At 66.1% G+C, this 111,469-nt stretch carries 115 protein-coding genes, 3 tRNA genes and 3 pseudogenes (2 of these 121 only partly in view); 51 read left to right on the forward strand and 70 right to left on the reverse strand.

Annotation, left to right across the window (positions count from 1 at the left end; genetic code table 11):
* The 6 genes in view from KY49_RS05120 to KY49_RS05145 are tightly spaced (at most 34 nt apart) and all read left to right on the forward strand, a layout consistent with a single transcriptional unit that may run on beyond the window.
* Positions 1–773: the 3' portion of a beta-ketoacyl-[acyl-carrier-protein] synthase family protein gene (locus tag KY49_RS05120; RefSeq protein WP_042583622.1), read on the forward strand. It extends 409 nt beyond the left edge of the window; 773 of the gene's 1,182 nt are visible here — the last part of the coding sequence; its start codon lies off the left edge, out of view; the stop codon is at positions 771–773.
* Position 774: 1 nt separating this feature from the next.
* Complete coding sequence (locus KY49_RS05125; RefSeq protein ID WP_042583623.1) at positions 775–1,278, forward strand: hotdog family protein; 504 nt, start codon at positions 775–777, stop codon at positions 1,276–1,278.
* Positions 1,275–2,000, forward strand: coding sequence for a 3-ketoacyl-ACP reductase FabG2 (locus KY49_RS05130; protein WP_042583624.1), 726 nt, complete (start codon positions 1,275–1,277; stop codon positions 1,998–2,000). The genes KY49_RS05125 and KY49_RS05130 overlap by 4 nt, the downstream gene beginning before the upstream one ends.
* Positions 2,000–3,229 (forward strand): beta-ketoacyl-ACP synthase, encoded by a 1,230-nt coding sequence (locus tag KY49_RS05135; RefSeq protein ID WP_042583625.1) that lies wholly within the window; start codon positions 2,000–2,002, stop codon positions 3,227–3,229. The genes KY49_RS05130 and KY49_RS05135 overlap by 1 nt, the downstream gene beginning before the upstream one ends.
* Positions 3,230–3,243: 14 nt before the next feature.
* Positions 3,244–4,464, forward strand: a complete 1,221-nt coding sequence (locus tag KY49_RS05140; protein ID WP_042583626.1) for a beta-ketoacyl synthase N-terminal-like domain-containing protein — start codon at positions 3,244–3,246, stop codon at positions 4,462–4,464.
* A gap of 34 nt (positions 4,465–4,498) precedes the next feature.
* Complete coding sequence (locus KY49_RS05145) at positions 4,499–4,927, forward strand: signal peptidase (RefSeq protein WP_042583627.1); 429 nt, start codon at positions 4,499–4,501, stop codon at positions 4,925–4,927.
* Positions 4,928–4,995: 68 nt separating this feature from the next.
* On the opposite strand, the gene KY49_RS05150 is transcribed toward KY49_RS05145, so the two are convergent.
* Positions 4,996–5,715, reverse strand: coding sequence for a class I SAM-dependent methyltransferase (locus KY49_RS05150; RefSeq protein WP_042583628.1), 720 nt, complete (start codon positions 5,713–5,715; stop codon positions 4,996–4,998).
* A 108-nt stretch (positions 5,716–5,823) separates the two neighbouring features.
* Between KY49_RS05150 and KY49_RS05155 the strand changes: the two genes are divergently transcribed.
* Together KY49_RS05155 and KY49_RS38415 are read left to right on the forward strand one after the other, a co-directional pair.
* Positions 5,824–7,089: an NAD(P)/FAD-dependent oxidoreductase gene (locus KY49_RS05155; RefSeq protein ID WP_042583629.1), complete on the forward strand. Its 1,266-nt coding sequence runs from the start codon at positions 5,824–5,826 to the stop codon at positions 7,087–7,089.
* Positions 7,086–8,072 carry a hypothetical protein gene (locus KY49_RS38415; protein WP_231636337.1) on the forward strand — a complete coding sequence of 329 codons (987 nt, stop codon included), beginning with the start codon at positions 7,086–7,088 and terminating at the stop codon, positions 8,070–8,072. Before KY49_RS05155 ends, KY49_RS38415 begins: the two co-directional genes overlap by 4 nt.
* Positions 8,073–8,400: 328 nt before the next feature.
* On the opposite strand, the gene KY49_RS05175 is transcribed toward KY49_RS38415, so the two are convergent.
* A tRNA-Pro gene (locus KY49_RS05175) sits at positions 8,401–8,477 on the reverse strand.
* 103 nt (positions 8,478–8,580) lie between these two features.
* Between KY49_RS05175 and sixA the strand changes: the two genes are divergently transcribed.
* Entirely contained in the window at positions 8,581–9,042 is a 462-nt protein-coding gene (gene sixA / locus KY49_RS05180) for a phosphohistidine phosphatase SixA (RefSeq protein ID WP_042583631.1), read from the forward strand.
* 149 nt (positions 9,043–9,191) lie between these two features.
* Positions 9,192–9,998: a GNAT family N-acetyltransferase gene (locus KY49_RS05185; RefSeq protein ID WP_010092640.1), complete on the forward strand. Its 807-nt coding sequence runs from the start codon at positions 9,192–9,194 to the stop codon at positions 9,996–9,998.
* A gap of 223 nt (positions 9,999–10,221) precedes the next feature.
* On the opposite strand, the gene KY49_RS38035 is transcribed toward KY49_RS05185, so the two are convergent.
* Complete coding sequence (locus KY49_RS38035; protein ID WP_010092639.1) at positions 10,222–10,392, reverse strand: hypothetical protein; 171 nt, start codon at positions 10,390–10,392, stop codon at positions 10,222–10,224.
* A gap of 138 nt (positions 10,393–10,530) precedes the next feature.
* Between KY49_RS38035 and KY49_RS38040 the strand changes: the two genes are divergently transcribed.
* Positions 10,531–10,704 (forward strand): hypothetical protein, encoded by a 174-nt coding sequence (locus tag KY49_RS38040; protein WP_088500805.1) that lies wholly within the window; start codon positions 10,531–10,533, stop codon positions 10,702–10,704.
* Positions 10,705–10,707: 3 nt separating this feature from the next.
* Here KY49_RS38040 and KY49_RS05190 read toward each other — a convergent pair whose 3' ends face one another.
* Genes KY49_RS05190 through KY49_RS05200 form a run of 3 tightly spaced genes read right to left on the reverse strand, consistent with a single transcriptional unit; the run spans position 10,708 to position 14,094 of the window.
* The gene (locus KY49_RS05190; protein WP_042583632.1) at positions 10,708–12,087 is read right to left on the reverse strand and encodes an MATE family efflux transporter; all 1,380 of its coding nucleotides are present in this window, start codon (positions 12,085–12,087) and stop codon (positions 10,708–10,710) included.
* A 10-nt stretch (positions 12,088–12,097) separates the two neighbouring features.
* Positions 12,098–12,421 carry a DUF2288 domain-containing protein gene (locus KY49_RS05195; RefSeq protein ID WP_042583633.1) on the reverse strand — a complete coding sequence of 108 codons (324 nt, stop codon included), beginning with the start codon at positions 12,419–12,421 and terminating at the stop codon, positions 12,098–12,100.
* 53 nt (positions 12,422–12,474) lie between these two features.
* Complete coding sequence (locus KY49_RS05200) at positions 12,475–14,094, reverse strand: acyl-CoA synthetase (RefSeq protein ID WP_042583634.1); 1,620 nt, start codon at positions 14,092–14,094, stop codon at positions 12,475–12,477.
* 169 nt (positions 14,095–14,263) lie between these two features.
* Here KY49_RS05200 and KY49_RS38045 point away from each other — a divergent pair, with 169 nt between their 5' ends.
* On the forward strand, positions 14,264–14,401 hold the full coding sequence (locus KY49_RS38045; protein ID WP_174963995.1) for a hypothetical protein: 138 nt from the start codon (positions 14,264–14,266) through the stop codon (positions 14,399–14,401).
* Between the two features lie 68 nt (positions 14,402–14,469).
* Here KY49_RS38045 and KY49_RS05205 read toward each other — a convergent pair whose 3' ends face one another.
* The gene (locus KY49_RS05205; RefSeq protein ID WP_042583635.1) at positions 14,470–15,168 is read right to left on the reverse strand and encodes a peptidoglycan DD-metalloendopeptidase family protein; all 699 of its coding nucleotides are present in this window, start codon (positions 15,166–15,168) and stop codon (positions 14,470–14,472) included.
* 122 nt (positions 15,169–15,290) lie between these two features.
* A complete protein-coding gene (locus tag KY49_RS05210; RefSeq protein ID WP_042583636.1) occupies positions 15,291–16,202 on the reverse strand; it encodes an aldose epimerase family protein in 912 nt (303 codons plus the stop codon).
* Between the two features lie 22 nt (positions 16,203–16,224).
* Here KY49_RS05210 and KY49_RS36880 point away from each other — a divergent pair, with 22 nt between their 5' ends.
* The 3 genes from KY49_RS36880 (at position 16,225) to KY49_RS05220 (ending at position 17,753) form a co-directional block, all read left to right on the forward strand.
* Positions 16,225–16,602, forward strand: coding sequence for a hypothetical protein (locus KY49_RS36880; RefSeq protein WP_139253474.1), 378 nt, complete (start codon positions 16,225–16,227; stop codon positions 16,600–16,602).
* Positions 16,603–16,700: 98 nt separating this feature from the next.
* Positions 16,701–17,531, forward strand: coding sequence for an undecaprenyl-diphosphate phosphatase (locus tag KY49_RS05215; RefSeq protein ID WP_042583637.1), 831 nt, complete (start codon positions 16,701–16,703; stop codon positions 17,529–17,531).
* Between the two features lie 145 nt (positions 17,532–17,676).
* Positions 17,677–17,753: transfer RNA gene (locus KY49_RS05220), tRNA-Arg, on the forward strand.
* A gap of 617 nt (positions 17,754–18,370) precedes the next feature.
* On the opposite strand, the gene KY49_RS05225 is transcribed toward KY49_RS05220, so the two are convergent.
* From KY49_RS05225 to KY49_RS05450, 47 genes are all read right to left on the reverse strand, one after another.
* Entirely contained in the window at positions 18,371–19,546 is a 1,176-nt protein-coding gene (locus KY49_RS05225; RefSeq protein ID WP_082062299.1) for a DUF6402 family protein, read from the reverse strand.
* Between the two features lie 159 nt (positions 19,547–19,705).
* Positions 19,706–20,503 (reverse strand): DNA adenine methylase, encoded by a 798-nt coding sequence (locus tag KY49_RS05230; protein ID WP_042583639.1) that lies wholly within the window; start codon positions 20,501–20,503, stop codon positions 19,706–19,708.
* A 187-nt stretch (positions 20,504–20,690) separates the two neighbouring features.
* Positions 20,691–22,787, reverse strand: coding sequence for a glycosyl hydrolase family 28-related protein (locus tag KY49_RS34410; RefSeq protein ID WP_052495607.1), 2,097 nt, complete (start codon positions 22,785–22,787; stop codon positions 20,691–20,693).
* A gap of 2 nt (positions 22,788–22,789) precedes the next feature.
* The gene (locus KY49_RS05240; protein ID WP_042583640.1) at positions 22,790–23,359 is read right to left on the reverse strand and encodes a YmfQ family protein; all 570 of its coding nucleotides are present in this window, start codon (positions 23,357–23,359) and stop codon (positions 22,790–22,792) included.
* Positions 23,356–24,423, reverse strand: coding sequence for a baseplate J/gp47 family protein (locus tag KY49_RS05245; protein ID WP_042583641.1), 1,068 nt, complete (start codon positions 24,421–24,423; stop codon positions 23,356–23,358). Before KY49_RS05245 ends, KY49_RS05240 begins: the two co-directional genes overlap by 4 nt.
* Positions 24,423–24,773, reverse strand: a complete 351-nt coding sequence (locus tag KY49_RS05250) for a phage GP46 family protein (RefSeq protein ID WP_042583642.1) — start codon at positions 24,771–24,773, stop codon at positions 24,423–24,425. Before KY49_RS05250 ends, KY49_RS05245 begins: the two co-directional genes overlap by 1 nt.
* 62 nt (positions 24,774–24,835) lie before the next feature.
* Entirely contained in the window at positions 24,836–25,498 is a 663-nt protein-coding gene (locus KY49_RS05255) for a phage baseplate assembly protein V (RefSeq protein ID WP_042583643.1), read from the reverse strand.
* Entirely contained in the window at positions 25,482–26,606 is a 1,125-nt protein-coding gene (locus tag KY49_RS05260) for a phage baseplate assembly protein (RefSeq protein WP_231636338.1), read from the reverse strand. The genes KY49_RS05255 and KY49_RS05260 overlap by 17 nt, the downstream gene beginning before the upstream one ends.
* Before the next feature lie 4 nt (positions 26,607–26,610).
* Positions 26,611–27,945 (reverse strand): DNA circularization protein, encoded by a 1,335-nt coding sequence (locus KY49_RS05265; RefSeq protein WP_042583645.1) that lies wholly within the window; start codon positions 27,943–27,945, stop codon positions 26,611–26,613.
* A gap of 1 nt (position 27,946) precedes the next feature.
* A complete protein-coding gene (locus KY49_RS05270) occupies positions 27,947–30,229 on the reverse strand; it encodes a phage tail tape measure protein (protein ID WP_082062300.1) in 2,283 nt (760 codons plus the stop codon).
* A 139-nt stretch (positions 30,230–30,368) separates the two neighbouring features.
* Entirely contained in the window at positions 30,369–30,746 is a 378-nt protein-coding gene (locus KY49_RS05275; RefSeq protein ID WP_042583646.1) for a hypothetical protein, read from the reverse strand.
* Positions 30,743–31,117 (reverse strand): hypothetical protein, encoded by a 375-nt coding sequence (locus tag KY49_RS05280; RefSeq protein WP_042583647.1) that lies wholly within the window; start codon positions 31,115–31,117, stop codon positions 30,743–30,745. The genes KY49_RS05275 and KY49_RS05280 overlap by 4 nt, the downstream gene beginning before the upstream one ends.
* 12 nt (positions 31,118–31,129) lie before the next feature.
* Positions 31,130–32,560: a phage tail sheath subtilisin-like domain-containing protein gene (locus KY49_RS05285; RefSeq protein WP_042583648.1), complete on the reverse strand. Its 1,431-nt coding sequence runs from the start codon at positions 32,558–32,560 to the stop codon at positions 31,130–31,132.
* 15 nt (positions 32,561–32,575) lie between these two features.
* On the reverse strand, positions 32,576–32,824 hold the full coding sequence (locus KY49_RS05290) for a hypothetical protein (protein WP_082062301.1): 249 nt from the start codon (positions 32,822–32,824) through the stop codon (positions 32,576–32,578).
* On the reverse strand, positions 32,814–33,542 hold the full coding sequence (locus KY49_RS05295) for a DUF1834 family protein (RefSeq protein ID WP_042583650.1): 729 nt from the start codon (positions 33,540–33,542) through the stop codon (positions 32,814–32,816). Before KY49_RS05295 ends, KY49_RS05290 begins: the two co-directional genes overlap by 11 nt.
* On the reverse strand, positions 33,542–33,967 hold the full coding sequence (locus KY49_RS05300; protein WP_042583651.1) for a gp436 family protein: 426 nt from the start codon (positions 33,965–33,967) through the stop codon (positions 33,542–33,544). Before KY49_RS05300 ends, KY49_RS05295 begins: the two co-directional genes overlap by 1 nt.
* Positions 33,968–33,970: 3 nt before the next feature.
* Positions 33,971–34,447, reverse strand: coding sequence for an HI1506-related protein (locus KY49_RS05305; RefSeq protein ID WP_156162428.1), 477 nt, complete (start codon positions 34,445–34,447; stop codon positions 33,971–33,973).
* 54 nt (positions 34,448–34,501) lie between these two features.
* The gene (locus KY49_RS05310; RefSeq protein ID WP_042583653.1) at positions 34,502–35,419 is read right to left on the reverse strand and encodes a Mu-like prophage major head subunit gpT family protein; all 918 of its coding nucleotides are present in this window, start codon (positions 35,417–35,419) and stop codon (positions 34,502–34,504) included.
* Between the two features lie 15 nt (positions 35,420–35,434).
* Positions 35,435–35,839, reverse strand: a complete 405-nt coding sequence (locus KY49_RS05315) for a hypothetical protein (protein WP_042583654.1) — start codon at positions 35,837–35,839, stop codon at positions 35,435–35,437.
* Positions 35,839–36,963 carry a phage protease gene (locus tag KY49_RS05320; RefSeq protein WP_042583655.1) on the reverse strand — a complete coding sequence of 375 codons (1,125 nt, stop codon included), beginning with the start codon at positions 36,961–36,963 and terminating at the stop codon, positions 35,839–35,841. The genes KY49_RS05315 and KY49_RS05320 overlap by 1 nt, the downstream gene beginning before the upstream one ends.
* Positions 36,964–37,303: 340 nt before the next feature.
* Positions 37,304–37,654, reverse strand: coding sequence for a hypothetical protein (locus tag KY49_RS05325; RefSeq protein WP_042583656.1), 351 nt, complete (start codon positions 37,652–37,654; stop codon positions 37,304–37,306).
* Between the two features lie 52 nt (positions 37,655–37,706).
* A complete protein-coding gene (locus tag KY49_RS05330; protein ID WP_042583657.1) occupies positions 37,707–38,282 on the reverse strand; it encodes a phage virion morphogenesis protein in 576 nt (191 codons plus the stop codon).
* Positions 38,275–39,567: a phage minor head protein gene (locus tag KY49_RS05335; protein ID WP_042583658.1), complete on the reverse strand. Its 1,293-nt coding sequence runs from the start codon at positions 39,565–39,567 to the stop codon at positions 38,275–38,277. Before KY49_RS05335 ends, KY49_RS05330 begins: the two co-directional genes overlap by 8 nt.
* Entirely contained in the window at positions 39,554–41,170 is a 1,617-nt protein-coding gene (locus tag KY49_RS05340) for a DUF935 domain-containing protein (protein ID WP_042583659.1), read from the reverse strand. Before KY49_RS05340 ends, KY49_RS05335 begins: the two co-directional genes overlap by 14 nt.
* A gap of 13 nt (positions 41,171–41,183) precedes the next feature.
* Complete coding sequence (locus KY49_RS05345; protein ID WP_042583660.1) at positions 41,184–42,953, reverse strand: hypothetical protein; 1,770 nt, start codon at positions 42,951–42,953, stop codon at positions 41,184–41,186.
* Positions 42,954–42,971: 18 nt separating this feature from the next.
* Positions 42,972–43,071: transfer RNA gene (locus KY49_RS36885), tRNA-OTHER, on the reverse strand.
* A gap of 20 nt (positions 43,072–43,091) precedes the next feature.
* Positions 43,092–43,589, reverse strand: a complete 498-nt coding sequence (locus tag KY49_RS05350) for a DUF1804 family protein (RefSeq protein ID WP_042583661.1) — start codon at positions 43,587–43,589, stop codon at positions 43,092–43,094.
* A gap of 7 nt (positions 43,590–43,596) precedes the next feature.
* On the reverse strand, positions 43,597–44,061 hold the full coding sequence (locus KY49_RS38420; RefSeq protein WP_231636340.1) for a hypothetical protein: 465 nt from the start codon (positions 44,059–44,061) through the stop codon (positions 43,597–43,599).
* Positions 44,062–44,067: 6 nt separating this feature from the next.
* Positions 44,068–44,355 carry a hypothetical protein gene (locus KY49_RS05365; RefSeq protein WP_156162429.1) on the reverse strand — a complete coding sequence of 96 codons (288 nt, stop codon included), beginning with the start codon at positions 44,353–44,355 and terminating at the stop codon, positions 44,068–44,070.
* A complete protein-coding gene (locus KY49_RS35130) occupies positions 44,339–44,578 on the reverse strand; it encodes a TraR/DksA C4-type zinc finger protein (protein WP_042583664.1) in 240 nt (79 codons plus the stop codon). Before KY49_RS35130 ends, KY49_RS05365 begins: the two co-directional genes overlap by 17 nt.
* Positions 44,579–44,580: 2 nt before the next feature.
* Positions 44,581–45,189, reverse strand: coding sequence for a hypothetical protein (locus KY49_RS36890; RefSeq protein WP_042583665.1), 609 nt, complete (start codon positions 45,187–45,189; stop codon positions 44,581–44,583).
* Positions 45,179–45,415, reverse strand: coding sequence for a hypothetical protein (locus KY49_RS05380; RefSeq protein WP_042583666.1), 237 nt, complete (start codon positions 45,413–45,415; stop codon positions 45,179–45,181). The genes KY49_RS36890 and KY49_RS05380 overlap by 11 nt, the downstream gene beginning before the upstream one ends.
* Positions 45,416–45,428: 13 nt before the next feature.
* Positions 45,429–45,944 (reverse strand): glycoside hydrolase family 24 protein, encoded by a 516-nt coding sequence (locus KY49_RS05385; RefSeq protein ID WP_042583667.1) that lies wholly within the window; start codon positions 45,942–45,944, stop codon positions 45,429–45,431.
* Between the two features lie 163 nt (positions 45,945–46,107).
* Entirely contained in the window at positions 46,108–46,623 is a 516-nt protein-coding gene (locus KY49_RS05390; RefSeq protein WP_156162430.1) for a hypothetical protein, read from the reverse strand.
* A gap of 76 nt (positions 46,624–46,699) precedes the next feature.
* Positions 46,700–47,134 carry a Mor transcription activator family protein gene (locus KY49_RS05395; RefSeq protein ID WP_042583669.1) on the reverse strand — a complete coding sequence of 145 codons (435 nt, stop codon included), beginning with the start codon at positions 47,132–47,134 and terminating at the stop codon, positions 46,700–46,702.
* Positions 47,131–47,535 (reverse strand): gp16 family protein, encoded by a 405-nt coding sequence (locus KY49_RS05400; RefSeq protein WP_042583670.1) that lies wholly within the window; start codon positions 47,533–47,535, stop codon positions 47,131–47,133. The genes KY49_RS05395 and KY49_RS05400 overlap by 4 nt, the downstream gene beginning before the upstream one ends.
* A gap of 78 nt (positions 47,536–47,613) precedes the next feature.
* A complete protein-coding gene (locus tag KY49_RS05405; protein WP_042583671.1) occupies positions 47,614–48,072 on the reverse strand; it encodes a hypothetical protein in 459 nt (152 codons plus the stop codon).
* Positions 48,073–48,081: 9 nt separating this feature from the next.
* A complete protein-coding gene (locus KY49_RS05410; protein ID WP_042583672.1) occupies positions 48,082–48,699 on the reverse strand; it encodes a DUF3164 family protein in 618 nt (205 codons plus the stop codon).
* The gene (locus KY49_RS05415; RefSeq protein WP_231636341.1) at positions 48,692–49,273 is read right to left on the reverse strand and encodes a hypothetical protein; all 582 of its coding nucleotides are present in this window, start codon (positions 49,271–49,273) and stop codon (positions 48,692–48,694) included. The genes KY49_RS05410 and KY49_RS05415 overlap by 8 nt, the downstream gene beginning before the upstream one ends.
* Before the next feature lie 41 nt (positions 49,274–49,314).
* Positions 49,315–49,929, reverse strand: a complete 615-nt coding sequence (locus KY49_RS05420; protein WP_042583674.1) for a hypothetical protein — start codon at positions 49,927–49,929, stop codon at positions 49,315–49,317.
* A 60-nt stretch (positions 49,930–49,989) separates the two neighbouring features.
* On the reverse strand, positions 49,990–50,298 hold the full coding sequence (locus tag KY49_RS05425; protein WP_042583675.1) for a hypothetical protein: 309 nt from the start codon (positions 50,296–50,298) through the stop codon (positions 49,990–49,992).
* The gene (locus KY49_RS35140) at positions 50,295–50,624 is read right to left on the reverse strand and encodes a helix-turn-helix domain-containing protein (RefSeq protein ID WP_197083550.1); all 330 of its coding nucleotides are present in this window, start codon (positions 50,622–50,624) and stop codon (positions 50,295–50,297) included. Before KY49_RS35140 ends, KY49_RS05425 begins: the two co-directional genes overlap by 4 nt.
* Positions 50,611–51,237 carry a hypothetical protein gene (locus KY49_RS05430; protein ID WP_042583676.1) on the reverse strand — a complete coding sequence of 209 codons (627 nt, stop codon included), beginning with the start codon at positions 51,235–51,237 and terminating at the stop codon, positions 50,611–50,613. Before KY49_RS05430 ends, KY49_RS35140 begins: the two co-directional genes overlap by 14 nt.
* A 3-nt stretch (positions 51,238–51,240) precedes the next feature.
* Entirely contained in the window at positions 51,241–51,921 is a 681-nt protein-coding gene (locus KY49_RS05435; protein WP_269433261.1) for an ATP-binding protein, read from the reverse strand.
* An 81-nt stretch (positions 51,922–52,002) separates the two neighbouring features.
* Positions 52,003–54,150 carry a Mu transposase C-terminal domain-containing protein gene (locus KY49_RS05440; RefSeq protein WP_042583678.1) on the reverse strand — a complete coding sequence of 716 codons (2,148 nt, stop codon included), beginning with the start codon at positions 54,148–54,150 and terminating at the stop codon, positions 52,003–52,005.
* Positions 54,147–54,674: a hypothetical protein gene (locus tag KY49_RS05445; RefSeq protein WP_156162431.1), complete on the reverse strand. Its 528-nt coding sequence runs from the start codon at positions 54,672–54,674 to the stop codon at positions 54,147–54,149. The genes KY49_RS05440 and KY49_RS05445 overlap by 4 nt, the downstream gene beginning before the upstream one ends.
* Positions 54,675–54,758: 84 nt before the next feature.
* Positions 54,759–55,043, reverse strand: a complete 285-nt coding sequence (locus KY49_RS05450; protein WP_042584575.1) for a helix-turn-helix domain-containing protein — start codon at positions 55,041–55,043, stop codon at positions 54,759–54,761.
* A 260-nt stretch (positions 55,044–55,303) separates the two neighbouring features.
* On the opposite strand from KY49_RS05450, the gene KY49_RS35145 reads away from it, so the two are divergent.
* Complete coding sequence (locus KY49_RS35145; RefSeq protein ID WP_197083551.1) at positions 55,304–55,753, forward strand: DNA-binding protein; 450 nt, start codon at positions 55,304–55,306, stop codon at positions 55,751–55,753.
* 767 nt (positions 55,754–56,520) lie between these two features.
* Here KY49_RS35145 and KY49_RS05460 read toward each other — a convergent pair.
* Together KY49_RS05460 and KY49_RS05465 are read right to left on the reverse strand one after the other, a co-directional pair.
* On the reverse strand, positions 56,521–57,540 hold the full coding sequence (locus KY49_RS05460; RefSeq protein ID WP_042583681.1) for an AraC family transcriptional regulator: 1,020 nt from the start codon (positions 57,538–57,540) through the stop codon (positions 56,521–56,523).
* Between the two features lie 16 nt (positions 57,541–57,556).
* A complete protein-coding gene (locus KY49_RS05465; protein WP_042583682.1) occupies positions 57,557–58,009 on the reverse strand; it encodes a GNAT family N-acetyltransferase in 453 nt (150 codons plus the stop codon).
* 485 nt (positions 58,010–58,494) lie between these two features.
* On the opposite strand from KY49_RS05465, the gene KY49_RS05470 reads away from it, so the two are divergent.
* From KY49_RS05470 to KY49_RS38425, 6 genes and pseudogenes are all read left to right on the forward strand, one after another.
* Positions 58,495–59,340: an ABC transporter permease gene (locus KY49_RS05470; RefSeq protein ID WP_060253560.1), complete on the forward strand. Its 846-nt coding sequence runs from the start codon at positions 58,495–58,497 to the stop codon at positions 59,338–59,340.
* Positions 59,327–60,178 (forward strand): annotated as a pseudogene (locus KY49_RS05475) (ABC transporter permease). Before KY49_RS05470 ends, KY49_RS05475 begins: the two are co-directional and overlap by 14 nt.
* Complete coding sequence (locus KY49_RS05480; protein ID WP_042583684.1) at positions 60,175–61,206, forward strand: extracellular solute-binding protein; 1,032 nt, start codon at positions 60,175–60,177, stop codon at positions 61,204–61,206. Before KY49_RS05475 ends, KY49_RS05480 begins: the two are co-directional and overlap by 4 nt.
* Positions 61,207–61,852: 646 nt before the next feature.
* Positions 61,853–62,185 (forward strand): H-NS histone family protein, encoded by a 333-nt coding sequence (locus KY49_RS35150; RefSeq protein WP_407060675.1) that lies wholly within the window; start codon positions 61,853–61,855, stop codon positions 62,183–62,185.
* 957 nt (positions 62,186–63,142) lie between these two features.
* Positions 63,143–63,565 (forward strand): hypothetical protein, encoded by a 423-nt coding sequence (locus tag KY49_RS36895; protein WP_139253473.1) that lies wholly within the window; start codon positions 63,143–63,145, stop codon positions 63,563–63,565.
* A gap of 33 nt (positions 63,566–63,598) precedes the next feature.
* Positions 63,599–63,757 (forward strand): annotated as a pseudogene (locus KY49_RS38425) (H-NS family nucleoid-associated regulatory protein); the annotation flags it as partial.
* 45 nt (positions 63,758–63,802) lie between these two features.
* Here KY49_RS38425 and KY49_RS05500 read toward each other — a convergent pair.
* Entirely contained in the window at positions 63,803–64,723 is a 921-nt protein-coding gene (locus KY49_RS05500) for a LysR family transcriptional regulator (RefSeq protein WP_042583687.1), read from the reverse strand.
* Between the two features lie 164 nt (positions 64,724–64,887).
* Between KY49_RS05500 and KY49_RS05505 the strand changes: the two genes are divergently transcribed.
* The 4 genes from KY49_RS05505 to KY49_RS34415 all read left to right on the forward strand — a co-directional run bounded on the left by KY49_RS05505 (position 64,888) and on the right by KY49_RS34415 (position 68,839).
* Complete coding sequence (locus tag KY49_RS05505; protein WP_042583688.1) at positions 64,888–66,189, forward strand: MFS transporter; 1,302 nt, start codon at positions 64,888–64,890, stop codon at positions 66,187–66,189.
* Complete coding sequence (locus KY49_RS05510) at positions 66,186–67,664, forward strand: M81 family metallopeptidase (RefSeq protein ID WP_042583689.1); 1,479 nt, start codon at positions 66,186–66,188, stop codon at positions 67,662–67,664. Before KY49_RS05505 ends, KY49_RS05510 begins: the two co-directional genes overlap by 4 nt.
* 131 nt (positions 67,665–67,795) lie before the next feature.
* Complete coding sequence (locus tag KY49_RS05515) at positions 67,796–68,101, forward strand: H-NS histone family protein (RefSeq protein ID WP_042583690.1); 306 nt, start codon at positions 67,796–67,798, stop codon at positions 68,099–68,101.
* A 135-nt stretch (positions 68,102–68,236) separates the two neighbouring features.
* On the forward strand, positions 68,237–68,839 hold the full coding sequence (locus tag KY49_RS34415; RefSeq protein WP_052495611.1) for a hypothetical protein: 603 nt from the start codon (positions 68,237–68,239) through the stop codon (positions 68,837–68,839).
* Positions 68,840–69,040: 201 nt separating this feature from the next.
* On the opposite strand, the gene KY49_RS05525 is transcribed toward KY49_RS34415, so the two are convergent.
* Together KY49_RS05525 and KY49_RS05530 are read right to left on the reverse strand one after the other, a co-directional pair.
* A complete protein-coding gene (locus KY49_RS05525) occupies positions 69,041–69,685 on the reverse strand; it encodes an SGNH/GDSL hydrolase family protein (RefSeq protein WP_042583691.1) in 645 nt (214 codons plus the stop codon).
* 59 nt (positions 69,686–69,744) lie between these two features.
* Positions 69,745–70,281, reverse strand: coding sequence for a PadR family transcriptional regulator (locus KY49_RS05530; RefSeq protein ID WP_156162432.1), 537 nt, complete (start codon positions 70,279–70,281; stop codon positions 69,745–69,747).
* Positions 70,282–70,444: 163 nt separating this feature from the next.
* Between KY49_RS05530 and KY49_RS05535 the strand changes: the two genes are divergently transcribed.
* Both KY49_RS05535 and KY49_RS05540 read left to right on the forward strand, forming a co-directional pair.
* Entirely contained in the window at positions 70,445–72,466 is a 2,022-nt protein-coding gene (locus KY49_RS05535) for an oxidoreductase (protein WP_042583693.1), read from the forward strand.
* Positions 72,467–72,514: 48 nt separating this feature from the next.
* Positions 72,515–72,955, forward strand: coding sequence for a nuclear transport factor 2 family protein (locus KY49_RS05540; protein ID WP_042583694.1), 441 nt, complete (start codon positions 72,515–72,517; stop codon positions 72,953–72,955).
* Between the two features lie 90 nt (positions 72,956–73,045).
* Here the strand turns inward: KY49_RS05540 and KY49_RS05545 are convergent, their stop codons facing one another.
* Together KY49_RS05545 and KY49_RS05550 are read right to left on the reverse strand one after the other, a co-directional pair.
* Positions 73,046–74,371: an ATP-binding protein gene (locus tag KY49_RS05545; RefSeq protein ID WP_042583695.1), complete on the reverse strand. Its 1,326-nt coding sequence runs from the start codon at positions 74,369–74,371 to the stop codon at positions 73,046–73,048.
* Positions 74,372–75,097 (reverse strand): response regulator transcription factor, encoded by a 726-nt coding sequence (locus KY49_RS05550; RefSeq protein WP_042583696.1) that lies wholly within the window; start codon positions 75,095–75,097, stop codon positions 74,372–74,374.
* 204 nt (positions 75,098–75,301) lie between these two features.
* On the opposite strand from KY49_RS05550, the gene KY49_RS05555 reads away from it, so the two are divergent.
* From KY49_RS05555 to KY49_RS05565, 3 genes are all read left to right on the forward strand, one after another.
* On the forward strand, positions 75,302–76,045 hold the full coding sequence (locus KY49_RS05555) for a MipA/OmpV family protein (RefSeq protein ID WP_042583697.1): 744 nt from the start codon (positions 75,302–75,304) through the stop codon (positions 76,043–76,045).
* Positions 76,046–76,308: 263 nt separating this feature from the next.
* Positions 76,309–76,632, forward strand: coding sequence for a hypothetical protein (locus tag KY49_RS05560; RefSeq protein WP_042583698.1), 324 nt, complete (start codon positions 76,309–76,311; stop codon positions 76,630–76,632).
* A gap of 192 nt (positions 76,633–76,824) precedes the next feature.
* Positions 76,825–77,310 carry a DUF3304 domain-containing protein gene (locus KY49_RS05565; protein ID WP_042584577.1) on the forward strand — a complete coding sequence of 162 codons (486 nt, stop codon included), beginning with the start codon at positions 76,825–76,827 and terminating at the stop codon, positions 77,308–77,310.
* A gap of 410 nt (positions 77,311–77,720) precedes the next feature.
* Here KY49_RS05565 and KY49_RS05570 read toward each other — a convergent pair whose 3' ends face one another.
* Positions 77,721–78,866: a lytic transglycosylase domain-containing protein gene (locus KY49_RS05570; protein WP_042583699.1), complete on the reverse strand. Its 1,146-nt coding sequence runs from the start codon at positions 78,864–78,866 to the stop codon at positions 77,721–77,723.
* 223 nt (positions 78,867–79,089) lie between these two features.
* On the opposite strand from KY49_RS05570, the gene KY49_RS05575 reads away from it, so the two are divergent.
* From KY49_RS05575 to KY49_RS05595, 5 genes are all read left to right on the forward strand, one after another.
* Positions 79,090–79,599: a sigma-70 family RNA polymerase sigma factor gene (locus tag KY49_RS05575; RefSeq protein ID WP_042583700.1), complete on the forward strand. Its 510-nt coding sequence runs from the start codon at positions 79,090–79,092 to the stop codon at positions 79,597–79,599.
* A 3-nt stretch (positions 79,600–79,602) separates the two neighbouring features.
* A complete protein-coding gene (locus KY49_RS05580) occupies positions 79,603–80,598 on the forward strand; it encodes a FecR domain-containing protein (RefSeq protein ID WP_042583701.1) in 996 nt (331 codons plus the stop codon).
* 116 nt (positions 80,599–80,714) lie between these two features.
* Positions 80,715–83,261: a TonB-dependent siderophore receptor gene (locus KY49_RS05585; RefSeq protein ID WP_442854605.1), complete on the forward strand. Its 2,547-nt coding sequence runs from the start codon at positions 80,715–80,717 to the stop codon at positions 83,259–83,261.
* 62 nt (positions 83,262–83,323) lie between these two features.
* The gene (locus KY49_RS05590; protein WP_042583703.1) at positions 83,324–84,106 is read left to right on the forward strand and encodes a hypothetical protein; all 783 of its coding nucleotides are present in this window, start codon (positions 83,324–83,326) and stop codon (positions 84,104–84,106) included.
* A gap of 103 nt (positions 84,107–84,209) precedes the next feature.
* On the forward strand, positions 84,210–84,788 hold the full coding sequence (locus KY49_RS05595; protein ID WP_042583704.1) for a flavin reductase family protein: 579 nt from the start codon (positions 84,210–84,212) through the stop codon (positions 84,786–84,788).
* 31 nt (positions 84,789–84,819) lie between these two features.
* On the opposite strand, the pseudogene KY49_RS05600 reads toward KY49_RS05595, so the two are convergent.
* Positions 84,820–84,998, reverse strand: a pseudogene (locus KY49_RS05600) (LysR substrate-binding domain-containing protein); the annotation flags it as partial.
* A gap of 185 nt (positions 84,999–85,183) precedes the next feature.
* Between KY49_RS05600 and KY49_RS05605 the strand changes: the two are divergent.
* Both KY49_RS05605 and KY49_RS05610 read left to right on the forward strand, forming a co-directional pair.
* A complete protein-coding gene (locus KY49_RS05605) occupies positions 85,184–85,693 on the forward strand; it encodes a membrane protein (protein ID WP_010100391.1) in 510 nt (169 codons plus the stop codon).
* A gap of 268 nt (positions 85,694–85,961) precedes the next feature.
* Entirely contained in the window at positions 85,962–86,765 is an 804-nt protein-coding gene (locus KY49_RS05610; RefSeq protein WP_042583706.1) for a hypothetical protein, read from the forward strand.
* A 47-nt stretch (positions 86,766–86,812) separates the two neighbouring features.
* On the opposite strand, the gene KY49_RS05615 is transcribed toward KY49_RS05610, so the two are convergent.
* Complete coding sequence (locus KY49_RS05615; protein WP_042583707.1) at positions 86,813–87,742, reverse strand: phosphatidate cytidylyltransferase; 930 nt, start codon at positions 87,740–87,742, stop codon at positions 86,813–86,815.
* A 33-nt stretch (positions 87,743–87,775) separates the two neighbouring features.
* Entirely contained in the window at positions 87,776–88,405 is a 630-nt protein-coding gene (locus tag KY49_RS05620) for a lysophospholipid acyltransferase family protein (protein WP_042583708.1), read from the reverse strand.
* Positions 88,406–88,855: 450 nt separating this feature from the next.
* Between KY49_RS05620 and KY49_RS05625 the strand changes: the two genes are divergently transcribed.
* The 4 genes from KY49_RS05625 (at position 88,856) to KY49_RS05640 (ending at position 93,195) form a co-directional block, all read left to right on the forward strand.
* On the forward strand, positions 88,856–89,461 hold the full coding sequence (locus tag KY49_RS05625) for a CDP-alcohol phosphatidyltransferase family protein (RefSeq protein WP_042583709.1): 606 nt from the start codon (positions 88,856–88,858) through the stop codon (positions 89,459–89,461).
* 73 nt (positions 89,462–89,534) lie between these two features.
* Positions 89,535–91,301: a bifunctional alpha/beta hydrolase/class I SAM-dependent methyltransferase gene (locus tag KY49_RS05630; RefSeq protein ID WP_042583710.1), complete on the forward strand. Its 1,767-nt coding sequence runs from the start codon at positions 89,535–89,537 to the stop codon at positions 91,299–91,301.
* Positions 91,301–92,722, forward strand: coding sequence for a phosphatase PAP2/dual specificity phosphatase family protein (locus KY49_RS05635; RefSeq protein WP_042583711.1), 1,422 nt, complete (start codon positions 91,301–91,303; stop codon positions 92,720–92,722). The genes KY49_RS05630 and KY49_RS05635 overlap by 1 nt, the downstream gene beginning before the upstream one ends.
* Positions 92,722–93,195, forward strand: a complete 474-nt coding sequence (locus tag KY49_RS05640; RefSeq protein WP_042584578.1) for a hypothetical protein — start codon at positions 92,722–92,724, stop codon at positions 93,193–93,195. The genes KY49_RS05635 and KY49_RS05640 overlap by 1 nt, the downstream gene beginning before the upstream one ends.
* 25 nt (positions 93,196–93,220) lie before the next feature.
* Here KY49_RS05640 and KY49_RS38430 read toward each other — a convergent pair whose 3' ends face one another.
* Positions 93,221–93,610 carry a hypothetical protein gene (locus KY49_RS38430; RefSeq protein ID WP_231636343.1) on the reverse strand — a complete coding sequence of 130 codons (390 nt, stop codon included), beginning with the start codon at positions 93,608–93,610 and terminating at the stop codon, positions 93,221–93,223.
* A 304-nt stretch (positions 93,611–93,914) separates the two neighbouring features.
* Here KY49_RS38430 and bcsB point away from each other — a divergent pair, with 304 nt between their 5' ends.
* From bcsB to KY49_RS05690, 9 genes are read left to right on the forward strand one after another with little or no spacing between them, the layout of a single operon-like run.
* Complete coding sequence (gene bcsB / locus KY49_RS05650; RefSeq protein WP_042583713.1) at positions 93,915–96,224, forward strand: cellulose biosynthesis cyclic di-GMP-binding regulatory protein BcsB; 2,310 nt, start codon at positions 93,915–93,917, stop codon at positions 96,222–96,224.
* A 3-nt stretch (positions 96,225–96,227) separates the two neighbouring features.
* Positions 96,228–97,445 carry a cellulose synthase complex periplasmic endoglucanase BcsZ gene (gene bcsZ, locus KY49_RS05655; RefSeq protein ID WP_042583714.1) on the forward strand — a complete coding sequence of 406 codons (1,218 nt, stop codon included), beginning with the start codon at positions 96,228–96,230 and terminating at the stop codon, positions 97,443–97,445.
* On the forward strand, positions 97,430–101,266 hold the full coding sequence (locus KY49_RS05660; protein WP_042583715.1) for a cellulose synthase subunit BcsC-related outer membrane protein: 3,837 nt from the start codon (positions 97,430–97,432) through the stop codon (positions 101,264–101,266). Before bcsZ ends, KY49_RS05660 begins: the two co-directional genes overlap by 16 nt.
* Before the next feature lie 20 nt (positions 101,267–101,286).
* The gene (gene bcsE, locus KY49_RS05665) at positions 101,287–103,215 is read left to right on the forward strand and encodes a cellulose biosynthesis protein BcsE (protein ID WP_042583716.1); all 1,929 of its coding nucleotides are present in this window, start codon (positions 101,287–101,289) and stop codon (positions 103,213–103,215) included.
* Positions 103,212–103,433 (forward strand): hypothetical protein, encoded by a 222-nt coding sequence (locus KY49_RS05670; protein ID WP_042583717.1) that lies wholly within the window; start codon positions 103,212–103,214, stop codon positions 103,431–103,433. The genes bcsE and KY49_RS05670 overlap by 4 nt, the downstream gene beginning before the upstream one ends.
* Positions 103,430–104,209 carry a cellulose biosynthesis protein BcsQ gene (gene bcsQ / locus KY49_RS05675; protein WP_042583718.1) on the forward strand — a complete coding sequence of 260 codons (780 nt, stop codon included), beginning with the start codon at positions 103,430–103,432 and terminating at the stop codon, positions 104,207–104,209. The genes KY49_RS05670 and bcsQ overlap by 4 nt, the downstream gene beginning before the upstream one ends.
* Complete coding sequence (bcsA, locus tag KY49_RS05680; RefSeq protein ID WP_042583719.1) at positions 104,206–106,749, forward strand: UDP-forming cellulose synthase catalytic subunit; 2,544 nt, start codon at positions 104,206–104,208, stop codon at positions 106,747–106,749. The genes bcsQ and bcsA overlap by 4 nt, the downstream gene beginning before the upstream one ends.
* A 25-nt stretch (positions 106,750–106,774) precedes the next feature.
* Positions 106,775–108,337 (forward strand): cellulose biosynthesis protein BcsG, encoded by a 1,563-nt coding sequence (gene bcsG / locus KY49_RS05685; RefSeq protein WP_042583720.1) that lies wholly within the window; start codon positions 106,775–106,777, stop codon positions 108,335–108,337.
* Positions 108,319–108,522 (forward strand): hypothetical protein, encoded by a 204-nt coding sequence (locus KY49_RS05690; RefSeq protein ID WP_042583721.1) that lies wholly within the window; start codon positions 108,319–108,321, stop codon positions 108,520–108,522. The genes bcsG and KY49_RS05690 overlap by 19 nt, the downstream gene beginning before the upstream one ends.
* Positions 108,523–108,607: 85 nt before the next feature.
* On the opposite strand, the gene KY49_RS05695 is transcribed toward KY49_RS05690, so the two are convergent.
* The 3 genes in view from KY49_RS05695 to KY49_RS05705 are tightly spaced (at most 45 nt apart) and all read right to left on the reverse strand, a layout consistent with a single transcriptional unit that may run on beyond the window.
* Positions 108,608–109,492: a pirin family protein gene (locus KY49_RS05695; protein WP_042583722.1), complete on the reverse strand. Its 885-nt coding sequence runs from the start codon at positions 109,490–109,492 to the stop codon at positions 108,608–108,610.
* 31 nt (positions 109,493–109,523) lie between these two features.
* Positions 109,524–109,916: an OsmC family protein gene (locus KY49_RS05700; RefSeq protein ID WP_042583723.1), complete on the reverse strand. Its 393-nt coding sequence runs from the start codon at positions 109,914–109,916 to the stop codon at positions 109,524–109,526.
* A 45-nt stretch (positions 109,917–109,961) separates the two neighbouring features.
* Positions 109,962–111,469, reverse strand: the 3' portion of a protein-coding gene (locus KY49_RS05705) for a cation:proton antiporter (protein WP_042583724.1). Its footprint extends 73 nt past the window's final position; the window shows 1,508 of its 1,581 coding nt (coding positions 74–1,581); its start codon lies off the right edge, out of view; the stop codon is at positions 109,962–109,964.

The following is a 111,469-nucleotide window of genomic DNA, read 5'->3' on the forward strand; positions in this document are numbered from 1 at the left end:
CGGCCGCGCCGTTCGTGCGCGCGGCGCTCGGCGTCGCCGGGCCGGCGTATACGTTGTCGACCGCGTGCACGTCGAGCGCGAAGGCGTTCGCGGCCGCGCGCCGGCTGCTGCGCCTGCGCCTGTGCGACGCGGTCGTCGTCGGCGGCGCGGATTCGCTGTGCGCGCTGACGATGCAGGGCTTCGCGTCGCTCGAGTCGGTCAGCCCCGCGCGCACGAACCCGATGAGCGCCAATCGCTGCGGGATCAACATCGGCGAAGGCGCGGCCGTGTTCGTGATGAGCCGCGACGACGGGGAGATCCGGCTGGCCGGCGTCGGCGAATCGAGCGATGCGCATCACATCTCCGCGCCGGACCCGGAGGGGCGCGGCGCGGAGGACGCGCTGCGGCAGGCGCTCGCGGATGCGGGCGTGAGTCCGTCGGCGCTCGGCTACGTGAACCTGCACGCGACGGCGACGCGGCTGAACGACGAGATGGAAGCGCGCGTGATGGCGCGCGTGTTTCCCGGCGGCGTGCCCGCGAGCGGCACGAAGCCGCTGACGGGGCACATGCTCGGCGCGGCGGGCGCGACGGAACTGGCGTTCGCGTGGCTGGCGCTCGCGCGCGGGACGCCGCTGCCGGTTCACGTGTGGGACGGCGTGCCGGACCCCGCGCTGCCGGCGCTGGATCTCGTGCAGGAAGAACGCCGGCTCGCCGGCCACACCGGAAGCCGGTACGTGATGAGCAATTCGTTCGCATTCGGCGGCAGCAATGCCAGCCTGATCCTGGGGCGCTGACATGCAGACCGGTTCGTTGATGGAAACCTTGCACGACGGCGCGGAGATCGCCGTGTGCGACGTGCGGGACGTGCTGCCGCATCGCGGCACGATGCTGTTGCTCGACACGATCGAGCGCTGTTCCGAAACCGCGATCGAGGTGAGTGCGACCGCGCGCCGCGACGCGTGGTACGCGGACGACGACGGCGCGATGCCCGCGTGGATCGGCATCGAGCTGATGGCGCAGGCGATCGCCGCGCACGTCGGGCTGCTGGCGCGGCACGCGGGCGGCCGCGCGAAGCCGGGCGTGCTGCTCGGCGCGAACCGCTACAGCGCGCATCGGGCCGCGTTCGATGCGGGGGCGACGCTGCGGATCGCGGCGCGCGAACTGCTGCGCGGCGACGAAGGGCACGGCGCGTACGAATGCGCGATCCATGCCGACGGCCAATGCTGCGCGGAAGCGATCGTCAAGGTGTACCAGCCGGACGATTTTCAGTCTTTTATCGAAGGGAGCTTCAATTCATGACTCGGCGAGTTCTCGTGACCGGCGCGAGCCGCGGCATTGGCCGGGCCGTCGCGCTGCGACTGGCGGCGGACGGCTTCGCGGTGACGGTGCATTGCCGCAGCGGCCGCGACGCGGCGCAAGCCGTGGCCGCCACGATCCGCGAACAGGGCGGCGCGGCCGATGTGCTGCAGTTCGACGTGCGTGACCGCGCGGCCTGCCGGCAACTGCTCGAGGCCGACGTGGCCGCGCACGGCGCGTACTACGGGATCGTCTGCAGCGCGGGCGTGACGCGCGACGGCGCGTTTCCGGCGCTGTCCGACGAGGACTGGGACGTCGTGATCGAGACCGGGCTCGACGGCTTCTACAACGTCGTCCATCCGCTGACGATGCCGATGGTGCGGCTGCGCAAAGGCGGCCGCATCGTGACGATCGCGTCGGTGTCCGGCGTGATGGGCAATCGCGGACAGGTCAACTACAGCGCGGCGAAGGCCGGGTTGATCGGCGCGACGAAGGCGCTCGCGGTCGAGCTTGCGTCGCGCAACATCACGGTCAACTGCGTCGCGCCCGGTCTCGTCGATACCGGAATGCTCGACGACGTGCCGCTCGAGCATGCGTTGAAGACGGTGCCGATGGGGCGCGTCGGGCAACCCGACGAAGTCGCGTCGGTGGTCGGCTTCCTGATGTCGGACGGCGCGTCGTACGTCACCCGGCAGGTGATCGGCATCAACGGCGGGATGATCTGATGAAGCGGGTGGTCGTGACGGGAATGGGCGGCGTGACCGCGTTCGGCGAGACGTGGCCGGAGATCGACGCGCGCCTGAAGGGCGCAGCCAACGCCGTGCAGCGCATCGCGGCGTGGGATTGCTACGAGTCGCTGCACACGCGGCTCGCGTGCCCGCTGCCGGGCTTCGTGCAGCCCGCGCATTATCCGCGCAAGAAGACGCGCTCGATGGGGCCGGTGTCGATGTATGCGGTGCGGGCGAGCGAGCTCGCGCTCGCCGACGCCGGTCTCGCGGACGATCCGTCGATCAAGGACGGCAGGATGGGCGTCGCGTACGGGTCGTCGTCGGGCTCGGTCGAGCCGATCCGCGCGTTCGGCGCGATGCTCGAAACGGGTTCGATGCGCGACGTGACGTCGAACAGCTACGTGCAGATGATGCCGCACACGACGGCCGTCAACGTCAGCCTGTTCTGGGACCTGAAAGGCCGGATCGTGCCGACGTCGTCCGCGTGCGCGTCGGGCAGCCAGGCGATCGGCTACGCGTACGAAGCGATCGCGACCGGCAAGCAGACGCTGATGCTCGCGGGCGGCGCGGAGGAACTGTCGGGCCCGGCGGTCGCGGTGTTCGACACGCTGTACGCGACCAGCACGCGCAATGACGAGGCCGGGCTGACGCCGCGCCCGTTCGACGTCGATCGCGACGGGCTCGTGGTCGGCGAGGGGGCGGCTACGCTCGTGCTCGAGGAATACGAGCACGCGCTCGCGCGCGGCGCGACGATCCATGCGGAGGTGGTCGGCTTCGGCTGCAATTCCGACGGCGCGCACATCACGCAGCCGACGGCCGAGACGATGGCGATCGCGATGCGGCTCGCGCTGCGCGACGCCGGGCTCGATCCGGCGGCGATCGCGTATGTGAACGCGCACGGCACGTCCACCGATCGCGGCGACGTCGCCGAGAGTCATGCGACCGCGTCGGTGTTCGGCGAGCGCATGCCGATCAGCTCGCTGAAGAGCTACGTCGGCCACACGCTCGGCGCCTGCGGCGCGCTCGAGGCGTGGTGGACGATCGAGATGATGAAGCGCAACGCGTATGCGCCGACGCTGAACCTGGAGAACGTCGATCCCGCGTGCGCGGCGCTCGACTACATCGTCGGCGCGCCGCGCGCGATCGATGCCGAGTTCGTGATGAGCAACAACTTCGCGTTCGGCGGGATCAACACGTCGTTGATCTTCCGGCGCATCGCCGCGTGACGGCCGCCCGCCCGATGCCTGCGCGCGTCGTCGTCACGGGGCTCGGCATCGTGTCGTGCCTCGGCAATTCGCTCGACGGCGTGTCGGCGGCGCTGCGCACGGGGCGCTCGGCGCTCGCGCGCGTCGATGCATGGCGCGCGAGGGGATTCCGCAGCCAGGTCGCGGGCGTCGCCAGTGTCGCGGCGGAGCCGCCGTTCGCGCGCAAGCACGAGCGCTTCATGGGCGACACCGCGCGCTTCGCCGCGCACGCGGCGGCGAAGGCGATCGACGACGCGGCGCTCGATCCCGCGCGATTGCGTTCGCCGCGCGCGGGCGCGATCGTCGGCTCCGGCATCGGCTCGATGGCCGCCTATGACGACGCGATGGCGATTGCCGCGCAGCGCGGCATCGACAAGACGCCGCCTTACGTCGTGCCCAAGGCGATGAGCAGCACCGCGTCGGCCTGCGTCGCCCAGCTGTTCGGCATCGAAGGCGTCGCGTATTCGCCGTCGTCCGCGTGCACGAGCTCGGCGCTCGCGATCGGGCAGGCGATGCAGCTGATCCGGTCCGGCTGCCAGGACGTCGTGCTGGCGGGCGGCAGCGACGCGCTGCACGACAACATGACGCTGATGTTCGATGCGATGGGCGTGTTGTCCGGTCGATTCAACGATACGCCGGAACAAGCGTCGAGACCTTACGGCATCGGCCGCGACGGCTTCGTGATCGCGTCGGGCGCGGGCATCCTCGTGCTCGAATCGCTCGAGCACGCACGCTCGCGCGGCGCGCGGATCCACGCGGAGCTGGTCGGCTTCGGCCAGTGCACCGACAACGCGGGCATGGCGGCGCCGCATGCGCCGGGGATCGCGCGGGCGATGCGCATGGCGCTGGAGGGCGACGCGCGGCGTCCCGACTACGTGAACACGCACGCGCCGTCGACGCCGCTCGGCGACGTCGAGGAACTGGCGGCGCTCGCGGACGTGTTCGGCGACGACGTGCCCGCGTTCTCGTCGACGAAGGGGATGACCGGCCATCCGCTCGGCGCGAGCGGCGCGCACGAGGCGATCTACACGATCCTGATGATGCGCGATGGCTTTATCGCGGGCACGGCCGTCGACGGGACGCCCGATCCCGCGGTCGGGCGCATGCCGCTCGTGCGCACTGCGCGCGATGCGCGGATCGCGCGGGCGCTGTCGGTCTCGTTCGGATTCGGCGGCAGTTGCGCGAGCCTGTTGTTGGACGCCTGGAAAGGCGATTGAAGTTGAACGTCACTGAGCGATGAGGACAAGCACGATGAAGCATACGAGACATCTGGCCGGCATGTTGATCGCGGCGGCCCTGCTGGCGGGCTGCGGCGGCACGGTCGTCCGCACGCTGCCGCTGCCTGCGGAAGCGACCGCGCACGATGCGACCGGCGTGAAGCTGTATTTCGGCGCGCAGGCGCATCCGGCGGTGAAGACGGCCATCGGATCGCGCTCGGAATCGGTGCGCGTGACGCGCGGGACTGGAGCCGAGCAGCCGACGTGCGATCAGGCGCTCGCCGAAGCGCTGGGCCGCCTGCGCGCGTATGCGAAGAACCACGGCGGGAATGCGGTCGTCAACGTGACGACGCGCTTTCACGAGCAGCGTTCCGATTCGGTGGCCCGGTACACGTGCGGCGTGAGCCCCAGCGCCGGGTCGCTCGCGGTGGCGGGCGACGTCGTGGTGCTCGACGCGCGGTAACGCGCGCGGGGCAGGGCGATGCTGACGACGCCCTGCGGTGCATGCGCCCGCCCGGAGGCGGGCGGCTGTCACGCGGGCTTGCGCGCGACCACGTTGACGAGCGTTTCGCGGCGCTTGCCGGGCTTGGGGGTGTAGAGGCCGATGCGCTCGAGCAGGCCGAAGTCCTTCGCGCGGCTCCACCACAGGTACGGCAGCGATACGTTCCGCTCGTCGAACGAGAAGCCGCCGTCGCGCAGCATCGCGAGATAGCCGTCCGCGCTCTTCTGCACGTGCATCGGGTGCCGGAACAGCAGCCGGATGACCCACGACTTGATGTAGGCGTCGGTCGATTCGGCGAACAGCAGCAGGCCGTTCGGCTTCAGCACGCGGCGAAACTCGGCCAGTGCGCGCTCCTGCTCGACGAGGTGGTGGAAGGTCTGGTGACAGAACACGATGTCGACGCTCGCGTCGGCCAGCGGCAGCTGCGCGCAGTCCGCGCGGTGCAGGTCGACGGTGGCGCCGCAGTGGCGGGCCGCCTCCGTCGCATGGGCGAGCGATTCGTCGTGGCATTCGATGCCGATGATCTTGCGCGGCGAGAACGCATCGTTCAGGAGCCTGAACGACTTGCCCTGGCCGCAGCCCGCGTCGAGGATGACCGGGGCGGCCGGCAGCGGCGTCGTAATGAGCCGCTTCAGGTCGTTGATGGCCACCCGCAGCACGTGATGTTCCCAGGTGTGCGTGCGCAGGAACCAGACGCCGAAGGCCGTTTCGGGAACGTAAGCTGCAGCGTGCGGGCGGGATGACGACATGAACCCCTCGTTCGTATGTGTTTTTTCGGGCGTTCATTGTAATTGGCATTACGGACGTGCGGCGCGCAAAGCCGTCACGTCCCATCGAATCAAACGGGCAGGCAACATATGAATGAGATGAAATCGGAGCAATTGAACGTCGACGTCGCGATCATCGGCGCCGGGCCTTCCGGCGCGGTGGCCGCGGGGCTGTTGCGCAAGGCGGGACGGTCGGTGCTCGTGCTGGAGCGCCAGCATTTTCCGCGCTTTTCGATCGGCGAGAGCCTGTTGCCGCAAAGCATGCATTACCTCGACGAGGCGGGCATGCTGCAGGCCGTCGTGGAGGCGGGCTTCCAGTTCAAGAACGGCGCATATTTCGTGCATCGCGATCGCATGTCGTCGTTCGATTTCCGCGAGAAGACGACGCCGGGCTGGGGCACCGCGTACCAGGTCGAGCGCGCGGCCTTCGACGACCTGCTGATCCGCTGCGCGGCGCAGCAGGGCGCCGACGTGCGGTTCGGCCATACGGTGCGTGCGTTCATGCCGGGCGACCGGCCGCAGCTCGACGTCGTCGACGAAGCGGGGCGCGACTATCGCGTGCACGCGTCGTTCGTGCTGGACGCGAGCGGCTTCGGCCGCGTGCTGCCGCGCCTGCTCGATCTCGAGGCGCCCACGCGCATGCCGACGCGCGCGGCGCTGTTCTCGCACGTCGAGGATCGCCTGCCGGCGGGATCGACCGATCGCGACAAGATCTGCATCGCGGTGCATCCGGAGCGGCGCGACGTGTGGTTCTGGATGATTCCATTGACGAACGGCCGCTCGTCGGTCGGCTGCGTCGCCGAAGCGGCGTTCGTCGACGTGCCGGACGCGCAGCGCGAAGCGCTGTTGCGCGAGCTGTTGCAGACCGAGCCGACGCTTGCCCGTCTCGTCGGCGAGAAGCCGTTCGTGATGCCGGTGCGCCATATCGGCGGCTATGCGGCCAACGTCGAGCGGCTGCACGGCCCCGGCTATGCGCTGCTCGGCAATGCCGGCGAGTTTCTCGATCCGATCTTCTCGTCGGGCGTCACGATCGCGATGCGCTCGTCGCATCTGGCGGTGCAGGCGCTCGAACGGCAGTGGCGCGGCGAAGCGGTGGACTGGCAGCGGGATTACGACGTCGCGCTGCGCAAGGGCATCGATACGTTCCGCGCGTTCGTCGAGAAATGGTATTCGGGCGACCTGCAGGACATCGTCTTCCACGACGACAAGGCGCCGGAAGTGAAGCGCATGGTCTGCGCGATCCTCGCCGGCTACGCATGGGACGAGTCGAATCCGTTCGTGCGCGATCCGGTTCGGCGTCTCGAGGTGCTGGCGGAAATCTGCCGTCCGGCCCCGCATGGCGACGCGACGCCGTGAGCATGCGTGAGCCGGGCATCATGATCCCGGGTCATCCGACAGACACACAATTCATCAAGCTAGCTATGAAGCGCCTTTTCCTCATCGGCCTGTGCCTCTCAACCAGTTCCGCTTTCGCGGCAAGCCAGATCCTGCTCGAAACCCCGGTGACCTACGCGCCGGATGCCGGTGTCGTCCAGCGGGTCAAGGACGAATGCCACATCGAAGACATGCTGACGCGCCACGTCGGCGACGTACTTCGCAAGATCAACAGAGGCGGCGACGGCACCGTGGCGTCGCAGGCCGAGGCAGGGGATGCCAAGGTTCTCAGGCTGCAGATCACCCATGTACTGGGCGTCGGCGGTGGCGCATGGAGCGGACCCAAGGCCACGACCGTCACCGCGGATCTGATCGAGGACGGCAAGGTCACCCGTCATACCAAGATCAACCGTTGGTCGGTGGGTGGCGTGTGGGGCGCGTTCAAGGGAACGTGCTCGATCCTCGAACGGACGACCGTCGTGATCGGCAGGGACCTCGGCCGCTGGGCGCGCAACCCGTCGTATGAGATCAAGGAGGAGGCGCCGCCCCAAGTCGCTGACGAGCCGGGTGCGGGCAAGGATTTCTGCACGCCGGGCGAAAGCATGCCGAATGCGTCCGGCAGTTCGCTTACGCTATGCGTGAAGAAAGGGCATTTTGCTCACGACCAGTATGAAGTGAAGGTCGATGGGGCGGTTGTCGTGAAGGGCATCGACGACGAGACGACCGGCGGGGTCAATGGCTCCTATGGCGGGAGGCCGGTCAACCTGACGTGCACGCCCGTTCTGTCTGCGCCGGAGGAAGTCACCGAATCCCAGATCGAGTCGATGCGAAGCATGGACCCGCAAGCGACGCGTGAGCAGTTGAAGCAGCGCTATGTGAGTCTCAATACGGTGGAGACCGCACGTCACTGCGTCGTTCGTGTTGATTCAAGGAATGTGCTGTCGACCGATATTCACTTCGATTGATGTCGTTGGGAGGGGGGCCATCGTATTCGAATCGTGACGCCAACACCAATTTCGGTCCGGATTTCCTGAAGCGGATCAACTTTCACGCACTTCTTTCGCGAATATTGTCGATGATGAAGTTATCCAGGCTCGCTGCATGCGCACTGATCTTCACCGCGACCCTCACCAACGTGGCGTATGCCCGCGATTTGGACAAGAGCGACCCTGACCGCGCCCATATACTGGCAGCAACCGACCAAGATTCTGGTCCGTTGGGGGCAATGTTGGGATCAAGAATCCAGAAATGGAAAAGGGGTTACGGCGATTAACCGTAACCCCTTGATTTCCTTGGTCGGAGCGATAGGATTCGAACCTACGACCCTCTGATCCCAAATCAGATGCGCTACCAGGCTGCGCTACGCTCCGACGAGCCAGAGATTCTATCGTTGAATAGCGTGCCAAGTCAATCGCACGATGCATGTTCGAGTGCCGTGGTGGTGCAAACCCGTCACGCACCGCGGAGAAAACCATGATGAACCTGATCCTGTGGCGCCACGCCGAAGCAGAAGACTACGCGGCGAGCGACCTCGCGCGCCAGCTGACCTCACGCGGGCGCAAGGAGGCGCAGGCGATGGCGAAATGGCTGCGCGGCCGGCTGGAGGCCAGCAGCGTGATCCTCGCGAGCCCGGCGGCGCGCACCGTGCAGACGGTCGAGGCGCTGACCGACCAGTACCGGACCGTCGACGCGCTCGCGCCCGGCGCGGACGTCGACGACGTGCTCGCGGCCGCCGGCTGGCCGGACGGCATCGCACCGACGGTAGTGATCGTCGGCCATCAGCCGACGCTCGGCAGCGTCGCCGCGCGGCTGGTGGCCGGCAGCGACGATAGCTGGAGCGTCAAGAAAGGCGGTATCGTATGGCTCGCGAGCCGCACGCGGAACGGCAACCGGCAGGCAGTGCTGCGCGCCGTCATGACGCCCGATCTGGTTTGAAGGGTTTGATCATACGTTTTCGCAAGCTTTCTGCTAAAGTCAGTTCGGCGACACGTCACTGAACGGACACGGACTTGCCACGTAACGGTCACAGCCGATTACTAAATTGGCGGGCATGTCGTCTTATTCCTTACGATCAGGAAAGCCTAATGCGAGAACTGCCGACGCCTACGCTCCCCTTTGCCTCGCTGCCCCTCGACTCGGCGCGGCGCCACCTGCCGCGCGCCGCTGAAACCGTCACGGCGGAGTTCCGCCTGCGCGCCGCGTGGGCGCGCACGGAAGACGAGCTGCGCGAGGCCCAGCGCCTGCGCTACAGCGTGTTCGCCGAAGAGATGGGCGCGCAGGTCAGCGGTCCCGCCGGTCTCGACGTGGATCCTTTCGACGCCTATTGCGACCACCTGCTGGTTCGCGATCTCGACACCCTGAAGGTCGTCGGCACGTATCGCGTGCTGCCGCCGCACGAGGCCGCCCGTGTCGGCCGCCTGTACGCGGAAGGGGAATTCGACCTGTCGCGCCTGACGCACCTGCGCGGCAAGATGGTCGAGGTCGGTCGCTCGTGCGTGCATAGCGACTATCGCAGCGGCGCGGTCATCATGGCGCTCTGGGGCGGCCTCGGCGCGTACATGATGCAGAACGGCTACGAAACGATGCTCGGTTGCGCGAGCGTGTCGATGGCGGACGGCGGCCACTACGCAGCGAACCTGTACCAGTCGCTGCCGGCCAGCGCACTGACCGACCCCGAATATCGCGCGTTCCCGCACACGGCGCTGCCGGTCGACGAGCTGCAGACCGGCGTCGCCGTTGCGCCGCCGCCGCTGATCAAGGGCTACCTGCGGCTCGGCGCGAAGATCTGCGGCGCACCCGCCTGGGATCCGGACTTCAACTGCGCGGATTTCCTCACGCTGTTCCGCCTGTCCGACATCAACGCGCGCTACGCCCGCCACTTCCTGGGCTGAGCATCGATCGACGTGCGCCCGCGCGGCGGGCGCACGCATGAACGCCGCCGGCGGCAGACCGCACGGCGGCGTTCGTTTGTCCGCTTGTTCTTTCAGCGAAAGTGACGGCGAGTCCGGCTCCCCATCGTTTGGCGCGACACAGCGCACCCTCCATGCCCAAACGGCACGGTGCAGGACGACCTCGCTTCCGCGCAGGTCGAGACGGGAAGGGCGGCGGGACGGCTTAGTGCTTGCGCCGCCAGTCGAGCAGGTGGTGCTCCGCCATCCAGTGGTGGATCATGCCCTCGCCGCCGTGAGTGCGCTTGTATTCGCGCGCCTCGAAGTACGAGAGGGCGACCAGCACCATCACGCCGATGAACAGGCCGATCAGGCCGGCGATTTCCTCAGACGACATGGCAGCCTCCTTTCAACGGCACAGCGCCATCAGTACATAGTAGGACATGCGCGTCGCCACTTCGAAGGCGGAAATCCGTTAGACTCGGCCCGACCCGAGCGCGCCGCAGGCGCGCGTTCCTTTCCGGAGCAAGACCTGATGACCCGTTTCGCGCTGGCCGTGCTGGCCGCATCGATCCTCGCCGGCTGCGCGAGCGACCCCCGCCAGGCCCGCCGCGGCCACCCGCCGCAGGACCCGGCCGATTATCACGGCGTGCCGACCGACATGACGCCGCCGTCGATGCTGGCCGAGCCGCCGTCCGCCACGCAGTAACGCCTATGCGGCGGATGTCGGCGCCGCCCGCGCGTCGCCGCCGATCCGCGCCGACAAGCCGGGCAGGTAGCGCGCGAGCGTCGCGCCGCGCGCGGCCATGAACAGCAGCAGCGCGAGCCAGAGCCCGTGATTGCCGAACGGGCCGACGAGGGTGAGCGCGGCGGCGGCGAATACCGCGAACGACACGACCATCGCGCGCAGCAGCGCGCGGGTCTGCGTCGCGCCGATGAACACGCCGTCGAGCAGGAATCCCCACACGGACACGACGGGCGAGAGCGCGGCCCACGGCAGATAGCGATCCGCAACCGCGCGGATCGTCGCCTGGTCGGTCAGGCGCGCGACGATCCAGCCGCCCGCCGTCCAGTAGACGAGCGTGAACGCCAGCGCGCCGAGCGCGGACCAGAACAGCGTGACGCGCACCGCCTGCCGGAACGCCGCGCGATCGCGCGCACCGGCCGCCGCGCCGACGAGCGCTTCGGCCGCATGCGCGAAGCCGTCGAGGCCGTACGCCATGAAGGTCTGGAAGTTGAGCAGCAGTGCGTTCGCCGCCAGCGTCGCGTCGCCCTGTTGCGCACCGAGGTGCGCGAACCAGCCGAACGCGGTCAGCAGGCACAGCGTGCGGATGAAGATGTCGCGATTCAATGCGACGAGGCGCATGAGCGCGGCGCGATCGACGAGCGCGCGCGCCGCGAGCGGCGGCAGGCCGCGCGGCCGCAGCCGCCACAGCATCCAGGCGCCGAGCGCGAAGCCGCACGCGTCCGCGGTGGCGGTCGCGGCACCAATGCCGGCGATGCCCCAGCCGAAGCCGTACACGTACAGCAGCACCGCGCCGATGTTCACCGCGTTGATGAACACCTGCGCGACGAGCGCGAGCCGGACCCGCTGCACCCCGAGCAGATAGCCGAGCACGACGTAGTTCGCGAGCGCGAACGGGGCGCTCCAGATCCGCGCGTGGCCGTACGTCAGCGCCGTGGCGCGCACCGCATCGCTGCCGCCCAGCGCGGTGAGCGCGATCGACAGCAGCGGCGCCTGCAGCGCCAGCACCGCGGCGCCGAGCGCAAAGGCGGCGATCAGCGCGCGCAGCACGTTCAGCCGGATGCCGTTGTCGTCGCGCGCGCCGTGCGCCTGCGCGACGAGGCCCGTCGTGCCCATCCGCAGGAAGCCGAAGCCCCAGAACACGAAATTGAAGACCAGCCCGCCGAGCGCGACGCCGCCGAGATACTGCGCGCCGTCGAGGTGGCCGGCGACGGCCGTGTCGACCGCGCCGAGAATCGGCTGGGTCAGGTTCGCGAGGACGATCGGGAAGGCGAGCGCGAGCACGCGCCGATGCGACACATCGGTCGGGTGCGCGCCGGCCGCGGGCGACAAGGCGGAGTCGGACATGGCGAACGCGTCAGGCGCGTTCCTGCACGCAGATCCACGGCGAGACGACGACCGCCCACAGTTCCGGATTGCGCGCCGCGTAGTCCTGTGCGGTGTCCGCCTCCATGCGGGCGACGTGGCCGGCGGCGAGCCAGCGGGTGACCTGTTCCTTGTCGTCGCGGGCGATCGCCTCGGCGACGCTCACGAGATCGAGATCGCGGGCCACCGCGAGCAGCTTGCCCTGCGCGAAGAAGCGCTCCAGATCGCACCAGTCGATCTTCGCGGTTTCGCCGAGGAGTTTGACGTAGAGCGGGCTATGCGACGCGCCCGCGGCGGATTCGTGTTCGGAGGACATGGATTTCTGCAAAAAACTGCGTGTGCGCCACTATAAACCATCCGGTCGCGGGCTCAGGCGTCGCGCAGCGCGCGCCGCACGATCTTGCCGGTCGCCGTCATCGGCAGGCCGTCGACGAACGCGATCGCGCGCGGATACTCGTGCGCCGCGAGGCGCGTCTTCACGTGCGCCTGTAGCGCCTGCACGAGCGCGTCGTCGCCGGCGTAGCCCGGGTTCAGCACGACGAACGCCTTGACGATCTCGGTGCGCGTCGCGTCGGGCACGCCGACGACGGCCGCCATCCGCACCGCGGGATGCGTGAGCAGGCAGTCCTCGATCGGGCCGGGGCCGATCCGGTAGCCCGCGCTCGTGATCACGTCGTCATCGCGGCCGACGAAGCGCACGAAGCCGTCGGCATCGAGCACGCCCGTGTCGCCCGTCAGCAGGTAATCGCCGGCGAACTTGTCGCGCGTCGCGTCGGGGTTGCGCCAGTATTCGAGAAACATCACGGGATCCGGGCCGCGCACCGCGATGCGGCCTTCGACACCGGGCGGCAGCGGCGCGCCATGCGCGTCGACGATCGCGACCCGGTGGCCGGGCACGGCCTTGCCGATCGCGCCCGGCCGCGGCGCGAACAGCGCCGCGCACGACGAGAGCACCATGTTGCATTCGGTCTGCCCGTAGAACTCGTTGATCGTGACGCCGAGCGCGTCGCGCCCCCAGGCCGTCAGCTCGCTGCCGAGCGATTCGCCGCCGCTCGCAACCGATTTCAGCGCCAGCGCATAGCGCTCGCGCGGCTGCGGCACGGCGCGCATCAGCTTCAGCGCGGTCGGCGGCAGGAATGCGTGGGTGACGCCGTGACGGGCCATCAGGTCGAATGCCGCCGCGCCGTCGAATTTCTCGAACCGGCGCGCGAGCACCGGCACGCAGTGGTGCCATGACGGCAGCAGCACGTCGAGCAGGCCGCCGATCCATGCCCAGTCGGCGGGCGTCCAGAACAGGCGCGCGTCGCGCGGAAAGCACTGCTGCGACATCTCGACGCCGGGCAGATGGCCGAGCAGCACGCGGTGCGCATGCAGCGCGCCCTTCGGCTTGCCGGTCGTGCCGGACGTGTAGATGATCAGCGCCGGATCGTCGGCTGCCGTATCGACCGGCGAGAAATCGGCGGATTCGGCGGCCAGCGCCGCGTCGTAGCGCAGCACGCCGGCTGTGTCGGGCGCGTCGTCGCCGATGCAGTAGAGCGTCCGCAGCGCCGGCAGCCGCGCGCGCAGCGGCGCGATCTTCGCGTAGCCGGCGGCGTCGGTGACGAGCGCCGCCGCGTCGCTGTTCGCGAGCCGGTATTCGAGCGCGTCGGCGCCGAACAGCGTGAACAGCGGCACTGCGATCGCGCCGAGCTTGTACGCGGCGAGATGCGCGACGGCCGTTTCCGGGCCCTGGGCGAGGAAGATGCCGATCCGGTCGCCGCGCCGCAGGCCGGCGCGCACGAAGCTGTTCGCGAGCCGATTAGAGGCGTTCCTCAGATCGTCGAACGTCAGCCTCGAGACGCCGCCTTGCGCGGTTTCGTGGATCAGCGCAAGCCGGCCGCTGCCGTCCGCCCATTTGTCGCAGGTGTCGACGGCGATGTTGTAGCGGGCCGGAACGGCCCATGCGAAGCGGGACAGCAGCGTGTCGTAGCAGTCGGCGGCGGGCAGCATCGGGTGTCTCCGTGGCGCGGATCGTGACGGCCGGGGGCGGACTTGCACCGGCCTTCATGCGTCCTGGATCACACTGTAAGCGATCTTCGGGACGATGCCGATTCGCCCGGCATGCGCAGCTCAATGCACGATTCCGAAATGACGCATAAGATCGCTGCTGATACTTGTCATGACCACGGATATGCTTCTGATAGCTGCGGGGTTCAGTCTGATCGGAATCGGGGCGCTGGTGGCGTTCGCACGCCACGTCGACCCGTTATCCGGCCACTTGTCCGGTCGCGTGTTCGACCGGCTGCGCAAGCGCTGATTCGTCCCTTCCCGAACATGCACGCGCCCGACCGCACCTGATGCGCGCCGGCGCTGGCGGTCGCGCCGTCAGCGCGCCGGCAGGTAGCGCGACGGATCGATCGAACGGCCGCCGTAGCGCAGTTCGAAATGCAGCGCGACGCGATCGCTGTCGGTGTTGCCCATCTCGGCGATCGTCTGCCCTTGCGTCACCGACTGGCCTTCCTTCACGAGCAGCGCGCGATTGTGCGCGTACGCGGTCAGGTAATCCGCGTTGTGCTTGAGGATGATCAGGTTGCCGTAGCCGCGCAGCCCGTTCCCCGCGTAGACGACGACGCCCGGCGCCGCCGCGTTCACCGCCGTGCCCGCCGAGTTGGCGATGTCGATTCCCTTGGACTTCGCGCCGTCGAAGGTGCGCACCACGTTGCCGGCGGCCGGCCAGATCAGCGCGATGCTGGTGGCCGGCTTCACGGGCGATTGGGCCGGCGTGGACGGCGCAGGGCGGCTGCGTCCCGCGCTGCCGGTGCCGACGCTCGCCGACGACGATGTCGTCGTGCCGGGCGGCGGCGCGACGCGCAGCACCTGGCCGACTTCGATCGCATCCGGGTTCGAGATCTGGTTCCAGCGCGCGATGCTTTGCACCGACTGGCGGTTGTCGCGCGCGATCTTGTAGAGCGTGTCGCCGCGCTCGACGCGGTAGAACCCGGGGCCGACCGGCGCGGAGCCGCAGGCGGCGAGCAGGGCGGCGAACGACGCCGCGATGAATCGCTTCGTGGTTGTTCCGAACATTGAACCTCGCAAAACCCTGCCGCGCGCGGGCGCGGCAGGTGACACAAAACATCAGATTTTAACGGGTTCGACCTGCGGCCCGCAGTTTGGCGCCGCCGGGCATCCGTTCGGTGCGCGAAATGTCAGGCCGCAAGCGGGCTGACGCGAATCCGCAGCGCCGCGCTTTCGGTCGCGCCGGGCGCGAGCATGCGCAGCCCGAGCCCGTTGTGGATGGCGTCGGGCAGGCCGAGCCACGGCTCGACGCAGTAGAAGTCCGAATCCGGCTTCTCCGTCCAGGTCGTGACCGCGTACCACGGGATCGAGCCCGGCACGTCGAGCGCGATCTCGATCGTGCGGCGGCGGCCCGGCATCACGATCCGCACGGGGGCGGACGGCGCGCCGTCGAGGCAGTGGAAGCGGTCGTGAATGCGCGCGTCGTCGAGCGCGTAGCGCGCTTCGCCGGGCTCCGGCGCGCTGATGGCGCCGTCGGGGCGCTGTTCGCGCCGATGCGTCGGCGGCAGTTCGAGCGTCGTCTGGGCGCGCTCCGCGTGCGGCAGCGCGAAGTAGAAGTGATGGCCCGCGTAGTACGGCAGCGGCGCGTCGCCGCGATTGGTCGTCGTCAGCGCGACGTCGAGCGTGTGCGAATCGACGAGGCGGTAGGCCGCTTCGAAACGGAAGTCGAACGGGTAGCCCGCCTTGAGCGCGTCGTTCGCGTCGAGCGTCATCGCGAGCGCCGTGCCGTCGGCGTACGGCTGCGCCGCGAACGGCAGGTCGCGCGCGAAGCCGTGCATCGGCAGGTCGCGGACCACGCCCGACGCGTCGCGCCAGCGGCCGAGTTCGCCGTCGACGCGGTGCCGGCCGAGAAACGGGAAGAGCAGCGGATTACCGCCGCGCACGCGCGCGAGCTGGCTCCAGTCCGCGGTGTCCGGCCAGAAGATGACGGGTTCGCCGTCGACGTGCCACGACAGCAATCGTCCGCCGAATTGCGGGGCGATCCGGACGAGAGACGCGCCGGCGTGAAGTTCGTGAATCTCGTGTTGCTGGAAGATCGGCATGGGGAATCGGGAGTGGATGGGGTTGGAAGACGGCCTGCCGCAGGGCGGCGCGCTCCATTATCGGGCCGCGCGGGCGTCGGGGAAAACCCTTCTGGGGAAATTGCGAGCTTTGCAATTTGTAATGCGTCTGGATAATGGCCTGAACCGGTCATGTTGCCGGGTCATGACACTTCGAGGAGGGGGCCATGGATCTGGCAATGGCAATGGGTATCGCCCTGTTTGGGATGTTCACCGGCAGCACGGTGCTGTTTTTCTACCAGCTCGGCCGCTGACGGCAAAATCTGCCGAATTTCGTAAGCCCGCCATTCAGATGGCGGGCTTTTTGCTTTCTGATTGCTTACGAATTGCAAGCGTTTGTATGCATCTCAGCAATATCCTGCCAAATGCCTTGGCGCAGTAATGTGTGCTCGGCATAATCGGGGCCGCGCTTCCGGGCGGCCCACCGCGTCGTCCGGAATTCCTTTCCGCTTTTGATCTGTTTTTTTAGAGGACCGACGCGTGAGTCTCTCGTTTCTGGCATTCCTGAGCGTCCTGCAGGGCGTGACTGAACTCTTTCCCGTCAGCAGTCTCGGCCATACGTTGCTCGTGCCGGCGTTGTTCGGCATGCATATCGACAAGCACGCGCCGCAGTTGCTGCCGTTTCTCGTCGCGCTGCACCTCGGCACCGCGCTGGCGCTGCTGTGGTATTTCCGTACGCGCTGGATCGAGCTGATCCGCGGCTTCTTCGCGTCGCTCGGCGGTCGCAAGAACGATGAGGGGCACCTGATGTGGGCGCTCATCATCGGCACGATTCCGACGGGGCTCGTCGGCCTGCTGCTCGAGAAGCGCATCGAGCGCGTGTTTCACGATCTGCGGATCGTCGCGATCGCGCTGATCGTCAACGGCGCGCTGCTGTGGATCGGCGATCGCATCCAGCGCAGTCGCGCGCATCAGCCGCCCGAGAAGCTGACGTTCAAGCAGGCGTTTTTCGTGGGGCTTGCGCAGGTGGGCGCGCTGATTCCGGGTTTTTCGCGCAGCGGCCTGACGATGATCGCCGGCAACGCGGCGGGGCTGACCGCGGAGAAGGCGGCGGAATTCTCGTTCCTGCTCGGCACGCCGATCATTTTCGCTGCGGGCGTGCTCGAGCTGCCGAAGCTGTTTCATGCACGGGACCAGCTTGCCGACGCGCTGCTCGGCGGCGTGCTGACGGCGGTTGCGGCCTACCTGAGCGTGCGTTTCCTGATGCGCTATTTCGAAGGGCGCGGGCGGCTGGCGTCGTTCGGCATGTATTGCGCGATCGCGGGGGTGTTCTGTCTCGGCTGGTTCATGTTCCATCCGCAGCCGGTGTGACGCGGTGGGGCGATCCTTCATGACTTTCATGGGGATCGGGTATAATTTCGGGCTCGGTTCTCGCCGGGCCCGTTTTGTTGTCGAGGGTGCTTTTTTCCTCTTTTGCGCGGGCGGCCGGCGTCGAGCCCGTGTCTTCTTCCCCAGACCGCCCTTAGCTCAGTTGGATAGAGCAACGGCCTTCTAAGCCGTAGGTCACACGTTCGAATCGTGTAGGGCGGGCCAGTAAAATCAATGGTTAGCTGATTACGTAAGGCTGATCTCCCATCTTCCCGATCTTCGTGTGGGCGCCATGTAGGTGATTCGGAGCAACACGAATCTGAATCAGTCCATGTCAGTGTAACGTCGCGCGCGATTTGACACGGTTTAGCGACCTGTTTGTCACGGGGAACTGCTAGCTTTCGCGGTCGGTTTGTCACCGTTGAGCGCAAAATGAAGCCGCCCGAGGGCGGCCCGAAATTGGCGGTTCGGTCAATCCTACGGTAGGAGCGCCTTGACGCGGTCATACAGGGAAGGCGGAAGGTACACCGAGGACGCCTCGTCACCGCCGCGCGAAAATGACACCGTATTCTTCCACCAGGACAATTCCGGCACGGGCGTGCTGAAGGATCGTTCCACCAGGAGTTGGCCCGACTTGGCGTCGTAGACTCTGCCGACATAGTCGCAGTCATCGGGTCCTCTCCACTGGACCAGGCATCGCTCTGCAACGTATCGCCCGTCCGGAGACGTACTCTTCACGCACTCGTCGGCCTTTGATCGACGATCGACGTCCCATGCATAAGCGAGCGCGGCAACTGCCGCTACTACTAGAACGAGCCAAGTCGCCGCTTTTGCAACTTTTGTCATAACCAGACCTTCATCGGCGGGTAGATCGGAACGAATCGGTAGTCCGAGTACACGACAAAGTCCCCACCACGCTGGTGCTTTATCGCCCACTCTCTGAAGTCGCTATTGTGGACTGGGTAGTAGACGTTGCCTTTCACTGACGGATCGCCCATGGTGACGGCATAGGCGCGATACAACTCGGGCCTATTCAGATATCCAACGAAGCCGTTGTAGTCCAGGACGATGATTCCGTCCTTGCTCCAATGCCCCAGATATTGAGATATTTGGCCCGCCTTGTCGGTAAAGTCATAGCTGTCCTTGATGTAGACGTAGATGCCTGACACTTCCGCAAACCGACCATCGACATCGAACGTGACGTACGCGGGGGCGGCGTAGAGGTTGAACGACCCTAGCGCACCGTTGAGGTCGTCGGGTACACCGTTGCTGTGGAATCTCGCATCGATGTCTTCCGTAATCTTCTGAGCCAATGTGCTTCCGACTCTCGCAAACGTGAACTGAAAGTGCCTGTGAAGGTTCCGCAGGTTCTCTCCGCACATCACCCAGACGTCCAATTTGACACCTGGACGCTTGTAGCGTCCAAGGATTTTACCCAGCTGTTCCTTGGCCTTCGGTGTGCGAATCGCCGAACTGATGAGGTAGTCGTACTGCTCTCTGGCGCGTCGAGGCTTTAGCGCCCAATCCAGCTTGACCGTCGTCATGTCATACATGCTTGACGGATATGGTTCGCCCCGCTGATTGATCTCGGCCTTTGTGTCGTCATCGGTCCGCCCGTAGTTCAACTCCCCCGCAAACCATCGCTCCATGAGCTTTGCCGCCACGGGCATCATTTCCTTGCGCATTGCGCCGGGAATCTCCTGAATATCGAAAGGCGGAACCTGCGGTTGCTTTGGCGTGGGGGCCGGCTTGGGTGGCTTCGGCGGATCGGGCGTATTGAGCCAGGTTTTGAAGCGCGAATGCGCGTCCATCATCGCCAGCAATGTGTCGCCAACCTCCGGTTTTCTCCTTGGAGGCTTGGGTGGCGCTGGCGGACTTGGTTGAACGCATAGAGTGTCCGGGGGAGGACGGTCCAGCGACAGGGCCACGTCGGGCACAATCCAGCAGGCGTCGTCGTGCCGTTTCCACCGCCACAGTAGCTTGTTGATCGAGTAGTACGGAAACTTCGGGTTTGTCATCGACACTGGCGCGTTCCTCTATATCGTCGTGGTCGTCGCACCTTGCGTCGTTGGGGTTGCTCCCCTGCGGCGCAGGTATGCCGAGCCTACTGCACCGCAAGGAAACGTATGGTCAACAAGGTTTAAATTGTCGGACGATAGCGCGCTACGCTCGATACGCTAAAAGAGCCCACCGGTTTGGGTGCCAGGCTCCCAGTTCGTGATCACCAGCTCGCGGGCGGCGGCCGACGGGCCACCATGCACATTGTTCACGCTGTACTTGATCGATAGGCCGAGCATCGGCAAGCCTTCGAACACTCTCCGGATGTCAGGATGGTCGTTGATGCTCACCATCACCTTCCCTTTGCACGTGCGCATGAACGCGGCCATTCGCTCGTAGTTCTCGAATGGGAACGGCACGCCGTAACCCTCGGTCTCCCAATACGGTGGATCGCAATAGAAGAAGGTGTGCGGCCGATCGTAACGCTCCATGCATTCGAGCCATGAGAGGTTCTCGATGTGCGCGCCTGCAAGCCGCAGATGCGCGGCCGAGAGGCTCTCCTCAATTCGCAGCAGGTTGGGAGCCGGCGCGGTGGTCGCGGTACCGAACGTTTGCCCTTCGACCTTCCCGCCAAACGCGTGATGCTGGAGGTAGTAGAAGCGCGCAGCACGCTGTATATCGGTGAGGGTTTCCGGGACCGACTGCTGATGCCACTTGAACACCTGCCGGCTCGAAATCGCATACTTGAACTGCCGCACGAACTCTTCGAGGTGGTTCTGCACCACGCGATACAGATTCACCAGATCGCCCTTGATGTCGTTCAGCACCTCGACCTGCGCCGGCATCGGCCGCAGGAAGTACAACGCAGCGCCGCCGCAAAATACCTCGACGTAGCATTCGTGTTGCGGAAAGAGTGGAATGAGTTGATCGGCCAGGCGGCGCTTGCCGCCGAGCCAAGGAATGATGGGTAGTGCCATTTGTGTTGCGAAGTATTTTTGCTGGTTAGAATAGTCCAACCTCCGTGAGCGGGAGGTGACAGGGCCTTGGCCTGTACTACCGTGATGGTGTACGGCGGCCAGTGCGGCGGTGCATCCGTTCGCGCTGGCCGTCCTGTTTTTTTCAAGCGTCGTGCCGTTTCCGCAAACGTCGACACCCAGTGCTGCGTTATGCCGTCGTGTTGTCGATGCCCAAATTCAACTTGGTCAGTAAGTTGATGATCGATGCAACCGCCGTATTGCCGCCACGTGAGCCGGTGATCGACGTCGGCGCATTGATCAGGCCCCCGCCGAACAGTGCGATCGCCTGCACGGAGAGTTTCGGCGTATCGACGATCCCTGACGCACGGTTCACCCACATCGGGTTATCGATGACGTTGCCGTTGTCGTCATAACGCGAAAGAATCAGGTCCGACCCGGCATTGTTGCCTGTCTCTCCCGCGCTATTGCGAGCGAGCGTCCATCGCAGCTTGCCGGCGGTGCGGAACGAGAACTCGGCCATGTTGCCGGCCACCGAATCGACCGTCAGTGCAGCATCGCCCGAGATCGGTGAGACGAGCGCGCCACCTGACGTGTGCATGCCTACGCCCGTATTGTCGACCTCAAGGCCGACCGCGCTGCCGGGGTCGACGAAGCTTCCGGCGCTCGCGAAATTGCATCCGATGAAGCGGTTGGTATTGCCGTTCGTCGCCACGATCGCATGCCCCTTCGGGCCGACGCCGTTGTCCCATACGAACTGGCCACCGATCCACGTGTTGCGCGCGATGCTGGCCGCGTCGATCACCACGCAGTTGTTGACCACTTCGAGGTCCAGCGCGATGAACGAGTTGCCGTTCACGTAGCCGCCGGTCATATGCATGGCCGTCTCGGCATTACCGAAGCTGCCGAACATGCGCGAGAACTGTAGGTATCGAAGCCGCAATGCGTCGCCGCGTCCCGCGTTGTTGCCCACAAGGAACAGGTCGCTGTTGTAGACGCCGTTCAGTTCGATCGCGCACGCGTTGCTGGTCGGGTTCAGGTTCGACACGCTGACCTTGATCTCGAACTCATTGAACGCATCGGAACCATCTTCGAGGCCGACCTGGAGCGCCGGCCCGGAACACGTGGCCTTGATGCCGATATCGCTGAACCCGCCGTGAAACGCTGCTTTCTGGCCGGTCGAGTCGGTCATCAGCCATGCCGGCGACGCGATCACACTCGACAGATCGAACACTGACCGGTTGATGCCCGCGCCCCGGAACTTCGCCCCCGGCTTCCATGCAACGCCCCAGTCCATGACGATCTGCTGCGTGATGAGGTACGTCCCGGCCGGCGCATACGCTTCCACGCCCGTCGCGAGCACGAAAGCAATCCAGGCGCGCACGGCGACCGTGTCGTCGTGCACGCCGTCGCCCTTCGCGCCGAACTGCTTCACGGAGATCGGCCCCGTGATCTGCAGATGCCAGCGGCCGACGCCGCCTGCAGCGGCGAGTACCGTTGCACCATCGACGGTTGCCGTCGACGTCGACAGATACTGGTACGGACCACCCCCGCCATCACCGATAGCGCTGAAGCCGGTGGCAAAGGCGCGCGTGTATTTTGCGACGTCCAGTCCACTGACCTCTGCGACCGAATCCGCTACGTAGCTGATTCGGCGTTGAATCTGCGTTGCAAGCGTGCCGCCATCCCATCCGATCAGTGCCGCACCAGGTGTCGCCTTGCTGCTATCGGTGAGCTGGCCGAGCGGCACGGCGTGACCGCTATGCGTTGCCGGCGCGGTCTGCCGGCCACCGCCCGAACAATCATCGAGCAGCCAGGCGCCGTTTCCTTGATTGAATGCCGCATGGACGATATAGGTCAAATCCGCGACGCCCGGTGAGACCAGCTCGCCACCCTGCAGGAGCAGGTGATTCATGCTGTAGATTGGCTTTGGCGGCAACCCGTCCGGTGCGTATGTCGACGGGCCGTCGTTGCCGTTTTCGATCTGCACCAGCTGCCGAACGCCGTGCACCAGTGTGTCGGCAGTCAGTGGCGTCGGATTCGATGCCGCGTAGGCGTTCTTCACGCCGCTGTCGGTGAGAATAGACCGCCGAACGTTGAGCGCGTGAATGGCATCACGCAGCTGCGTGTAACGGGTCGGATCGAGCGCGACACCCGTGCTTTCGACGACGGATGCCACCTCCTCCTGAAGTGCGTTGAGCCACGCAGCCATCACGAACGTTCCCAGCAGACCTTTCGTCGGGTCGCCGTCGTGAAATCGGCCGTCGAGGCTGTCGATGCGTTGCATGGTCAGATTCCTGTATAGGCGAAGTAGACGTAGGTGAATGCAGGCTTCAGATCATTGAAAGCCTGTTCGATGACTGGATCGCTGAAATACCGCAGCGAGTCGCCAGCACCGCTGGTGCCGGCATAAAAGCGTTTGTCGATGGGCGGTGAACCGGACACGATGACTTTCCAGACCCACACAATGTCTCGTATCCAGATCGGATCTCCGGCGCGGCTCACGCCCGCTGTGAAGGGCTGCGGTTCCTCGATTTCGATTGTGTAGCCCATGCGTCTGGCGAGTCCCTTGAAATAGGGAATCGATAGACCACCAGTCTCCGCAAGCTTCTGCACAACAGCGGTCACGCGCTCATCCTGCGTCGCGTTTGCCGGAGGTGTGATGTCGATGACACGTTCCCAATCGGCAATCAGCTCGCCCGCGTAGAACGGTGTAACGGCACCGAGTACCGACTCGGCGCTCGCTTGCGCGTCATCGAGCGCATGCCCATCCGCTTTGAGCTGCGCGGCAAGGCTCTTCGCGTTCGGGTCGTAGCTGACCGGCGGTAGCAGAGTCCGCAGGAGATCGACGTGCTTCATGCCATCCGCGCGACATTGAGCGCGCCGAGCTGGCACCACTCGACTACGGTGGCGTCGACAACGGGCGTGATGTTCGTGGCCGGCGTGACGACCAACCGATCCGTCACACCCTCGGTATCCGTCACGACGCCTTCAACGCGGCTCTTCACATAGATCGCTCCCGGGGGCAGCGCCGCGAAGTAGGCCGCGATTGCCGTTTGAACGCGTGGCCTGAAGATGTCGATCGTCCCCGTTGAAAACGCCACACGCACGTCGTGATCGATCGGCACGATAGTCGGTGCGAGCACCAGACAGTTTTTGGCGGTGACAGGGCGCTGGCTGTCGATCGCCGCCTGTACGGCCGCGATCGTCGATGCCGACGGCAGCCCGCCCGACGATGTAATGACGACGTCGCATGTGCCGAGACCGCGTCGCAACGGGTACACGTAGGCCGCCGTCACGCCGTCGACGTTCATTGCCCATCGACGGAAGTCCCACTTGTTGCCGCCAGCCGGCGGTCGGCGAATCACTTCCAGCAGCCGAGCGAGCAGCTCGTCGTCGGTTTCATCGTCGGTGCCGCCGACCATCTTGACGACAGATGCGGCGCTGCTCACGCCGTTCGGCGCGGACAGCAGCGTGAGCGCTGCGCCTGCGGTCGCGTTGCCGGCACTGCCGGCCGTCACTGCCTGGGCGGCCAGCGTGAGCGTGCCGTCGACGCCGATGCTTCCGGTGGCCGTCGTCTGGTATTGCTGAGCCCCAAGTGTCTGCGCGACGATCGTGCCGTTCACCGGTGCGCCTGGCGCGCCGCTGATCTGGATGCTCCCACCGGCGGGAACCGCTGACTTCTTCGACAGGCCGCGTATGCGCGCGTGCAACAGAAGAATGTCCGGATCACACGTGTCCGGAAAAATCTGCTTCGCGATCCACTGCTGATGCTCGTAGAGCCCTTCGATCGCGCTCGATGTGGCGTTCGCACGGATCGCAAAATCGGAATCTGCGCCGGTATCCGCTTCGGGCAGATCGGTCTCGATGTCGCGGATGATCCCCGCTTGAATCTGGTCGAAAGTTTTGACGGTGAACGACATCACAGCACCTTGACGCGGTGTTTGAAATGGCTTGGCTTGCCGCTCGCGTCGACAACTTCGATCGACAGCAGCAGCCATCCGGGCGTCAGGCGCGTCGAGGTGACCTCGATAGACTGCGCGCGATGGTCGTTGAGCAACGGTTGAAGGGCTTGCTCGGCGTACTGAACAGCCAGGCGCGGCACGCGCGCAACGTCCTTCTCCCGCTCAAGCTCATGCAGACGCGAGCCGAGCGTCGGGTCGGCCCAATACGAGCCGAGCGGCGTCTCTAGTCGCAGGTAGACCGCGTTCGACAGGTTCGTCGTGAAGCTGCCGGAATAGTCGCGTGTGGAAGGATCGAGTGCGGGGTCCATACGGGAATTGTCCCGGCATGGACCCGTGTGACATCAGCTGAACGATGTCAGGAGGTAACTGCTCAGAGGGGCGGTGTCGTGACGCCGCCGTTGCTGTCCTGGTGTTCGTGGTGTACCAGGCTCTTGCCGCCTGCGACCACATCTTCCGTTATATGAGCCTCGCCGTCGATCGCGACAGCAGCTCCGCCGCCTTCGCCGGCCTTGGCGGTCATGCCGCCGTTGGCAGCAAGTGCGCCGGCCACGGTGACTTGCTGGCTCGCGTTGACGGCCGGCGTGTTGGCGTTCACCTCCTCGGAGGCGTCGACGTTCAGCTGGCGCGTCTTGATGTTCACGACGTTGTCCGCGTTGATGTTCAACGTCTGCGTGTTGATGTCGATGATGCGCCCGTGCCGCAGCACGATACTGTCGCCCTCGCTGGTATAGATCGCCACCTCACCGGACGCGAGGCTCTTTCTCCGAGCCGAAGCGTGCTCCGTCGCGACGATGACACCGTGTGCGGTCTTGCCACCAACCGGGATCACGATCGCCATCGTGCCGGCCGGCGGATTCGAAGTGAATCCGTAGTGCTGGAACAGCTCATTGTCCTGCAGCGTCTCGCCCGCGACCCCTTGGCCTTGTATGAGCTGCACACCGCTGTCGCTCCCAACAATCGAGATTACCGCGCGGAATGCGAGGCGGATCTTCGACATGGCGATCTTGATGCGTCCGTCAACCTTGTCCCACATTGATGATGTCCTCCGGTCCTTTTTTCTTGCCGCGACGGTGTTTGCGATGGCTTTGATGTGGGTGCGCGTCAAGCGTCCACACGCCGTCCTCTTTCAAGGTGAGCGTCGTCGTGGCACCGCCCGCGCGCGCCTTGCTGAAACGGCGGCCGATCAGGAAGAAAACAGCATCGATACCGTGCCGCTCCGAAATGACGTGAATTCGCTGGCCAGGCTTCCAAAGCACGCCGTCCGACGTTCGATGTCCCTTGACCTTCGCGGTCAGGGTGAAGCCGTGCAGCCGGGAATCCATCAGCAACTTTCGCGCGCGAGAGATCGCCATCGCGACACTCATGCATTCGTGGTCGATCACTACGTGGGGGCGATAGACCGCCACACTCGGATCTTTCGCGACGCCCTTGATCGCATTCTTGCCACTTTCGTGAGCCGTGCCGTGCATCTGCCCGAGCACGGTGACCTCGGAATAGCGGCCGGCCATCGAGCGCTGCCGTCGCAGCGAGATGACGTTGTTACCTTTACCGCTCCGGCGCATGATCAGCGTCGCGACCGGAGGGGTGGTGTAATCGGGGCCGCCGACGACGAGCGTTCCGTCCGGCTCGAACCACGGCCAGAGACCATTCGCCTCCGCTGCGTGCGCGAGTGCGTTCCAGGCGCGATCGCCCGGCTCGATGTTGACCTTCTCGTTTGTGTAGGTGTTCGCTGCGCTGATCCGGATCTTGCTGATACCGAGCGGCTTGACCACGTTTGCGATGACCTGCGCGAGCGTAGCCTGTTTTGCCACGAACACGGGCGCACAGCAGTCGAGCAGGACGCCCGCGCCGTCGCGGCCGGACAAGACCAGCGTGTCCCGATCCTTCGCTGTCTCCTCGTCGATCTCGTCAATGCGGCCGACGAGCACGGTGTCCTTGCCGATGCGAACTTCAACGGGCGCACCCTCGATTACCGAATCGGGCAGCGCGCCCTGCGAGGTGCTTCCGTCCGGCGGCGACAGATCGACACGCCACGCGTCGCCCGGTGTGATCAGGTGTGAGTCGATCTGGTACGAGGTCCAGTCGCGGTGCACATGGCCACCGATCAGGAGGCTCACCTTGTCCTGGTCGGTATCCGTCACGGCGCTATTTACTGTAGGCATTGAGCACGTCTCCGGGCATCAGGAAATTCGGATTAGTGACCTGCGGATTCAGACGCGCGAGTTCGGCCGAACGCGTGTAGTCGCCATACCAGCGGAACGCGGTCAGATGCAGGTTGCCGAATACCGTAACTGTTCGCGCAATCAGCGGCGGCCGTTCGTCGATCACCGCGATCGCGGCGGTCTGGATCGCCAGCGCGATATCTTTCAGGCCCTCGGCGATCGGCCGATAGGTATCGAGCGGGTAGAGCTGCCGGTGCATGTCAATGGCTGCCTGGATGGCCGACCGGGTTGTGTCGACGATCAACTCGATTTCGGTCGGCGCAAGCGTGGCGTCGGCCGCCTCGTCTGCGAGAATCGACGACGCGGTATCAGCGAGCTGCGCGGCGGCCGCCAACTGCATAAATGCCTGAGCAACGGCGACATCATCGGCGTTCGCGTTCACGCCGAGCGAGACCGTACTACCATCGGCTGTCACGCTGGCGTCACCATAGAGTGCAGCCGAATTCGTAAGCGCGACCACGCCGGCCTGAATCAAACCGGCGCTGCTCGACACGGTTGCGTCGCCGGTGCTGATGCCTGCTGGCAGCGCAACGGCGTTCGTCATCTGTTCGCTGAAGCTCTTCCAGTCCGACACGATCGCGCCGACACCAAACGTATGCTGATCGGAGAGGCCCGAGAGGTAGCTCAATACGTCCGATGCGAACGCCAGCGGATACTCAATCAGGTCCAGTGTCGAAGCGACGACACTCGGCACGAGACTGCCGAGCGCGCCAAGCGTGCCGGTCATCAAGTCCCGAAACAGGTTTAGCCGCGGCATATTGCTCTGCACCAGCTTTAACGCATCAATGGTCGCTGCGAACGCAGTGCTGGCGATGGAGCGCGCAGTGTCCGTCAGCGCGCTGACCGCCTCGGCCTTCTGCTCGGGCAGCTGCTGAACAAAGAACGGATTGCCCGGCGTCGCCTCGACGAACGCGATCTCGACGGTGCAATAGTCGGGATTCTCGGCATCGTGCGAGATCGCATAATCTTCAACCTGGGCCTTCGGGATGCTGCCGAAGACAGGATGAACGAGTTCACCGTAACCCGACTTGTCGAGCACGTCGATGAACGCCTTCAGGCTCGCCTCATAGTCGTCACCCCAGAATACGGCGGTGAGGTGCGTATCACGCGGACCCCGGCCAAGGTCTTCGACGTCAGCGCCGTCGAGATACGGGTACTCGTGCTTCGCGAGGCCGCGCTTTGCCGCATCGCGTGTACGTACACAGTCGAACGTCACGCCCCGAAAGGATGCATCCTGCAGCAGATCTTTCCAGCTCATGTCAGTGCCTCAGTGCCGCCTGCGCGTTAATCTGATTGACGGCCTCGGCGACGACGTGGCCATCCATCTGGACCTTCGTGGTGATGTTGATCGGTTGCGCCTGCTTGTTCGATTCGGCCTTGAACAGCGCGTCACCGATCAGCTTGCCGAGCTTCTCTCCGAGCAGGTCGCCGCCGAATCCGCCGACCAGGCCGCCGACCGCGCCACCGAGCGCGGTACCGACGACGGGTACCACCGAGCCGATCGCCGCGCCGGCAGCCGCGCCTGCCATCCATCCGCCGATTCCGCCCGCCGTACCGCCCGCGACACGCGCGTATTCGCTTTTCTTTTGGGACGCGCTCAGACTTTCGTCCTGGCTAACGCCGTATGCCTCGATGCCGCCAAAGAGCAACGACAGCGCCGATGAACCGGCCGGCTTCAGCGCACGCGCCAGGAGGCCGCCACGTCCGCCAGCTGCACGCGCGGCAGCCGCCACGCCGTCCTTAGCCATCTCGCGTTCGACGGCTCCGCCACCGTGGCCGGTAATGAAGCGCATCATGCCGACGGCCATCATCACGCTCGTCAGCCCCTCAAATGCGACCTTCGTGCCCATGATCGCGGTCATCAGTCCCGGATACTTTCCGCCGTACTGGGTGATAACGTCGGACACCTTCCCGATAGCCTTATCCAAGGGGCGCACCGCGTCCATTTCACCCATTTCGCCAAGCGATTTCGCACGTTCGGCCTTGAACGCGTCGGTGCTCTGCATCACCTCCGCATCCTTATCTCCGATGCCTTTCGCGTTCAGCGTCGCGGCCTTGATCGCGTTAAATTTTTCCTTGTTGTTCAGATAGCCCATCAGCGCGAGCATTTCCTGGCGGTTGCGAACCACCTTGCTGATGGCGGAACCCTCGATGATCTGCTCCATACTCGTATACAGCTCCTGACGTTCACCGTCATTCTTTGCCGTGGCGAGCTTCTTCTTGATGATCTGGTAGTTCTTGTCCTTCGCCATCACCTCTTCGAGGATTTCACCAAATGCGACCAGGGCGCTCTTGCCCTGGGCGCGTGCATTGGCGAGCTTGACGCCGAGCGTGCGGCCAAGCTCACGCTTGACAGCATGTGCCGTGTCCGCGCTGTTGAGCTTGTTGAGCAGGTCCAGCGCGTTGTTGCCCGCTTCGTCGGCGGTGCCGGCAGTGGTCATCGACACTTCGTTCAACGCGATCAGCTCCGACAGGCCGTTCATGCCGCCCATGCCCGAATTGCGCGCGGCCGCCATCTGCTGCGGCAACCACTTCGCCATCTGCCGGAGGTGGAAGCCGCCCATGTGGCCGCCCATGATCGCGGCGTCGAGCGCTTGCGGAATCTGGTCTTCTTTCAGCCCGAATGTCTGGATGCCACGCATGGCAATGTCGCCCAGCTCGGTCGTGTCGGCACCCTCGGCAGTGGCGTACCGTTGCAAGACCGGCATCAGCCTGAACGCCTGTTCGTGCGTAATCGCGTTCTGACCGAGCAGCTGCGTCATGGCCGCCGCGATCTCGTCAGGCGTGCCACCGCCCGCGCGAATCGACTCGCGGACGACGTTTCGCAGCTCCTGCATGCCCCGGATGCGTGCCGGCGCGTCTTCCTCGTTGAACGCCGTGTTGGCCATCAGGGCGATGTTGCGGTCGAAATCCATCGTCCTGCCGACAGGGGCCGCGACGGCGTGCGCGGCGGCAATGCCACCGAGCACGGCTTCGCCGGCGCGCACGAATTTCCCCGCGCCGGACTGGAGCAGCTGGATGCCGCGCTCGCGCGCCGACAGCCGGCCCATTTCGGCGTTCAGCTCGGCCACACGCGTCTGTACCTGCGCGAAGGCGCGTGCCTGTTCCTGGGCCGACATCATCCCGGACTGCGCGAGCCGAGCATACGCGGCCTCGGTCCGCGTGATCTCGCGTTGGATCTCAGCTTCGGAGCGGATGCCAAGCGCTTCCCAGGCGCGATTAAACCGCTGGTAATCGCGAAGGCGCTTGGACAGGCTCGCGTCGTTCGACCTGACGGCAGCGTCGCCGGCAGACTGAGCCATCTGGGCCTGTTGCACAAACGCAGCGCCGGTTCGACCAATTTCCCGTTGTACCGCGCGCTCCGATTGAGCGATGTCGGTTTCGCGTTTTTGGGCACTGCGAGCGCTCGCATCTGCGACGGCCGATACTGCATTCGTGGCGTTGCGCGCGTCGCGGGTGACATCCTGCAGCATGCGGGATGCCGGCCGCGACAGCTCGTCGCGCAAGCGCACCAGCATCGAGACAAGGAGGTTTTGCGACATGGCTATTGGCGCTTCTTGCGTCGCGTCGAAACGACGCGACGGGTCTCGGAGGGTGAGCGCGAGGCACCTTTCAGCGCCTCGGCCCGTTTGTCATGCATGCGGCCGATGGCCGTGAGATAGGCTTCGAGTTCGACTGCCGTCAGCTCACGGACGCGGGATTCAGTGAATCCGTACTGCCCGAGGAAGACGACAGCGAGTCGGAAGTCGGCGAGCGCGTGTTCGATGCTCGACGCTTTTTTTTAAGCTCCTGAACCTTGTTGTGCAGCACGTCGTAGTCATCGTCGACCATGTTCGCGGTGATGAACTGATACGTGATTGCATCCGGCGGGATCGTGCCGAGCTTCGTGATACAGCGCGCGTACATCGCCGAGTTGACGCGCAGGTTGGAAGCCGCACCCACCAGCTCGATCGCGGCGATGTTGTCTTCGACCGTCGGCAGACGCATTTCGAAGTCGTAGTGGATTTTGCCCTCGTATTCAACGCCGTACAGCAGCACCCCGGATTCCTTGATCGTCATTCCGTCACCTTGCGCAGAGCAGTCATTTTCAGGTCGCGTCGAGCTTCATTGTCGACGCTGTACTTTTCGCTCACCTCGGTGGTAAAGCAATCGAGGTAGCTGACGCGAGGCCCGCCTGCCGACAGCGGCTCGGTCGTGAGCTTCGCACCTTCGATCGCCTCCCAGTCCAGGTCGCCCGTTTCGGGAATCACGACGGTCACGCTCAGGTCGTGTTCGGTGATACCGCGCGAGAAGCCTCTCGCGCGGCCCGAGCGGTTCATCGTCTTGACCAGCTTGCGGCCCGTCTTCGTCTGGACGTTGAAGTCGATCACCTCGACGTCTTGCCCGTCGACCGTCAAGACGATCGCCCCGACGTATTCTTCCAATGCCATGAGCGGCCTCCGTTAAATGATCAGGTCAATCACGCCCGCGAACACATGCAGGCCGGACACGACGTCGCAGGGAATCTTCGCGTTGCACTGGCCGGCGCTCTGCGAGTCGCGTTCGACGATCAGGTTCGCTTTCCACTTGTCGACGTTTTCGATGATCTCCAGCTCTTCCGCCTTGTAGGCGACGTCGAGCAGTTCGGAGCGCACCTTCGGCGGCGTCTTGTCCGACAGCTTGTCGCGCGGGAAGCGCAGCGCGATACGCTGACGCCACGCCTTGCGCATGTAGTCGAGAATGCGGATCGTCGTCAGATCCAGCAGTGCGGGGTCTTCGATATCCTGCGCGTCGACCGTGTACGTCGTGATCGCGCGCACGATCTGCACGACGTCGCCCGGACCAACCTCGAACGGCGTCACGCCGTTGTGCAGCGCCGCCTCCTGATCCTGGCGACCGGCGCGCAGCGTCACGTCAGTGACGTCCAGCCCCGTGAGCGCGAGCGTGTTCAATGGTCGCGCCGGGTCTTCCTCGGACGCGATTACTGCAGCATAGGCTGCTGCGATCTGGTATGCGGGCGAAACGGAGCCGTTGTACCAGGCGAGCGAGATGCGGCCCGCGTTGAGCTGGCCGGCGAGCGTCGTCGCGGTTGCCAGCGTGCCCGGCCAACCCGCTGCGGCGATCGTGCCGCGCTGTTCGAGCGGACCGGAAACGGCGTCCAGATGCGTGCGCAACGTGGTGAGCGATGCCTGGGTCGCAAACGGAGCCGCGATGATGTCGTGAGCGGCCGCGAACACCGACGTCAGCGCCGGTTGGATATCCGGATCGGAAAGACCGCCGGACATCGCCGTAATCGTGCCCGTGACGCCGCTCGTTTCAGTGAGCGCGGACAGCGCAATGCCGTTTCCGGCGAGTCCCTTGTGCTTGGCTGTCAGCACGATGTTCGCGGCATTGTTGGCGTCGACTGCGGCGGTCACCGGAAGGTCCGGCTGCTGGCCGATCTGCGCGACGAGATTCGCGGCGATCGTCTCGGCCGTGGCACCGTTCGCAACCGCGATGACGGCCGAGTCGTTGCCGATTCGGATCGTCATGTTGCCGGTGGTCGTGGCGGGACCGGAAATCAGCACGGCCCCCGTCGCGGCAATACCGGCGGCGGCGTCATCGACTGCGATGACGTCCAGCTGCAGGTAGTTGTTCGCCTTGAGCGCAGCCTTCGCCATCAAGTGCGCGATCGACCCGCGACCGAAGCGCACGGCCGCCTGTTCATCGGACGTGATACCGGTCACGACAAGCGCGGCCGTTGTGCCGCTCGCCAGCCGTTGGCCGATGATCAGCACGCGCTGCAGGTTGCCCGGTAGCGCGTTGACCGCGCCGGTCGTGTTGAATTCGAAATACTTGCCCGGCTTGCGGATGCTCGACGGGATACTGTTGAAAGTGACGTTAGGGCTTGTCATCTGGCGAATCTCCGGTTATTGCGACACGACATCGGTCGCCGGTGCCGGCAACGCCTTCGACATACGCGTGCTCGACGACGTGTCGGGCGTTGCCATAGCGGTCGTGGCGTTCGACGGAACGTCGGTGCGGATCAGGTCGCGATCACGAACACGCAGCAGGTAGTACGGCGATTCGTCGACGGTCACCTCGTTTTCCTCGGTGATGTACTTGCGGGGCGCGCCGTCCATCGGTACGCGCACTCCCGGTGCGGCTTTAACTTTCATTGCCTGCTCCAGTTGTTGATTGCATTTCCATGATGTCCTGCGCATCCGGCTTGTTCGGCTCGCGTGTAACCTTCGCGGGATCGAGGTAGTAATTGAGCGTCATCGAGTCCCACATCGGCGACGCCTGGTCGAGCTGGCCGCCATAGACCGCAAATACGGTGTCTAGGCCCGACGTCGGATCGTTCGCGTCGACGTCGGCTGGATCAACCAGTTGCGGAAAGGTGCGGGCCGGTAGCGCGTGGTCGATCCATTCGGTGTGAAACTCCAGAGCGAACACCGAAAACGCGTCGCGCTGCAGGCGTGTGTTAAACAGCGTGCGGATCGACCCCGGTGCGAACTCGCGAATTGGCAGTGAGAGATCCTGTTGGATCAGCAGACGGCCGACGCCATAGATCAAGAGGTTCGTGCCGATTTCGCCACGCGACGGGCCGCCGTGACGCGAGGCCGCTTCGCTGCGTACGCTGCGCGCCCCGACCATCACAACGAAGGTGCCTTCGCGCTTCCACTTCTGGCGGCTCGTATCGATCGGAGTCGACTTGCGCACACCGCCAAACGTGACCCATGCGGCCGGAAAGCGCCGCACTACGTCGGAGAGGTTCTCGTCGTCGAACTCACCTCCGTATGTTTCCACGGATGTCACAAGCTTCCCGAGCCCGCGCGTGAGGCGATCGACAATTGCCAGCTCGACGGCCGTGATGATCGGAACAGGCAGGCCCATCAGAACGCCCCTCGATCGTCGTCATACCAGATCCGCGAACCGGGCCGGAACGCGATCGTCGCGCCTGGCTGTACGGGTGCGCCATTCGGCAGCTCGCCGAGCGTGACCTTGCCGGCAGCAGCCAGTTCGAGGAAACGCACGGCGGCCTTGTAGCGATCGCTGATCTCTTCCGTCATGCGCGTTTCGCCGACGCAGAGGCGATAGCGTGCGATGTCGCAGCACAGACCTGCGATGAAGCGTGGCGTGCCGGCGAACGGAAGCGCGTAGCGACCCGCGAGATACGTATCGATCTCGGCGCTCGCGTCGTCCAGCGCGTCGCCGGCCACGGTCGCGTCGATGACACCGGCCATGTCGCGATCGGTGATTGAGATCATTTCGGTCTCGCCGAAACGGCTTACCATGTCATCGGAGGTTGCGTAGGCCATTGCTTACTTCCGCCCGTGTGCCTTCGTGGTCGACGTCGTCGCTGGTGCCGCTGCGGCCACCGTCGCTTTCGCCAGTTCCAGCTCGTGAATATGGTCCATCAGCAGCCTGATGTATTCGGTCGGACACTGCGCCCAGGCGAAGCCCGGCGGCAACTTCGCCATGAATGCGTCGGCGATCGCCGCCTTCTCGCGCAGCCCGACGACCTCGTCGTCGGACACGGCCGGATCGGCGCTCACCAGCACCTCGCGGCACTTGAGCATCGGGTCGCGCTTCAGGCGATGGATCTGGTTGCTGGTCAGGATGGATTCCGGGATGTCGACGTCGGCCTGGCCGAACTTCAATCCCTCGCGGCGATAGCCTTCAGCGCTCGCGGAAACGCGCAGTACCTTGGTATGTGCCGGTGTCGGCATGAATTTCTCCGTTGGTGATTCGCTGTTGCGCCGCCCCGTGGCGTGAGCCAGGCCGTGGGCGGCGGTCAATCCTGCCTCCGCGCTTCACGGCCCTCGCGCGGCAGTTTCGGGGGAGTTATCTGGTTACACCGGCACGGCCGCCGTACCGTCTGAGCCGTAGGCGAGCTGCCAGAAGCCATAGCCGCCGGCCGCGCGCGCTTCCGCGCCGAACTTGAACTTCTTGCGCATGAACACGTCGTCCGCTTCCGGGTCGGTCTGCTGCACGAACACCGGTGCCATACGCTCCTGGTAGACGAACGGCCTCACGGGCTTCGTCGTGTCGAGCAGATACCAGGATGTGTCCGACGTCAGGCGTGCCTCGCACACGACTTCGGCCGTACCCTTGTACGGATTCGGCATGCCGTCGTTCAGGCGCTCGTTCGTCATCAGTGCATTGGCGGTGTCTTCGAGAGCCGGCGGTACGAGCAGCACATTCGGCGTGACACCAAGCGGCCGGCCTTCCTCGTCGGTGATCTTGCGCATCGACGTACGCACGGCACCATAGGTCTTCATCGCAGCAGCCTGACCCGCGATGGTGAGCGGCAGGCGCGACAGATTCGACACCGGCTGGCCGCGCACGATGTGCGCCTGGCTGAAGAAGCTCTGGCCGTCGTAGCAGAGGTTTGTGAACGCGTTGTTCACCAGCTCGTAGACGATCTCGTCGGGCAATTGCTTCGCCGAGTAGCCGGCGCTCTGCGCCTGGGGCGCGTAGATACCGAGATTGTCGTCAGCGATGTCGTTGCGATCGACCTCGATCGTCGCTTCCCAGTCCTCGTTGACGACCGTGTAGCCGTGGGCCTCCATCGCCTTGACGTGCTTCTCGCCAATCCAGCGGCGCATGCGCGGGAAGCGCTCCAGCCACGCATAAATGTTTTCGCGGCTACCAGACGGGATCTTCATCCCGATCTTTTGCCACGTCGACGGCGCGGCGTCGAACGCGTTGTTGTAGGACGTCCGCAGATTCCAGAAGACGGCCTGAATGGCTTCCTGATTGATCAGCATCGTGCTGCGCTCCGTTTAGAGAACCCACACGCCGTCGGCGTCGACACCGAGGACGATTCCGGCCGGCGAGCGGGTGCCGTTGCCGTTGGTCTTGGCGACGGTCTGGTTGTCTTCGATGAAGCACGGCTTGCCGTAGCTCGCCTGCGTCACCGCGTCGTCGGCCGCGTTCGCCCACTTGAACGTAACGCCCCGGCGCACTTGGACGGACACCGCGCCGTCCGCGCCGGTCGTGTTGTCGACGTACTGCTCGGCGCGACCGATGTAGGTCAGGTCGGCCTCGGTCTTGCCTTCGACGGCCAGACCGTTCGCGTTCACCGCGACGAGCACGCCCGCGTGGATCAGCGAGCCGCCGGCGACGAGTACGGACACGATCCGGCCTTCGCGCATTTCGGTATTGCGGTCAGCGGTAGCGGCGGGCATTACGCACCTCCGTTCTGGCGGGCCGCCAATTCAGCGGACTTGGTCTTGGCATAGGCCGTCGGATCGACGCCCATCTGGCGACACACGGCCAGTTCAGTTTGCGAGAGACCGGCTGTCGAACTGGCGGCACTTGCAACCGCACCGGGTTCTTGGCCACCCGTTTGCGTGCCGGTCAGCGCGGCGATCTTCGGGGCGGTCGACACGAAGTTCTTCAGCGCCGCGAGATTGCTCTTGCCCAGCTCACGCGCCCACGTTTCCTGCGCCGGCAGCAGCTGGCCGGCCGTGAGCGCGGCACCGACGATTTCGTCGATCTCGCGGCCGACGACCTGCGCCGTCAGCGCGGCGAGCTGCCCCTGCATACCGGTCACGACCGCCACCGGCACGTACTTCGCCGGATCGGGCGTACCGGCCGACGCGGTGAGCGCGGCGATCTGCGCATCCTTGTTCGCCTTCTCGGCGGTCAGTGCCGTCACCTGGTCGGCGTCGCTCTTCGCTTTCGCGAGGTGCGCGTTCAACGCGGTGACGGCCTGGTCTTCAGACGTCTGCTCGGTCAGCCCCAAGGCCGTGAGCAGGGCCTGCAGCAGTTTGTTCATCTGCGGCTCCTGGGTGGAAAAACGAAATGCGGACAAGGCGACGGCCTGCATGCCATCCAGTCCGGGGTTGTTGGTTAGCGCGGCCATGTGCAGGCGCTGCACCGCACCGGACTGCGGATCGAACTCGAAGACGGGCGAGATGTAGCGGTATTCGCGATCAGCGATTGCCTTCGCGGCGGCGGGCGTCCAGTCGACGTCGGTGGCAAAGAGGCCCTGGCCATCGCGCCATTCGAGGTTCTTGAACCAGCCGGCCGCCGGGGCCGGCTGGCCGTTCTGCTGGCTGTTCAGTGTCTGGTGCTCGTAGTCGATCACCATCGGATTGGCCTGTTGCGCGGCCAGCGCGACGAGCGTGCTCGCCTGCTGCGGACCACACACCCACTGCTTGCACGCGGCGATCGAGGCCGGACGGCCGTCGCGCGCGGCAAAGTGCCCGGCCGGCAGCAGCTGGATAGCCCGGCCAGTGCGGTCGGTAATCTCGACGGTTAGCGCTGCGAGCGCCGTGCCGTTGGTGGGGGTGCGGTGAGTAGCCATGCCGCCATTCTTCCGGGCGGCGGCGTCGGCGATCAGTGGAGGTGTGTCAGGGGGACGGCCACTCGTCGTGGTGGGCCTGGGACGCGCCTATATAGATAGGGCCGAGCAATCGAGAATTCGGAAATTTCCGGGGAGCGATCCAATACACCATCACCCCCTATACGACGATCGAAACTAACGTGCACTCTAAACACGCTGGCGGGCTTGGCGCCGCCTTGGTGGTATCAGCGCAGCCAACCGTTCCACGGACGGCTTAGAAGCGGGTTTAAACAGATTGGCAATCTGGCGACGCCGGTAGCGGTATTTCCCGATACAAACAGCGTCGCCAAAACGATGCGCGTCACCACTCGTTGCGCAGCTTGCCAAGCCCGAAATAGCCGAGCACCGTGCCGACAATCGCGGCCCAGAACTCGACCTTTACAATGAACCACGCATCATCGGGGCCGATGGATCGAGCACGCAGGTCATCGCCATAGTCCCAGCTGCTGTTGAACGCGTAGCTCAACAGGTGCCATCCGTGGGGAATCAGCAGCCAGAGGGCCAACAACCCGATGAGTGCGACCGGGACGCTCCAACCAGGGAAGTCGACGACCTCCGCCAAGAGGCGCACGGACACGTATCCGGCAACGAATACCGCTATGGTCCAGCCGCCATAGGTGAGCAGCGCATTGAACGATTCGAAAAAATTCATAACCTTATTCTCTGTTCCGATTATCGATTAATTACTTTCGTTGTTAATTGAATCAGCCGGCGACCCGGCGCAGGTAGTTTGCCACGACTGATTCGATCTGCATGCCGTCGCCGTCCGTCATCGACATGAACACCCGTGCCGGGATCTTCGAGCCGGGATGATTGACCTTCTTCGCGAAGATGCCGCCGAAGTGCAGCGCCTTCGCATTCTTCGGCACGATCGTGTGCGGCTTGGTCTGGCCGCCGAAGTTCTGGATCGCCGCATAAACGAGGTTCGTGCCGACCTGTGCGCTCGTCGCGTCAAACGACGGCACGATGCTGGCTGCGAGCCGACCAGATCGCTGCAGGATCTTCAGGGATCGCGCGACGCGCTGGCCGAGCTGGATGCTCCACGCACCGGATTTGAACTTGCCGCGCCCCGGCTTCAGCTCGTGGCCGACGCGACCGGCGAGCGTCGACGGCGCGAGGCCGAGCCACTTCGGACGACCTTCCTGTGTGAAGTTCTCCTCGACCGCGTCGGCCATGATGCCGGATATCTCGCTCATAACGGGCGTTGCATCCGCCATCGCGCTTACCAGGCGATTCAGCGTCGCGCCAAACTGGCGGTCGTCGATCTCGATTTCAATCATCGCGTTTCCTGTATCGAAGGAACTGGCCGCGCAGTGTGTCCAGATACGCGGCTCGACTGTCATCGGTGCCCGTCTCGGCCGGGAACGTTGACGAGCTGCTGACCCAGCCATTCTTGCCGAAGTCGGCTATCGCCACGCCCCATTCGCCAGCCTCGGTCTCGAAGGTTTTCAGGTACCGGCGGCGCAGCGTCCACTGGTTATCCAGCTGCGCCCACGACAACCAGATCTCGTCCGGCTCGTTGATCGCCTGGGCGACGATCTGCGCGTCGGGGCGGGCAGCGCCAGACACCGGCTGATTGGCGTGGTCGCGGAACAGCCAGGCATTGATCGGCATCGCTTCGCCCGTCGCGTCGTTAAATGTGACGGGATGATTTGCGTTCGCGCCGAACGTACGCAAGAACGCGTCGGCATACGCGGATTCCGGCAGCCCCGCCGGCATCGATGAGCGGGCTATTCGGGCCGGGCGCGGCAGCGGCACGCTCGCGCCACTGGGCACGCTTCTCGGCAGTGTGCCCATTGGCGGCGGCGTAAATGGTCGCTGCCACGCGAGCCCGGGATTGAAGCCGAAACCCGGATCGGGTAGCACACGCTTGCCGGTAATCGGACTCTTGTAAGCGATCGCCGGCTGCGTCTTGCCGTCGCGGCCAACCGGCTGTTCGATCTCCTCGAGGCGGCCCGCGCTCGTCGGCGGGTTGTCGCTATCGCGGTAGCCGAACGGGCGAGTGCGCACGCGACAGCGGCACCTGTAGCCGCACGGTGGATAGAACACCGCCCAGAACGGGTCGTCGTAGCGGTACACACACCCGTGCAGCGCAGCGTGCGCCGGGCGCGTGCGGTTGTCGAGGATCGCGACGTACTCCCACCAGGGCCGTGTGTCGACCTGTGCCATTTGCGTCGCAAAACGCCCGGCCATATACGACGACTGCATGTTGGTGCGGAAGATCGTGTCGAGCCGCCGTGGTGTGAGCCGCCGCCCCTGAATCTCGCCCGTACCGTCATCGACAACGTCGCCATGCCCGAACCAGCCTTTCTTCTTCAGCGTCGGGATCAGGTCGTCTTTGAACTGCTCGAAGGTCTTGCCACTCTTCAGCGAATCAGCGAGCACCGCGCGAATGTCCTGCAGGACGTCGACCTTCATTACGCCCGCGACCGTGAACGCACGCGCATGCGCCTCCGCTGCGACGTCCTGCCATCGGAAGCCAAGCTGGTAGCCCTTCGATTCAAAGTAGCGTACCGCCTCGGCAGGCTCCAGGCCGATCGCGTAGGAGAGATCAACCCCCGCCATGCAAGCGCCCCCAAATGTCGGCGACGAACAGCGCTCGCGCAAGCAGCTCGGCGACCTGGTCGTCGCTCATGTCAGGTTGAGCGGACAGGAGCGCCTCGATCGCATCGTCGGGCGTCTCGCCGGCGCGGATCGCCGCGACGACAGGCGCCAGCAGCTTGTCTATGCCGGCTGCGATTGCGTCAGCCGGCAGAGCGGTCTCGTCGAGCGCATGCTGATCCGGATAGATCACTTCGCCGCGGTCGTTCGTGAGAACGGTCTTATAGGTCATTCGCGTCCCGGCGATTGGCGCACCAGGTGCGGCCGGACGTTTCTCGGCCGGCGGCCGGAACTCGGGCGGCAGCGCCATGATCGGATTCGGGATTGACAACAGCGTGTCGCCATCCTTCGCGGCCGGGATCGATAGCTTCTCGCGCGCCCAATCAACCGTGATCGGCAGCCCCATGCCGACGAGCTTCGGCAATGCCTCCGAGAAAATCTTCAGATCCTCCGGCTCCCGTGTTTCGAACTTGAACTGCGGCAAGCGACGCGGATCGGCATTTGCAACGTTGAGCGCCAACATGGGCCAGATCAAGCCACCCGTGATCGTCGCGGCGAGCTGCCTGGCATCCGACACCATCAGGTCGTGTCGAACCTCGTTATGGACGTTGCCGAGCGCGTGCGTCGACGATTTGCCGTCTGCCTGGCTGGTGAGCGTTCCGCCGAGGATCGCCTTCGACTGGCTCCGTTCCATATAGTTGATCAGCGACAGGTGGACGGCATCGGTTCCCTTCGCCGCTTCCTGAAACTCGATCTTCATCTCGTCGGGGATGATGCCGGCCGCGTTGTGGCCGATGCTCGCCACCGCCTGCAGCAGCGTGCGCTTCTCCTCATCGGTTGAACCGTTCGGATACTTGCCCAGGCGCAACGGTAGACCGTAGATGTGGAGGAACTCGGCCAGGTCTTTCACGCCCATGTTCTTGAACAGGTACGGCCACGCCAGCACGCGATGCAGGCCGCCGCGCGCGATGTAACCCGACTTTGCCTTGTGTCGGTGAACGAGCCACCCGAACGGCCACAATGGCGTGCCGTCGACGTCAACGCCGCGCAGCCGGATCTCGTTGCGGTTATGCCACGGGTTCATAAACCAACGCTGCGGTCGATGTTCGATCGTCTTCGGCATCCAAAGTGAGCCGAGCCGCTGCCAGCTGATTTCCTGCGCAGAGAAGCCGTGGCCGATCGCGTCCATGCCGTCGAGCATGACGTCCTCGAATCCCGGCAGATCGTCAATCCATTCCCTCACCTGTGCGGCAAGCTTCTTCTCGGCTGCGTTCGCGTTGCGCGGCGGTACGACGTCCCAGTCGAGCGTGAGCAGCACACGCTTGCGCTTGCTCATCTCCGCGAAGATGTGTGGGTCTTTCTCTTCCATGTCGGTGAACAGGTCCGACTGCGCGATCAGGTGGCCGCGTTCGGCATCCTCCAGAATGCGCGCCAGGCGGTGCGGGTTCAGACCGCGCGCCGGATGTTCCTCGTAACTATATTGAAGCCACGCGAGCTGCGCGGTCTGCTGTTCCGACAGCGCGCGGCGCTCGATCGGATTGCCGTTGACGTCAACGATTTGTGCCATGTCTTTTCCTTGCCTACCAAGCGCCGTTGCCGAAGCGCTGGCCGCCGATCCAGGCATCACCGTTTTGCGACAGTTTTGACGCCGGGGTGTATTCGAATTTCATGCCGCCGCGCGACACCGCGAGTGCCCAAAGCAGATGCAACCCGCACAGGCCGTCGTAGTGGTGGCCGCTCTGCGGCTCGGGCCAGCTATCCAGCTCGGCGATGAGCTGGACAAGTGCCGGGTGCAGCAGGATGCTGGGGGCAAGCCGATCGGTGATGAACGGCTCCAGTGAATCGATGCGCACCTCCTGCGGCACTGTCGCCGTGATGCCGACAAGTGGCAGCGCGACACCGGCGTCGAGGCCGGCCTGGATGAACGTCTGCCGCGAGTGCTCATAGGCGTTGTTGTTTTCGAACGCGATCGACAGACACCGGAACTCACGCTGCATCGCGATCAGATCAGCCTCCAGCTTCGACGGCACGCGCCGCTTCATCACGGCGTGCATCACGTGCAGCTTCTTCGCGACCGTATCCCATCCGCCGACAAGGAGCGCCGAAGGGTCAGACGTTTCGCCACGGCCCATCGACGGATCGCATGCACCGAAAATGCGCCAGTATTGGGAGCGCTGCGCCCAGTAGGTGATGTGCCCGAACACCTTGTCTTCCTCGGTGCGCGGATCGCCCTGCATCTCGGTTGCGAAGGCGCGCGGAGACTTCGCCCGCTGCCGCATCAACCAGAACAGTGAGCGCACAGATGGCCATGACGTCACCGCGCCTTCGTCCATCTCGGCCCGGTGCTCGACGTAGAAGCGGAACGACGGCAGCGCGTCGTCCGGCACGACCTCGCCGCGAGCAGAGGCGGCGGCAATCGCTTCCTTGTCGACGTTGAGCATCAGCTCCTGGCATTGCTCCCACAGGTCCATGCGCGCCGGCATCGTCTCGATCGCGCGGAAGTGGTGGACGACGTGGCCGATGCTGCGCTTGGCGCGCGAGATCGGATCGTCCTTGTCGAGTACCGTACCGACGCCGACGTATTTGACGCTACCGTCCGGCGGGCCGAGATAGTCGATTGCCTTTTCCAACCAGGTCCAGCGGTTCTGACGCTCGGTCGGACTCTTGGCCTCGGCGTCGGTGATCAGGTCGTCGCCGAATAGCACCTTCGGTCGGCTCGCGCCGTGGAACGTGCCGCGAATCGCCTGCTCGGCACCGAACGGTTCGACCTTGACGCCGGTCTTCGAGATGAACTCGCCGACCTTCCACATGGGCCCCTTGCCACACACCTCGGGGAAGTCGAGTGCGAGCGCGGCGTTAGCCGTCAGCTCGGTTTTAACCACCTCGAGCAGCTTCGTCGGCAGCGATGTCTCCGCGCCGAGCAAAATCAGGTAATCCAGGAACGGCGGCGGCTCGCCGATCCAGCCGATCTCACGCCGCACGTCATCGCGCTGCAACAGCCCCTGCACAATGATGTACACGGGACCAATCTTCGTCGTGAGCGATGATTTGGCTTCGCCGCGCGGGGCGACCCACCATTCACGCGTACCGCCTGGCTGGCGCAGGAGCTTCGCGAAGCGATTGCAGAAGTGCGCCTGGAACAGTGATGGTGTACCGCGAATGTGGTGTGGAAAGTAGGTGTACGCGAAGAACTGGTAATCACCGTCGATGAGCACACGACGGCGGCGTTCGCGTCGAGCCTCGGGCGACGGATCGAGGCCGGTCGCATGCGCGTCGATGTCGCGGCGCAGCGCCGCTGCCAGCTCGGCCAGCTCGTCGCGGAACTGCTTTTCGGTGAATTTCTGCGTCATGTCGTTGACCGTCTTTGTGGCAATCGCCCGGATTTGAACCGGGGCCGGCGGGCGCCCGCCGTCTGGAATTCCAGCCTCCCCCTCAATGGGGTGCTCTACCTGGCTGAGCTACGATTGCCACAAAGACCGGTCCTCCCATTAACCGTATGCGACGGCCAGCTCATCGCCGAACGGGCCGAGCACCTCGGCGAACGCCGCGATATGCGCTGGGTGACGTTCCTTGATGAACGCAGCAAGACGCTGGACCACGCCCATTGCAACCGCCAGCTCGTTTGTCTCGGGCAACACCCGCTTGCTGGCGTTGATCGTCTTGTTATACGCATCGGCCAGGCTCGCCAACATCTCGACCTTCTTTGGTGCAGGCAGCGCGCCTTGCTCGATCTCGGTCAGCGTCGTCTGGTACTGTGTGACCAGGCCGGCGAGCATCTGACGAGCGGCGCTTTCGACGCCGCCGCCCGCCATCAACTGCGCACCCTGAGCCTTGTCCCAATCATCGCCGGCCGCGAGTGCGTCATCCTTCCAGCGTCGCGCGGTCGAATACGCAACGCCGTACCGCGAGCTAGCAATTTCAAGTGACAGGCGGTCGAACACGTAGGCTCGACGCACCTTGTCGCGCATTTCCTTTGGATAAGCCATGTATTGGTCAGAAGCCGAGCTTGTGCCGGATGAATGCGATACCCGTCGCGACAATGCCGCCCGCGACACCGCCGGCCACACCGCCCGCGATCGCGCCGTTGCGTACTGCTCGCAGCTCGATGCCTTCGATCTTTGCCGTCAGTGCGCCGATGTCGCCGTCGATCTTGCGCAGCAGCACGAGCTGCTCGTCGTTGGACGAGTCGAGGCGTGCGCCGCCGGTGATCGGAGCCGGATCATCGAGCTGCAGCGACGTGGCCGCCCCTGCCGTTTGTACGGACGACGCGCCTTCCACGATGGTCGAGTCGATTGCTGCGGCCAAATTGATCGGCAAGGTGGTCGTCGTGTCGTCAGCCGGCAGATTGCTCGATACGCTGACAGCGGCGGTGGATGCTGAAACCGATGCGGCCGTATCGGTCGAGACAGCGTTCAGCGGGGTATCGGTTGCGGCGGTATTCGTTTGGAGTTGGTCCATGGTGATTTAACGAGGTACGGTTTTGGAAAGGCTGTCGATCTTCGCGTCGATACGTGCGAGCAGTTCCCGCACCTCCTGACGCTCGTTTCTTACTTCATCGCGACTCGCGCATTCGCGGGCCACCATCTCGCGGAAGTCCGCCAGATTCTTCTGCAGCAGGCCGATCTGCCGACGATCGCTCTCAGCGTCGCTCTGCACGCGCTTCACCCATACGCCGACCGCTGCGAGGCATACGGACCACAACGCACCGAGCACGGCCATTACGACAGCGGAGGCGTCAAGCGTGAATTGCATGGCCCCTCCGTTTCAGAGCTGCGGCTTCGCGGCGGCTTTGACACTCAATGCAGTAACGGCAACCGGGTGCGGCAAGGCGTCTCGCTTCAGGGATCGGCACACCACATTCCTCGTTCTGACAAACGAGGGCCGACTCGCCGCGCGGTATGTTCCCGCGAGCAGCGGCAATCGCCAGTTCGCGTGTCTGTTCTTCGAGCACCTGCGCCCGATCAAAATCGTCCATATCTATTGCGTGCTTTGCTGCGTTTTCTGACGCTCGGCCTCGATGTCGAGCACCTTGTTCAGTTGAGCGTCGATACGCCGATTACGGGCCGCGTAGTCAGTGAGCCAGTCGAGGATGTCGGCTTGTGATACCCCGGAGTCAAGGGCGTCATCGGCTCCGGTCTCTGCGTCAGCTCCGCCGGCAACGGCGCGATCCGGCAGGGGATCAGCACCGGCGTCGGTGGCGACGCTGTTCCACACGCGGACAAAGCCGCGAGTGAACACACAGCGAGGCAGAGGCTCAAGATTTGCCGAGAGCGTCGGACGGTAGGTCTGCGTGACAGCATCGATCTTTCCTTTGGCGGTAGAGGTGAGATGGTCGATCTGTTGCCGGGCGACGATGAGTGCCTGCGCAGCCTGGTTGCCACGATCGACTTCGGCGGCGTAACGATCGTCGGCGATGCGTTCAGCGTCGGCCGCTGCCTTCTGCTGCGCCTCGCGCTCTTGGGCCAGAGCGAGATCACCGCGCGTCTTCGCCACGTGATAGCCGTGTTCGTAGCCGGCCGCACCTGCGAATGCGATGGTGACCGCCACGCCGATGACGGTCAGCGCCTTTGCGTATTCATTGATCACTGGAGCCCCCTTGTACTGGCGGGCGTCCGAACGCGCGGATGCCCTGGATGATCGCGGAGTACCCGCCGACGCAACCGAGGTAGGCGTACCATTCCTCTGCGGTCAGCGAGCCGTGAAATCCCTTGAATGCAAATACACCGGTCGCAACGGCCGACGCGATGTTCGGCCAAAGCTTCGTGTGCGACAGCTTGCCGTCGATGCCGGTGATGAGATCGCGCAGCGCCATTTGATCCTCCGCGTCAGGCGATCGAGACCGTGCCGCCTGCCTGCTGGAACGAAGCGACCAACATCGACACGTCGTTCTGATGCTGTCCGTAGCCGTTGCCAGGCAGCGATGCCCAGATGTTCGAGCATGCCGAGATTGCGGCGGTGATATTGCCGCTCACGATGAGCGGGATTGCACTGCGTTCACGAATTTGCTGAATCGCGATCCTGTCCTGGGACACCGGCCCGAAATCGGGAAGGTGCAGGCTCTTCATGTATGCGAGCGCATACCGGTTCAGCTCCTGATAACGACCGGCTGCCGTCGAGTTGAACTGCGCGTTGTACACGTCCGGATGCGATGCGTACGACGAGAACAGCAGCGGCTTTGCCGGCGTCGAGCCGACCAGTACGTTGTAGCCGTCGTCGGAAGCTGCGAGCAATGCCGGCCCGATTTCGCTCGCCGCGATCATGTCGAGAAACGCGATGATGTTTTGGCCGCCGGTGGCGATGCCTGCTGCTGCCGCAGCCGCGACCGATGTGATACGTGCCATGCCCACTCCTTGAAAGATGAAGGGGGCAGCCGATGAATTCGCACTCACCCCGAATGGATGAGTGGCAGTTTAGGAATGGCGCTGGCTTGAAACAGTTGGAGGTACGTCAGTACCAAAAGGATGCCCCGCTCAGGGCGGGGCGTGGTAAGGGTGATTCGTCAGTTCACCGGTGTTTAGACACGGCGGCAAGAGCGAGGCCGCAGGCGAATCTCTCTTCTGTAGCAACCTTGCCCGCATCCTCAGATGCCTTCGACGCGCCGAGTCGAAGAAACTCAAATTGAATACGCCCGAGGCTAACTGCGTCTCGGCAGGACCACAGTCGATCGTCGATCTTCTTGCCATTCACACTAAACCGGTCTGGCCATGCGGACTCCAGGGTCGAGAGAAGCGGTAGAACATCTTTCTCGTAATCACCCGAATCCGTATTCACCTTGTGGGCAATGCCTATCAATCCCGCCATCGTAGCCCGTGCCAACTCAAAGCCGGGTGAATTTGTGTCCGGATATTCCGCGTCGAGCAGCTTCTTTCCAGAAGCGAACAGGTCTTGGAGGTGGGTCACGGTCACATGATCGTCGTCGATGGATGGGGGGCAGGTCGGCTCAACCTTCTGCTGAGAGCAGCCGACAAAACTTGCCACTAGCAAGCTTCCAATGCTGGCCATAAGCGCAATTTTCTTCACCGGTAAACCTCTTTATTTGCGAGGAGTAGATGGTAACGGATTGGTGAATGAATGACTCTCACGATAAATATCTCTTCTAGAATAAGTTCATTTGTTCCACATGCACGGAATCCTTGTCTGGCATTTTCAAAATGCGCCATATCTGGCGGCTAGACATGCGGTGCGAAGCTGCCAACCTTGACACAGCGAACACTGCGCTATGCGCGCGTGTGATCTGGTCGAACTCGCTACGCAGTTGTCGGTGGAACATTTCGCGCACCGCGTCGCGGCATGTCGGTATGTCCAGTGACTCGCCACCAAAGTGTTTGCAGAGCTTCTCTGCCGCTTCGACGCCGATCACCTCTGCCAGCTCCTCGAACCGGGCTTCGCCTGAACGGGTCTTGCGCTTCGGAACCGGAAATACCACGCCTGGCATCGCACGAATGAGCGCGTTCGTCGCCGGCAGACCGATGACCGCGATCAACGTGCGCGCGGTGCGCGGCAGCAGGTGCTCGACATCGCCGAGATTCATGCCGGCCTCGCGCGACGATTGGCATCGTACTGCAGCGCAGCGATCAGTTTTCCGAGCGCCGCATCGTCGCAAAATTCTATCGCGTCGACTTTGCAGATTCGCTTCACCATGCCGCCGAGATAATCCCACGGTCGGCCCGCATCGGCGAGCAGCGCCTCGATCTTCCTCATTTGCGCAGCGCGCAACCGCGAAACGTTCGGTCGGTGTCCGGCATCCCGCTTCGGCTTGAATCCGCAACGCTCAAAGTGCTTCAGCAGCTTGTGCGCGCCTTCCGGCGTCAGCTCTTTCGACGAGCTGACGCCGGCGACGCTGCGAAGCACCGTGCGGTATTCGTCGTCGGTCATCGCGAGCTGCTGCTTTGCGATGTGGATTTTCGCTATCGTTGTTTTTGCGATCAGCATTACGACCCCCACCAGCGACGCAGCTCTCGACGGCACAGGCAGATCAGGAACACGATACCGATCACGATGATGACCATGTCAGACATTAGCGGCCTCCTGCGCGGTGATGTCGGTGGACGTATTGACAGCTACGCCCACCGAAACGAGCGTGACCGTCTCGCAAACTCGGGCGAAGTGACGAAGCATCGTGCTCGGCGTGTTCCACGACGGCATATAGTACGTTGACGTCTTGTCCAGGTTCGGAAAGTACTTCCGTGCATTCCGTTTCCCGAACTGTTTTTCGATCTTTGCTCGCTCGGACGGCTTGTATGCGCAGAACTTCACCGGCCGGTAGAAGCGATGCTCGGGCGCGGCCTCCTTCAGGTAGCTCATCCGAAACCAACCGTTCACGTAGACCATGAGGTCGTACCGGCGCGGCTTCGTCCGCTGCACCTGGATCGTGATGGTGTTTCCATCACAGCGAAGTACAACGCAGCCGAACGGGAACGACAGCTCGGTGTCGATGCGCTGAATCTCTTCCTTCGACAGTTTCGACATGGGGCCTCCCTAGATCGCGGCGAGGTCGAGGCTGATCGCGCGATACTCCTCGGTGTCCTCGATGCGCTCGTAGAGTCGGATGTACGGCTTGCTGCCCGTGATGCGGATACTGTCGACAATCGCACGCATCGCCTTCGTCCATTTCGGGTCGTCGATCGCCAGGCGACGCAGTGCGAGAATGCGCCCGGTGTTTACGTTGCCTTCCTTGTCGACCTGGAACGCCTCATTGATCAGCACCTTTACTTTGTCGTTGCTGCCTTCAGTCCACTCACGCAGGCATTCGTCGATCAGCTCTTTCGCTGCCTGCAAGCGTTCGTCGAACTGGAGGTGTTCTGCGATCTGCCGAACGATCTTGTACTGACCGTTGAACGTGACCAAGGAAATGTTTCCCTTCGCGCCACCGACCTTGACGCCGTATTGTTCGTGGCTGGTTTCGACGAAAGCTGCGATGTCCCCGAATGCGCGGGCCTTGAACTCGGCCATCGCCGATTGCAGGCGCTTCGCTTCGTCGATCAGCGACGTGATCGTCTGGTCGCGCAGCTGGTCGATCGGCGTGACCAGAGATTTCGGGACGAGACGACCGCGTGCGTCTTTCACGTAGCCGGCCGGAATATGCTGTTCAGTCATGGATTTTTCCTTCCTTCGAAAACTGATTGATTTCTTTCGTAAGCCGTCTCAGCGTGTTGAGGCTCTCTTTGATCGTTGGCGTGATCTGGCGACTGCCGGACTCAGCTGCCGCGACAACAGCGGGCACGGCAGCGGCCGGCGATGTTCGGGCCTCGGGCGTGCCAAGACCGGCATGTCCCTGGCGTTGCCGTTCCAGATGTGTCTCGGCACGGGACTCGGCCTTGTCAGAAAAGCCGGCGAGCACCTCGAGCAGATACCCGTGGCTCTTAAGGGGAAGCTTGATGCGCCCGAGATCGCGTTGGGCGAGCATGTGTTCGAAGCCTAGGCGCCAGTAATCGATCGGGCACGGCCAAGTACGACCGTTGCGTTCGATTTGTGCGGCTCGGATCATCGGTGCCAGTTCGCTAATCAGCGCAGCAATGCGCGAATGGCTCATCTGGCTCTTCGACGGGGCGAACAGACTGATGTAGCGCAGCAGCGGCTTGATGAACGTCTCGCCGGCCGGATGCGCATCGACGATCGCGTTGAGAGCCTCGCGAGGTGCATCATCCGCGAGCAGCACGTCGAGGCTCATCACTGCGCGGCAGTTCGGGCAGGAGAGTTGTGGCAACGGCATCAGTGCACCTTCCGGTGTTTGTCGCCCATCACTACGACGCGCTTCTCGCAAAACGTCGTTACCGCTTGGGTTACAGCATCGCGATCACCTTTGATGTGAGCAACGACGATCTTCGAAACCTCTGCAGTCACGTCGGCCAACAGTCGATTGACCGCGTTCAATTCGGATACCGTGTTGACACCGGACCGATTTGCAATGTCGAGCGCCTGGCGCAATTCGCCTTCAGTCTTGTTCGACCAAGGATCGTCGCCTTCGCAGTTATACGGAGGGAGCGGTTCCTGCTGTTTCTCGCCGTGAGCGACTGATCCCCACTGCAGGATCTGCAGGATCTCGTTTGATTCGTTGGTTTCCTCAAGCGTCTCGCGCAGGCGTTGGTTGGCCGCGAGATGCGCCTCAAGAATCGCAGCAACGCCCCGGTGATCGCCTCGCAGGTGTTGCATCAGCACTCGGTTGAGTAAGCCGGCAAGCTGACTACCGATGATGTCCTGCCTCTGCAGATCGACTGCAAGTCGACGCAGACGATCATTCGCATTCTGCAGCTCGCGACGCAGCTCGGGAACCGTTTCGAAGGCGTCCGGGTCCGCGACGAGTACCCCGGCCAATTTGCTATTCATATTGCACTCCTAATCTATGGGATTGTTTTGCGAAGCTTTTGTCAAAACCGATTCAGTCTGTCAGTTTCCCCTCTCAGTCCAAAGCACGCGCACGTCGCCGATCTTGAATTGGCCCGTGCGGTATCGGGTGACACCGGAAACACCCGTTCGGTAGTAGGTGGCTTCGCCGTTGGTGATCAGCTCGGCGCAAGCCGCGCAGTTCTGCACCTGGATCGTTGGCTTCGAGTGGTTCGAAAACTCAATGCCGATGACCACGAAGCCTTTCTCGGTCAGCGTCTCGATGGCCGCCGCGATGCGCAGTGCTGTCAACTGCATGATCTGGTTGATCGGTGGCACGGCCGGGTTGACCGCATTAGCACTCAGCGTCATTTGGACTCTCCTTTAGCAGGGCGATGTGGACAGGTCTGGCATGTGCGCCAGTGCGACAGAGCGAGCGGGTTATTCACCGGCGGCCGGCGCGCGGCAAAATCCAGGCATACCGTCGGCGTCACCAGCTCGGCGGTATGCGTGCATTTCACTTGGCCGAAGACGCGCAGAACGCGTGCGGCCACACGGTCGGTCTTGCCCGGATACTTCCCGGAAAGCACGAGAGAGATGGTCGTGCGGGACAGATCCAGCTTGCGCGCGACGTCAGATTGCGACGACACGGATACCGCCTCGCGCAGCAAGGTGAACCAGCGGTCAGCAAGCGTCATGGTCCGGCTCCTCTTGCCATACGATCTTCCCAAGGTTCGGGTCGTAGACTGCCTTTGTGCGCTGGATCATCGGCGGACGCGGCCCTGTGTACTTAGACGGCAGGAGGCGGTAGCGCGCCTGCTTCGCCCCCTTGCCACGGATGTATGCGTGGCCCGGATCAACAACCGTTAGATAGCCGGCATGCGCGAGGCATTTGACATACGACTGCGCTGCCGAATCCGAAACCGATACGTCGGGCGTCGACGCGCGCAACGCCAGTTCACGCGGCGAGAACTCGCCCATGATGCGCATCGTGCGCCACATGTTCTCGTTACCGCGCGACTGCATCACGGGCTGGCCCTGCCGGTCCAGGCGAGGCGCTTCGACACCCGTATCGCGGACGAGCTTGTAATGCTTCCGATCGCCAATTGCCTTGCGCTCGCCGACAGATTCGATGAATCCGCCGCGCTCCAGCGCTTGCAGGTAGGTCTGCGCTGTCGGCTTGTCGATGTTCGATGCGCGCACGACAGCGTGTGCCGTGAAATCGTCGGCCTGGCTGCGGATGGCTTCCCATACGCGCTGGCGCGGCCCTTTGCCGCCAGTCAGTTCCAGATGTGCGGGTTTGCGTGGCATCCGTCAGACCCTCCGCTTCGGCGCTTCGCCGGTGTACAGCTCGCGCTTGCCCCAGGACGCGAGGTCCATGTCGTCGCGTCCTTGCACCATGGCTTCTTCCTGAATGCGCTCCAGGTTCACGCACACGCGGCGCACCGAGCCGTGCGACAGCTCGACAAGCTTCGCGAGCAGGTTTTCGGCAACGTCGACGTTCGGGCAGTAAAGTGGACGCAGCTTGTGGGCGTCTTCGATGGTGACAGGCTGCGCCGGCACCCATGCAAGCACACGACCGTGCATCCGCTCCCATCTCTTGAGCTTGTTCGGCAGACCTTCCTCGCCGATCATCAGGATCGGGGCCTGGCTCGATTCGTACAGGTCGCGCACCAGCTCTACCGCATTGCGATCGACGAGGTGATCCATTTCGTCGATAACGAGCGGCCGGCCGCTCGCTGCCAGCTCCTCGGCGACCTGGTCGGCCATCTCCGGAATGGTCGCGGCCGGCTTGATGCCCATCTCGAACAGCACCGCCTTCAGGAAGTGTTTTTTCGTCCAGACCGATTTCGCCTGCACGTAGCGGGCGCGACGCGTGTTCGCGACGAAGTTCGCCGCCATGCTCTTGCCCCAACCGGACGGGCCGTAGAAGCAAACGAGGCCCGGCAGGTTCGCGCTGCGTGATACCGCGCGCTCGATCGCGATTTCGCACATGCCGAGGTTGGCGATTTGCGCGATGGCCCCGATGGATTTACTGTTTAGATCGTGTTGTGTCATTATTCGCCCTGTTTGGTCTTACATGTGGCTGGCGAGCGGCAACTCGCCAGTTTCTTCCGCACGGCGCTTCTGCGCCGTGAATTCTTTGCTCTTCAGATACAGGCTGTAGAACTTCAGGTCTTCGGCTTTCTCGATCGCCTCCCCGTTAGAAATACGTTGATCCAGTGCGAGCCAGCGAGCAAACCGCTGCGACGCTGTTTCGGGCATGTCGATGACTTCCGCAACGTGTTGCGCTGGAGGCGTGATGGCGATCGGCTCCGGGTCGGCGGCTGGCATGTCAACGACGCGGGCGTGCAGCGCCTCTCGCGAGATCCGACCGATGCCCGGAATCTCAAGCACATCAGGCGTTTCCATCGGCAGTGCCGCATGGCCCCGACGTTCTGCCTCGATCTCGTCACGACGCGCATCGATTCGCTTGAGGCGAGCGTCCGCGCGCTTGTCGCGAGCCTGCTCGACGAACGACATCGGGAAGTAGTGCCGTTCGTTCGCGCCGAATTCCGCCTTGCAGATGAAGCGGCCGTCCGGGTGATGAACCCACACGTGCTTCGCGTCGTGGATGTCATAGGCGACGTGCACCGTTTCGTCGTGGAACTCTTCGAGCAGGCCGCTGAAGTAGCGGTTGTTGAAAAGCTGGATCTCGCCGCGCCGCACCGTGCGTTCGATACGCGGCCGGAACACGTGTTGTGCCTCGGCCTCAGTGAGCGTGACCGGCTCCCATCCCTTCGCGCGAAACTCAGCCAGCTTTTCGTCCGGCGTCATGTGGCGGCGCTTGCCGGTCACCGGATCGTTGATCTTCGGCAGCGTGCTGTGCGGGCGTGCGTTGTACGCGGCGACCTGATCCTTGCAGAACTGGATGAACGTTTCCCAACCGATCAGCGGCAGCGCGCCGCCTTTCTTGATCGCGTCGCGCGTGATCTTAAAGTGCGTCTGCTTTGCTTCACGGTCCATCTGCGCGCCAATGTAGCTCGGCAGCTCCTTCGCGCCCCGGACCCATACGGACTTGTGCAACCGCTCGACGACACCGCGCGCTTGCGAGTTGTAGGGCAGCGAGTGGGCGACTTCGAACCCGAGCAGCCCCTTCAAGCCGGTCGCCTCGTCCTTGAGCAGCGCATTGTCGTAACCGGAGCCGTTGTCGACGTAAAAAATCGCGGGCAAGCCGTTGTGAATGGCGGCGTTGCCAATGGCGTCGAGTACGGCGATAGCGGACTCGGCCAGCGCAACCGAAAAGCCAACCGCGCGCCGCGTGGCGATGTCGACAATGGGCGTGATTTCCGGGCGAAACGGACGGCCGTGGAGCGGGTGTTGCACCTCGGCGTCGAACGCGTGACCGTCGCCGCTCCAGACGTCATTCGGCTGCAGCTTGTCGAAGGTGCGCCGGATGAACGGCCGGATGTTCTTCAGCTCGCGCGGTCCCATGCGGCCGACTTCGCGCGACACGTTGCCGAGCTTGCCGAGGAACCGGCGTACCTGATGAATCGACGGGAAGCTCCAATCGAGAGCGCGGGCGCGGTAGGCGTCGACGAACAGGCTGTAGGCGTGTTCGACGGATGGCTTTTGCGGCACCTGATAGAACGCCAGGAAAGGCGCAGCCCATGCCGGCACCGCGAACTCCGCACGGGCCTTCTTCGGCGCGAGTGAGCCAATTTTCGACAGGCCGAGGTAGCGTTTCAGCGTACGAATGCTCGGGAAACCGTCGCCCTTACGGCCGCGCTCGTCGCGCGCGGCGCGCAGCATCATGACGAGGTGATCGTCGAGCGTGCCGGCTTTCGCCTGCGTGAGCAAGGTCGTCATCGCGGCTTCGCGGGACACGTTGCACTGAGCCATCAGGCGCTCGATCGTCGTCAGGATGCCCTTGCGCGCCTCGGCACGCAGGCGCTGCGAGTCGGTGCTGATGAGATCGAGCTGCTGTCCGCGCTGCACAGGAAGCGTGCGTTCGGTCGTCGCCGTGCTAACGAGCGCGCAGGCAGCTCGGCGGCGAATTTCATCTTGCACCTCGATAGGTGGTTGAAATTCTCTGCGTATTCCTCCGATCCCCTTCACCTCTCGGTAGACCCAACTTTCGCGGTCGGCCTTAGCGAGTAACGCGACCTTTGATGTTGGCAGTCCGGGCACTTTGTACGCGAGCAGTTCGGACGAACTGTAGTGTGTTTTGATAGTGGGAGTCATACCGAGGCCCGTTTGATTCGGCTCATCACTTGGCCAAGGAGCTTTTCGTCCATTTGCCCCTCGATAGCCTTTTGTTTCGCTCGAATGTGTCGATCAAGCACGGCCATCGCGCCGAACTCGGCACACAGTGCTTCATCGGTCGTAAGCACTTTTCGACCGACGTGATGAGCCAGCAGCTCAAGCGGGCCGTAGTCGTCGCAGGCCATCATCAGCGCCATCAAAGCGTCGACCGGAACGCGGCGATCGGTTTGACTAGGTGCCGCCCATTGATCCAGTTGGGTTTTGCTAATCGTGCGATTGAGCAATTCGCTCATGCGATCCGCGATCCGTCCGCGTGACAGGCCCCTCGGCACGGCCCGATCCATCACCAGAGCGAGGGATTTGCGAATTGACGCATCCAGAACACTTTCGCCGCTTGCCGCAACAGTTCCTTCGGCTGTCTCGATAGCGAACACATCGAAGTTCAACGCCAGCTGCCGATCTGCTACAGGCGATGCGTTACGTTTGAATTTTCGGGTACTCATAGAACGGTTCGTACGGTTCAGAACACTTCGATTCAGTTACTATTTCAAAGCTGCAAGCTTCTTCAATAGAATTAGCGCCGCGGATTAGCGGACCGGCCCTGTTTCGGCCCCGATATACTTGTGTCGGTAACGGGGGCGGATGCGACGACCATCGACGGTCCATCGCTCGGGCCATAACTTGTGGGGCGGAACCTCGACGAACTCGCTGATCGCAAGTTCGCCAGACAATACGGGGCGGATCAGTGCATTGCGGACGCTGGATTCGGAAATTCCGAAGGTGCGCGCGATGCCGGACATCGTCTGCCCCTTCTTGTAGATGAGGGCCTTGATGTCGGCCCGATGCATGCCTTCTGCATGTACGGTTTGCATGGTCAACTCCAAATGAGCATCCGGCCTAGGCCGGATTTTGTTGGGGGCGTTAGTCCCAAACGTCAGTTTTAACGGAGTCTAAGTGTTCTCAAGCGTTCGGTCAACAAACACTTGAGGCTTAACGCTTTCACCGAGATTGGCCCGAGCGGATCGACTGAGAGCGCTGGCATATGTCGTTGTTTTATAAAGAATTTTCTTGAGTGTTAGGTGTCTTCCTAAGTGTTGCGCGAGGAAAACACTTTTTGAGCGTGGAGTGTTCAGTGAAGCGTCTGTATGCGGCAAGCGAAATTGCGAGGCTGGGACTACCAGGCCTGCCGAAGTCGAAGAGCGCAATCATCGCCAGGGCAGAGAGCGAAGGATGGCGCTATGAAGAGCGGACGGGGGTGGGTGGGACGCGGCGAATGTATGAAGTACCTGCGGCGTACTTGGCCGGGTCGGCGGCTAGCACATCGCCGAAATCCAAACGACCGCTTGTACTCAACGAAATCGCGGGCAAAAAGATCGAACGGTTGCTCGCGCAAACCGAGATGGGCGATGCTGAAATTGTCGAAGCGATCGCCCTTGGGGTGAAAAATTGGATAAAAAACAATAAGTTAGATATTGGTGCTGAAAAGGAGGCAGCGCTGATTGCTCTGCTTTTCAGCTACTTCCAGAAGGAAGGCTCGGTGTCTCGGGAGAAGCTTGAAGACATGCTGAAGAAGGTAGGCTGATCCTGTAAGGCTGGGCTGACTGTTAACGTCGACAGTAGCGTTAACCCCGTTATTTCGGCCATCGTTATATGTCCGTCGCGCCCATGTAATAGTCGGACAAATAACTACCGGGAATATAAGGGATGTATAGGCAACTACTACGAGACAAGAGGTTCGGGGACTACGAAGCGTTGACGAAGTTGATTGAGGAGCTGCTTCCGGCGCTGGAGACTGCCGATAGCTTGGCGGTTGATCCGGTCGGGCCATTGTCGTGTCAAGTCGAAGATTTTGAGCGGGCGGCCATGAATTGTCCGGCCATGGATTGTGTTGGTCGGCGGGATCGACGCTCCCGAATTCGATCGTGGTCGATGGCGCTCGTGCGCAAACGTTTGGCCCTGTGCGCGAGCCGTGCGCGGGATCTGTTCAGGTAAGAGAAGGGGCCTAAGCGATGCTGGCGGTACGGCTTGGCAGACGACCGCAGGATTGCTTCTTACGAAGCGCCCAGTCCGCGCTCATTTTCATGTCAAAAATTGCGCGAAAAGTGCTCATTTCGCGCTCACCTTAGCGAAACCGTTTTGCGCTGATCTTCGTGCAATGGATGTCGGAGAGCCGCGCCCCGCGTGACTTTTCGGTGTTTTCCTGCCTTCCGTTCGTTGTGACAAAACGAGCACCACCCCATAGTCAGACGAGCAGTCGTATGCAGTTGGCGCTCTACGCAGTGCGCGCTTGTTGCAGACAAGGGGATGTGGCGCTGGGCTGACGGGCAATTTGCAGCTTCGAGCCATTGCTCATTCAGTCGCACCTTTCGACCACCGTCTCATCGCCCGGCTGAATGCGGATGTATTTTTGTACCCCAATCGCGCTGCGATCTCTTTGATCGAATATTCCTTTTTGGCGAGATATTGCGATGTCAGATCTCGACGAACAAGGTTGTGCATGGCGCTGAACGACGTTCCCATTTCCTGAAGCTTTCGCTGCAAGCTGCGCAGCGAGAACCCGAGCTGTCTGGAAAATTCGGCGACGTCTTGGCACGCGGGGTATTCATACATCAGGCCGAGTAGCCGCCCGATAAGGTCGGACGGGACCCAGTGCGCCAGTTCGAATTCGCGCTTCGAGCACGCCTTTTTTGCCAATTCGAATTCTATCGGGTGTGCGAGCGGAAGCTCGATTTCAAGTATCGACCGATCAAACTCAATAAAACTTTCGCTGGAATTGAATTCGATTGGGCAGTCGAAATAGGCTCCGTAAGATTCCGAATGCAGCGGTTCCGGAAAAGTAAACCCTATTCTAAGAAATTCCGGATATTTCCCGATCAGATCGCGCATTTCCCGACGAATGGCGGTAAAAACCATATCGGTATTCAAAACAAGGAGGTCCGCGCGATAGGTGTAGCCGCCAACCGTAATTCTGGCCACATCGCCCTTTGTCGTTATCCTCATTCTGAAGTAGCTGATCCCCAGCAACGGATGCTCGAAGCCCAGGCGCAGCGCGTCACCCAACGTCGGGCTCACCAGCATCGCGTGGGCTCGCAGGCCGTACGACGTCACCGGGATCGCGTTTCCGATATGAAGCCCGATCGCCGTGTTGCCGGTCGCCTCGAGTGCATTCGCAAACAGCACCATTTCCTGTGCATGCGTCACCATTGCATTGGGCCGCTCGACGTCCGAGGGAGAAATGCCCGTGCCTCTCAGCAAGACGTCGGCGGGAACCCCCATACGCTTCATGAAGTCGAGCGTGATGAAGATGGTGTGAAGCGGCGCTGGACGTTGCGCTGCAGTGCGGTGACTCACGTCGGCTACCGGCTTCATTCGGCTCCTTGGATGTCTAATTCCCTAGCGACTTCGTAAACACGACCTGGCATCCATACTCGTCCAGTTCGCCGCGCTTCCACCCTAGACGCTGGTAGAAGCCATCCGCTCGCGAGCCCGGATCGGTCACGAGCGTGACTTGCGCCACGCCCTTTTCCTTCAACCATGTCAGCGCACGGTCGAGCAGCTCGCGGCCGATGCCGGCGCCATGGAATGACGGCTTCACAAACAACGCGGTGATGAACGGCTTTTCGGTGATGACCGGCAGACAGATCCCGACCGCCTCATCACGACATTCACAAATCCAGCCGCCTCCCTGCCTGATTTTCTCGATCAAGAGGTTGCGGTTGAGCAGGTGAACCTGGTGGGGGTGGATTCTATTCTCGCTCACGGAGAATCGCACGTCGTAAAAAGCGCCGATGTCGCGCTCAGTCATCCTGCGGTATTCCAGCTTCTCAGCAATGGCCATATTCGGTATCGTCTCTCATCTCGTTATATGAAATATGCGTGGTGCGACTTAGGCAACTATCTCACGATTTTTTTAAATCCGCCAACGATCATGACGCCACCGGGCAGGCGGCCCATCGGCAAAGCTGTTTGGCGCCGCATGGGGCGTCAGCCGGGCGTCGGTGTGCGGCGCGGTATCCCTGTGACCGTGGTGATTGGCCAACGCTTAAATATTCCTGTATCGACCCAAATGGCACGAATGCGAGCATTTCTATAATTGCAATAGTTGAATAAAAAATGACGATCGCCAAATTTATAATGACATTGGCGCTCACGGGTAACACATTGGCGCGAACGGCACGGGCAACCCCTATAAATGGCGCAGTCGATTTGATACGCTTCCTGCCGATCGAACCGACTGATTTGAGGTAGTGGGTAGTGCGCCAAGTCCCCATAGTCCACCTGCTGAAATCATGGCCGAAGATGTATAACCCGGCGGTGCTCGTCATGGGCGCAGGTGTTGTTCTTCCCATGATCGTCCTGGCAGTGGTCTCGCTCAGCGCACCGCTCGACTTCGGCGGCGTCGCGTGGGGCGACTTCACTGCTCGGGCGTACGAGCGGGTTGTCTTCGATCGGGACTGGGATGGTTCGCTTGTCCTTCAGCGGGGCTATCTCGCCATTTTTGCCCGGTCGATGACCATGGCCCTCCTGACCACAGCGGGATGTCTGCTGATCGGATTCCCGACGGCACTGTTCATGGCGACGCGCTCGCGGAAGTGGAAGGCCGCGCTGTTGATCCTGATTACGATTCCGTTCTGGACCTGCGTTGTCGTCCAGATGTATGGATGGATTATCGTCATTGCAGACAACGGCTTGCTGAACCAGATATTGAGCCGGGCGGGTCTCATGCAAGGGACGCTCGGCCTGCTCTACACGGATCTCGCGACGGTGATCGGCCTCGTCTATGCGTTCACGCCGTTCATGATCCTGCCGATTTTCGCGGCGCTCGATGATTTCGACTGGCGGCTGCTCGAAGCTGCCTACGATCTGGGAGCCAACAAGCCGGCCGCACTGGTCCATGTCGTCGTACCGTGCTGCCGTCCGGGCATCATGGCCGGGGTAGGGCTCGTCTTCGTTCCCGCACTGGGTTCCTATACGATCCCGGGCCTGCTCGGCGGCAACCATGCTTTCATGATCGGCAACCTGATCGACTTCCAGTTCGCCGGCGGACGGGATTGGCCTTTGGGCGCCGCCATGTCGTTTGCGCTGCTCGCCATTGTGCTTCTGGCCATGCTCGTGTCTCGACTGGGTTCCCTTCTTCAACGACAGGAGCGTGTTCATGAGTTCGCGTGAACTGCGCCGGTTTCCGTTGACCGGGGCAATCGCATGCGCAGTGCTGTTGTTCCTCTATCTGCCGATGCTGACCGTGATAGGGATGAGCTTCAACGTCGGTCCGTCTGCCCTCATATGGGACGGGTTCGGTATTCGGGGTTACGTCGACGCGTGGTCCGATCCGACTCTGGTTCGTGCTGCGAAGAATTCACTTTTGCTGGCGTTGGCGTCGATGGTGTTCTCCACCACGCTCGCGACGAGTGCGGCGGCCGCCTAGTGGTCCAGAAGCGATCGGCACGGTCTCGACCCGGCAGGACTCGTCATCGCGCTTCCGCTTGGCATACCCGAAATCGTGCTGGCGATCGCGACCATGATGCTGTTCTCGATGTTCGAGACCGAGCTTGGATTCGGCGCCGTTCTGTTTGCACATGTGGTGTTCAGTGTGCCGCTTGCCTACCTGCCGATCAAAGCCAGGCTCAAGACGATCGATCGCACCTTGCTCGAGGCCGCCGCGGACCTGTCGGCCACGCCCTGGGCTGCCTTTCGGCAAATCACCGTGCCTTTGGCTCTGCCCGGCATCGTCGCAGGGGCGCTGCTGTCGTTTGTCGCGTCGATGAATGATTACGTCACCAGCTACTTTCTCGCCGGCGCCGGCATGACCACGTTGCCGATGTACATCTTCGGTGCATTGAAGCTCGGCATCACGCCAAAGGTCAGTGCCGTCTCGACCGTCGTCATCGGCCTTTCGACGATACAACTGATGGCGGTCTGGATCATCGGTGCGCGAGGTAAAAGAAGATCCATGGCCAAGCAGTCCGAAATAAACCACTCGAATCTCCAAGCGATAGGAACGGTATGAAAAAAACAATCGGGGCGATGTTGCTCCTTGCCGCTGTCACGACGCAGGCCGCCGAGCTTCATATCGGAAGCTGGCCGGGCATCCTGCCTGCGAACTTGCTCAAGAAGTTCCAGGCAGATACCGGTATCGAGACGACACTCGACACCTATGCAAGCGATGCCGCGCTGACCCAGAAGCTGCAAGCGGGGGGGGGCGGCTACGACGTCGTGGTGGCCGGCGACTATTACGTCCCGGTGCTGGTGAAATCAGGCCTGTTGCTCAAGCTCGACAAGAGCAAGTTGCCGAATATCGCGAACATCAAGCCGGAATACCGTCATCCGGCATTCGATCCTCAGCGGGACTACGCGATGCCCTTTACGGTTGTCCTGACCGGGTTTGCGTATGACAGCGCGCGTGTGCCGGGCGGCCGGCTCGACGACAGCTGGAAATCCTTTTTCGAGCCTCCCGAGGCGCTGCGCGGCCAGATCGGCGATCTGGACGTCGAGGAGGAACTGTATATGGCCGCGAGCTGGTATCTGGGACAGGATGAATGCACGGAGCGTCCAGAGGACGCGAAGCGCGTGCTCGACGTCCTGCAGAAGCAGAAGCCCTTCGTGAAGACCTACAGCAACGACGGAACGATCGACCGTCTCGCCTCCAGGCAAATCACCGTTCAGCACGTCTGGAACGGCGCTGCTGCGCGCGCGCAGGATCGTCTGACGACCATCAAGTTCGTTTATCCGAAAGAGGGCATCCGGCTGTTCATGGACAGCCTGCTCATTCCGGCAAAGGCGCGCAACGTCGAATCGGCCTACAAGTTCGTCGACTGGATGATGCGGCCTGAAAACATCGCGCTGGTGACGAACGCGCTACGGTACAGCAACGAGATCGTCGGGTCGGAGCGCTACATCGATCCCGCCTTGCTGAACAATCCCGCGATCAAGACGCCCGAGCAATACAAGGATCGGCTCAAGCCGTACAAGATGTGCTCGCCCGCGGCGATTCAGCTACGCAACAAAGTCTGGCTGAAGTTGAAGGGAAATCAATGAGACGCGCTTGAGATTGCTGACTTCCTGATCGAAGCCTCGCTGCATTTTGCAGAAGTCGCGCAGCGAGGCGTCAGAAGTTGAAATTCGAGACGAAGCGGTCGTAAACGATGCTGCGAACATCGCCTACGACCTGACCTTGGCGTATACACATCGAGAGACCATCATGGCTGGCCGTATACTGCGACAATATCGACCGAACGAAACGCATTGCATAGGCGCCCCCGTGCATCCATCGGCACGAATCGCCGGATGCGATCGTCGGTCGCAGGGACCGTTGAGCAGGTGGGTGCGGACACAGCATCCTTATGGCCATTGGAGCGCGGGAGCAACGACCGCGCTTTTGAAATCGCTCTGGGTGCTCAAGCCCAGAATGCCATCCAGATTCCGCTGTCGTAGCGCTTGTGCGGTCGGCATGCGGCCGAGTCCTCAAGCAGCAAGCAGATTGGCCTATTCCCGTATGAACAACTAGCCTCTGTCGCTGGCCCCGTCTGTCTTCGGCGACAAGTTTGCTCTCAGCGCAGGCGGTTCGCGATCTCCCCTCTCGATCGCGCTTTCTATTCCGCACGACCACCGCATTCATTAAGTTAATTGCAGTAAGCATGGCGAAATTAATTGAATTGCAGTGGTCGCAAATCGACTAGAAAAAATGATTGAACAATCAAAAGGAACTGAGATGACTGCCTACCGGGACCTGAAAGCCAAGATACGTGCACTTCAAGTTCAGGCGGAACTGGCGCGCAAAAATGAAGTACAGCGCGTCATAGAGGAAATTCAGAAAGTGATCGCTGAGTTCGATTTGAAGCCGGGGGACTTGTTTGCCGACATCCAACGTAAGACTCGTCGGGTTAGACGTCGCGCGCCGGCGCAAGCGAAATATCGAGACCCCGCGTCCGGCGCTGTCTGGAGTGGACGTGGACGGGCACCTCGTTGGATTGCCGGACAAGATCGGGAAAATTTCTTGATTCACACGGCGACATAGAAGAATACAGGCTTCGGTGCGTTCGAACCGTTTGAGCGTCAGATGCTTCGCCCGCACCGCTGCTCGACAGTTAGCAAATCTTAAGTTGCTCGCCAAACAGCGGTACTTGAATGCCAGAACGAATCGGCTGCGCGCAATTTTCTCGTCAATAGGCTGACTTCGGGATCGGTATGCAACCTCGCGAGCAAGCTCAAATGCGAGCACACTCCGAGCAGAGTGAGTGCAGTTCCGCACTGCCGACCGGAGTGCAACCAAGCAGTGCACTCGATTCACGACTCGTTGACTTTCAGGAAATTCTGGCCCGCCCTACACGATTCGAACATGTGACCTACAGCTTAGAAGGCCGCAGGCTGCCACATTGACCAAGATGGACCGAGTTCCATAATACCCCGCAAATATTTGAAATTAATTGATATTTTTGTTTATCACTTTTTCATGACATTGAATGAAATTGGCCAACATCCGTAGAATTCCCCTGCACTGCACCTACACGGCGGTGCGAACGGGGATTACAAGTGACAAAGGAAAATTTCACGATCGAGAGAATCGCGGGCTATCGGTGCGCGCCGGGACGCCAGCAAACTATCTATTGGGACAAGAAGCAACAGGGACTTGGCCTTCGGGTGTCTGCCATCATTTCTCCTGGCCTTGAATTGGAAGTTGCAGTATGTTGCGCGACTGAGTCAGACTGTTAAATAGATCATTCGAAACCATATGACCGGGGGAATCATGAAAGCGTTGATGTTGGCATGTTCGATTGTGGTTGCTCTGACTGCGTGCGGGGAATCGGACCGATCGCCTGCAGCATCGTCAGTGTCCAGCCCTGATGTGCCAGCAGTATCGGACGTTAGCGCGCGGCCGCAGTCAGTAGACGTTTGGGCCGACCTTAAACCAGAAACGTTCCGAAAGCAGTACGATGAGCTGGCAACAGCCGGTGGGGATGACACGATCAAGCGGATGAGCAAGACAAAGGATGGAATCGCAGTAACGCTTAATGACGAGCGTTTTCAGCGAGGGATAGCTGAACTGAAGAAGCTCGATTTGGCGAATGGGCATTTCGAGAGCCGCCTTGGAATTCACCTTTACGTCAACGGTGCTGGCAAGGTTACAAAGATTGGCGTGGTAGGGGACCGATCCGATCCGGTCAATCTGATGCGCTTTGTCGGTGCCGTGGGCGTGATCAATAACATGCTGAACCCGGGCTTGGATGAAAAAGCGAATACGGACTTCCTCGCATCTCTGAGCCTAATGAGGGGCGATGCCGACGCATCCATCGGGCAGCCGGTTTCGTCATTCAATCACGGCGGCGCATTCGCCTGTATTTCGATGCCTTCCGAACAAGCGACTGGTGTTGGCTGCGTTGTGACACCGCGTTCATAGTTGGTCGTCTGCTCCGGGCCAAAATTCTTTTCCGGCATCCAGCTTAAGACGCGTCGGGTTCGACGTCGCGCGCCGGCTCTGGCGAAATATCGAGACCCTGCGTCCGGCGCTGTCTGGAGTGGCCGTGGACGGACACCTCGTTGGATTGCCGGACAAGATCGGGAGAGGTTTTTGATTCACACGTTGGCGTAGAGAAATACCGGCTTCGGTGTGTTCGAACCATTTGACCGTCGGAAGTCACGCATCACCCATCTCGAAGATCGCCATCCGGCTCTCGATGCATTGCAGAAGCATCTGCGCGGCATGGGGCAACGTCCGATCGGCTTTCACCAGCAGCTGGACACTCTGGCGCCCGAGGAGCGGGTGGTCGATGCGCTTGCCGACCAGTCGGCCTTCGGCCACTTCCGTCGCGATCGAATAATCCGTCAGAAATGCGACGCCCATCCCCGCCAGCGCGAACCGGCGCAGCATGTCGAGCGTATTGCCGACCAGGCGCGGCTGAAAGCGCATGGTCTCTCCGCGAGCCAGCATGTCGATCGTGCTGCCCAGTCCATACATCGGCGGCATGGTGGCGAACGGATACGAGATCGCCCGTCCGAACGTGATCGGCCCGGGGTGCGAAGCCAACGGGTGATCCGGTCGCACCGCGGCAACGACATGATGGATGACGCTGCGATGAACCAGGATGCCCTCGGAAGTCGGCGGATTATAGGCGATGCCGATATGCGCAATGTCCTTGCGCACCTCGTCCACGATTTCCCCGGTCGCGCGAATATTCAATGAAAGGCGCACGGCCGGATATCGCCGCCCGAATTCCCACAGAATTTCATTCGTCAGCGCAGGGATCACACCTTCGCTCGCGGAAATCGCGACGTATCCCGTCGTGAGCGAGCGCAGCGCATCCAGTTCGCTTTGCAGCACTTCGTAAGTCGTTTCGCATCCGCGATGGTAGCGAAGCAGGCATTCCGCCTGTTCCGTCGCGACGACGCCCGAGATATGGCGGTCGAAAAGGTGCAAGCCGGTCTCGCTTTCGAGGCGCTGAATCTGGCGGCTCACTTCGGACGGCGCAACCTGCAGTTTGTCCGCCGCCTTGCGAAAGGATCGTTCAGCCATGACCGCTTCGAAATACAGCAATTGGCGTTGGGTCGGGATTTCCATTCCGATGCTCAAAAAAACAACTGTCAATAACGACAGGTGTTGAGATAAAGCGCAACACCCCGGTACGCAGGATGATATCCAATCCAATATCATTTGCCGGTACAGTTTGAATACAACCAGTTGTCACTGGCATAGAGAAGCGCTCAAACCTTCCGAGGGAATTAATGTCAATCGCGTTCGACGCCGCCGACGGCGTGCAATCCGCATACCGGAAAATAGATCGCCGGGTACTCGCGTTCCTCGCCGTCGGCTATTCCATCGCGTACATCGATCGCGTCAACATCGGCTTCGCGAAAATTCAGATGCAGCAGGATCTCGGGCTGGGAGACGCCGCCTACGGGTTTGGCGCGGGCCTGTTTTTTCTCGGCTACATGCTGTTCGAGATTCCGAGCAACCTGCTGTTGACCCGGATCGGCGCGCGCAAAACGCTGAGCCGCATCATGCTGCTGTGGGGCATCGCGTCGATGTCGATGCTGGTCGTCACCGACGCCACCTCGTTCTACGTCATCCGGTTTCTGCTCGGCATGTGCGAGGCCGGGTTCGCGCCCGGCATGCTTTTCTACCTGGCGCGCTGGTACCCGCGCGAGCGGCTCAGCCGGGCGACGGCGCTGTTGCTCGGCGCCGCGCCGATCGGCGGCATCGTGGCCGGCCCGGTCTCGGGGTGGCTGCTCGAGCACCTGACGGACGTTGCCGGCCTTGCCGGCTGGCAATGGATGTTCCTGGTCGAAGGCATTCCCGCCGTTCTGCTCGGCACGATCGCGCTCACGTGGTTGAGCGATTCGCCAAACGATGCGCAATGGCTGACGGCCGACGAAAAGCGGATGGTCATCGAACGGCTGGACGCCGCGTCGGCGAGTCGCGAAGGGTGGCAATCCCTGAAGGCCGTGCTGGGCGACGCCGGCATCTATCGCCTGTCGGCGATCTATTTCTGCCTGATCTGCGGGGTCTACGTCGTCGGCTTCTGGCTTCCGTCGATCCTGAAAGCGGGCGGCGTGAAGAGCGTCGCCGAGATCGGCTGGTATTCCGCGATTCCGTATGCGGCAGCCGTGGCGACGATGTATTTGCTGGCACGACGTTCCGATCGATTGCTCGAGCGGCGCTTGCATGCCGGCGCCGCAACCGCGGCGGCCGCTGTGGCGCTCGCGGTCGCCGCGATCTTCGTCGACCGTTTCGGCATCGCGATCGTCGCGATCACGATTGCGACCGCGCTGACGTTCGCGGGATACGCGGTGTTCTGGGCGATTCCGTCGGAATATCTCCCGGCCTCGATCTCGGCGAGCGGCATCGCGTTCGTCAATTCCGTCGGCCTGTTCGGCGGGTTTCTCAGCCCGACGATCATCGGCACGTTGAAGTCGGCGACGGGCAGCACCGCCGCCGGATTGTTCGTGATCGTCGGATTGCTCGCGCTCGGCGCGGTGCTGCTGCTGGTGCGTCCCGTCGCGTCTGCGGAGGGCGTGCGCGCATGAAGTTCTACGTTGCCGGGTTGCTTCACGAAACCAACACCTTTGTGGCATCGCGCGCCCGCTACTGCGACTTCACGAGCGGTGCGAATGGTCCGATCGTCAGGGGCGACGCCATGCTTGCGCTGCGGGACGCGAATCTTGCGATCGGCGGCTTCATCGGCGCGCTCGATCCCGCTACGGACGTCGTGGTCCCCGGCGTCTGGGCGCACGCGACGCCGTCGGGCCCGGTCACGCGAGACGCGTTCGAGCGCATCGTCGGCGAGATCGTCGAAGGGGCGCGAACCGCGAAGGCGGACGCGGTGTTTCTCGATCTTCACGGGGCGATGGTTGCCGAGCACGTCGACGACGGCGAAGGGGAACTCCTGACGCGGGTTCGCGAAGCCGTGGGGCATGGCGTGACGATCGTTGCCGCGCTGGACCTGCACGCGAACGTGACGGCACAGATGTTCCGCAGCGCCGACGGCCTCGTCGCATATCGCACCTATCCTCATGTCGACATGTCCGACACCGGCGCGCGCGCGGCCCGCCTGATCAAGAAGCTCGCGCGGGAACGCGAGAGCCATCACCGCGGCATCCGGCGCGGGCCGTTCCTCGTGCCGATCGAAGCGATGGCGACGTCGCGCCCGCCGGCGGCGGACCTGTATGCGACGCTGGCGACGCTCGAAGCCGATCTCGGCGTCGACTTGTCGATTGCGCTGGGCTTCCCGGCCGCGGACATCGCCGAGTGCGGCCCGACGATCTGGGGATACGGCATCAGTCAAACCGCGCTGAACGAAGCGCTGGATCGCCTTTACCGTCAATTCGTGTGCCGCGAGAACGACTGGCAAGCCACCTGCCTGTCGCCCGACGAGGCCGTGAAGACCGCCGTCGCGCTCGCGGCGAACGCGACGCGTCCGGTCGTGATCGCCGACACGCACGACAATCCGGGCGCCGGCGCAGACTCGAACACGACCGAAATGCTCGCGGCGCTGGTGCGCCACGGCGTGACGCGCGCGGCGCTGGGGGTCCTCTGCGATCCGCTCGCGGCGGCAGCGGCCCATGCCGCAGGGGTCGGATCAGTCATTGCGCTGACCCTGGCGGAGGGCACGCCGCGCGCGTTTCGCGCGACCTTCGTCGTCGACGCGCTCTCCGACGGTGAATGCCGGCTGGAAGGGCCGATGATGCGCAATGTCACGTTGCGCCTCGGGCCGTGCGCGTGCCTGCGCATCGACGGCGTGCGCGTGGTCGTGAGCAGCGTGAAAACCCAGCTGCTGGATCGCAACCTCTATCGGATGGTCGGCATCCAGCCGGAAGCGATGGCGATTCTGGTGAACAAGAGCTCGGTTCATTTCCGTGCCGCGTTCGAGCCGATCGCCGAGGCGGTGCTGGTCGCGCGAACCGTGGACGGCATCGTCACCGATCCCGCCAGGCTGCCGTGGCGAAAACTGAACCCTTCCGTGCGAATCGCTCCCGGATACGAAGGGCAGGGCCGGATTTGACCGGGAGGGAAAATACGCCAGACGGCAATTGCACGTTTCGTTCAATATCATGCGCACTCCAGATCTTATTGAACCGTGGCTGACATGACGCGACACGCCCACAACATTCCTCTTCATCGGGAAGACACGATATGCCAACCTATCGGGACTTGAAAGCCCAGATTCGTACTCTCCAGGCTCAGGCGGAGCTCGCACGCAAGCGGGAAATCTCGGTCGCGCTCGAGAAGATTCGAGAATTGATCGCCGAATTCGATCTGAAACCCGAGGACCTGTTTGCCGATATCCAGCAAAAGTCACGTCGGATCAGGCGGCGCGCGCCCGCTACGGCAAAGTATCGCGATCCTGCATCGGGCGCGCTCTGGAGCGGGCGCGGGAAGGAGCCGCGGTGGATCGCCGGTCGTGATCGCGACATGTACCTGATCCCGACGTCGACATAGACGGGCGAAACCTTCGAGCTGTCCTGAATAACGAACCCCACATGATTCGCCCGTACTGCTGCTCGACATCTCGCGATGCAAGTGACCTTGCGTCGCGCGAGCATCACGTACACACACTCTGCTTCACGCAATCCCATGTCCAAAACCGCTTGGGAAGAACGAGTCAGTGCCGCCATTGGCGTCGTGTGCGCGGGCGTTCGTGCGTGCATCCCCGCCCGGTATCGGAAACACGCGGACCGTCGAGAGTCGGAGGAGCATGTCACGGACTCGATCGCCGCCGATTCCGTTCAGGCGGCGATCGTCGACGCCGCCGAAGCCGAAGCGTGCGCTGCGGAACTCGAGAAACTGGAAGTGCGGTATGCGATGTCGGCAATCGCATGCTTTTCCAGCGCTCACGCCCGCATTGAACTGCTGCGATTCCGTGTGAGGAAGGCACGGCTGCACGCGAAGCGCGCACGGGTCCATGCCGATACCGCCGTACTGATTTTTCGGAGCGGAATCGATGGCGGACTCGACGCCACTTTGCAAACGCTCAGGCACCATGCCGATCTCGCGAAGCAAGCGCGCCTGCTTGCCGGCGAACTCCTCGACATTTCGCTCGCGTCGGAAGCGCGCGAGACATCCCGCTTTTCGAGGTGCGGGCGGCCACGGTGGCCGCGCCCGAGCCGCCGCCCGGACTGGTTGCGGCCGGCGCCGCCAATGTCGCGCGATGCGCGGGAGCCGGAAGCGTTCGACTGAGATCCGGAACGTAGTCGGCCCGGCCTCAGCCGCCGAGCCTGTCGGCGACGCGGCCAAGGAGCAGGCGCAGCGCGAGACACTGTATCGCGTTGCCGTAGGGCGGGTGCAACGACTCGATCGAGACCATGGTCGCGATGTTTCATGGCGCGTATTGCCAGTCGTGCGCGCACGGGCGGACGCAGCCGATCGTCACCGGTCTCGCTATTGAAGCTGCTGCAGGAATGCCGCGAGCTTCCGGCCGAGCACGCGATGGTGATCGGCCGAAAAATGGACACCGTCCACCGGGCTGACTTCGACGATCTCGCCGACGTCGAGGAAATGCGCGCCGGCATCCCGGGCCGTCTGCGCGTACAGGCTCGCGAGCTGGCGAGACTTCGCCGCGCCGCCCGCGAAAATCTCGCCGAGGAACCCAACCTCGACGATCGGGGCGGGCGCCATCAGCACCACCTGCGGCGTCGTGCCCGCGGGGCCCGCGCGGCACGCCTCCAGTTCGGCGAGCAATACGCCGGCCGAGACCGCGATGTCGGCGGGCGTGACCGAGAAGCGCGCCTTCAGGTCGTTCGTGCCGAGCATCAGCACGACGACGTCGACCGGCAAATGACTTTCCAGGCACGGTCGCAGATACGACAGGCCGTTCTTGTGCCGGCCTTCGATCGGGTCGTCATGGACGGTCGTGCGAGCGGGCAACCCTTCTTCGACGACTCGCCAGCCTGCGCCCAGCGCTTGCGCGAGCACACCCGTCCAGCGGTCGTCGCGATCGAAGCGCTCCAGCACGCCGGGGCGCGTCATCGGGCGCGTGCCGTGGGTGTTCGAGTCGCCATAGCAGAGCACGGTTTTCTGCGCCATTTTCGTCTCCTTGATTGTTCGATCATTGCGTCGCGCATCTGAGCGGGTTCGCGCGACGGTCATTCCTTCGGCAGGCGCAGGACGTCGAGCGCCTCCTGCGAGAACTCGACCCAGAACTGCTCTTGCGCGATGCCCGCCTTCAGCACCAGATGCTGCAGACGCTTCGCGCGGGAGGCGGTGTCCGCCGGGAAATCGCGCGCCTCGATCTGCAGATACAGATCGAGCTTCTCCTGGTGCAGCGCCATGTGTCGCCTGATCTCTTTTTCCAGTCCCGCGGGGCCGAGCACCGCGTCCGCGCGCAGCCGGACCAGCAGCGCCTCGCGCAGCGTCGTCGGGTCTTCCTGCTCCGCAATCCAGCGCCGCAGCTCCTTCTTGCCGGCCGGCAGGATCCGGTATGCGCGCTTGCGGCCGCGCCCGGTTTCGGCCGGCAGCGATTCGATCCACCCCAGCGCCTCGATGCGGCCCAGCTCGCGATAGATCTGCTGATGGGTCGCCTGCCAGAAATAGCCGATCGAACGATCGAAGCGGCCGGCGAGTTCCGAGCCGGAACCGGGGCGTTCGGCGAGAGCGGTGAGAAGCGCGTGAGGCAGGGACATGTCGAGTCGAGGGAAGCCATGGGATGCGTCGCATCGTGCCATATCGGCGATACGGGGTAACCGAGAGGGTAACCGGGGCGGCTTCGTTTATGCAACATGTTGCATAAACGAAAATCACGGACTAGTATCAATGCAACTTGTTGCATAGACACGGAGACGATCGATGACTCGCTATCCCCACCTGACCGCGCCGCTCGAACTCGGCTTCACGTCGCTCAGGAACCGCGTGCTGATGGGTTCGATGCACGTCGGCCTGGAGGAGGCGCCGGACGGCTTCGACCGGATGGCGGCGTTCTATGCGGAACGGGCGCGGGGGGAGGCCGGCCTGATCGTCACGGGCGGCATTGCGCCGAACGAGCGCGGCCGTCCGGCGCCCGGCGGTGCGATGCTGACGACGGAGGCCGAGGCCGAGCGCCATCGCGCGGTGACGCGCGCGGTACACGCGGAAGGCGGCAAGATCGCGCTGCAGATCCTGCATTTCGGCCGCTACGCGTATCATCCGGCGCTCGTCGCGCCGAGCCCGCTGAAGGCGCCGATCAACCCGTTCATGCCGCACGCGCTGAGCGGCGCCGAGGTCGCGGAGACGATCGCCGATTTCGTCCGCTGCGCCGCGCTCGCGCAGTATGCGGGCTATGACGGCGTCGAGATCATGGGCTCCGAAGGCTACCTGATCAACGAGTTCGTCGCCGCGCGCACGAACCATCGCGACGACGCGTGGGGCGGCGCGTACGAGAACCGCATCCGCTTTCCGGTCGAAATCGTGACGCGGGTGCGCGAGCGGGTCGGTGCGAACTTCATCGTCATCTACCGGCTGTCGATGCTCGATCTCGTCGAAGGCGGCTCGACGCTCGACGAGGTGATCGGGCTTGCCCGCGCGATCGAGGCGGCCGGCGCGACGATCATCAACACCGGCATCGGCTGGCACGAGGCGCGCATTCCGACCATCGCCGCCAAGGTGCCGCGCGCCGCCTACGCGTGGGTGACGCGGCAATTGATGGGCAAGGTCGGCATTCCGCTCGTGGCGACCAACCGGATCAACACCCCTGAAGTCGCCGAGCGGCTGCTCGCCGGCGGCGATTGCGACATGGTGTCGATGGCACGGCCGTTCCTGGCCGACGCCGAATTCGTGCGCAAGGCGCGCGAGGGGCGGGCGGACGAAATCAACACCTGCATCGGCTGCAACCAGGCGTGCCTCGACCACACGTTCAGCGGCAGGGTCACGTCATGCCTCGTGAACCCGCGCGCGTGCCACGAAACCGAACTCGTGATTCGCCCCGCGCAGCAGCGCAAGCGGATCGCGGTGGTCGGCGCCGGCCCGGCGGGGCTCAGCTTCGCCGTGACGGCGGCCGAACGCGGCCATGCGGTGACGCTGTACGAGGCCGGCGCCGAGATCGGCGGGCAGCTCAACATCGCGAGGAAGGTGCCCGGCAAGGAGGAGTTCAACGAAACGCTGCGCTACTTCCGCCGGCAAATCGAGCTGCGCGGCGTCGACCTTCGCCTCGATACGCGCGCCACCGCCGAGTTGCTGCTGCAGGGCGGCTTCGACGAAGTGGTGCTGGCGACGGGCATCGTCCCGCGCGTGCCGCCGATCGACGGCATCGGTCATCCGAAGGCGCTCGGCTACCTCGACGTGCTGCGCGACGGCAAGGACGTGGGGCGCAGCGTCGCCATCGTCGGCGCCGGCGGGATCGGCTTCGACGTGGCCGAGTACCTGACGCACAGCGGCGACGGCGCGAGCCTGAATCCCGAGCGGTTTTTCGCCGAATGGGGCGTCGATCCCGCGTACGGGGATGCCGGCGGCCTGCGCGAGCCGCAGCCCGAACCGGCGCCGCGGCAGGTGCAGTTGCTGCAGCGCAAGACGTCCAGGGTCGGCGACCAGTTGGGCAAGACCACCGGTTGGATCCACCGCGCGGCACTGAAGGCGCGCGGCGTGCGCATGTCGTCGTCGGTGACGTATCGGCGCATCGACGACGACGGCTTCCATGTGGCGATCGACGGCGTCGAGCAAACGCTGCCGGTGGACAACGTGGTGATCTGCGCCGGACAGGAGCCGTTGCGCGAGCTGGCCGAACAGTTGCAGGCCGCGGGGCGCGCGATCCATCTGATCGGCGGCGTCTGCGAGGCCGCCGAGCTCGACGCCAAGCGCGCGATCCGGCAGGGCACGACGCTTGCCGCGACCCTTTGATACTCGCCTCACGCCCATTCATTCACGCCGACGAAACAGGAGCACTCGATGACGCAAGCACCGACGCATCTCCATCCCGCTGTCGCGAAATCGCTTGAAACGTGGCATGCGCTGGTCGAACGCAAGGACCTGGGCACGCTGGACGCGATCGTCCATCCGGACGCCGTGTTCCGCTCGCCGATGGCGTTCAAGCCATACGGGCCGGCGCCCGCGCTGCTGATGGCGCTGCGGACGGTGATCACGATCTTCGAGGACTTCACCTATCACCGCCAGTTCGGCAGCGACGACGGCATGAGCGTCGTGCTGGAATTCAGCGCGACCGTCGGCGACAAGCAGCTCAAGGGGATCGACATGATCCGCTTCGACGCCGACGGGCGGATCGTCGAATTCGAGGTCATGATCCGTCCGCTCAGCGGTCTGCAGGCGCTCGGCGCGGAAATGGGCGCGCGGCTCGGGCAGGTTCTGCCTGCGTTCAAGTTCAACGGTTGAACCCGCCGCCGCGGAGCATCGCGTCGCCGGGCCCGGCGACGCCGAACCGGCGGGCGCTTGCGGCCGGGCGCGAAGCGTCGCGGCGACGCGTCAGGCCGTTGCCTTCGCCGCGCCGCACGCCTGATCCACGACCCGCGCCGGCAGCGTGATCACGAACCGCGCGCCGCCGAGCGGCGAATCCTCCAGCTGCACGTCGCCGCCGTGCACGAGCGCGACGCGCCGCACGATCGCCAGCCCGAGACCGAACCCGCCCGTCTGGCGGTCGCGGCTCGAATCGAGCCGCTGAAACGGCTCGAACACGCGCGCGCGGTCGGCCGCCGGAATCCCCGGGCCGTCGTCGTCGACGGTCAGCACGAGCGCACCGTCGGCGCGGGCCGTCGCGGCAAGCGCGACCGTCTTCGCCGCATAGCGCAGGCCGTTGCGGATCAGGTTCAGCAGCGCCCGCGCGACGAGCTTCGGGTCGCACTCGTGGCTCGTCGGTGCGCCGCGCGTCGATACGTCGAACGCGAGCCCGCGGTCGGCGACGTCGTTCGCGATGCTGCCGGCGATGCTGTCGATCAGGTCCGCCACGGCGACCCGCATCGGCGCGAGCTCGCTTCGTCCCTGCTCGAGCCGGCCGATCGTCAGCAGCTCGGTGACGAGCTCGTCGAGTTCCCGCACGTCGCCGAGCAGCGCGTCGCGCTGCTCGCGCATCCGGTCCGTCTCGTCCGGCGCCGCGAGCAACGCGAGCCCGAATTCGAGCCGCGCGAGCGGCGTCTTCAATTCATGCGAGATGCCGTGCATCATCTCGCGCTGCTGCTGGATCGATGCTTCGATCCGCTGCGCCATGTCGTTGAACTGCTGCGACAGCTCGTAGATGTTCGACTTGTGCGACAGCTGGGCGCGCGTCGACAGGCGGCCCGCGCCGAACGAGCGCGCGGCGTCCTGCAGCTTACGCAGGTCGCGCCAGTGGTAATTCACCCACATCACGACCGCGAACAGCGTCGCGAGCGCGAGCACCAGGTAAGCGTAGATGCGGATGTCCAGATCCGGCGCCTCGGCCGGACGGGCGTGCACCACGGAACCGTCCGCGAGCGGCATGTAATAGTCGCGGCCGTCGTAGCTGATCGCGATCTTGCCGCTGTCGAGGTCGCGCAGCGGTATGCCGCTCAGTCGCGCGCGGGCGTCGGCCATCGATATGAAGCCGAAGCCGGTGGCGCCGTGCCGCGCCAGTTCGCGCAGCGCGAACGCCCGCTGCGGGCCCGGATGGCGTTCGAGGTAATCGTTCAGCACGAACGCGTAGGTGGTCAGCGAATCGCGCATGGCCTGCGCGCCGCGCTCGTAGAAGATCCGGTCGAACGACAGCTGGATGAACAGGATCCCGACCGCGACGCACGCGATCACGATGAGGTACAGCCTGATCAGGGAGCGCAGCATTCACGCATCCCACGCGGAAGGGCTGAACAGATAGCCGCGGCCCCAGATCGTCTTGATCTTGTGCGGCTCCGACGACGCGTCCTCGAAGCGGCGGCGCAGCCGCGAGATGCCGGAGTCGACCGAGCGGTCGAGCCCGTCGAACTCGATGCCGCGCAATTGCTTCAGGATGTCGTCGCGGCTCAGCACGGTGCCGGCGGCGCGCGCGAGGATCAGCAGCAGGTTGAACTCGGCGGTCTTCAGGTCGACCGGCTCGCCGCGCCACGTGACCGTGCGGTTCGGCGGCGAGATCGTCAGCTCGCCGAACACGAGCGATTCCGGCGCCGCGCCGGCGGCCGCCGGGCTCGCGGGCTGCGCGCGCCGCAGCAGCGCGCGGGCGCGGGCGACGAGCACGCGCGGCTCGATCGGCTTCGTCACGTAGTCGTCGGCGCCCGTCTCGAGTCCGGCGACCTGGTCGTACACGTCGGCGCGCGCGGTCATGATCAGCACGGGCACGTTCGAGAACGCGCGAATCCGGCGGCAGACTTCCATGCCGTCGAGATTCGGCAGCATCAGGTCGAGTATCACGAGCGACGGCTGGCGCTCGCGCACGGCCCCAATGGCGAGATCGCCGCGCCGCACGACCGTCACCGCGAACTCGTAGCCGTCGAGATATTCGCGAACCAGCTGCGCAAGGCGGTCGTCGTCCTCGATCAGCAGGACACGGTATTTGAGCGGGTCTTCGTTCATGTTCTCCTCGGAATGCACGCGGATTTTATCCGGCGTGCCGGCGGCCGGGGCGCGACCGCGACACTCCACGACAATCGAACACAATTGCGCACAGATTTGCTTCAGTTTCCGGACAGTTTCGGCGCGCGGCGGCTTCTAGACTTCGGACTCCCTGACTTTGATCCGAATATCGTGCACACTACCTTCCGCCGTTACCGATACTGCATGCCGCTTGCCGGCCTGACCCTTGCCGCCGCCGCTCATGCGGAGAACCAATACACGATCTCGCTCGGCGGCGGCGTCGCGCCGCGCTACCAGGGCAGCAGCCAGTATCGAGGCGTCGTCGCGCCGTCGTTCTCCGCGACGTTCGACAACGGGCTGTTCATCGGCGAGGACGGCATCGGTTACCGGATGAACCTGCCGCACGACGTGTTCGTATCGGCGGCGGTGAGCTACGATTCGGGCCGCGCGGACGAGAACCGCTTCGACCTGCCGGGCTCCGACTACCTGAAGGGGATGGGCCGGATTCCCGGATCGGTGCTCGTCGGCGTGCGCGCCGGCGTGAAACTCTACGGCAATGCGGTGCTGAGCGTGACGCTCGATACGCCCGTCACGCACACGACGCGCGGCGTGTCCGGGCAGGTCGATCTCGCGGTGCCGGTGTTCAAGGCGGCCAAGGACGAGATCGTCGTGACCGGCAGCGTGCACGGCGGGTCCGGGCGCTACATGCAGACGTTCTACGGCGTGACGGACGCGCAGGCCGCGTCGAGCCGCTTCCGGCCGTATTCGGCGGGCGGCGGGATCGACAGCGTGTCGATGTCGGCCGTGTGGACGCATGCGGTGTCGCAGCACTGGTCGATCCTCGCGACGGCGGGCGTGTCGCGGCTGGTCGGCCGCGCCGGCAACAGCCCGATCGTGCAGTCGCGCACCAACTACCACGGGATGGCAGGCGTGAGCTACCGGTTCTGAGGGCGATAGGGCGGCCGAAGCGGGGCGCTGCGTGCTCCTCCGGCGGGTGCGCGTCACGCGCGCCCCACGTGCTTCGCTGAAAACCGTCCTCCTGTAAGATTCGACCCGTCCCGCGCGTCCGTCATGCCGTGAACGATCGCGCGGAATCCGCATGAGCGGCAGCATGCGCGATGATGGCGGCCGGTTTCGAGCGGCTGCGCCGCCGCGGAGAAACGCGCACAGGTGAGCATTGCACCGTGCACGCACCGGAAAGGGAGACCCTCATGAAAAACCTGATCTCGATTGTGGCCGCGATGGTTGCAGGCGCATCGATTGCCGGGTGTACGAACACCAGCCAGAACACGAAAGAGAACGCGATGCCGAACCGTGGCGGTTCCGAAGCGGCAGTTGCCTGCAAGGCCGACGCCGCGCCTGACGATGCATTGGTCGGCATGTCGGAAGCGGAAGCGGCCGCGATGCTCGGCGGTTGCGCGTGGCGCGTCGGCGAGCGTGACGGCCGATCGTTGCCGGGAACGATGGATTACCGGGAAGATCGGCGCAACCTCGGCATCAAGGCCGGCAAGGTGATATGGGTGCGTCGCGGTTGACTGCCGGACGTGGTGCGTACAGTCGCCCGCCGAAATGAAGGGAAAGGTATTTTGCGCGGATGGACACGCTGCCCGCCGTCGACCTGACCGAGCAGTCATGCGAGCGTAGGGCATCTTCGGCGGCCGCGCGAAATCGCTGCGATCTGCCGTCACCGGTGCCGCAGGACAAGGATGCAGGTTTGCGAGGTATCGATGAAGTTCAGTCAGGGATGGCGCGCGCTGGCGCTGGCGGGGCTCGGCATGCTGGCGGCGTGCGGCAGGCACGCCGGCGCGGAAGCAGCGGCGGCGGAGCCGCATGCGATATGTGTCACGGGGTACAACGAGTACGACCGCAAGCTCCACGAGTTCCGGCTCGACAACGAGCACGAGTCGGGGTGCTTCGGCAATCCATCCGCGCGGGAAGCGGGCGAAGCGTTTGGCGGCGGCGGTGGCTTCGCGTGCGGCTGCAAGGTGACGCCGGGCCGGAAGGTGAAACTGTTCTGGGAATTCGCGCAGCCGCTGGATGCGATCCAGCGCGGCGTCCCGCCCGAGCGCAAGACGATCGACGTGACGATTCCGCAGCCGGAGTCGCCCGCGTCGCGCTATCTGCGCGTGTATTTCCGGAAGAACGGCACCGCCGAGCTGCAGTGGGTGGACGACATGAACGCGCCCGAACTGAAACCGACGCAGGAGCAGTGAGCGCCATGGCCGAGATCGACATCGACGCCGTGTACAGCCATTTCGTCGCCGATGCATGCCACGCGCTGCTGCCGTCGGGCGCTGCGGCGCCCGCGGTCCGCTAGGGTCTGTTTACATACGGAACACGCATGCGTTGCGACGAGAACGGCCGCTCGCGAGGCGCGCGACGCCGCGAATACTGGACGTATTCGCAAGGAGCGCAACGCGGCGAGCGGCCGTTCTCGTCGCAACCCCAAATTTTAAAAAACCATTCCACGGGAATGCCCGAAATCGCCCGTATGGCGGCGTCGCTCGTCGCTTGTTTGGCACGGCCAAACGGCGCTCCTCCCTCCTTGCCCTACGAGCGATTTCGGGCATTCGCATGCGTGTTCCGTATGTAAACAGACCCTAGCGTTCCGGACGCGAGCGGATTACTTCGAGATGTACCAAAGCGCGTCCGTGCTGACGCGCGTGGGCTTCGCGGCAGGCGCCGTGGCAGCCGCCGGCGCCGAGACGGCGGCCGTCGACGGAGTGGCAGCCGCAACCGGCACGGCCGCGGGCAACGGCGTCGGGGCTGCCGACGACTTGGTCACGTACCAGAGGGCGTCGGCCGACGCGTTGCTCCGGGCCGTCTCCGCAGTCCTTTGGGCCGGCGGCGGCGCGCTCGCGGCCGCCGTCGCGGCCGTGCGCTGCGCGGCTGCGCCGGCCGGCATCAGCGGGCCCGGCGTCCCCCGCTGCGCGCGCGCCTCATAGGCCCCGAGCTGGAAGATCAGCGCCTGCGCGGGACGCGCGAGCACCGCATACGGGAACTGCGGCTCCCACGGCACCAGCACGCGCCCGCCCGGCGTGTCGGCAAAGATCGCCGGCACGCGCTTCATGTCGCTGAACTGCACATAGACCTTCGCGCCGTCGTCGAACACCTGGATCGGCTTCGCCTGTTCCGCGCCGGTCACCGTCCAGCCGAAGTTGTACGCGCCGGCGGGGCCGGAGGGGGCGGCGGCCGGCGCCGCGGCGCGCGGGCGCGTGGCCTGCGGCGCCGTGACGCTCAGGCTCGCGAACGGGTTGTACGACTGCGGCGGCGTATAGGACGGCGGAAGGATGGGCATGGGAGAGTCCGGCGTATCCGGAATGGTTTGGATCGCATCATAGACCTTGCGCGCGTACGCAAGGCGCTTGTCGGGCGACGCCGAGTTGTACGCACCGATGGCGTTCCAGGTCGGCCCGAGCTGACGGATGTTCTGCGACAGGATCCACGCGCCGACGAACGCATTGGTGCACGGGTCGTACAGGCTCTGCTCGCTGATGCCCTCGCGCGAGAGCGTCGGCAGCCACGAGCTGTTGATCTGCATGAGCCCGATGTCGGTCGTGCCGTTGGTGTTGGTGTTCACGGCGTTCGTCTTCATGCCGGACTCGACCATCGCGATGCCGCGCATCAGGCTGACGTTGACATGATGGAAGGCGGCGGCGTCGTCGAGACAGTCGGCGCGGGCAATGCCGGGCATCACGAGCGAAATCGCGATGATCGGTGCGATCTTCAGCGTTGCGCTGCGGATCGAAGGGTAAGTCTGACGCGGCATGGCAGGTTGGGGTGCATTCCGGGCGCCCGGTGCAAGGAAATCACGCAAACGCGAAGTGTGCCATAGCGCGCATGCAAATGGCTCGCATCAAACTTTCCTTTGCATTTGCCCGCCTGCGCTTCCGACCCCGCCATCGTCGCGCGCCGGGCAGTGCTGCGCATTTGCGTATAATAATCATTCTCATTTGCAAATGTGATCGCGCGCCCGCGCCCGGAATCCGGCCATGTCCGCTGACAAGCTCCCTCTCTACCGCGAAATCGACTCCCTGTACGTCGGCCATCACGCGTGGCTGCGCGGCTGGCTGAGCCGGAAGCTCGGGTGCGCGCACCGCGCGGCCGATCTCGCGCACGACACGTTCATGCGCCTGCTCGCGCGCGACGAGCCGATCGGCGCCGGCGAGCCGCGCGCGTTCCTGACGACGGTCGCGCAGCGCGTGCTGTACAACCACTGGCGCCGCGAGCAGCTCGAGCGCGCGTATCTCGACGCGCTCGCGCAGCGTCCCGAAGCGCACGCGCCAACGCCGGAGGCGCGCGCCGTCGTGCTCGAGACGCTGCTCGAAATCGACCGGCTGCTCGACGGCCTGCCGCTCGCGGCCAAGCGCGCGTTCCTGCTGTCGCAGCTCGACGGGCTCACGCAGGCCGAGATCGCGGCCGAGCTGGACGTGTCGCTGTCGACGGTCAAGCGCTATCTCGTGAAGGCCGGCACGCAGTGCTTCTTCGCGATGGCGGCCTGACCGATGGCCGCCTCGGGAACGCCGGCGATTGCCCCGCAGGTCGCGCAGCGCGCGGTCGAGTGGTGGGTCGACCTGCAGGCCGGCAACACGGACGACGCGTTCGCGACCGACCTCGCGCGGTGGCGCGCGGCGGACGCGAGCCACGACGCCGCATGGCGCCACATCGAGGCCGTGCACGGCCGGTTGAACCGGCTGGCCGGCGGCCTCGACGCGCCGGCCGCGCGCACGGCGCTGCTGCCGCCGCGCCCGGGCCGCCGCCGCGCGGCCGTCAAGGCGCTCGCGGTGCTGCTGTTCGCGGGCGGGGCCGCGTGGATGGCCGATCCGTATCGACACTGGGGGCACTGGGCGGTCCGGCACGCCGACCTGTGCACCGCGGTCGGCGAACGGCGCACGGTGACGCTGGCCGACCGCACCGTCGTCGTGCTCGATACCGACACCGCGCTCGACGTGCGCTTCGATGCGACCGAACGGCGGCTGCGCCTGCTGCGCGGCACGATCATGGTGACGAGCGGCCACGACGACCGCCCGGTCGCGCGTGCGCTCGTCGTCGCGACCGGCGAGGGCGAACTCCGGCCGCTCGGCACGCGCTTCTCGGTGCGCCAGCGCGACGGCGCGAGCCGCATCCAGGTGTTTGCCGGCGCGGTGCGCGTGCAGCCGTACGGCGCGTCGGCCGGCGCGCGCGTGATCGCCGCGGGAGAGGGCGCCGACTTCACGCGCGACGCGATCGGCGCGAGCGCGCCGCTCGACGCGCATGCGGCCGCATGGACCGACGGGATGATCGTCGCGTCGCACATGCGGCTCGCCGACCTCGTCGCCGAGCTCGACCGCTATCGCCGCGGCAGCCTGCGCTGCGACGCGTCCGTCGCGGACCTGCGGGTGTCCGGCACGTTTCCGGTCGACGACGCCGATCGCGTGCTCGACACGCTGAAGGCGACGCTGCCGATCGACGTCGCGTATGCGACCCGCTACTGGGCGACCGTCGTGCGGGCTGGTTCGTGAGCCGCCCGGAAAAAACGCGCTGAAAAAATTTTCCGCCGACCTGAGCTGTTTTTCGATGTTCGCGTGACATGGGTGATGAAAGCAGCACTGACCCATCGCCTATCCACACCTCGATCATGCCTTCCACTCGTCGTCTTGCCCGCCGCCGACCGGCAACCCTCCGCTCCCAGCCGCCGCGCCCGCGCGCGGCCGCCATTGCCGCATCCGCCGCATCCGCCGCATCCGCCGCATCCGCTGCGCCGCGCAGCCTCGTCCGCCGGCTGGCCGGCGCCGTCCTGCTGTCGGCGCTGCTGCCGGCGCCCGCGCTGGCCGACGCCGCGCCCGCAACCGCGCAGAACGCATCGCGCCGGCCATTCGACGTGCCGGCCGGCCCGCTCGAGGCGGCGCTCAATCGCTTCGGGCGCGACGCGGGCATCCTGCTCGCGTTTCCCGCGGATCTGACGGCCGGCCTGACGAGCGGCGGCGTGCATGGCCGGTTCGACGTCGACGGCGCGCTCGACCGCCTGCTCGCGGGCACCGGGCTCGTCGCGCTGCGCCAGCCGGGCGGCGGCTATACGCTGCAGCGCGCGGGCAAGGCGGCCGCCCAGCCGGCTGCCGCCGGCGCGGAACTGCCGACGATCGCGGTGCGCAGCAGCGCGATCCGCGCGGAAAGCTATCGTCCGCCGCAGGAGGCCGGCGTGCTGCGCTCGGAGATCCCGCTGCTCGACACCGCGCAGGCCGTCGCGATCGTGCCGGCGCAGGTGCTGCGCGATCAGCGTCCGCGCAATCTCGACGATGCGCTCGCCAACGTGAGCGGGATCACGCAGGGCAACACGCTCGCGGGCACGCAGGACACGATCATGAAGCGCGGCTTCGGCGACAACCGCGACGGCTCGATCATGCACAACGGGATGCCGGTCGTGCAGGGGCGCTCGTTCAACGCCGCGGTCGACAGCGTCGAGGTGCTCAAGGGCCCGACGTCGCTGCTGTATGGCCTGATGGACCCGGGCGGCGTCGTGAACGTCGTCGGCAAGCAGCCGCAGCTCACGCGCTACAACGCGGTGTCGGTCGGCGGCGCGACCTACGGTCACGGCAAGAACGGCGGCAACGTCACGTTCGATTCGACCGGGCCCGTCGGCGACACGCGGCTCGCGTACCGGCTGATCGTCGACCAGTCGAACCAGCAGTACTGGCGCAACTTCGGCGAATACCGGCAGACCTTCGTCGCGCTGTCGCTCGCGTGGTACGGGCGCGATACGCAGGTCGTGCTGTCCTACGAATACCGCCGGTTCCATTCGCCGTTCGATCGCGGCACCGCGCTCGACCCGCGCACCAACGCGCCGCTCGACATTCCCGCGCGGCGCCGTCTCGACGAGCCGTTCAACGACATGGACGGCGAATCGCATCTCGCGCAGCTGTCGGTCGATCACCGGATCGACGCCGACTGGAATGCGCATTTCGGCTACAGCTACAACCGCGAGACCTACGATGCGAACCAGATCCGCATCACGGGCGTGAACCCGACGACGGGCACGCTGTCGCGCAGCAACGACGCGACGCACGGCTCGCTCAGCACTGACAGCTACGGAATCGCGTACGTGAACGGCAAGCTGACGCTCGCGGGGATGCGGCACGACGTGCAGCTCGGCGTCGACAGCGAATACCGCCGCATCTATCGCAAGGACATGCTGCGGCAGGCCGTGAAGACGCCGTTCAGCTACTTGGAACCCGTGTATGGCCTGCTGCCGCCGTCGAGCACGGTGTCCGCGAGCGACAGCGACCAGACCGACACGCTGCACGATGCATCGGCGTTCTTCCAGGACAGTATCCACGTGACCGACAAATGGATCGTGTCGGGCGGGATGCGCTTCATCACGTACAACCAGGTCGCGGGCCGCGGCCGGCCGTTCAAGGCGAACACCGACCTGAGCGGCTCGAAATGGCTGCCGCGCGCGGGCGTCGTCTACAAGTGGAACGACGCGTTCTCGCTGTACGGCAGCTACTCGCAGTCGCTGAAGCCGTCGTCGTCGATCGCGCCGATGGGGTCCGGCTTCGTGATCGACGGCGCGACGCCGCCGGAGGAGTCGACCGCGTGGGAGGTCGGCGGCAAGCTCGACCTGCCGGGCGGCCTGACCGGCACGCTCGCGCTGTTCAACATCGACAAGAAGAACGTGCTGGTGTCGCAGTTCAACGACGCGACGAAGCTCACCGACTGGCGCACGTCCGGCAAGGCGCGCTCGCGCGGGATCGAGCTCGACGTGTCGGGCAAGCTCGGCGAACGCTGGAACGTGATCGCGAGCTACGCGTACATCGACGCGAAGACGATCGAGGACCCGCTCTACGCGGGCAACCGGCTCTGGAACGTCGCGCGTCACACCGGATCGCTCGCGGCCGTGTACGACGTCGGCACGCTGACGGGCGGCGACGACCTGCGCATCGGCGCCGCCGCGCGCTACGTCGGCGCGCGGCCCGGCGATTCGGCGAACAGCTTCACGCTGCCGTCGTACGTGCTCGCCGACGCGTTTGCGACGTACGACACGCGCATCGGCAAGCAGAAGCTGTCGTTCCAGCTCAACGTGAAGAACCTCTTCAATCGCACGTACTACCCGTCGAGCGCGAACCGCTACTTCGTCGCGGTTGGCGATGCGCGGCAGGTGTCGCTGCTGACGACGCTGCAGTTCTGATTCCGGACGACGCATGACCGACTTGCCGCGCGGTTTGTCGCGCGGAACTGGAGAACATCGCAATGAACACGAACCTGAAGAACGAATCGGTGCGCGGGCTGTCGCGCACACGGCGCGGCGCACTGCGCGCGATTGCGAGCGGCGCGCTCGCGCTGGGGATGAGCGTCGCGGGCATTGCGCCGGCCACCGCGACTGGCGCGACCGCCGCGGCCGACACGCAGGCCGCCGTCACGCGCGTCGCGATGCTTGTGCAGCTCGGCGGGCCGAACCTGAAGGTCGACGAGCGCGTCGGCGCGCATCTGGAAACGCGCGGCTACGCGGTGCGTTTCGTCGACCAGGCCGCGACGCCCGACGCGGCGCGCGACGCCGATCTGGTGATCATCTCGTCGACCGTGTCGTCGAAGCACGTCGCGGCGGGCTGGCGCACGCTCGACAAGCCGCTCGTGACCTGGGAAAACGATCTGCTCGACGATCTCGCGATGACGGGCAAGCGTCACGACGTCGACTTCGGCGAAACCGGCAAGGAGCGTTACGTGTGGCTCGTCAACGCGCCGCATCCGATCGCAGCCGGGCTGCCGGCCGGCGCGACGAACGTGTACGGCAAGCAGGCGCCGATGAGCTGGGGCAGGCCGGGGCTCGGCGCGAGCATCATCGCGACCGTGTACGGGCAGCCGGACAAGGCCGCGATCTTCGCGTACGAGAAGGGCGCGACGATGGACTACGAAGCGCTTGCGCCGGCGCGGCGCGTGATGTTCTTCCTCGACAACGACACGTTCGTCAATCTGTCGCCGGCCGGCCTCGCGCTGTTCGACGCAGCGCTCGACTGGGCGGCGGGGCGGCGCTGACGCCGAGAGCGAATACACGCGAAGCAAGCAGGTGGATTCGATCCGCCGGGTCCATTGGGTGCGAGAATGCGGGCGTTCACCGCATCGCTTCGAGAGAATCCGAATGGACAGTCATATCGCTCCGATGGAGCTGAAGAAGGCCTACCGTCTCCTCAATCACGGCCCGACCGTGCTCGTGTCGGCGCGTCACGCCGGCACCGACAACGTGATGGCTGCCGCGTGGGCCTGCGCGCTCGATTTCATGCCGCCGAAGCTGACGGTCGTGCTCGACAAGCGCGCGAAGACCCGCGAGCTCATCGAGCGCAGCGGCATGTTCGTGATCCAGGTCCCGACCGCCGCGCAGTTGACGCTCACGCATGCGGTCGGCAGCCACAGCCTCGCCGAGCGGCCGGACAAGCTGCGTGAAGCCGGCGTGACGCTGTTCGACGTCGAAGGGCACGACCTGCCGTTCGTCGCCGGCTGCTCGGGCTGGCTCGCGTGCAGGCTGATTCCGGAGCCGCACAACCAGCAGGCCTACGACCTGTTCATCGGCGAGGTCGTCGGCGCGTGGTCCGACACGCGCGTGTTCAACGACGGCCACTGGCATTTCGAAGCGGCCGATCCGGCATTGCGCAGCCTGCACTACATCGCGGGCGGCAATTTCTATGCGATCGGCGAGGCGCTGTCGGTCGACGCGCAATGACGCAGCGGGCCGGCTGACGCCGACACCTTACTCACTTCAATTCCCGCAACTTCAACGCGACGAACGCTTCCGCGACACGCGGCAGCGTGCGTCCGCGTTTGCGGATCAGCGCGATCGGGCGCACGAACGCGGGATCGTCGATCGGTTTCGCGACGAGCGCCGGTTCGGTCAGCACTTTGCGCGCCGTCGCGGCAGGATCGTCACGCCGCACTCCGACCCCGTCATCGAGCGAAACGGCGATCGTACCGCTGCTGGCCGAATTGACGAGGACCGCCGCGGGCAGGGATAGCGACTAATATGAAAGGACCGCGGCCCGCGGTAGCGCATGCTCCGGCGTGGCGCGCCGCGACGCATGTGTCGCGGCCGTTCGCGGGCATGGGAAGGAGGGGCGGGAAATGCGAAGAATCTACGTGTTGTTGCCCAACGCGAAGAGTGCGACGCGGATCATCGACGAGTTATTGCTCAAACGAGTCGAATGGCGGCATGTCCATGTGCTGGCGGCGCCGGGCGTGAAAACCGACAACCTGCCGCCGGCTACGCTCGCGCAGCGCAGCGACCTGCTGCCGGCGCTCGGGCGCGGCACGCTGGTCGGCTGGCTGGTGGGGATGGTGGTCGGGCTCGCCGCGCTGGTGTTTCATCCGGAAGGGCTGAAGTTCGGCGCGGGCGCCGTCGTGCTGATCACGCTGCTCAGCGCCGGGTTCGGCGCGTGGACCGCGACGATGATCGGCGTCGACGTGCCGAATACGCGCCTGAAGCGCTTTGAAGGCGCGGTCGAGAAGGGCGAGCTGCTGCTGATGGTGGACGTCAAGACCGATCGCGTCGACGAAATCGAGGCGCTGATCAAGAAGCACCATCCGGAAGCGGATGTCGAAGGGCACGACCCGACGATCCCGGCGTTTCCTTGAGCCACCGGGCGGCGCGCTCGATGGCGCGCCTAATTACGCGATGACGCGGCGTGGCGGCGCGCGTGCCGACCGCGCCGCTTTTGCGCGCGCCGGCGCCTGACCGGCGCGCGATCGGCCGCCGCATGCGTGTACGCCGGCCCGAGCGACTACGGATCGCGCCCGTCGATCCGGCACGCCATCCTGATAAGCTATCGCGATTCCGGGATGGCGCCGCCGACGGCTGCGCCAACAGAAAGAACAACGACACTCCGACGGGCCCGCTTTTCAGATGACCTCGACTTTCCGCCGCGTCAGCCGATTGCTGACGATTGCCGGCTGCGGCCTGTGCGCCGCACTGCCGGCCCAAGCCGCGCATGCGGCCGACGCTACGCCCCCCGACCGCTTGCTGAAGGACTTCATCCGCGACACCTACGGCAAGTGGCGCGCCGATCGCCGGGGCTGGCAGCCCGTCGACGGCGACAACGTCTACCAGCCGTGCGCGTCGCTGCGGGTGAGCACGCCGGACGGCCCGCGCTACCTGCTCGCGATGTGCGGCGCAACCGCCGCCAGCGTGCAGAACGGCACGCCGCGCATGGATTCCCAGGGCGATGCGGGCGCGGTCGACCTGTACGTGCTCAAGCCCGTGCGGAACGGCAAGGCGCTGGCGCCGGTGATCACGAAAGCCGACATCGCGTCGGGCAACTACGGCGAGCCGGGCACGGTGAGCATCCAGCGTCTCGGGCCGCATCTGTTCGGCTTCGTGTTGAGCGACGGCGTGACGCTGCAGGGCTATTCGGTGAGCATGCGCAGCATCTGGCTGCCGCGCGGCAACGCGTTCGTGCTGGCCGCGCCGCGCATCAACGAAGCGCTCGACAATTCAGCGTCGAACGACTGCGCGAATGCGAAGGCACATTGCGAGGCGCGGCGCTTCGAGATCACGCCCGATACGAGCAGCAGCGACGAGGTCTATCCGCTGACGGTGACCGAAACCGGCTGGCGCGCAAACCGGGCGGTCCATGCGCGCTACACGGTGAAGTTCGACGGAGCCCGCGGCCGCTACGTCGTGCCGAAGGCTTTGCAGGAAGGGTATTGAGCCGGGTGTGCGCGTCACGCGAGGCGGCACGCCGTGCCGCCCGCGCGTCACACGTACAGATACCGGACGAGGTGGAAGAACACCGGCGCCGCGAAGCAGATCGAGTCGACGCGGTCGAGCATCCCGCCGTGGCCGGCGATCATCGAGCCCCAGTCCTTCGTGCCGAGCGAGCGCTTGACGGCCGACAGCACGAGCCCGCCGACGAAGCCCGCGATCACGATCGCGAGCGAGATGCCGAACGCCGCGCCGAAGCTGAACGGCGTCACGCGGTACAGCGACGCGCCGCACAGCGTCGCGAGCAGGCCGCCGCCGACGAAGCCCTCGATCGTCTTCGACGGCGACAGGCGCGGCGCGATCTTGCGGCGTCCGAACAGCTTGCCGACCACGTACTGCAGCACGTCGCTGATCTGCACGACGACGAGGAAGAAGAACAGCAGCAGCGCGTTCTGGCCGGTGTAGCGCGGAATGTCGAGGATCAGCACCGCGGGCGCATGGCTCAGCCCGTACACGCAGACCATCAGCGCCCAGTTGATCTTCGCGTTGCGGCTCAGGAATTCGCGCGTGTCCTGCGTGAGCGCGGATACGAGCGACATCGCGAAGAACAGGTGCACCGGCACGAAGATCGAGTACATCCCGTACCAGTCGATCGCGAGCAGCAGGTACTGCACCGGAATCGCGACGAAGAACGCGATGAACAGCGTCGTGTGGTCGCTCGCGGTGGTCGGCGTGAGCGTGATGAATTCGCGCAGCGTCAGGTACGACAGCAGCGCGAACACGAGGTAGGTGACGTTGTTGCCGAGGCCGATCGCGATCACCATCACCGCGATCATCGCCCACCACGCGCGGATGCGCTGGTTCAGGTTGACGATGGTCGCGCTCGCGCCGCCGCTGCGCGCGCCGAGGATCGCGCCGATCACGGTCGCGACGGCCAAGAGGGCCGTGACGCCCGCGACCAGTTCCCAGAAAAGAGTTCGCATGTCGATGTCCGGATGTGGAAGGTGGCGCCGCGTTCAGCCCGCGGGCCGGTGCGGCGCGAGCGCGACGAGCGCGTCGCGCATGCGGGCGAGGAACGACGCCTTGTCTTCCTGGTCGCCGCGCGCCTCGTTCGCGCCGAAGTGCACCTTGCAGATCAGCGGCACCGGCCAGATCGCGCCTTTCGGCATGATCCGCTGCAGGTTCTCCAGGTAGACCGGCGCGAGCGCGACGTTCGGGAACTCGCTCGCGAGATGGAACAGCCCGCTCTTGAACGGCTGCGGCAGCGCTTCGGCGCTGCGCGTGCCTTCGGGAAAAATGATGATCGAATGGCCCTGCGCGAGCGCGTCGCGCACCGGATCAAGCGGATCGCCGCCGGTCTCGCGGTGGCGGTCGATCAGCACGACGTTCAGCAGCTTCTGCGCGATGTGGCGCTTCAGGTCGCTGCTGTCCCAGTAGTCGCGCGCGGCGACCGGCCGCACGACCGCGCGCACGTCGCGCGGCAGCGCGGCGAGGATCGCGAGCGTGTCGATGTGGCTCGTATGGTTCGAGAAGTAGATTTTCTGCGTCGGCGAGGGCGGCGCCTGATGCCAGACCGGATACGCGCCGGCGACGAGGCGCACGATCGACAGCAGGAAATCGCGTTGCCACGCATGCAGGATGTTCATCGGCGACGCGCCTCCTGTTCGCATGCCTGCCGCGCCGCATCGCTGCGGCGGGCAGGTTCCCGGAATGCCGGCGCGCTGCGTGGCGCGCCGGACGGCCCATATTTGACTATTTTCAAATTCGTGAATGCCTGTCGCGGGTCCGCGATGATCGGCGGATGCCGCGATGAACGGCGTGAATGACCGCTATTGGACAGGTGCGCGAATGCGGCGGGCACGATGTGGCGCGGCATTCGGGCCAGCGGATTATCGCGAGTTTCCGCGAAAAACACCAGAATGCCGCGCCGCGGGCCGCGGCCCGCGGCCCGCGGCGTCGGGCGTCGCGCGACACCGTTCGGGATGCTTGACGCACGATGGCCGCTCGGCGACGATTATGGCCGTCCATTGATGCGACCTCTCCGCCGTCCGGGGCACGACCGGCGAAGACGTCCCGCAAGCCGTGCGAATAAAACGATGAGCCTCTACGCACTCAAACCCAAATTCCAGAACTGCCTGCGCCCGCTCGCGGATTCCCTTGCCGAACGCGGCGTCACCGCGAACCAGGTCACGCTGTTCGCCGCCGGCGGCTCGATCGTCGTCGGCGCGCTCGCCGGGCTCGGCGGGTTGGCGAAGGCGCTGTTCCTGCTGATCCCGCTGTGGCTGTTCTTGCGCATGGCGTTGAATGCGATCGACGGCATGCTCGCGCGCGAGCACGGGCAGAAGAGCACGCTCGGCGCATACCTGAACGAGCTCGGCGACATCGTGTCGGACGTCGCGCTCGTGCTGCCGTTCCTCGCGGTGCCGGCGTTCGCTCAAGCGGACGTCTGGCTGTTCGCACTGCTGGCGGTCGTCGTCGAAGGCGCGGGGCTGATCGGGCCGCTCGCCGGCGCGAGCCGCCGCTACGACGGCCCGTTCGGCAAGAGCGACCGGGCGCTCGCGCTCGGCGCGTTCGCGCTGTGGATCGGCGTCGGCCTGCCGGTCGGCGGCATCGCCGCATGGCTGTGGCGGCTCCTGATCGTGCTGTCGGTCGTGACCATGGTGCGGCGCGTGCGGGCCGGCGTCGCCGAAGCGGGCGGCTGACCCGGGCAGCGCCGGGGAGCGGCGTCGGAGGGCGGCGCCGAATTGATTCGAATAACGAAACGAGAGAAAACGCATGAGCGCACGCATCGCCCGCGAGGCGGACTTCACCACCCATGACGGCGAAACGCTGTTCTACCGTCACTGGCCCGCGATGGGCACGCGCTGCCGCGGCGCGATCGTGCTGCTGCATCGCGGGCATGAGCATTCGGCGCGCGTCGCGCACCTCGTCGACGAGCTCGACCTGCCCGAATTCGCGTTCTTCGCGTGGGACGCGCGCGGTCACGGCCGTTCGCCCGGCGCGCGCGGCTACAGCCCGAGCGCGGCCGCGTCGGTGCGCGACCTGCAGACCTTCGTCGAGCACATCCGCGACGCGCACGGCATCGCGATCGAGGACATGGCGGTGGTCGGCCAGAGCGTCGGCGCGGTGCTCGCGGCGACCTGGGCGCACGACTACGCGCCGCCGATCCGCTGCCTCGTCGTCGCGTCGCCGGCGTTCCACATCAAGCTCTACGTGCCGTTCGCGCGGCCCGGCCTGCGGCTGATGCACAAGCTGCGCGGGCTGTTCTACGTGAACAGCTACGTGAAGCCGAAATTCCTCACGCACGACCCCGAGCGCATCGCGAGCTACGCGGCCGATCCGCTGATCACGCGGCCGATCGCGGTCAACATGCTGCTCGACCTGCACGACACCGCGCAGCGGATCGTCGCGGACGCCGCGGCGATCACCGTGCCGACGCAGCTGCTGATCTCCGGTGCGGACTGGGTCGTCCATCGCGGCCCGCAGGACCGCTTCTACGAGCGCCTCGGCGCGGCGCGCAAGGAGCGCATCGTGCTGCCGGGCTTCTATCACGACACGCTCGGCGAGCGCGACCGCGCGCAGGCGCTCGCGCCGCTGCGCGCGTTCGTGCTGCGCGAATTCGATGCGCCGAGCCCGCGCGTGTCGCTCGCCGACGCCGACCGGCGCGGTGCGTTCCACGACGAATACGCGGCGCTCCAGCGGCCGCCCGCGAATCCGCTCGCGCGCGCGTACTGGGCGATCACGCGGGCAGGGCTGAAGGCGGGTGGCGCGCTGTCCGACGGCATCGCGCTCGGGCTGAAGCTCGGCTTCGATTCGGGCTCGACGCTCGACTACGTGTACCGCAATCACGCGCAGGGGCGCCTCGGCGTCGGCCGGCTGATCGACCGCACCTATCTTGATTCGCCGGGCTGGGCCGGCATCCGCCAGCGCAAGGTGCACCTGCAGGAACTGATCGGCGCGGCGATCGCGCGGCTGCGCGGCGCCAGCGCGCCGGTGCGGATCGTCGACATCGCGGCCGGGCACGGCCGCTACGTGCTCGACGCGATCGCGTCGGCAGCCGAGCGCGACGGCGCCGCGCCCGACGACATCACGCTGCGCGACTACAGCCCGCCGAACGTCGAGGCAGGGCGCGTGCTGATCGCGCAGCGCGGCCTCGAGCCGATCGCGCGCTTCGAGCGCGGCGACGCGTTCGACGAGGCGTCGCTCGCAACGCTCGAGCCGCGTCCGACGCTCGCGATCGTGTCGGGCCTCTACGAGCTGTTCGGCGAGAACGCGCTGATCGAGCGCTCGCTGCGCGGGCTCGCGCAGGCGGTGCCGCCGGGCGGCTATCTCGTCTATACGGGGCAGCCGTGGCATCCGCAGCTCGAGTTCATCGCGCGTGCGCTGAACAACCACCGCGGCGACGCGACCTGGGTGATGCGCCGCCGCTCGCAGGCCGAGATGGACGAACTCGTCGCGCGCGCCGGCTTCCGCAAGCTCGACCAGCGGATCGACGAGATGGGGATCTTCACGGTCAGTCTCGCGCAGCGGGTCGACGCGTGATGCGCGAGCTCGGCGGCGCGCGCGGCCTTTCCGCACCTGCACCGGCGGCTGCCGGCGTGCGCGACGCGTCGTTCGCGCTGCGCCTGCGCTGGCTCGCGGTGATGGGCGCGGTGTTCTTCTCGAGCTACGGCTTCGCGAACTGGCTCGCCGCGCGCCGCGCCGCGGTGCCGACCTTCGCGTTCGGCTGGGAGCATGCGATTCCGTTCGTGCCGTGGACGATCGTGCCGTACTGGTCGATCGACCTGCTGTACGCGCTGTCGTTTTTCTTCTGGACCCGCCGCGACGACCTGCTCGATCACGTGAAGCGCTTGCTGACCGTGCAACTGATCTCGGTCGCGTGCTTCATCGCGTGGCCGCTGCGCTTCGGCTTCGAGCGGCCCGACGCGGGCGGCGTGGCCGGTGCGCTCTTCACGCTGTTGATGGGTTTCGACAAGCCGTTCAACCAGGCGCCGTCGCTGCATATCGGCCTGCTCGTCGTGCTGTGGGCCGTCTACGCAGCACACCTGCGCGGCACGCTGGCGCGCGCCGCGCTGCATCTGTGGTTCGCGGCGATCGGCGTGTCGGTACTGACGACCTACCAGCATCACGTGATCGACGTGCCGACCGGCGCGGCGGTCGGCTGTCTCGCGCTGTTCCTGTTCCCGCTGCGCGACGCGGCGGGCCGGCGGCCGGGCGCGGACGCGGCGCTTTCCACGGCACCCTCGGCGGCGAGCCGCGCGCTGGCGCGCCGCTATGCGCTCGGCGCGGGCGCCGTCGCGCTGCTCGCGCTCGCCTGCATCGCGCGCGCGGCCGGCTGGGCGCTGGCGGCGGGGTGGGTCGCGCTGGCGCTCGCGTGCGTCGCATGGATCTATTGGCGCGGCGCGCCGGGCGCGTTCCAGAAGGACGCCGGCGGCCGCTTCCCGCCGTTCATGCAAGGGCTGCTCGCGCCGACGATCGCCGGCGCGTTCGTCAACTCGCGCGCGTGGACGTTCCGGCGGTCCGCGCCCGCGCGGCTCGACGAGCGCGTGTCGATCGGCCGCACGCCGACCACGCGCGAGCTGCGGCGGCACGGCTTTACCGGCGTCGTCGACCTGACCGCCGAGATGCCGCGCTGGGCCGCGACGGACGCGTCGTGCGCGTATGCGACGGTGCCGCAGCTCGATCTCGTCGCGCCGACGGCGCGGCAATTGCAGCAGGCCGTTGCCGCGCTGGAGCGCCTGCACGGCGAGGGGCGCGACGTGCTCGTCTGCTGTGCGCTCGGCTATGGGCGCAGCGTGCTGTGCGCGGCCGCGTGGATCGCGATGCGGCGCGGGCTGCGCGATGCGCGCGACGCGCTGGCCGCGGTGCGGGCGGTCCGGCCGCGCGCGGTGTGGTCGGATGAAGCGGTGGACGTGCTGCAGGACTGGATCGACCGCCGAGCGGCGGAGAAGGAGGGCGCATGATGCGTGACCGGTCCGCGCCGTACCGGATCGCCGCGGCTCGCGGTGCGCTCGATGCGGGCGCGTGGGCGGTCGCCGTTGCACTCGTGGCGGCGGGCGCGGGATGGTGGGTCGCGTCGGGCTGGAGCGCCGCGCCGTTCGCGCAGGCGCTGCTCGCGACCGTCAGCACCGCGTCGGGCGTCGCGGCGCTGTGGTTCGCGGTGCGGATCGCGGTCGACCGCAGGCTGTTCGCGGCGCTGGCCGATGCAGCGTCGGCGGCGGCGCCGGAGCCCGCCGGCGGCGATGCGCTGGCCGCGCTCGACCGCGCGCTCGCCGATCTCGGCTGGATCGACGCGACGAAGGCGGGCCGCACGCTCGATGCGCGGGTGCGCGGCGCGATCGGCCTGTGCCGGACCGGCGTATGGATCGCGGTCGTCCAGTGGCTCGTCGTCGGGGCCGCGATCGCGGCGTCGGGGATCTGGCGCGTGCTGGCCTGACGGGCGCCGCCACGCAGTCAGCCCGTCACGCCGTTACATCATTGCGCTGCGCGCGATGCGGCCGCGACCGCTTGACCTCGTACATCGCCTGATCGGCGACATAGGCCATCACGCTGCCGAGGTCGAGGCCGAGCCGGGCGATTTCGGTCTGCGCGGCGATGATGCGCAGCAGGGTTTCCGGGGGCGGGTTGGCGATGTCTGAGGATTGATGCAAGTTTGTCTTTCCACGAAGAAAACGCGGCGGGCGGCTGCGGAATGCGGTAGCATACGCGCCGCCTACGCGGAGGCGCGCGGCCTGCAACGGGTTCGCCGCCGACGTCTCGCTTGCCCGACCAGGGCTCGCACACGATTTTCCGCGCCGGCAGCGTCCGGCATTGTGCCGTTCGGCGACTTCAGCAGCAACGACGCAATTCATACCTCATATGCACGGCGCGCAGCATTTCTGACCGGAATCGGGGCTTTCATGCAGTGCATGTTCGAACTGGGGTAATTTTTAATCTATTTTTGAGATAGTGTGACGAATCGGAGCTGCGCGGGTGCCGGTGCCAGGCATGCGCGCAGCGGCGCGGGGGCGCCGCCGTGGTCAGCCACGCCGTTTCGATCACCACAACCAGGACCTGGATTCAAGGGGAAGCATTGGGGATGTGCATTCGCCTGCCCGGCTGCGCCGCGTGCGTCGCTTTCGACACTGTCGACCATCACATGAAGCGGGGCCGCGCATGAAGCCGGCCACATCGCTGTTCGTCTCGATCGCGGCCGCGGCCGGCACGTTCTACGCGGCTTGCCTGCCGGCCGCCACGCCGACGGCGCCCGGCACGGCCGGGGCCATTCCGGCGCCGGTTTCGGCGCCGGTCGCAGCCCAGGCGGCGGCTCCGACGGCCCCGGCGAGCGCGCCGTCCGCCGTCCGGGGCGCGACCACCGTGCGCCTGCCGTTCTCGACGCTCGGCGCGTTCGATCCGCTGCGCCTGCGCGGCGCCGACGACGCGCGCACGATCAGCGCCGGCGTGCGGCTCGACCGCGTGGTGACCGCCGCGCGGCTGCGCCTGACGTACGCGTATTCGCCGTCGCTGGTGTTCCCGCTGTCGCACCTGAAGGTGTCGATCAACGGCGAGGTGGTCGCCACCGTGCCGTTCGATGCGCCGCGCGCGGGCCGCACGGTCACGCAGGAAATCCCGATCGACTCGCGCTATTTCTCCGACTTCAACCAGATCGGGCTGCGGCTGATCGCGCACTACTCGCTCGATCACTGCGAAGACCCCGCGAACTCGGCGCTGTGGGCCGACGTGAGTCCGACCAGCGAGCTGATCCTCGACGAGACGCCGGTGCGCCTGCCGAACGATCTCGCGCTGCTGCCCGCGCCGTTCTTCGACCGCCGCGACAACGGGCGGGTGCGCCTGCCGTTCGTGCTGCCCGCGTCGCCCGACACCGCGACGCTGCGCAGCGCGGGCGTGCTCGCGTCGTGGTTCGGCGCGCTCGCGGACTACCGCCACGCGCGCTTCCCGGTGTCGTCCGCGCTGCCGGCGAACGACCACGCGGTGCTGATCGGCCCGGTCGCCGCACTGCCGCCGGGCCTCGCGCTGCCGTCCGTCAACGGCCCGACGCTCGCGGTCGTCGACAATCCCGCCGCGCCGGAGCGCAAGGTGCTGGTCGTCACGGGCCGCACGGCGGCGGAAGTCGACGACGCGGCCGCGACGCTGGTGCTCGGCCGCGCGGCGCTGTCGGGGCCGTCGGCGACGGTCGCGCACGTCGACGCCGGCGCGCCGCGCAAGCCGTACGACGCGCCGCGCTGGCTGCCGGTCGACCGGCCGATCGCGTTCCGCGAACTGGTGGCGGACCCGCGCGAGCTGGAAGTGCGCGGCACGTCGCCGGACGCGATCCGGCTGAACCTGCGGGTGCCGGCCGACCTGCATTCGTGGAACGGCGCGGGCGTGCCGATCACGCTGCGCTACCGCTACACGGCGCCGACCGTGCAGGACAATTCGACGCTCGCGGTCGAGATCAACGACCAGCTCGTGAAGTCGTACCGGCTCGGGCCGTCCCACGCCGAGGACGCGCGCGGCCGCATGCAGCTGCCGTTGCTGTCGGTGCCGGAAGGGCGCGTGACGAGCGACGTCGACATTCCGGCGTTCCGCGTCGGCAGCGGCAACCAGCTGCAGTTCCGCTTCACGCTCGATTCGCAGAAGACGGGCCTGTGCTCGAGCACCGCGACCGAGCCGCAGCGCGCGGCGATCGATCCGGATTCGACGATCGATTTCTCGCACTTCGTCCATTACGCGCAGTTGCCGAACCTCGCGTACTTCGCGAACAGCGGCTTCCCGTTCACGCGCTTCGCGGACCTGTCGCAGACCGCGGTCGTGCTCGCTGATCGGCCGTCGCCGCAGGAGCTCGAGGCGTACCTGACGATGCTCGGCCACATGGGCGAGTGGACCGGCTACCCGGCGCTGCGCGTGCAGGTCGCGCGCCCGGGCGACATGGCTGCGTTGCGCGACAAGGACCTGCTGGTGATCGACGGCGCGCCGTCGTTCCCGCTGCTCGAGCGCTGGCGCGCGGCGCTGCCGCTGTCACTCGGCGAGCAGGGCGGCGCGGGCGGCGCGCGGGTCGCGTTCACGGTCAAGGAGCGCTGGCGCAACGGCGTCGGCATGGCCGAGGGCGGCGCGCACATCGAGCAGACCGGCTCGCTCGCGGCGCTCGTCGGCTTCGAGCTGCCGGACAGCCGCGGCCGCAGCGTCGTCGCGCTGACGGCGACCGACCAGCCGCAGCTCGGCACGCTGCTCGACGTGTTCGAGAATGCCGGGCTCGTGTCGCAGCTGCAGGGCGATCTCGCGGTGGTGCGGCCGGGCACGGTCGACAGCATGCGCGTGGGCGACCCTTACGTGGTCGGCTTCGTGCCGTGGTATGCGCGGCTCTGGACGCATGCGGCGCGGCATCCGGTCGTGCTCGGCGCGGTCGGCGTCGTCGCGGGCCTGCTGCTCGCGCTCGGCGCGTTCAGCGTGCTGCAAAGGATTGCCGCGCGGCGACGGGGGATGTGACGGATGGCGCAGGCAACGGCAAGGCGGCGGGCGAGCCGGACGGCGTGGCGCGCCGGCGCGGCGCTGGCGCTGGCGGTTTCGACGGCCGGCATGGCCGCGAGCGCGCCGGCCGCGGGCAAGGAGGCAGCCGGCGCGGCCGATGGCGCATGCGCGGCCGCGTGGCCGCGCTGGGAAGCGTTCAAGCGTGATTTCGTGTCGGCCGACGGCCGCGTGATCGACGTCGGCTCGGACGATGCGCGCACGGTGTCGGAAGGGCAGGGATACGGGCTGTTCTTCGCGCTGGTCGCGAACGACCGGCCCGCGTTCGACAGGATGCTCGCGTGGACCGAGAACAACCTCGCGCAGGGCGACCTGAGCGCGCACCTGCCCGCGTGGCTGTGGGGGCACGCGGCCGACGGCGCGTGGCGCGTGCTCGACGCGAACGCCGCGTCGGACGCCGATCTGTGGATCGCCTATGCGCTCGTCGAGGCGGGCCGCCTGTGGCGTGAGCGCAGCTACACCGCGCGCGGCGCGCTGCTCGCGAAGCGCGTGCTCGACGACGAAACGGCCGCCGTGCCGGGGCTCGGGCTCACGCTGCTGCCGGGGCCGGCCGGCTTTCGGCTCGCGAACGACCTGTGGCGGGTCAACCCGAGCTATTCGCCGCCGCAGGTGATCCGCGGCCTCGGCGCACGGCTGCCGGACGACCGCCGCTGGGCCGCGCTCGCGGCCAGCACGGGGCGGGTGCTGCTCGACACCGCGCCGAAGGGCTTCGCGCCGGACTGGGCGCTGTTCCGCACGGGCTCGGGCTTCGCGCCCGATCCGGCCACGCACGCGCAGAGCGCGTACAACGCGATCCGCGTGTATCTGTGGGCCGGCATGCTCGATTCGGCCGATCCGCTCGCCGCGCCGCTGCTCGCGCGCTTCGCGCCGTTCGCCGAGCACATCGCCGCGCACGGCGCGCCGCCGGAGAAGGTCGACACGACGACCGGCGCCGCCGGGCCGAACGACGGCAACGGCGGCTTCTCGGCGGCGGCGGTCCCGTTCCTGGACGCGCGCGGCCAGCATGCGCTCGCGGACGCGCAGGCGGCACGCGTCGACACGCTCGCGCGACGCTCGCCGCCGGGCTACTACACGAGCGTGCTGACGCTGTTCGGCCTCGGCTGGCGCGACGCGCGCTACCGTTTCGCCGCGGACGGCACGCTGGACGTGCGCTGGGGGGATCGCCGATGCGCCGCCCGCTGAAGCGCGCCGCGCCGCACGTGGCCGGGCTCGCGTGGCTCGCGTCGTCGGTCTGCGCGGCGGTGGCCGCGCCTGCGCCGGCCGCGTCGGACACCGCCGACGCGCGGCGGCTGCTGGCGACCGCGCGCATGTGGGGCGTCAAGCACCGCGACGATCTCGCGCGCGACGCGATCCGCAAGGGGCTGCTGATCGCGCCCGGCGATCCGGCGCTGCTCGCCGAGCAGGTGCGCGTGCTGCTGCGCCTGGGCGATGCGCGGGGCGCGCAGGCGGCGCTGGCGCGCCTGAAGGCGCAGGCGGGCGGCGCGTCCGCGACGCGGCGCGCCGACGACGAATACCGGGCCGCGACGAGCGGGCGCGAGGAGATGGCGCAGATCCGCCTGCTCGCGCGCAGCGGCCGCGCGGACGAGGCCGCCCGGCGGATCGTCGCGCTGTTCCCGAACGGCGCGCCGTCGGGCGCGCTCGGCGCCGAGTACTACCAGATCGTCGCGAACGGGCCGGGCGGCCGGGACGCGGCGATCGCGGCGCTGCGCCGCGCGGTCGCGGCCGATCCGGACGACGTCGACGCGGCGCTCGGGCTCGCGAAACTGCTGAACCAGCGCGGCGAGACGCGCGCGGAAGCGAACCGGCTCGCGTGGGCGCTCGTGCGGCGCACCGACGCCGATCATGCGGAAGCGATGGCGGTGTGGCGGCGCGTGCTGCAGTCGGCCGATGCGGACCCGGCCTACCTCGACGCGATGCGCGCGTACCTCGCGCTCGTGCCGGACGACACCGAATTCCGCGACAAGGTCGCGGGGCTGGAGCGGCAGCGCGACGCGCAGCTGCGCCTCGAACGCGACCCGAACTACATCGCGCAGCAGCGCGGCCTGCAGGCGCTCGCGCGCGGCGATCTCGCCGTGGCCGAGCCGCTGCTGACGCAGGCCGTGCGCGTGCGGGCCGGCGACGCGGACGCGGTCGGCGGGCTCGGGCTGCTGCGCCTGCGGCAGGGCCGGCACGACGACGCGCGCGCGCTGTTCGCGCGCGCCGCGGCGCTCGCGCCCGACCAGCGCGGCAAATGGGACAGCCTCGCGCGGACCGCGCGCTTCTGGGGCACGCTCGCGCAGGGCCGCGCGGCCGCGGCGGCGGGCCGGCCGCAGGATGCGGAACGCGCGGCGCGCGCCGCGCTCGCGATGCAGCCGGACAGCCCGGACGCGACGCTGCAGCTCGCCGACGCGCTGCTCGCGCAGCGCGACTGGGCGCGCGCGGAGCCGTTGCTGCGCGGTTTGCTGGCGGCGCGCGCGCCGAGCGCGTCGGCGGTGCGCAGCACGGCCACGCTGTACGAGAACACCGGCCGCGCGGATCAGGTCGGCCCGCTGCTCGACGCGCTGCAAGGCCGGGTCGCGGGCCGCGACGACCGGCGCGCGCTCGACGGCCTGCGCGCCGACCTGCTCGCGCAGCAGGCGCGCGCGCTCGCGGACAAGGGCGCGCGCGGGCCGGCCGCGCAGCGCTACGAAGCGGCGGTGCGCGCGGCGCCCGACGCGCCGTGGACCCGCTTCGCGCTCGCGCGCCTGTATCGCGACATGGGGCTGCCGCAGCTCGGCCGCACCGTGATGGACGAAGGGCTCGCGCAATCCGATGAGCCGGAGATGCATTACGCGACGGCGCTGTACCGCAATTCGATCGACGACGTCGCGGGCGCGCAGGCCGCGCTCGCGCCCGTTGGCGACGCGCGGCGCTCGGACGGCATGCGCGCGCTCGCCCGCAAGCTGGACGCGGAAAGCGCGCTCGGCGACGCGCGCGGCGCGCTGGTGCGCGGCGACAGGGCGGCGTGCGCGGCGGCGCTCGCGCACGCGCAGGCGTTCGCGCCGGACGATCCCGACATGCTGGCCGCCATCGGCGCGCAATGGATCGACGCGGGCGAGCCCGAACGCGGCCTCGCGCCGTTGCGCGACTGGATCGCCGCGCATCCGCGCGACGCCGACGTGCGGCTGCGCTACGGCGACCTGCTCGGCGGCGCGGGCCGCGACGGCGAACTGGCCGCGTGGCTCGACGCGATCCGCCGCGAGCCGTCGCTGACGGCCGCGCAGACCGCGCGCCTCGAAGACCAGTCGCTGCGGCTGATCTTGCGCCGAGCCGACGACGCGATCGCGCAACAGGACTACGCCGCGGCGCGCCGGCTGCTCGACCGCGCGAGCCCGGCGGCCAAGGCGGACCCGCGCTACGCGCTCGAAGCGGCCGACCTCGAGCGCGCGCAGGGCCGTTACGACGCGGCGCGCGTCGCGCTCGCGCCGGTCGTCGCGCGCACGCCGGACGACGCCGATGCGCAGCTCGCGCTCGCGCGGATCGACGAGGACAGCGGCGACCGCGCCGGCGCGCTGGCGCGCGTGCAGGCGGTGCTCGCGCGCGCCAGCGCCGACGACGTCGACACGCAGCTGTCGGCGGTGCGCCGCCTCACCGCGCTGCGCCGCGCGGACGACGCGGCGGACGTCACCGGCCGGCTGCAGGCGGCCTATCCGGCGCGCGCGGACGTGACGGTCGCGGCGGGGCGGGTGGCCGAGGCGCAGGGGCGCTACGACGACGCGGCGTCGCTGTACCGGCTGTCGCAGTCGCAGGAGCGCGCGAGCGGCGTGAGCCCGCGCCGCGACGGCCGCACGCCCGCGCAGGCCGCGTTTGCCGATCTGGAGCAGCGCCGTGACCCCGAACTCGAGATCGGCTGGCTGCCCGCGTACAAGTCGGGCGACCAGGGCGTGTCCGCGTACCGCGCGCAGCAGGTGCCGATCTACGTGCAGATGCCGGTCCGCTACGACGGGCACGCGTTCCTGCAGGTCGACACCGTGCATCTCGACGCCGGCACGCTCGATACGAGCAATCCGGATGCGTATGCGGTCAAGACGTTCGGCCTGCACCCGGCGCTGAGCTCGCCGGGCGCGAATCCGCCCGGCTCGCTGCATCAGTCGGCGACGGGCGTCGCGCTTGGCGCGGGCTACCGGTCGGATGCGTGGCGCTTCGACGTCGGCACGTCGCCGCTCGGCTTCCCGGTGCACTACGTGGTCGGCGGCGTGCGCTACCGGTTCGACGCCGGGCCCGCGAGCTTCACGATGAACGCGTCGCGGCGGCCGCAGACGAGCAGCGTGCTGTCGTATGCGGGCATGCGCGACCCGTGGACCGGCGCGGTGTGGGGCGGCGTGCGCCGCGACGGCGTGGACTTGCGCGCGGCGCTCGACGTCGGCCGCGCGAACCTGTTCGCGGAATTCGGCGCGGGCGTGCTGACCGGCCGCAACATCGAGCGCAACACGGGGGTCACGCTGCGCACCGGCTTCACGATGCCCGTGTACGAGCGCGCGACGATGCGCGTGAGCACCGGCCTCGTCGGCAGCGCGTGGCATTACGCGCAGAACCTGCGCTACTACACGTACGGCCAGGGCGGCTACTACAGCCCGCAGCGCTACCTGTCGCTCGGCGTGCCGGTCGAGTGGGAAGGGCGGCGGGACGCGCTGTCGTGGGACCTGACCGTGACGGGCGGGATCTCGAACAGCTACGAGCGCGATTCGCCGTATTTCCCGATCGGCGTGCCGAACGTCGCCGGCCTGCGGCCCGCGGCGGATTACGCCGGGCAGGCATACGGCGGCAGCTCGACGCGCGGCGTGTCGTTCTCGTACGGCGTGAACGGCCTCGTCGAGTACCGGATGAATCCGCACCTGAGCGTCGGCGCGCAGTTGAAGATCGACCGTTCGCACGACTACGCGCCGAGTTCGGCGATGGTGTACCTGCGCTACGCGTTCGACGCGCGCGCGCCGCGCACCGGCCTCGTCACGCCGACGCCGGTGCGGCTCTATTCGGATTTCTAGCGTGAAAAGGATGCATTAGCGTGAACACCGACTTCGAAGCCACTCGTCCCGCGCTCGGCGCCGCCGGCGCGTTCGCTCGCCTGCGCGCGCTGCTGCGCATGGGGCCGGCCGACGGCCGCGTGTCCACGTTGAGCCGGCTCGCGATCGACGGCCTGCCGGACGAATGGACGCAGCTCGAGGCGGGCGGCCTGTATGCGGTCTATGCGGCCGCGCGCACGCCCGCATGCGACGCGCTCGTGTGGGAAAGCGCGCGCCAGGCGCGCACCCGCGACGTGACGGTCGTGCTCGCGCGCGACCACGCGAGCGTCGCCGCGCAACTGGGCGAGCGGGGCTTCGCGGGCGCCGGGCTCGCGCCCGGCTGGCCGCGCAACCTGAACGTGCTCGCGATGCCGCCGGCCGCCGCCGACACGCAGCCGGACGCCGCGCACGCCGCGCCGGGCCCGTTCGCGCGCCTGACGGGCGGGTTCCGCGCGATGAAGCGCTTCGGTTTTCACGCCCGCTCGCTGTATTTCGTCGAGGGCGCGGAGCGCTGGTTCAGCTGGAACGATCCCGTCGCGCTGGCGGAAGAGGGGCGCGCGTTCGCCGACTGGTGCCGGATGCACCGGATCGCGGTCGTGCTGCTGATGAATCCCGACGCCGGCCACGCGGGCGCGGACGACGCGGGCGCCGACGACCTGCCGCTCGTGCGCGATGCGCGCCGCACCCGGCGCAGCGCGTTCCATAGCGTCTGCGCGGGCGTCGCGCAGCTGCAGCGCACCCACGGCGAGCTGCTGTGGGTCGTCGATTTCTGGCGCGCGGGCGACACGCTCGCCGCGGGCGAGGTGCGGCCGCTGCGCTTCGCGCCGAGCGGCCGGCTGTCCGCGATCTTCGATGCCGATGCGCTCGTGCAGCCGCGCCAGATGAAGCTCGCGAGCGACGAGGACCGGGTGGTCGTGAGCCGCACGGTGGTCGACGGCGAGAACTGGGTGCCGAAGGACTGGGAGATCGTCGACGACAACGCCGCGGTGGTGGCCGCGTGCGCGAAGGCGCAGGCGGCCACCGCCGTGCTCGCGTTCCGCACCCGCACGCAGCTCGAGGCGCTGTGCGCGGACGTGCACACGCTGCGGCGGCAGTGCGGCGGCGCGCTGAAGATCGCGATCGTCGAGCGCGGCGAGGTGCTGCGCCATCAGTTCGAGATGCTGGTGCTGAGCCTCGGCGCGAACAGCGTGATCGGGCGCGACCTGCCGTTCTCGCGGCTGCAGGCCGCGGTGCGCTCGCTGCACGGCCAGCTGCAGGCGCGCCCGGTCGCGGCCGATTACCGCGCGGCGCTCGCCGCGGCGCTCGGCGACACGGTGCTCGGCTACCTGCCGGTCGGCGCGTTCTGCCTGCGGACCCGCGCGGTGCTCGATCGCGGCGCGGTGCTCGCGCTGTCGCACACGCTCGTGAAGATGACGCTGCTGCCCGGCGTCGCGCACGTCGACGCGCTGCGGCACTGCCTGCCGCGCCGCACGGGCGACGTGGTGACGGCCGACGCGGAGCACCTGTACGTGTTCCTGTTCGCGTGCGAGCCGGCCGACGCGGACGAAGCGCTCAAGCGGATCTTCGACGTGCCGGTCGACACGCTGTCCGACCGGGTCGTGCGCCTCGCGCACGGCAGCATCGACGCGGAGCTGAACGCGCTGAAGGCGGAGAACCGGCGCGCGCCGATCGCCGACTACAGCGACCTGTTCGCGGCCGCGCATCCGGCGGGCGGCGCGGGGGCGGATACGGTGACGCCGACGCAGGCAATCGATGCCGCCGGCGACGCGCCGGCACAGTCCGCCGTTGCCGCACCGCCGCCGGACGACCCGGCCGTCGCGCCGCCGCCGTCCGCCGCGCCGGTCGCGCCCGGTCCGCACCCTGTCGTTGCCGCGCGCGCGCGCGGCGCCACCCGCAGCGCGATGCCGCTGCGCAAGCCGGAGGCCTCATGATTGCCGACATCGTCATCGGTTTCGTCGTCGGCATCGCGATCGCGGTGCCGGTCTGGATAATCGCGCGGCACCTGGGCCTCGGCCGCGGCTTCCGCGCGCCGCGCCGGATCGACCCGCACGACGTGGTGCCGTGCGAGATCGTGCCGGTCGCGCTGCGCGGCCGGCTCTTGCCCGGGGCCGCCGACGTCGCCGCCGCCGGCCGCGAGGAGGCGCGATGAAGACGATCGCCGTCACGTCGACAGCCGGCGGCGCGGGCCGCACGACGCTCACCGCCGCGCTGGCCGTGCTGCTCGCGCGCCGCGGCCGGCCGGTGGTCGCCGTCGAGTTCGATCCGCAGAACCTGCTCGGCGCGCACCTTGGCCTCGACACGCTGTCCGGCGCGGGTCTCGCGCAGAGCCTGCTCGGCGACCCCGAGCCGTGGCATGCGCATACGTGGCGCAGCGCCGACGGCGTGCTGTTCGTTCCGTACGGGCACGTCGATGCGGCGCAGGCGGCCGCGTGCGACGCGCGGCTCGCCGCCGATCCGCAGTGGCTGTCGCGCGCGCTCAGCGACATCGCGCTGCCGGATGACGGCGTCGCGCTCGTCGACGCGGCGCGCTGCCCGTCGCTGCACGCCGAGCACGCGATTCGCGGCGCGGACCTGACGCTCGTCGTCGTGCCGCCCGAGCCCGCCGCGTGCGCGACCGTCGCCGCGCGCCTCGACGCGCTGAGGGCGGGCGGCGGCGCGCTGCGGATCGTCGTGAACCGGCTGAATCCGGCCCGCGACATGCAGCGCGACGCGCTCGCGATGCTGCGCGAGGCGGCGGGCCCGGCGGCGATCCTCGACCAGCGCATCCATCTCGACGCCGCCGTGCCCGAATCGTTCGCGCGCGGCAGCTGGATCTTCGACGATGCGCCGTATTCGCAGGTGTCGCACGACCTGCACGGCGTCGCGAACTGGGTCGACGCGTGGCTCGGCGCCGCCGTGACGGGGCGGACCGGGGGCCGGCGATGAAACCCGCCGCATTAGCCGCTGCATACGCCGCCGCGCGTGCGTTCGGCCGCCGCGCGCTCGACTGGCTCGCGCGCGGCATCGGGCTGCCCGCCGAGCGCACGCTGCTCGACTGGGTCGTGCGGCTGTTCTTCCACGCGCCGCGGCCCGGTCGGCCCGATCCCGTGGGCCGCCGCGCGCGCGCGGCGTTCCTGCGGCTGGCCGCCGACTGGGGCGTGCTGCAGCCGCTCAGCCCGCGCGAGTGGCTGTGGCGCGCGTTCGTGCGAGCGCCGCGCGCGGCCGGCAGCCGCACGGCGCGCGATCCGCTCGCATGGTTCGACAAGACCGTCGTCCCCGTGTACGTGTTCGTCCGCGCGATCGGGCGGAGCGTCGGCGCGCTCGTCGCGCGCCTGCCGTGGGACCGCTGGGGCGGCTGGATCGACGCGCGCGCGCAGCGGGTCGGCCGGCGCCGCTGGCTCGCGCCGCTGCTGCTCGCGGCCGGCGCGCTGCTGTGGGCGGCGGCCGGCATGTCGCCGCTGATGCCCGGCGCGCAGTTCGCGTTCTTCCTGATCGTCGCCGTGCTCGCGCTCGGCCTGCGCCGCCTGCCGGGCCACATGCCGACGCTCGCGCTCGCGTCGCTGGCGCTGCTCGCGATGGTGCGCTACGTGTGGTGGCGCGCGACCCAGACGCTCGATTTCCGCAGCCCGCTGGAGGCGTGGGCGGGCTACCTGCTGTTCGCGGCGGAAGCCTATACGTGGCTGATCCTGCTGCTCGGCTTCATCCAGACCGCGTGGCCGCTCGACCGGCCGGTCGTGCCGCTGCCCGACGATCCGCACGCGTGGCCGACGGTCGACGTGTACATCCCGACCTACAACGAGCCGCTGTCGGTCGTGAAGCCGACCGTGTTCGCCGCGCAGAGCATCGACTGGCCGAGCGCGAAGCTGCGCGTCTACCTGCTCGACGACGGCAAGCGGCCCGAGTTCGAGGCGTTCGCGCGCGAGGCCGGCGTCGGCTACCTGACGCGCGACGACAACCGCCACGCGAAGGCCGGCAACATCAACCGCGCGCTGCCGAAGACGCACGGCGAGTACGTCGCGATCTTCGACTGCGATCACGTGCCGACCCGCTCGTTCCTGCAGACGACGATGGGCGTGTTCCTGCGCGACCCGAAGTGCGCGCTGGTGCAGACGCCGCATCATTTCTTCTCGCCCGATCCGTTCGAGCGCAACCTCGGCACGTTCCGCCAGGTGCCGAACGAGGGCACGCTCTTCTACGGGCTCGTGCAGTCCGGCAACGACCTGTGGAACGCGACCTTCTTCTGCGGCTCGTGCGCGATCCTGAAGCGCAGCGCGCTCGAGGAGATCGGCGGCGTCGCGGTCGAGACCGTGACCGAGGACGCGCACACCGCGCTCAAGCTGCACCGCCTCGGCTACACGTCGGCGTACCTGCCGACCGTGCAGGCGGCGGGCCTCGCGACCGAGAGCCTCGCCGGCCACGTGAAGCAGCGCACGCGCTGGGCGCGCGGGATGGCGCAGATCTTCCGCATCGACAACCCGTTCCTCGGGCGCGGGCTCGGCTTCGTGCAGCGGATCTGCTACGGCAACGCGATGCTGCACTTCTTCTACGGCATTCCGCGGCTGATCTTCCTGACGATGCCGCTCGCGTACCTGTTCTTCCACCTGTACTTCATCAACGCGTCGGCGGTCGCGCTCGCGAGCTACGTCGTGCCGTACCTCGTGCTCGCGAACATCGCGAACTCGCGGATGCAGGGGCGCTTCCGCCATTCGTTCTGGGCGGAGGTCTACGAATCGGTGCTCGCGTGGTACATCGCGCTGCCGACGACCGTCGCGTTCCTGAGCCCGAAGCACGGCAAGTTCAACGTGACCGACAAGGGCGGCAAGATCGAGGAGGGCTACGTCGACTGGTCGACGTCGAAGCCGTACCTCGTGCTGTTCGCGGTGAACGTGATCGCGATTCTCGCCGGCCTGTCGCGCCTGATCGTGGATCAGGGCGACGAGGCGTCGACGATCCTGATCACGATGGGCTGGACCGTCTACAACCTCGCGATGCTCGGCGCGGCGCTCGCGGTCGCGCGCGAGGCGAAGCAGGTGCGGGTCACGCACCGGATCGCGATGCGCGTGCCGGCGACGCTCCTGCTCGCCGACGGCACGACGGCCGCGTGCTTCACCAGCGACTATTCGGCGGGCGGCCTCGGGCTCGAGGCGGTGCCGGGCCTGACGCTCGCGACGGGCGACACGCTGACCGTGTGCGTGACGCGCGGCGACCGGCCGTTCACGTTCCCGGTGCGCGTGTGCCGCGTCACGCCGGCGCACGTCGGCGTGAGCTTCGACGCGCTGACGCTCGAGCAGGAGCGGCAGCTCGTGCAGTGCACGTTCGGCCGCGCGGACGCGTGGCTCGACTGGCACCAGGGCGAGCGGCCCGACACGCCGCTGCGCGGGCTGAGGGAAGTGCTGAGAGTGGGCGTCGACGGTTACGTGCGCCTGTTGAAGGGCGTGTCGCGCAGCGCGCAGGCGATGCTGGCGCTCGACCGGGCGCGCGATTGACGCCGCCCACGATGGAGTTGTCTCGATGACGTTCTGGAACCTGTATTTCATCCTGAAATTCGCGCTGTACGCGACGGACCGCCTGCAGCCGCTGTGGCTCGCGAACCTCGCGTTCGCGCTGGCGCTCGCGGCGAGCGCGCCGATCCGGCGGCGCGTCTGGCGCATCGTGCGGCAGCTCGTGGCGCTCGCGATCGCGGTGCCGCTCCTCGCGCGCGAAGCGCACGCGCCGCCGCTCGCGCGGCTCGCCGACGCGCTGCGCGAAGTGAGCACGTTCCGGCTCGAATACTGGATGGAGCTCCTGCCGCGCCTGCTGCCGCCGATGCTGCTGATCGTCGTGGCCGGCGTGCTCGTCGCATACTTCGTCGCCAACCGCTGGCTGCGCGTCGCGACCTTCGTGCTGATCGCGCTCGTCGCGCTGCCGCTGTGGCAGGCGGGCAACGGGCTCGTCGCGCGCATCGCGTCGAACGCGCAGGCGCAAGCGCAGGCGTCGTCGGCCGGCGCGGCGCGCGCCGGCCAGCCGGAGGACCACAACGCGGCGCTCGCCGCGTTCCGCGCGCAGGAGTCGCAGCGGCAGGTCGCGTTCGGCCATCTCGGCAACGATCCGGCGACGCAGTTCGACGTGATCGTGCTGCACGTGTGCTCGCTCGCGTGGGACGACCTCGACGCGGCGAAGGTGCGCAACCATCCGATGCTGAGCCGCTTCGACTACCTGTTCACGAACTTCAGCTCGGCCGCGAGCTACAGCGGGCCAGCGGCGATCCGCGTGCTGCGCGCGAGCTGCGGGCAGGAGGCGCATGCGGACCTGTACAAGCCCGCGCCGCGGCAGTGCCAGCTGTTCGCGCAGCTCGCGCGCGCCGGCTACACCGCGCAGTCGCTGCTGAACCACGACGGCCACTTCGACAACTTCCTGGAGCTGATCCACGACAATCTCGGCGTGCCCGGCGCGCCGCTGGTGTCGAACGCGGCCGCGCCGGTCGCGATGCACGCGTTCGACGGCTCGGCGATCAAGGACGACTATGCGACGCTCGCAACCTGGTACGCGCAGCGCGCGTCGGTGCCGGGGCCGGTCGCGCTGTACTACAACACGATCAGCATGCACGACGGCAACCGCGTGGTCGGCAGTTCGCTGACCAGCATCGACTCGTATCCGCAGCGCGCGACGAAGCTGATGAACGACTTCGACCGGCTCGCCGACCTGATCGCGTCGTCGGGCCGGCGCGCGGTGATCGTGTTCGTGCCGGAGCACGGCGCGGCGCTGCGCGGCGACAGGAACCAGGTGGCCGGCCTGCGCGAGATCCCGACGCCGCGCATCGTGCACGTGCCGGTCGGCGTGCGGCTCGTCGGCTTCCCGGGCAACCACGGCACGACGACCGTGATCGACCAGCCGTCGAGCTTCCTCGCGCTCGCGCAGCTGCTGTCGAACCTCGTGTCGAACAGCCCGTTCAAGCCGGGCGCGACGCTCGCGCAATACGCGGCCGACCTGCCGCGCACGCGGATGATCGGCGAGAACGAGGGCACCGTGACGATGCAGACGGCCGCGGGCTACGCGGTCAAGACTCCGGATGGCGTATGGATCGACGAAAAGTGACCGCACCCGACTGCGACGACGCGCGCCTGTCGCAGCCCAACGACGTGATCGGGCTCGCGCGCCACCTGCCGGCGCTCGATCCGGATCGCTACGTCGACGAGCAGGCGCGCCGCGCGTATCTCGACGCGCTCGACCGGTGGCCGGCGCTCGCGAAGCTGATGGGGTTGCGAGAGGTGGGGCAATGATGCCGCGCGCCGGGAAGGGGTCGGTCGACCAGCCCGCGCCGGAGCCGCAGGCGGCGTTACCGCGGCGGTTCGTGACGGCGGCGCATCACTGCGCGCGGCGCTCCGGCTGACGCGTCCATTCGTTCTCTTCGCCCGGCACCTTGCCGAAGGTCTGCGCGGCCCACGCGTCGCGGGCCGCGTCGATTTTCGCGCGCGCGCTCGACACGAAATTCCATTCGACGAACCGATCGCCCGGCAGATGCGCGCCGCCGAGCAGCATCACGCGCGCGCCGCGCGCGCTGGCGAGCGCCACGGTCGCGCCCGGTTCGAGCACGGCCATCGTCGCGGGGGCGAGCGGCGTGCCGTCGATGCTCAGGTCGCCGTCGACGAGATACACGCCGCGTTCGTCGTGCTCCGCATCGAGCTCGAGCCGCCCGCCGGACGCGAATTCCGCAACCGCATAGAGCGTCGGCGAGAATACGGCGACCGGCGACTTGACCCCGAACGCGGTGCCCGCGATCACGCGCACGCTCGCGCCGTCGCGCGTGAACGACGGCAGCGTGTCGGCCGGATGATGGACGAACGCGGGCGCAACGTCCTCGTGCTCGAGCGGCAGCGCGACCCAGGTCTGGATCCCGTGCACCGGCTGTTCACGCGGCCGGTCCTCGTCAGGCGAACGCTCCGAATGCACGATGCCGCGGCCGGCCGTCATCCAGTTCACGTCTCCCGGCACGATCTTCTGCCGGAAGCCGAGGCTGTCGTGATGCATCAGCGAGCCATCGAACAGGTAGGTGACGGTCGCGAGCCCGATGTGCGGATGCGGCGGCACGTCGATGCCGCGGCCGGCCGGCAGGACAGCCGGGCCCATCTCGTCGAAGAAGATGAACGGGCCGACGAGGCGCGCGGCGCGCGCGGGCAGCACGCGGCGCACGACGAGGTTGCCGATGTCGCTTTCGCGCGGCGTGAGCAGGGTCTTGATCGATGCGGACATGGTGGGAGTCTCGTAGCGGATGCGGCAAGCGTCAGGCGATCGCGGTGTCGATCGTGATCGGTTGCGTGAGAATCTTGTGCACCGGGCACGCGTTCGCGATCTGCAGCAGGCGCTCGCGCTGCTCGCCGGACAGGTCGCCTTCGAACGTGATGCGGCGCACGATCGTGCTGCCCGCGCTGCCCGATTCGTGCGCGAGCTTCACGTGCACTTCGGCGAGCGGCCAGCCCTTGCGTTGCGCGTACATCTTCAGCGTGATCGCGGTGCAGGCGCCGAGGCTCGACAGCAGCAGCGCGACGGGCGTCGGCGCCGCATCGCCGCCGCCGAGCGACGCCGGTTCGTCGGCGCGCCACTGGTGGACGCCATCGCTGAAGTGGACGAGGTAATCGACCGAGCCGATGCTCGCTTCGACGGACAGTTCGCTCATTGCAGTTCCATAGGAAAAAAAGGGGGGCGGCGGTGTGGCCGTGCGTTAGGGTTCGAGCAGCCGCTGCAGCCGCAGTTCCTCGAAATCGAGCTCCGATTCGATCCGGTGCAGCACCGTGTCATCGACCTCGCCGTCGCGATGCAGGTCGAGCAGGGCCTGGCGCGACACGCCGACGAGCTCGAGCTCGACGCGCAGCATCCGTGCGCGCATGTCGGCCGGTTCGGCGCCTTGCCGGTGTGCGCGTTCGTTGAACGTGACGCGGTTGCGGTATTCGGCGAGCAGGCGGTCGAGCGAAGGGCGTTCGAGATTCGACCCGCGCTGCTCGAGCGCGTCGAGTTCGGCGAGCGCCGCGCCGAACGCGTATGCGCGCACCGCGTGCTCGGACATTGTGTGCCGCGCGGCCGGGCGCAACTTCAACGCGCGGATCAGCGGCGCGAGCGTGCCGCCCTGCACGACCAGCGTCGCGATGATCAGCAGGAACGTGCTGAACAGGATCAGGTCGCGGCCGGGGAAACCGCTCGGCAGTGCGATCGCGGCCGCGAGGCTCACGACGCCACGCATGCCGGACCAGCCGAGCACGATGGCTTCGCGCCACGACCATGGTGCGCGACCGGTGCGTTTCGCGCGCACGCGCGCCGGCAGCCACATCGCGGCGAACACCCACACGACGCGCGCGGCGATCGCGGCGGCGGTCGCCGGCAGCGCAACGCGCAGACCGCCCAGCAGCACCGCGCCTTCGTGGTTCACGCGCGCGAGGATCGCGTGCAGCGCGAGGCCGATCAGGATGAACACGAGCGCATCGAGCATGAACACGATCGCTTCCCAGGTCGCCTTCGCCTTGATCCGCAGGTCGGCGTCGAACACGCGATGCTGGCGCACGCCGAGCACGAGGCCGCAGGTCACGACGGACAGCACGCCCGAGCCGCCGACGGCCTCCGCGATCCCGTAGCTGCCCCACGCCATCGCGAAGGTCACGACGATGCCGAGCATCGGGTCGCGCAGGCGCGGCAGAACCAGGCACATTGCATGGCCGCACGTGAGGCCGACCGCGATGCCGATCAGCGTGAGCGAGAAGAACAGGCCCGTCGCGCCCGCGGTCGTGAGCGTCACGGCGAGCGCGGCCGATACGGCCATCTGATATAGCAGCAGGCCCGACGCATCGTTGACGAGGCTTTCGCCTTCGAGCACCGCGACGAGCCGCGCGGGCAGCGGATAGCGCTGCAGGATCGCCTTCGCGGCGACCGCGTCGGGCGGCGACACGATCGCGCCGAGCGTGAAGCATGCGGCCCACGGCAACGCCGAGTCGACCGCATGCACGGCGAGCGCGACCGCGACGGTCGTGAACGCGACCGCGCCGAGCGCGAGCGAAGCAATCGACGCGAGTTCGTGCCGGAATTCCTTCCACGCCGTATAGAATCCGCTCGACATCAGCAGCGGCGGCAGCACGGCCGCGAGCAACAGCGCCGGATCCATGTCGGGCACGCGCTTGCCCGCGATCGCCACCATGCAGCCGCCGAGCAGCAGCACGACGGCCGGCGGAATCGAGATCCGTT

This window comes from Burkholderia sp. MSHR3999 (assembly GCF_000833595.1).
Taxonomy (GTDB): Bacteria; Pseudomonadota; Gammaproteobacteria; order Burkholderiales; family Burkholderiaceae; genus Burkholderia; species Burkholderia ubonensis.

Bases quoted from the DNA above. Each gene is read 5' to 3' on its own strand.
- KY49_RS05225 (WP_082062299.1), bottom strand. From the start codon at position 19,546: ATGACAAACCCGAAGTTTCCGTACTACTCGATCAACAAGCTACTGTGG.
- KY49_RS05625 (WP_042583709.1), top strand. From the start codon at position 88,856: ATGAGCCTCTACGCACTCAAACCCAAATTCCAGAACTGCCTGCGCCCG.
- KY49_RS05270 (WP_082062300.1), bottom strand. From the start codon at position 30,229: ATGTCGCAAAACCTCCTTGTCTCGATGCTGGTGCGCTTGCGCGACGAG.
- KY49_RS05580 (WP_042583701.1), top strand. From the start codon at position 79,603: ATGGCCGCCTCGGGAACGCCGGCGATTGCCCCGCAGGTCGCGCAGCGC.
- KY49_RS05320 (WP_042583655.1), bottom strand. From the start codon at position 36,963: ATGGCTACTCACCGCACCCCCACCAACGGCACGGCGCTCGCAGCGCTA.
- KY49_RS05470 (WP_060253560.1), top strand. From the start codon at position 58,495: ATGGGCGCAGGTGTTGTTCTTCCCATGATCGTCCTGGCAGTGGTCTCG.
- sixA (WP_042583631.1), top strand. From the start codon at position 8,581: ATGATGAACCTGATCCTGTGGCGCCACGCCGAAGCAGAAGACTACGCG.
- KY49_RS05395 (WP_042583669.1), bottom strand. From the start codon at position 47,134: ATGAATCTCGGCGATGTCGAGCACCTGCTGCCGCGCACCGCGCGCACG.
- KY49_RS05535 (WP_042583693.1), top strand. From the start codon at position 70,445: ATGACTCGCTATCCCCACCTGACCGCGCCGCTCGAACTCGGCTTCACG.
- KY49_RS05310 (WP_042583653.1), bottom strand. From the start codon at position 35,419: ATGCTGATCAATCAGGAAGCCATTCAGGCCGTCTTCTGGAATCTGCGG.
- KY49_RS05420 (WP_042583674.1), bottom strand. From the start codon at position 49,929: ATGAATAGCAAATTGGCCGGGGTACTCGTCGCGGACCCGGACGCCTTC.
- KY49_RS35130 (WP_042583664.1), bottom strand. From the start codon at position 44,578: ATGGACGATTTTGATCGGGCGCAGGTGCTCGAAGAACAGACACGCGAA.
- KY49_RS05590 (WP_042583703.1), top strand. From the start codon at position 83,324: ATGAACACGAACCTGAAGAACGAATCGGTGCGCGGGCTGTCGCGCACA.
- KY49_RS05400 (WP_042583670.1), bottom strand. From the start codon at position 47,535: ATGCTGATCGCAAAAACAACGATAGCGAAAATCCACATCGCAAAGCAG.
- KY49_RS05300 (WP_042583651.1), bottom strand. From the start codon at position 33,967: ATGGCCTACGCAACCTCCGATGACATGGTAAGCCGTTTCGGCGAGACC.
- bcsQ (WP_042583718.1), top strand. From the start codon at position 103,430: ATGAAGACGATCGCCGTCACGTCGACAGCCGGCGGCGCGGGCCGCACG.
- KY49_RS05575 (WP_042583700.1), top strand. From the start codon at position 79,090: ATGTCCGCTGACAAGCTCCCTCTCTACCGCGAAATCGACTCCCTGTAC.
- KY49_RS05210 (WP_042583636.1), bottom strand. From the start codon at position 16,202: ATGCCGATCTTCCAGCAACACGAGATTCACGAACTTCACGCCGGCGCG.
- KY49_RS05240 (WP_042583640.1), bottom strand. From the start codon at position 23,359: ATGAAGCACGTCGATCTCCTGCGGACTCTGCTACCGCCGGTCAGCTAC.
- bcsG (WP_042583720.1), top strand. From the start codon at position 106,775: ATGACGTTCTGGAACCTGTATTTCATCCTGAAATTCGCGCTGTACGCG.
- KY49_RS05500 (WP_042583687.1), bottom strand. From the start codon at position 64,723: ATGGAAATCCCGACCCAACGCCAATTGCTGTATTTCGAAGCGGTCATG.
- KY49_RS35150 (WP_407060675.1), top strand. From the start codon at position 61,853: ATGATTGAACAATCAAAAGGAACTGAGATGACTGCCTACCGGGACCTG.
- KY49_RS05525 (WP_042583691.1), bottom strand. From the start codon at position 69,685: ATGGCGCAGAAAACCGTGCTCTGCTATGGCGACTCGAACACCCACGGC.
- KY49_RS05205 (WP_042583635.1), bottom strand. From the start codon at position 15,168: ATGTTCGGAACAACCACGAAGCGATTCATCGCGGCGTCGTTCGCCGCC.
- KY49_RS05280 (WP_042583647.1), bottom strand. From the start codon at position 31,117: ATGGCATTGGAAGAATACGTCGGGGCGATCGTCTTGACGGTCGACGGG.
- KY49_RS05125 (WP_042583623.1), top strand. From the start codon at position 775: ATGCAGACCGGTTCGTTGATGGAAACCTTGCACGACGGCGCGGAGATC.
- KY49_RS05670 (WP_042583717.1), top strand. From the start codon at position 103,212: ATGATTGCCGACATCGTCATCGGTTTCGTCGTCGGCATCGCGATCGCG.
- KY49_RS05530 (WP_156162432.1), bottom strand. From the start codon at position 70,281: ATGTCCCTGCCTCACGCGCTTCTCACCGCTCTCGCCGAACGCCCCGGT.
- KY49_RS05330 (WP_042583657.1), bottom strand. From the start codon at position 38,282: ATGATTGAAATCGAGATCGACGACCGCCAGTTTGGCGCGACGCTGAAT.
- KY49_RS05605 (WP_010100391.1), top strand. From the start codon at position 85,184: ATGCGAAGAATCTACGTGTTGTTGCCCAACGCGAAGAGTGCGACGCGG.
- KY49_RS05135 (WP_042583625.1), top strand. From the start codon at position 2,000: ATGAAGCGGGTGGTCGTGACGGGAATGGGCGGCGTGACCGCGTTCGGC.
- KY49_RS05185 (WP_010092640.1), top strand. From the start codon at position 9,192: ATGCGAGAACTGCCGACGCCTACGCTCCCCTTTGCCTCGCTGCCCCTC.
- KY49_RS05295 (WP_042583650.1), bottom strand. From the start codon at position 33,542: ATGGGCCTGCCTGTTCCGATCATCACGGCCGTCGAGCTGGCAATTGTC.
- KY49_RS05345 (WP_042583660.1), bottom strand. From the start codon at position 42,953: ATGACGCAGAAATTCACCGAAAAGCAGTTCCGCGACGAGCTGGCCGAG.
- KY49_RS05620 (WP_042583708.1), bottom strand. From the start codon at position 88,405: ATGAACATCCTGCATGCGTGGCAACGCGATTTCCTGCTGTCGATCGTG.
- KY49_RS05635 (WP_042583711.1), top strand. From the start codon at position 91,301: ATGCGCGAGCTCGGCGGCGCGCGCGGCCTTTCCGCACCTGCACCGGCG.
- KY49_RS05275 (WP_042583646.1), bottom strand. From the start codon at position 30,746: ATGACGATCAAGGAATCCGGGGTGCTGCTGTACGGCGTTGAATACGAG.
- KY49_RS38430 (WP_231636343.1), bottom strand. From the start codon at position 93,610: ATGAATTGCGTCGTTGCTGCTGAAGTCGCCGAACGGCACAATGCCGGA.
- KY49_RS05155 (WP_042583629.1), top strand. From the start codon at position 5,824: ATGAATGAGATGAAATCGGAGCAATTGAACGTCGACGTCGCGATCATC.
- KY49_RS38035 (WP_010092639.1), bottom strand. From the start codon at position 10,392: ATGTCGTCTGAGGAAATCGCCGGCCTGATCGGCCTGTTCATCGGCGTG.
- bcsZ (WP_042583714.1), top strand. From the start codon at position 96,228: ATGGCGCAGGCAACGGCAAGGCGGCGGGCGAGCCGGACGGCGTGGCGC.
- KY49_RS05195 (WP_042583633.1), bottom strand. From the start codon at position 12,421: ATGTCCTCCGAACACGAATCCGCCGCGGGCGCGTCGCATAGCCCGCTC.
- KY49_RS05610 (WP_042583706.1), top strand. From the start codon at position 85,962: ATGACCTCGACTTTCCGCCGCGTCAGCCGATTGCTGACGATTGCCGGC.
- KY49_RS05555 (WP_042583697.1), top strand. From the start codon at position 75,302: ATGCCGCTTGCCGGCCTGACCCTTGCCGCCGCCGCTCATGCGGAGAAC.
- KY49_RS36895 (WP_139253473.1), top strand. From the start codon at position 63,143: ATGAGCAAGACAAAGGATGGAATCGCAGTAACGCTTAATGACGAGCGT.
- KY49_RS05145 (WP_042583627.1), top strand. From the start codon at position 4,499: ATGAAGCATACGAGACATCTGGCCGGCATGTTGATCGCGGCGGCCCTG.
- KY49_RS05265 (WP_042583645.1), bottom strand. From the start codon at position 27,945: ATGAGCTGGAAAGATCTGCTGCAGGATGCATCCTTTCGGGGCGTGACG.
- KY49_RS05450 (WP_042584575.1), bottom strand. From the start codon at position 55,043: ATGCAAACCGTACATGCAGAAGGCATGCATCGGGCCGACATCAAGGCC.
- KY49_RS05430 (WP_042583676.1), bottom strand. From the start codon at position 51,237: ATGCCACGCAAACCCGCACATCTGGAACTGACTGGCGGCAAAGGGCCG.
- KY49_RS05570 (WP_042583699.1), bottom strand. From the start codon at position 78,866: ATGCCGCGTCAGACTTACCCTTCGATCCGCAGCGCAACGCTGAAGATC.
- KY49_RS05695 (WP_042583722.1), bottom strand. From the start codon at position 109,492: ATGTCCGCATCGATCAAGACCCTGCTCACGCCGCGCGAAAGCGACATC.
- KY49_RS05690 (WP_042583721.1), top strand. From the start codon at position 108,319: ATGGATCGACGAAAAGTGACCGCACCCGACTGCGACGACGCGCGCCTG.
- KY49_RS05365 (WP_156162429.1), bottom strand. From the start codon at position 44,355: ATGCAATTCACGCTTGACGCCTCCGCTGTCGTAATGGCCGTGCTCGGT.
- KY49_RS05140 (WP_042583626.1), top strand. From the start codon at position 3,244: ATGCCTGCGCGCGTCGTCGTCACGGGGCTCGGCATCGTGTCGTGCCTC.
- KY49_RS05190 (WP_042583632.1), bottom strand. From the start codon at position 12,087: ATGTCCGACTCCGCCTTGTCGCCCGCGGCCGGCGCGCACCCGACCGAT.
- KY49_RS05515 (WP_042583690.1), top strand. From the start codon at position 67,796: ATGCCAACCTATCGGGACTTGAAAGCCCAGATTCGTACTCTCCAGGCT.
- KY49_RS05425 (WP_042583675.1), bottom strand. From the start codon at position 50,298: ATGACGCTGAGTGCTAATGCGGTCAACCCGGCCGTGCCACCGATCAAC.
- KY49_RS05505 (WP_042583688.1), top strand. From the start codon at position 64,888: ATGTCAATCGCGTTCGACGCCGCCGACGGCGTGCAATCCGCATACCGG.
- KY49_RS05405 (WP_042583671.1), bottom strand. From the start codon at position 48,072: ATGTCGAAACTGTCGAAGGAAGAGATTCAGCGCATCGACACCGAGCTG.
- KY49_RS05540 (WP_042583694.1), top strand. From the start codon at position 72,515: ATGACGCAAGCACCGACGCATCTCCATCCCGCTGTCGCGAAATCGCTT.
- bcsB (WP_042583713.1), top strand. From the start codon at position 93,915: ATGAAGCCGGCCACATCGCTGTTCGTCTCGATCGCGGCCGCGGCCGGC.
- KY49_RS38420 (WP_231636340.1), bottom strand. From the start codon at position 44,061: ATGGACCAACTCCAAACGAATACCGCCGCAACCGATACCCCGCTGAAC.
- KY49_RS05550 (WP_042583696.1), bottom strand. From the start codon at position 75,097: ATGAACGAAGACCCGCTCAAATACCGTGTCCTGCTGATCGAGGACGAC.
- KY49_RS05200 (WP_042583634.1), bottom strand. From the start codon at position 14,094: ATGCTGCCCGCCGCCGACTGCTACGACACGCTGCTGTCCCGCTTCGCA.
- KY49_RS05325 (WP_042583656.1), bottom strand. From the start codon at position 37,654: ATGAATTTTTTCGAATCGTTCAATGCGCTGCTCACCTATGGCGGCTGG.
- KY49_RS05340 (WP_042583659.1), bottom strand. From the start codon at position 41,170: ATGGCACAAATCGTTGACGTCAACGGCAATCCGATCGAGCGCCGCGCG.
- KY49_RS05565 (WP_042584577.1), top strand. From the start codon at position 76,825: ATGAAGTTCAGTCAGGGATGGCGCGCGCTGGCGCTGGCGGGGCTCGGC.
- KY49_RS05150 (WP_042583628.1), bottom strand. From the start codon at position 5,715: ATGTCGTCATCCCGCCCGCACGCTGCAGCTTACGTTCCCGAAACGGCC.
- KY49_RS05560 (WP_042583698.1), top strand. From the start codon at position 76,309: ATGAAAAACCTGATCTCGATTGTGGCCGCGATGGTTGCAGGCGCATCG.
- KY49_RS05380 (WP_042583666.1), bottom strand. From the start codon at position 45,415: ATGGCGCTGCGCGATCTCATCACCGGCATCGACGGCAAGCTGTCGCAC.
- KY49_RS35140 (WP_197083550.1), bottom strand. From the start codon at position 50,624: ATGACGCTTGCTGACCGCTGGTTCACCTTGCTGCGCGAGGCGGTATCC.
- KY49_RS05410 (WP_042583672.1), bottom strand. From the start codon at position 48,699: ATGACTGAACAGCATATTCCGGCCGGCTACGTGAAAGACGCACGCGGT.
- KY49_RS05445 (WP_156162431.1), bottom strand. From the start codon at position 54,674: ATGAGTACCCGAAAATTCAAACGTAACGCATCGCCTGTAGCAGATCGG.
- KY49_RS34410 (WP_052495607.1), bottom strand. From the start codon at position 22,787: ATGCAACGCATCGACAGCCTCGACGGCCGATTTCACGACGGCGACCCG.
- KY49_RS38040 (WP_088500805.1), top strand. From the start codon at position 10,531: ATGACCCGTTTCGCGCTGGCCGTGCTGGCCGCATCGATCCTCGCCGGC.
- KY49_RS05245 (WP_042583641.1), bottom strand. From the start codon at position 24,423: ATGTCGTTCACCGTCAAAACTTTCGACCAGATTCAAGCGGGGATCATC.
- KY49_RS05700 (WP_042583723.1), bottom strand. From the start codon at position 109,916: ATGAGCGAACTGTCCGTCGAAGCGAGCATCGGCTCGGTCGATTACCTC.
- KY49_RS05630 (WP_042583710.1), top strand. From the start codon at position 89,535: ATGAGCGCACGCATCGCCCGCGAGGCGGACTTCACCACCCATGACGGC.
- KY49_RS05290 (WP_082062301.1), bottom strand. From the start codon at position 32,824: ATGAAAGTTAAAGCCGCACCGGGAGTGCGCGTACCGATGGACGGCGCG.
- KY49_RS05435 (WP_269433261.1), bottom strand. From the start codon at position 51,921: ATGTGCGAAATCGCGATCGAGCGCGCGGTATCACGCAGCGCGAACCTG.
- bcsA (WP_042583719.1), top strand. From the start codon at position 104,206: ATGAAACCCGCCGCATTAGCCGCTGCATACGCCGCCGCGCGTGCGTTC.
- KY49_RS05335 (WP_042583658.1), bottom strand. From the start codon at position 39,567: ATGGCGGGGGTTGATCTCTCCTACGCGATCGGCCTGGAGCCTGCCGAG.
- KY49_RS05615 (WP_042583707.1), bottom strand. From the start codon at position 87,742: ATGCGAACTCTTTTCTGGGAACTGGTCGCGGGCGTCACGGCCCTCTTG.
- KY49_RS05230 (WP_042583639.1), bottom strand. From the start codon at position 20,503: ATGGCACTACCCATCATTCCTTGGCTCGGCGGCAAGCGCCGCCTGGCC.
- KY49_RS05595 (WP_042583704.1), top strand. From the start codon at position 84,210: ATGGACAGTCATATCGCTCCGATGGAGCTGAAGAAGGCCTACCGTCTC.
- KY49_RS05415 (WP_231636341.1), bottom strand. From the start codon at position 49,273: ATGAGCCTCGACGTGCTGCTCGCGGATGATGCACCTCGCGAGGCTCTC.
- KY49_RS05440 (WP_042583678.1), bottom strand. From the start codon at position 54,150: ATGACTCCCACTATCAAAACACACTACAGTTCGTCCGAACTGCTCGCG.
- KY49_RS05130 (WP_042583624.1), top strand. From the start codon at position 1,275: ATGACTCGGCGAGTTCTCGTGACCGGCGCGAGCCGCGGCATTGGCCGG.
- KY49_RS05315 (WP_042583654.1), bottom strand. From the start codon at position 35,839: ATGCCCGCCGCTACCGCTGACCGCAATACCGAAATGCGCGAAGGCCGG.
- KY49_RS38045 (WP_174963995.1), top strand. From the start codon at position 14,264: ATGACCACGGATATGCTTCTGATAGCTGCGGGGTTCAGTCTGATCGGA.
- KY49_RS05545 (WP_042583695.1), bottom strand. From the start codon at position 74,371: ATGCTGCGCTCCCTGATCAGGCTGTACCTCATCGTGATCGCGTGCGTC.
- KY49_RS34415 (WP_052495611.1), top strand. From the start codon at position 68,237: ATGTCCAAAACCGCTTGGGAAGAACGAGTCAGTGCCGCCATTGGCGTC.
- KY49_RS05640 (WP_042584578.1), top strand. From the start codon at position 92,722: ATGCGTGACCGGTCCGCGCCGTACCGGATCGCCGCGGCTCGCGGTGCG.
- KY49_RS05250 (WP_042583642.1), bottom strand. From the start codon at position 24,773: ATGGACCCCGCACTCGATCCTTCCACACGCGACTATTCCGGCAGCTTC.
- KY49_RS05385 (WP_042583667.1), bottom strand. From the start codon at position 45,944: ATGGCACGTATCACATCGGTCGCGGCTGCGGCAGCAGCAGGCATCGCC.
- KY49_RS05480 (WP_042583684.1), top strand. From the start codon at position 60,175: ATGAAAAAAACAATCGGGGCGATGTTGCTCCTTGCCGCTGTCACGACG.
- KY49_RS05660 (WP_042583715.1), top strand. From the start codon at position 97,430: ATGCGCCGCCCGCTGAAGCGCGCCGCGCCGCACGTGGCCGGGCTCGCG.
- KY49_RS05510 (WP_042583689.1), top strand. From the start codon at position 66,186: ATGAAGTTCTACGTTGCCGGGTTGCTTCACGAAACCAACACCTTTGTG.
- KY49_RS05585 (WP_442854605.1), top strand. From the start codon at position 80,715: ATGCCTTCCACTCGTCGTCTTGCCCGCCGCCGACCGGCAACCCTCCGC.
- KY49_RS05460 (WP_042583681.1), bottom strand. From the start codon at position 57,540: ATGAAGCCGGTAGCCGACGTGAGTCACCGCACTGCAGCGCAACGTCCA.
- KY49_RS05350 (WP_042583661.1), bottom strand. From the start codon at position 43,589: ATGGCTTATCCAAAGGAAATGCGCGACAAGGTGCGTCGAGCCTACGTG.
- KY49_RS05465 (WP_042583682.1), bottom strand. From the start codon at position 58,009: ATGGCCATTGCTGAGAAGCTGGAATACCGCAGGATGACTGAGCGCGAC.
- KY49_RS05255 (WP_042583643.1), bottom strand. From the start codon at position 25,498: ATGTGGGACAAGGTTGACGGACGCATCAAGATCGCCATGTCGAAGATC.
- KY49_RS05285 (WP_042583648.1), bottom strand. From the start codon at position 32,560: ATGACAAGCCCTAACGTCACTTTCAACAGTATCCCGTCGAGCATCCGC.